The organism is Pseudomonas sp. B19125 (assembly GCF_044218855.1).
Lineage (GTDB): Bacteria > Pseudomonadota > Gammaproteobacteria > Pseudomonadales > Pseudomonadaceae > Aquipseudomonas > Aquipseudomonas edaphica.
On sequence record NZ_CP162589.1, the window covers coordinates 1,506,874 to 1,620,968 of the forward strand.

The 114,095-nt window shown below is 59.2% G+C and carries 106 protein-coding genes, 1 tRNA gene and 3 rRNA genes (2 of these 110 only partly in view); 72 read left to right on the forward strand and 38 right to left on the reverse strand.

Annotated elements, in window-relative coordinates; genetic code table 11:
* The 4 genes from proB to AB4P96_RS06855 form a co-directional block, all read left to right on the forward strand.
* Positions 1-140, forward strand: partial view of a glutamate 5-kinase gene (proB, locus tag AB4P96_RS06840; protein ID WP_026013771.1) — the 3' end only. The gene continues 979 nt to the left of window position 1, outside the view; 140 of the gene's 1,119 nt are visible here — the last part of the coding sequence; its start codon lies off the left edge, out of view; the stop codon is at positions 138-140.
* 16 nt (positions 141-156) lie between these two features.
* Positions 157-621 (forward strand): CreA family protein, encoded by a 465-nt coding sequence (locus AB4P96_RS06845; protein WP_017137940.1) that lies wholly within the window; start codon positions 157-159, stop codon positions 619-621.
* A 101-nt stretch (positions 622-722) separates the two neighbouring features.
* Entirely contained in the window at positions 723-1,205 is a 483-nt protein-coding gene (locus AB4P96_RS06850; protein ID WP_017137939.1) for a glutathione peroxidase, read from the forward strand.
* A 165-nt stretch (positions 1,206-1,370) separates the two neighbouring features.
* Positions 1,371-2,474 (forward strand): NADH:flavin oxidoreductase, encoded by a 1,104-nt coding sequence (locus tag AB4P96_RS06855; RefSeq protein WP_017137938.1) that lies wholly within the window; start codon positions 1,371-1,373, stop codon positions 2,472-2,474.
* A 107-nt stretch (positions 2,475-2,581) separates the two neighbouring features.
* Here the strand turns inward: AB4P96_RS06855 and AB4P96_RS06860 are convergent, their stop codons facing one another.
* Together AB4P96_RS06860 and cysZ are read right to left on the reverse strand one after the other, a co-directional pair.
* Positions 2,582-3,760: a glycosyltransferase family 1 protein gene (locus tag AB4P96_RS06860; protein WP_099549440.1), complete on the reverse strand. Its 1,179-nt coding sequence runs from the start codon at positions 3,758-3,760 to the stop codon at positions 2,582-2,584.
* Between the two features lie 54 nt (positions 3,761-3,814).
* A complete protein-coding gene (gene cysZ / locus AB4P96_RS06865) occupies positions 3,815-4,579 on the reverse strand; it encodes a sulfate transporter CysZ (RefSeq protein WP_017137936.1) in 765 nt (254 codons plus the stop codon).
* Between the two features lie 292 nt (positions 4,580-4,871).
* Between cysZ and trxB the strand changes: the two genes are divergently transcribed.
* The gene (trxB, locus tag AB4P96_RS06870; protein ID WP_017137935.1) at positions 4,872-5,834 is read left to right on the forward strand and encodes a thioredoxin-disulfide reductase; all 963 of its coding nucleotides are present in this window, start codon (positions 4,872-4,874) and stop codon (positions 5,832-5,834) included.
* Between the two features lie 188 nt (positions 5,835-6,022).
* On the opposite strand, the gene AB4P96_RS06875 is transcribed toward trxB, so the two are convergent.
* Genes AB4P96_RS06875 through AB4P96_RS06900 form a run of 6 tightly spaced genes read right to left on the reverse strand, consistent with a single transcriptional unit; the run spans position 6,023 to position 8,947 of the window.
* Positions 6,023-6,361, reverse strand: a complete 339-nt coding sequence (locus tag AB4P96_RS06875; RefSeq protein WP_176992543.1) for a HopJ type III effector protein — start codon at positions 6,359-6,361, stop codon at positions 6,023-6,025.
* Positions 6,354-6,650, reverse strand: a complete 297-nt coding sequence (locus AB4P96_RS06880; RefSeq protein WP_017135092.1) for a DUF1244 domain-containing protein — start codon at positions 6,648-6,650, stop codon at positions 6,354-6,356. Before AB4P96_RS06880 ends, AB4P96_RS06875 begins: the two co-directional genes overlap by 8 nt.
* A gap of 16 nt (positions 6,651-6,666) precedes the next feature.
* Positions 6,667-7,038 carry a dihydroneopterin triphosphate 2'-epimerase gene (gene folX / locus AB4P96_RS06885; RefSeq protein WP_017135091.1) on the reverse strand — a complete coding sequence of 124 codons (372 nt, stop codon included), beginning with the start codon at positions 7,036-7,038 and terminating at the stop codon, positions 6,667-6,669.
* Positions 7,039-7,040: 2 nt separating this feature from the next.
* Positions 7,041-7,601 (reverse strand): GTP cyclohydrolase I FolE, encoded by a 561-nt coding sequence (folE, locus tag AB4P96_RS06890; protein ID WP_017135090.1) that lies wholly within the window; start codon positions 7,599-7,601, stop codon positions 7,041-7,043.
* Positions 7,602-7,621: 20 nt separating this feature from the next.
* On the reverse strand, positions 7,622-8,332 hold the full coding sequence (folM, locus tag AB4P96_RS06895; protein ID WP_099549443.1) for a dihydromonapterin reductase: 711 nt from the start codon (positions 8,330-8,332) through the stop codon (positions 7,622-7,624).
* Positions 8,333-8,389: 57 nt separating this feature from the next.
* A complete protein-coding gene (locus tag AB4P96_RS06900) occupies positions 8,390-8,947 on the reverse strand; it encodes an antibiotic biosynthesis monooxygenase (RefSeq protein WP_099549444.1) in 558 nt (185 codons plus the stop codon).
* A gap of 211 nt (positions 8,948-9,158) precedes the next feature.
* Here AB4P96_RS06900 and AB4P96_RS06905 point away from each other — a divergent pair, with 211 nt between their 5' ends.
* The gene (locus tag AB4P96_RS06905) at positions 9,159-10,118 is read left to right on the forward strand and encodes a MerR family transcriptional regulator (protein WP_395600627.1); all 960 of its coding nucleotides are present in this window, start codon (positions 9,159-9,161) and stop codon (positions 10,116-10,118) included.
* 2 nt (positions 10,119-10,120) lie between these two features.
* Here AB4P96_RS06905 and AB4P96_RS06910 read toward each other — a convergent pair whose 3' ends face one another.
* Positions 10,121-10,726, reverse strand: a complete 606-nt coding sequence (locus tag AB4P96_RS06910) for a hypothetical protein (RefSeq protein ID WP_017135086.1) — start codon at positions 10,724-10,726, stop codon at positions 10,121-10,123.
* Between the two features lie 58 nt (positions 10,727-10,784).
* A complete protein-coding gene (locus AB4P96_RS06915) occupies positions 10,785-11,252 on the reverse strand; it encodes a PAS domain-containing protein (RefSeq protein WP_017135085.1) in 468 nt (155 codons plus the stop codon).
* Between the two features lie 129 nt (positions 11,253-11,381).
* On the opposite strand from AB4P96_RS06915, the gene AB4P96_RS06920 reads away from it, so the two are divergent.
* The 7 genes from AB4P96_RS06920 (at position 11,382) to AB4P96_RS06950 (ending at position 21,294) form a co-directional block, all read left to right on the forward strand.
* Positions 11,382-11,837 (forward strand): flavodoxin, encoded by a 456-nt coding sequence (locus AB4P96_RS06920; RefSeq protein WP_176992545.1) that lies wholly within the window; start codon positions 11,382-11,384, stop codon positions 11,835-11,837.
* A gap of 276 nt (positions 11,838-12,113) precedes the next feature.
* Positions 12,114-12,896, forward strand: a complete 783-nt coding sequence (locus tag AB4P96_RS06925; protein ID WP_017135082.1) for a class II aldolase/adducin family protein — start codon at positions 12,114-12,116, stop codon at positions 12,894-12,896.
* On the forward strand, positions 12,896-13,798 hold the full coding sequence (locus AB4P96_RS06930; RefSeq protein ID WP_099549447.1) for an alpha/beta fold hydrolase: 903 nt from the start codon (positions 12,896-12,898) through the stop codon (positions 13,796-13,798). Before AB4P96_RS06925 ends, AB4P96_RS06930 begins: the two co-directional genes overlap by 1 nt.
* Before the next feature lie 173 nt (positions 13,799-13,971).
* Positions 13,972-14,883: an SDR family oxidoreductase gene (locus tag AB4P96_RS06935; protein WP_017135080.1), complete on the forward strand. Its 912-nt coding sequence runs from the start codon at positions 13,972-13,974 to the stop codon at positions 14,881-14,883.
* 482 nt (positions 14,884-15,365) lie between these two features.
* Positions 15,366-17,156: a DUF1302 domain-containing protein gene (locus AB4P96_RS06940; protein ID WP_099549448.1), complete on the forward strand. Its 1,791-nt coding sequence runs from the start codon at positions 15,366-15,368 to the stop codon at positions 17,154-17,156.
* Between the two features lie 26 nt (positions 17,157-17,182).
* Complete coding sequence (locus tag AB4P96_RS06945; protein WP_017135078.1) at positions 17,183-18,541, forward strand: DUF1329 domain-containing protein; 1,359 nt, start codon at positions 17,183-17,185, stop codon at positions 18,539-18,541.
* Positions 18,542-18,798: 257 nt separating this feature from the next.
* The gene (locus AB4P96_RS06950) at positions 18,799-21,294 is read left to right on the forward strand and encodes a LuxR C-terminal-related transcriptional regulator (protein ID WP_170040516.1); all 2,496 of its coding nucleotides are present in this window, start codon (positions 18,799-18,801) and stop codon (positions 21,292-21,294) included.
* Here AB4P96_RS06950 and AB4P96_RS06955 read toward each other — a convergent pair.
* Positions 21,291-22,166: a helix-turn-helix domain-containing protein gene (locus AB4P96_RS06955; RefSeq protein WP_017135076.1), complete on the reverse strand. Its 876-nt coding sequence runs from the start codon at positions 22,164-22,166 to the stop codon at positions 21,291-21,293. The two genes, AB4P96_RS06950 and AB4P96_RS06955, sit on opposite strands and share 4 nt — an antisense overlap.
* 137 nt (positions 22,167-22,303) lie before the next feature.
* Here AB4P96_RS06955 and AB4P96_RS06960 point away from each other — a divergent pair, with 137 nt between their 5' ends.
* Positions 22,304-23,206, forward strand: a complete 903-nt coding sequence (locus tag AB4P96_RS06960) for a DMT family transporter (RefSeq protein WP_186618066.1) — start codon at positions 22,304-22,306, stop codon at positions 23,204-23,206.
* Between the two features lie 108 nt (positions 23,207-23,314).
* On the opposite strand, the gene norR is transcribed toward AB4P96_RS06960, so the two are convergent.
* Positions 23,315-24,859: a nitric oxide reductase transcriptional regulator NorR gene (gene norR, locus AB4P96_RS06965; protein WP_236445883.1), complete on the reverse strand. Its 1,545-nt coding sequence runs from the start codon at positions 24,857-24,859 to the stop codon at positions 23,315-23,317.
* A gap of 147 nt (positions 24,860-25,006) precedes the next feature.
* Between norR and hmpA the strand changes: the two genes are divergently transcribed.
* From hmpA to queC, 8 genes are all read left to right on the forward strand, one after another.
* Positions 25,007-26,188 (forward strand): NO-inducible flavohemoprotein, encoded by a 1,182-nt coding sequence (gene hmpA, locus AB4P96_RS06970; RefSeq protein WP_395600628.1) that lies wholly within the window; start codon positions 25,007-25,009, stop codon positions 26,186-26,188.
* A 197-nt stretch (positions 26,189-26,385) separates the two neighbouring features.
* On the forward strand, positions 26,386-26,892 hold the full coding sequence (locus tag AB4P96_RS06975) for a disulfide bond formation protein B (RefSeq protein WP_017135072.1): 507 nt from the start codon (positions 26,386-26,388) through the stop codon (positions 26,890-26,892).
* A gap of 793 nt (positions 26,893-27,685) precedes the next feature.
* Positions 27,686-28,627, forward strand: coding sequence for a ubiquinol oxidase subunit II (gene cyoA, locus AB4P96_RS06980; RefSeq protein ID WP_026013527.1), 942 nt, complete (start codon positions 27,686-27,688; stop codon positions 28,625-28,627).
* Between the two features lie 3 nt (positions 28,628-28,630).
* Positions 28,631-30,649 (forward strand): cytochrome o ubiquinol oxidase subunit I, encoded by a 2,019-nt coding sequence (cyoB, locus tag AB4P96_RS06985; protein WP_017135070.1) that lies wholly within the window; start codon positions 28,631-28,633, stop codon positions 30,647-30,649.
* Positions 30,650-30,652: 3 nt separating this feature from the next.
* Complete coding sequence (locus tag AB4P96_RS06990; protein WP_010206435.1) at positions 30,653-31,279, forward strand: cytochrome o ubiquinol oxidase subunit III; 627 nt, start codon at positions 30,653-30,655, stop codon at positions 31,277-31,279.
* Complete coding sequence (cyoD, locus tag AB4P96_RS06995; protein WP_010206434.1) at positions 31,279-31,620, forward strand: cytochrome o ubiquinol oxidase subunit IV; 342 nt, start codon at positions 31,279-31,281, stop codon at positions 31,618-31,620. Before AB4P96_RS06990 ends, cyoD begins: the two co-directional genes overlap by 1 nt.
* 11 nt (positions 31,621-31,631) lie before the next feature.
* Positions 31,632-32,519, forward strand: a complete 888-nt coding sequence (cyoE, locus tag AB4P96_RS07000) for a heme o synthase (protein WP_017135069.1) — start codon at positions 31,632-31,634, stop codon at positions 32,517-32,519.
* Positions 32,520-32,622: 103 nt separating this feature from the next.
* A complete protein-coding gene (gene queC / locus AB4P96_RS07005) occupies positions 32,623-33,321 on the forward strand; it encodes a 7-cyano-7-deazaguanine synthase QueC (RefSeq protein ID WP_017135068.1) in 699 nt (232 codons plus the stop codon).
* Positions 33,322-33,449: 128 nt separating this feature from the next.
* Here the strand turns inward: queC and AB4P96_RS07010 are convergent, their stop codons facing one another.
* Positions 33,450-34,328, reverse strand: a complete 879-nt coding sequence (locus AB4P96_RS07010; protein ID WP_017135067.1) for a queuosine precursor transporter — start codon at positions 34,326-34,328, stop codon at positions 33,450-33,452.
* On the reverse strand, positions 34,315-34,920 hold the full coding sequence (locus AB4P96_RS07015) for a helix-turn-helix transcriptional regulator (RefSeq protein WP_017135066.1): 606 nt from the start codon (positions 34,918-34,920) through the stop codon (positions 34,315-34,317). Before AB4P96_RS07015 ends, AB4P96_RS07010 begins: the two co-directional genes overlap by 14 nt.
* 274 nt (positions 34,921-35,194) lie before the next feature.
* Here AB4P96_RS07015 and glyA point away from each other — a divergent pair, with 274 nt between their 5' ends.
* Positions 35,195-36,550 carry a serine hydroxymethyltransferase gene (gene glyA / locus AB4P96_RS07020; protein WP_176992548.1) on the forward strand — a complete coding sequence of 452 codons (1,356 nt, stop codon included), beginning with the start codon at positions 35,195-35,197 and terminating at the stop codon, positions 36,548-36,550.
* Between the two features lie 96 nt (positions 36,551-36,646).
* Positions 36,647-37,726 (forward strand): pyridoxal phosphate-dependent aminotransferase, encoded by a 1,080-nt coding sequence (locus AB4P96_RS07025; RefSeq protein WP_176992549.1) that lies wholly within the window; start codon positions 36,647-36,649, stop codon positions 37,724-37,726.
* Positions 37,727-37,843: 117 nt separating this feature from the next.
* Here AB4P96_RS07025 and AB4P96_RS07030 read toward each other — a convergent pair whose 3' ends face one another.
* Both AB4P96_RS07030 and AB4P96_RS07035 read right to left on the reverse strand, forming a co-directional pair.
* Positions 37,844-38,563, reverse strand: coding sequence for a hypothetical protein (locus tag AB4P96_RS07030; RefSeq protein WP_017135403.1), 720 nt, complete (start codon positions 38,561-38,563; stop codon positions 37,844-37,846).
* 71 nt (positions 38,564-38,634) lie between these two features.
* Complete coding sequence (locus AB4P96_RS07035; protein WP_017135404.1) at positions 38,635-39,138, reverse strand: DUF6622 family protein; 504 nt, start codon at positions 39,136-39,138, stop codon at positions 38,635-38,637.
* A 199-nt stretch (positions 39,139-39,337) separates the two neighbouring features.
* Between AB4P96_RS07035 and AB4P96_RS07040 the strand changes: the two genes are divergently transcribed.
* A complete protein-coding gene (locus tag AB4P96_RS07040) occupies positions 39,338-41,353 on the forward strand; it encodes a c-type cytochrome (protein ID WP_176992550.1) in 2,016 nt (671 codons plus the stop codon).
* Here the strand turns inward: AB4P96_RS07040 and AB4P96_RS07045 are convergent.
* Positions 41,350-42,600 (reverse strand): aspartate aminotransferase family protein, encoded by a 1,251-nt coding sequence (locus AB4P96_RS07045; RefSeq protein ID WP_395600629.1) that lies wholly within the window; start codon positions 42,598-42,600, stop codon positions 41,350-41,352. The two genes, AB4P96_RS07040 and AB4P96_RS07045, sit on opposite strands and share 4 nt — an antisense overlap.
* Positions 42,601-42,823: 223 nt before the next feature.
* Between AB4P96_RS07045 and AB4P96_RS07050 the strand changes: the two genes are divergently transcribed.
* Positions 42,824-43,840, forward strand: coding sequence for an amino acid ABC transporter substrate-binding protein (locus AB4P96_RS07050; protein WP_026013555.1), 1,017 nt, complete (start codon positions 42,824-42,826; stop codon positions 43,838-43,840).
* 43 nt (positions 43,841-43,883) lie between these two features.
* Here the strand turns inward: AB4P96_RS07050 and AB4P96_RS07055 are convergent, their stop codons facing one another.
* The 8 genes from AB4P96_RS07055 to AB4P96_RS07090 form a co-directional block, all read right to left on the reverse strand.
* Positions 43,884-44,897, reverse strand: a complete 1,014-nt coding sequence (locus AB4P96_RS07055) for a sensor domain-containing diguanylate cyclase (RefSeq protein WP_026013556.1) — start codon at positions 44,895-44,897, stop codon at positions 43,884-43,886.
* Between the two features lie 190 nt (positions 44,898-45,087).
* The gene (locus tag AB4P96_RS07060) at positions 45,088-45,396 is read right to left on the reverse strand and encodes an XRE family transcriptional regulator (protein WP_017135408.1); all 309 of its coding nucleotides are present in this window, start codon (positions 45,394-45,396) and stop codon (positions 45,088-45,090) included.
* A gap of 10 nt (positions 45,397-45,406) precedes the next feature.
* Entirely contained in the window at positions 45,407-45,748 is a 342-nt protein-coding gene (locus AB4P96_RS07065) for a type II toxin-antitoxin system RelE/ParE family toxin (RefSeq protein WP_017135409.1), read from the reverse strand.
* Between the two features lie 191 nt (positions 45,749-45,939).
* Positions 45,940-47,838, reverse strand: coding sequence for an alkaline phosphatase D family protein (locus AB4P96_RS07070; RefSeq protein WP_395600630.1), 1,899 nt, complete (start codon positions 47,836-47,838; stop codon positions 45,940-45,942).
* Between the two features lie 108 nt (positions 47,839-47,946).
* The gene (locus AB4P96_RS07075) at positions 47,947-48,144 is read right to left on the reverse strand and encodes a hypothetical protein (protein WP_017135411.1); all 198 of its coding nucleotides are present in this window, start codon (positions 48,142-48,144) and stop codon (positions 47,947-47,949) included.
* Between the two features lie 142 nt (positions 48,145-48,286).
* The gene (locus tag AB4P96_RS07080) at positions 48,287-50,515 is read right to left on the reverse strand and encodes an ATP-binding protein (RefSeq protein WP_169988411.1); all 2,229 of its coding nucleotides are present in this window, start codon (positions 50,513-50,515) and stop codon (positions 48,287-48,289) included.
* Positions 50,512-51,126, reverse strand: a complete 615-nt coding sequence (locus AB4P96_RS07085; protein ID WP_169988409.1) for a biliverdin-producing heme oxygenase — start codon at positions 51,124-51,126, stop codon at positions 50,512-50,514. Before AB4P96_RS07085 ends, AB4P96_RS07080 begins: the two co-directional genes overlap by 4 nt.
* A 194-nt stretch (positions 51,127-51,320) precedes the next feature.
* On the reverse strand, positions 51,321-51,701 hold the full coding sequence (locus AB4P96_RS07090) for a response regulator (protein WP_017135414.1): 381 nt from the start codon (positions 51,699-51,701) through the stop codon (positions 51,321-51,323).
* A 181-nt stretch (positions 51,702-51,882) separates the two neighbouring features.
* Between AB4P96_RS07090 and AB4P96_RS07095 the strand changes: the two genes are divergently transcribed.
* Positions 51,883-52,257 carry a cytochrome c family protein gene (locus AB4P96_RS07095; protein WP_169988406.1) on the forward strand — a complete coding sequence of 125 codons (375 nt, stop codon included), beginning with the start codon at positions 51,883-51,885 and terminating at the stop codon, positions 52,255-52,257.
* On the opposite strand, the gene AB4P96_RS07100 is transcribed toward AB4P96_RS07095, so the two are convergent.
* From AB4P96_RS07100 to AB4P96_RS07110, 3 genes are all read right to left on the reverse strand, one after another.
* Positions 52,258-54,279, reverse strand: coding sequence for an LTA synthase family protein (locus AB4P96_RS07100; RefSeq protein ID WP_169988403.1), 2,022 nt, complete (start codon positions 54,277-54,279; stop codon positions 52,258-52,260). It abuts the gene before it with no gap.
* 72 nt (positions 54,280-54,351) lie between these two features.
* Positions 54,352-54,963 (reverse strand): hypothetical protein, encoded by a 612-nt coding sequence (locus AB4P96_RS07105; RefSeq protein ID WP_395600631.1) that lies wholly within the window; start codon positions 54,961-54,963, stop codon positions 54,352-54,354.
* Complete coding sequence (locus AB4P96_RS07110; protein WP_176992555.1) at positions 54,963-56,231, reverse strand: exo-alpha-sialidase; 1,269 nt, start codon at positions 56,229-56,231, stop codon at positions 54,963-54,965. The genes AB4P96_RS07105 and AB4P96_RS07110 overlap by 1 nt, the downstream gene beginning before the upstream one ends.
* A 218-nt stretch (positions 56,232-56,449) precedes the next feature.
* On the opposite strand from AB4P96_RS07110, the gene AB4P96_RS07115 reads away from it, so the two are divergent.
* Together AB4P96_RS07115 and AB4P96_RS07120 are read left to right on the forward strand one after the other, a co-directional pair.
* Positions 56,450-57,112 carry a response regulator gene (locus AB4P96_RS07115; RefSeq protein WP_017135419.1) on the forward strand — a complete coding sequence of 221 codons (663 nt, stop codon included), beginning with the start codon at positions 56,450-56,452 and terminating at the stop codon, positions 57,110-57,112.
* The gene (locus tag AB4P96_RS07120) at positions 57,109-58,482 is read left to right on the forward strand and encodes an ATP-binding protein (RefSeq protein WP_395600632.1); all 1,374 of its coding nucleotides are present in this window, start codon (positions 57,109-57,111) and stop codon (positions 58,480-58,482) included. The genes AB4P96_RS07115 and AB4P96_RS07120 overlap by 4 nt, the downstream gene beginning before the upstream one ends.
* A 197-nt stretch (positions 58,483-58,679) precedes the next feature.
* Here the strand turns inward: AB4P96_RS07120 and AB4P96_RS07125 are convergent, their stop codons facing one another.
* Both AB4P96_RS07125 and AB4P96_RS07130 read right to left on the reverse strand, forming a co-directional pair.
* Entirely contained in the window at positions 58,680-58,937 is a 258-nt protein-coding gene (locus AB4P96_RS07125; protein WP_169988399.1) for a colicin E3-like toxin immunity protein, read from the reverse strand.
* A 6-nt stretch (positions 58,938-58,943) separates the two neighbouring features.
* Positions 58,944-60,098, reverse strand: a complete 1,155-nt coding sequence (locus AB4P96_RS07130) for an S-type pyocin domain-containing protein (RefSeq protein ID WP_395600633.1) — start codon at positions 60,096-60,098, stop codon at positions 58,944-58,946.
* Positions 60,099-60,289: 191 nt separating this feature from the next.
* On the opposite strand from AB4P96_RS07130, the gene AB4P96_RS07135 reads away from it, so the two are divergent.
* The 5 genes from AB4P96_RS07135 to AB4P96_RS07155 all read left to right on the forward strand — a co-directional run bounded on the left by AB4P96_RS07135 (position 60,290) and on the right by AB4P96_RS07155 (position 63,984).
* Positions 60,290-60,760 carry a helix-turn-helix domain-containing protein gene (locus AB4P96_RS07135; protein WP_017135424.1) on the forward strand — a complete coding sequence of 157 codons (471 nt, stop codon included), beginning with the start codon at positions 60,290-60,292 and terminating at the stop codon, positions 60,758-60,760.
* Positions 60,757-61,332, forward strand: coding sequence for a PIN domain-containing protein (locus AB4P96_RS07140; protein WP_099549466.1), 576 nt, complete (start codon positions 60,757-60,759; stop codon positions 61,330-61,332). Before AB4P96_RS07135 ends, AB4P96_RS07140 begins: the two co-directional genes overlap by 4 nt.
* A gap of 474 nt (positions 61,333-61,806) precedes the next feature.
* Positions 61,807-62,115, forward strand: coding sequence for a DUF3077 domain-containing protein (locus AB4P96_RS07145; protein ID WP_017135426.1), 309 nt, complete (start codon positions 61,807-61,809; stop codon positions 62,113-62,115).
* 535 nt (positions 62,116-62,650) lie between these two features.
* Positions 62,651-63,286 carry a LysE family translocator gene (locus AB4P96_RS07150; RefSeq protein WP_236448194.1) on the forward strand — a complete coding sequence of 212 codons (636 nt, stop codon included), beginning with the start codon at positions 62,651-62,653 and terminating at the stop codon, positions 63,284-63,286.
* Between the two features lie 47 nt (positions 63,287-63,333).
* The gene (locus AB4P96_RS07155; RefSeq protein WP_017134663.1) at positions 63,334-63,984 is read left to right on the forward strand and encodes a glutathione S-transferase family protein; all 651 of its coding nucleotides are present in this window, start codon (positions 63,334-63,336) and stop codon (positions 63,982-63,984) included.
* A gap of 199 nt (positions 63,985-64,183) precedes the next feature.
* On the opposite strand, the gene AB4P96_RS07160 is transcribed toward AB4P96_RS07155, so the two are convergent.
* Positions 64,184-64,513, reverse strand: a complete 330-nt coding sequence (locus tag AB4P96_RS07160; RefSeq protein WP_017134664.1) for a hypothetical protein — start codon at positions 64,511-64,513, stop codon at positions 64,184-64,186.
* A gap of 650 nt (positions 64,514-65,163) precedes the next feature.
* Here AB4P96_RS07160 and AB4P96_RS07165 point away from each other — a divergent pair.
* From AB4P96_RS07165 to rrf, 3 genes are all read left to right on the forward strand, one after another.
* Positions 65,164-66,700, forward strand: a 16S ribosomal RNA gene (locus AB4P96_RS07165).
* Positions 66,701-66,978: 278 nt separating this feature from the next.
* Positions 66,979-69,870 (forward strand): 23S ribosomal RNA (locus AB4P96_RS07170).
* A gap of 151 nt (positions 69,871-70,021) precedes the next feature.
* A 5S ribosomal RNA gene (rrf, locus tag AB4P96_RS07175) occupies positions 70,022-70,137 on the forward strand.
* The 16S, 23S and 5S rRNA genes sit together here, the layout of an rRNA operon.
* Before the next feature lie 444 nt (positions 70,138-70,581).
* On the opposite strand, the gene AB4P96_RS07180 is transcribed toward rrf, so the two are convergent.
* Positions 70,582-70,666, reverse strand: a tRNA-Leu gene (locus AB4P96_RS07180).
* Between the two features lie 108 nt (positions 70,667-70,774).
* On the opposite strand from AB4P96_RS07180, the gene queA reads away from it, so the two are divergent.
* The 6 genes from queA to AB4P96_RS07210 all read left to right on the forward strand — a co-directional run bounded on the left by queA (position 70,775) and on the right by AB4P96_RS07210 (position 76,866).
* Positions 70,775-71,839: a tRNA preQ1(34) S-adenosylmethionine ribosyltransferase-isomerase QueA gene (queA, locus tag AB4P96_RS07185; RefSeq protein WP_169985246.1), complete on the forward strand. Its 1,065-nt coding sequence runs from the start codon at positions 70,775-70,777 to the stop codon at positions 71,837-71,839.
* A gap of 5 nt (positions 71,840-71,844) precedes the next feature.
* Entirely contained in the window at positions 71,845-72,960 is a 1,116-nt protein-coding gene (tgt, locus tag AB4P96_RS07190) for a tRNA guanosine(34) transglycosylase Tgt (RefSeq protein WP_003175976.1), read from the forward strand.
* A 43-nt stretch (positions 72,961-73,003) separates the two neighbouring features.
* Complete coding sequence (gene yajC / locus AB4P96_RS07195; protein WP_003175975.1) at positions 73,004-73,342, forward strand: preprotein translocase subunit YajC; 339 nt, start codon at positions 73,004-73,006, stop codon at positions 73,340-73,342.
* Between the two features lie 62 nt (positions 73,343-73,404).
* Complete coding sequence (gene secD, locus AB4P96_RS07200; RefSeq protein ID WP_017135939.1) at positions 73,405-75,276, forward strand: protein translocase subunit SecD; 1,872 nt, start codon at positions 73,405-73,407, stop codon at positions 75,274-75,276.
* Between the two features lie 9 nt (positions 75,277-75,285).
* The gene (gene secF / locus AB4P96_RS07205) at positions 75,286-76,200 is read left to right on the forward strand and encodes a protein translocase subunit SecF (protein ID WP_017135940.1); all 915 of its coding nucleotides are present in this window, start codon (positions 75,286-75,288) and stop codon (positions 76,198-76,200) included.
* Positions 76,201-76,323: 123 nt separating this feature from the next.
* Positions 76,324-76,866, forward strand: coding sequence for a glycine zipper 2TM domain-containing protein (locus AB4P96_RS07210; RefSeq protein WP_017135941.1), 543 nt, complete (start codon positions 76,324-76,326; stop codon positions 76,864-76,866).
* A gap of 189 nt (positions 76,867-77,055) precedes the next feature.
* Here AB4P96_RS07210 and suhB read toward each other — a convergent pair whose 3' ends face one another.
* Positions 77,056-77,871, reverse strand: a complete 816-nt coding sequence (suhB, locus tag AB4P96_RS07215; protein WP_003175971.1) for an inositol-phosphate phosphatase — start codon at positions 77,869-77,871, stop codon at positions 77,056-77,058.
* Between the two features lie 145 nt (positions 77,872-78,016).
* Between suhB and trmJ the strand changes: the two genes are divergently transcribed.
* The 21 genes from trmJ to AB4P96_RS07320 all read left to right on the forward strand — a co-directional run bounded on the left by trmJ (position 78,017) and on the right by AB4P96_RS07320 (position 96,860).
* The gene (gene trmJ / locus AB4P96_RS07220) at positions 78,017-78,787 is read left to right on the forward strand and encodes a tRNA (cytosine(32)/uridine(32)-2'-O)-methyltransferase TrmJ (RefSeq protein ID WP_003210307.1); all 771 of its coding nucleotides are present in this window, start codon (positions 78,017-78,019) and stop codon (positions 78,785-78,787) included.
* Between the two features lie 2 nt (positions 78,788-78,789).
* Positions 78,790-79,575: a serine O-acetyltransferase gene (cysE, locus tag AB4P96_RS07225; RefSeq protein ID WP_017135943.1), complete on the forward strand. Its 786-nt coding sequence runs from the start codon at positions 78,790-78,792 to the stop codon at positions 79,573-79,575.
* Between the two features lie 299 nt (positions 79,576-79,874).
* On the forward strand, positions 79,875-80,366 hold the full coding sequence (iscR, locus tag AB4P96_RS07230; RefSeq protein WP_003194020.1) for a Fe-S cluster assembly transcriptional regulator IscR: 492 nt from the start codon (positions 79,875-79,877) through the stop codon (positions 80,364-80,366).
* 50 nt (positions 80,367-80,416) lie between these two features.
* Positions 80,417-81,631, forward strand: coding sequence for an IscS subfamily cysteine desulfurase (locus AB4P96_RS07235; protein ID WP_017135944.1), 1,215 nt, complete (start codon positions 80,417-80,419; stop codon positions 81,629-81,631).
* A 99-nt stretch (positions 81,632-81,730) separates the two neighbouring features.
* Positions 81,731-82,117, forward strand: a complete 387-nt coding sequence (iscU, locus tag AB4P96_RS07240) for a Fe-S cluster assembly scaffold IscU (RefSeq protein ID WP_003175965.1) — start codon at positions 81,731-81,733, stop codon at positions 82,115-82,117.
* Positions 82,118-82,145: 28 nt separating this feature from the next.
* On the forward strand, positions 82,146-82,469 hold the full coding sequence (iscA, locus tag AB4P96_RS07245; RefSeq protein ID WP_003209680.1) for an iron-sulfur cluster assembly protein IscA: 324 nt from the start codon (positions 82,146-82,148) through the stop codon (positions 82,467-82,469).
* A gap of 8 nt (positions 82,470-82,477) precedes the next feature.
* Positions 82,478-82,999, forward strand: a complete 522-nt coding sequence (hscB, locus tag AB4P96_RS07250; RefSeq protein WP_017135945.1) for a co-chaperone HscB — start codon at positions 82,478-82,480, stop codon at positions 82,997-82,999.
* 51 nt (positions 83,000-83,050) lie between these two features.
* Positions 83,051-84,913 (forward strand): Fe-S protein assembly chaperone HscA, encoded by a 1,863-nt coding sequence (hscA, locus tag AB4P96_RS07255; RefSeq protein WP_099550106.1) that lies wholly within the window; start codon positions 83,051-83,053, stop codon positions 84,911-84,913.
* 3 nt (positions 84,914-84,916) lie between these two features.
* The gene (gene fdx, locus AB4P96_RS07260) at positions 84,917-85,258 is read left to right on the forward strand and encodes an ISC system 2Fe-2S type ferredoxin (protein ID WP_015885743.1); all 342 of its coding nucleotides are present in this window, start codon (positions 84,917-84,919) and stop codon (positions 85,256-85,258) included.
* Between the two features lie 14 nt (positions 85,259-85,272).
* On the forward strand, positions 85,273-85,476 hold the full coding sequence (gene iscX / locus AB4P96_RS07265; protein WP_017135947.1) for a Fe-S cluster assembly protein IscX: 204 nt from the start codon (positions 85,273-85,275) through the stop codon (positions 85,474-85,476).
* A gap of 92 nt (positions 85,477-85,568) precedes the next feature.
* On the forward strand, positions 85,569-85,994 hold the full coding sequence (ndk, locus tag AB4P96_RS07270) for a nucleoside-diphosphate kinase (protein ID WP_003175956.1): 426 nt from the start codon (positions 85,569-85,571) through the stop codon (positions 85,992-85,994).
* 29 nt (positions 85,995-86,023) lie between these two features.
* Positions 86,024-87,172: a 23S rRNA (adenine(2503)-C(2))-methyltransferase RlmN gene (rlmN, locus tag AB4P96_RS07275; protein ID WP_017135948.1), complete on the forward strand. Its 1,149-nt coding sequence runs from the start codon at positions 86,024-86,026 to the stop codon at positions 87,170-87,172.
* A 12-nt stretch (positions 87,173-87,184) separates the two neighbouring features.
* Entirely contained in the window at positions 87,185-87,943 is a 759-nt protein-coding gene (gene pilW / locus AB4P96_RS07280; protein WP_017135949.1) for a type IV pilus biogenesis/stability protein PilW, read from the forward strand.
* Positions 87,943-88,944: a RodZ family helix-turn-helix domain-containing protein gene (locus tag AB4P96_RS07285; RefSeq protein WP_099550105.1), complete on the forward strand. Its 1,002-nt coding sequence runs from the start codon at positions 87,943-87,945 to the stop codon at positions 88,942-88,944. The genes pilW and AB4P96_RS07285 overlap by 1 nt, the downstream gene beginning before the upstream one ends.
* Positions 88,945-88,946: 2 nt before the next feature.
* A complete protein-coding gene (gene ispG / locus AB4P96_RS07290; protein WP_056858733.1) occupies positions 88,947-90,056 on the forward strand; it encodes a flavodoxin-dependent (E)-4-hydroxy-3-methylbut-2-enyl-diphosphate synthase in 1,110 nt (369 codons plus the stop codon).
* Between the two features lie 21 nt (positions 90,057-90,077).
* Positions 90,078-91,367, forward strand: a complete 1,290-nt coding sequence (hisS, locus tag AB4P96_RS07295; RefSeq protein WP_017135952.1) for a histidine--tRNA ligase — start codon at positions 90,078-90,080, stop codon at positions 91,365-91,367.
* Between the two features lie 41 nt (positions 91,368-91,408).
* Positions 91,409-92,050: a tetratricopeptide repeat protein gene (locus AB4P96_RS07300; protein WP_017135953.1), complete on the forward strand. Its 642-nt coding sequence runs from the start codon at positions 91,409-91,411 to the stop codon at positions 92,048-92,050.
* Positions 92,043-93,194, forward strand: coding sequence for an outer membrane protein assembly factor BamB (gene bamB, locus AB4P96_RS07305; RefSeq protein WP_186617307.1), 1,152 nt, complete (start codon positions 92,043-92,045; stop codon positions 93,192-93,194). The genes AB4P96_RS07300 and bamB overlap by 8 nt, the downstream gene beginning before the upstream one ends.
* Before the next feature lie 135 nt (positions 93,195-93,329).
* Positions 93,330-94,799 (forward strand): ribosome biogenesis GTPase Der, encoded by a 1,470-nt coding sequence (gene der, locus AB4P96_RS07310; RefSeq protein ID WP_053135513.1) that lies wholly within the window; start codon positions 93,330-93,332, stop codon positions 94,797-94,799.
* 133 nt (positions 94,800-94,932) lie between these two features.
* Positions 94,933-96,081: a pyridoxal phosphate-dependent aminotransferase gene (locus tag AB4P96_RS07315; protein ID WP_395600634.1), complete on the forward strand. Its 1,149-nt coding sequence runs from the start codon at positions 94,933-94,935 to the stop codon at positions 96,079-96,081.
* Positions 96,069-96,860 carry an amidohydrolase gene (locus tag AB4P96_RS07320; protein ID WP_176992611.1) on the forward strand — a complete coding sequence of 264 codons (792 nt, stop codon included), beginning with the start codon at positions 96,069-96,071 and terminating at the stop codon, positions 96,858-96,860. The genes AB4P96_RS07315 and AB4P96_RS07320 overlap by 13 nt, the downstream gene beginning before the upstream one ends.
* A gap of 248 nt (positions 96,861-97,108) precedes the next feature.
* Here AB4P96_RS07320 and leuA read toward each other — a convergent pair whose 3' ends face one another.
* The 4 genes from leuA to AB4P96_RS07340 all read right to left on the reverse strand — a co-directional run bounded on the left by leuA (position 97,109) and on the right by AB4P96_RS07340 (position 102,577).
* Positions 97,109-98,788 carry a 2-isopropylmalate synthase gene (gene leuA, locus AB4P96_RS07325; protein ID WP_395600635.1) on the reverse strand — a complete coding sequence of 560 codons (1,680 nt, stop codon included), beginning with the start codon at positions 98,786-98,788 and terminating at the stop codon, positions 97,109-97,111.
* Positions 98,789-99,451: 663 nt separating this feature from the next.
* On the reverse strand, positions 99,452-100,273 hold the full coding sequence (locus AB4P96_RS07330; protein WP_017134679.1) for a peptidoglycan DD-metalloendopeptidase family protein: 822 nt from the start codon (positions 100,271-100,273) through the stop codon (positions 99,452-99,454).
* A gap of 3 nt (positions 100,274-100,276) precedes the next feature.
* Positions 100,277-101,656 (reverse strand): exodeoxyribonuclease VII large subunit, encoded by a 1,380-nt coding sequence (xseA, locus tag AB4P96_RS07335; RefSeq protein WP_395600636.1) that lies wholly within the window; start codon positions 101,654-101,656, stop codon positions 100,277-100,279.
* A 30-nt stretch (positions 101,657-101,686) separates the two neighbouring features.
* Positions 101,687-102,577, reverse strand: a complete 891-nt coding sequence (locus tag AB4P96_RS07340; RefSeq protein ID WP_099549336.1) for a LysR family transcriptional regulator — start codon at positions 102,575-102,577, stop codon at positions 101,687-101,689.
* Between the two features lie 99 nt (positions 102,578-102,676).
* Between AB4P96_RS07340 and AB4P96_RS07345 the strand changes: the two genes are divergently transcribed.
* From AB4P96_RS07345 to guaA, 4 genes are all read left to right on the forward strand, one after another.
* Complete coding sequence (locus AB4P96_RS07345) at positions 102,677-103,444, forward strand: sulfite exporter TauE/SafE family protein (RefSeq protein ID WP_169985231.1); 768 nt, start codon at positions 102,677-102,679, stop codon at positions 103,442-103,444.
* A gap of 144 nt (positions 103,445-103,588) precedes the next feature.
* Positions 103,589-104,137, forward strand: a complete 549-nt coding sequence (locus AB4P96_RS07350; protein WP_017134675.1) for a hypothetical protein — start codon at positions 103,589-103,591, stop codon at positions 104,135-104,137.
* Between the two features lie 257 nt (positions 104,138-104,394).
* Entirely contained in the window at positions 104,395-105,864 is a 1,470-nt protein-coding gene (gene guaB, locus AB4P96_RS07355; RefSeq protein WP_016977684.1) for an IMP dehydrogenase, read from the forward strand.
* Between the two features lie 81 nt (positions 105,865-105,945).
* The gene (gene guaA, locus AB4P96_RS07360) at positions 105,946-107,523 is read left to right on the forward strand and encodes a glutamine-hydrolyzing GMP synthase (RefSeq protein ID WP_017134673.1); all 1,578 of its coding nucleotides are present in this window, start codon (positions 105,946-105,948) and stop codon (positions 107,521-107,523) included.
* 205 nt (positions 107,524-107,728) lie between these two features.
* Here the strand turns inward: guaA and treR are convergent, their stop codons facing one another.
* Positions 107,729-108,433, reverse strand: coding sequence for a trehalose operon repressor (treR, locus tag AB4P96_RS07365; protein WP_017139697.1), 705 nt, complete (start codon positions 108,431-108,433; stop codon positions 107,729-107,731).
* 251 nt (positions 108,434-108,684) lie between these two features.
* On the opposite strand from treR, the gene treP reads away from it, so the two are divergent.
* From treP to ptsP, 4 genes are all read left to right on the forward strand, one after another.
* Positions 108,685-110,127 carry a PTS system trehalose-specific EIIBC component gene (gene treP / locus AB4P96_RS07370; protein ID WP_017139698.1) on the forward strand — a complete coding sequence of 481 codons (1,443 nt, stop codon included), beginning with the start codon at positions 108,685-108,687 and terminating at the stop codon, positions 110,125-110,127.
* 124 nt (positions 110,128-110,251) lie between these two features.
* Positions 110,252-111,898: an alpha,alpha-phosphotrehalase gene (gene treC / locus AB4P96_RS07375; RefSeq protein WP_099549339.1), complete on the forward strand. Its 1,647-nt coding sequence runs from the start codon at positions 110,252-110,254 to the stop codon at positions 111,896-111,898.
* Between the two features lie 74 nt (positions 111,899-111,972).
* Entirely contained in the window at positions 111,973-113,193 is a 1,221-nt protein-coding gene (locus AB4P96_RS07380) for a carbohydrate porin (protein ID WP_169985223.1), read from the forward strand.
* Positions 113,194-113,358: 165 nt separating this feature from the next.
* Positions 113,359-114,095 carry the start of a phosphoenolpyruvate--protein phosphotransferase gene (gene ptsP / locus AB4P96_RS07385; protein WP_395600637.1) on the forward strand. It continues 1,795 nt past the right edge of the window, so only the first 737 of its 2,532 coding nucleotides appear in the window; it begins with the start codon at positions 113,359-113,361; the stop codon falls past the right edge of the window.

Sequence of the window (114,095 nt, forward strand, 5' to 3'; positions counted from 1 at the left end):
AGATCGCCCGTGGCCTGGCCAACTACAGCGCCCTTGAAGCACAGAAGATTATTGGACAATCGTCCGACGCGATTGTCGGACTCTTGGGTTACATGGCCGAACCGGAACTGGTTCACCGCGATAACCTGATCCTGGTCTGAATAAAGGAAATACACGATGCGTGTCATGAAAGGATTACTCGGCCTGCTGCTGGCCATGCCGTTGCTGGCCTCGGCCGAAGAAATCGGCCAGGTGTCGACGGTGTTCAAGTTTGTCGGCCCCAACGACCGTATTGTGGTCGAGGCGTTTGATGACCCGAAGGTCGACGGCGTGACCTGCTACCTGTCGCGTGCCAAGACCGGCGGCGTCAAAGGCGGCCTGGGCCTGGCCGAAGACCGCGCTGAAGCGTCGATTGCCTGCCGTCAGGTTGGCCCGATTCACTTCAAGGGCGAGCTCAAGGATGGCGACGAAGTGTTCAAGGAGCGCACCTCGCTGGTGTTCAAGACCATGCAGGTGGTGCGCTTCCTCGACAAGAAGCGCAATACCTTGGTGTACCTGGTCTACAGCGACCGTCTGATCGAAGGCAGCCCGCAGAATGCGGTCACCGCGATTCCGATTTTGCCCTGGCCGACCGCGCAGTAACCGGCGGGCGAGTTTTTCAATCGGCGTCTATGATTGCAGGCTTGTGGTCTGTAATCTCGAACAGCCGCAACGCGAAGAACATGGGATATCTGGAGTTCGTCATGAGTGCTTTCCACGACCTGAAACTCAAAGCTTTGGACGGACAAGAGCTGCCGCTGGCGCCTTTCAAGGGGCAAGTGGTGCTGGTGGTCAACGTGGCCTCCAAATGTGGTTTGACCCCGCAATACGCCGCCCTGGAAAACCTTTACCAGCAGTATAAGGGCCAGGGATTTACCGTGCTCGGCCTGCCGTGCAACCAGTTTGCAGGCCAGGAACCGGGCTCCGAGGAAGAAATCCAGGCGTTCTGCAGCCTGAACTACGGCGTGACCTTTCCGTTGGGCAGCAAGCTTGACGTCAATGGTCACGATCGCCATCAGCTGTATCGCTTGTTGGCGGGCGAGGGCGCTGAGTTTCCTGGGGATATCACCTGGAATTTCGAGAAGTTCCTGCTCGGCAAGGATGGGCGAGTACTGGCGCGATTCTCGCCGCGCACGGCGCCGGATGATCCGACGATCGTACAGGCCATCGAAAAAGCCTTGAGCTGAATCGTTCCTGCACTGTGGCGAGGGAGCTTGCTCCCGCTGGGCTGCGCAGCAGCCCTAAACCCTCATCACTTTTACCCCTTAATCACCCAGATCAATAGTGCTACCCAGCACGCGGCACGGCCCATATTATCCACATCATAAATCCCTCTTATGTGGAGTGCTCCCATGCCCGTCCAGGCTTTGTTCAAACCTTTCCAGCTCGGTGCACTGCAACTGTCCACCCGTGTTGTCATGGCGCCGATGACGCGTTCGTTCTCGCCGGGTGGCGTACCCAATTCCAAAGTCATCGAGTACTACCGCCGCCGCGCCGCTGCGGGCGTGGGCCTGATCATCACCGAAGGCACGGTGGTCGGCCATCAGGCCTCCAATGGCTACCCGAACGTCCCGCACTTTTATGGTGAGGCCGCGTTGGCCGGCTGGAAGAAGGTGGTGGACGCGGTACACGCCGAAGGCGGCAAGATCGTCCCGCAGCTGTGGCACGTGGGCAGCGTGCGCCGTATCGGCACCGAGCCTGACGCCAGCGTGCCGGCCTACGGCCCGATGGAGAAACTCAAGGACGGCAACGTCGTCGTCCATGGCATGACCCAACAAGACATCAAGGACGTGATCAACGCCTTCGCCCAGGCCGCCAAGGATGCCCAGCGCATCGGCATGGATGGCGTGGAGATCCACGGCGCCCACGGCTATCTGGTCGATCAGTTCTTCTGGGAGGGCAGCAACCAGCGCACTGACGAATACGGCGGCAGCCTGGCCAACCGTTCGCGTTTTGCCATTGAATTGATCCAGGCCACCCGCGCCGCCGTCGGCCCGGACTTCCCGATCATCTTGCGCTTCTCTCAATGGAAGCAGCAGGACTACACCGCACGCCTGGTGCAAACCCCCGAGGCGCTGGGTGAGTTTCTTAAGCCGTTATCCGACGCCGGTGTGGACATTTTCCACTGCTCCACGCGTCGGTTCTGGGAACCGGAATTCGAAGGCTCCGACCTCAACCTGGCCGGCTGGACCCGCCAGCTCACCGGCAAGCCGACCATCACTGTCGGTAGTGTGGGTCTGGACGGCGAGTTCCTGCAGTTCATGGTCAACACCGACAAGGTCGCCCAACCGGCCAGCCTGGAAAAGCTGCTGGAACGTCTGAACAACGACGAGTTTGATCTGGTCGCGGTGGGCCGTGCCCTGCTGGTGGACCCGGATTGGGCCGTGAAGGTGCGCGAAGGTCGTGAGGGCGACATTCTGCCGTTCAGTCGTGAGGCGTTAACCAGCCTGGTGTAGCGTCTGCTCCGACGCCATCGCGGGCAAGCCCGGCTCCCACAGGAAAATGCGTTCCAATGTGGGAGCCGGGCTTGCCCGCGATAGCGATCTAACGGCCAACACAGGCATCAGATCAACCGCGACTGCCCTGCAATCACTGTCCGCTCGCCGCACACCCCGCGCAATTGGCGCTCAAACTGTTCGATAATCGCCGGCCAGCCCTGGCGGCTCGCATGCTGACGAGCATTCAAGCGCATGCGGCGCAAACTCTCCGCATCTTCCAGCAGCCAATTGGCAGCGTCACAAAACGCGCCCTCATCCCCTGGCATCGCCAGCACGCCATTGTAGCCATGGCGAATATGCTGGGTGGCGGCCGCCTGGTCGTAAGCCACCACACCCAGGCCGGAGGCCATGGCTTCCAGCACCACATTGCCGAAAGTTTCGGTCAGGCTGGGGAACAGGAACACATCGCCGGACGCGTAATGCCGTGCCAGTTCTTCGCCGCGCAAGGTGCCGCAGAACACTGCCTCGGGCAGTTCCTTTTCCAGCGTCGCCCGTTGCGGGCCGTCGCCGACGATGATCAGTTTCATCTGGCGCAGTGGGTAGGTGTCCTGCAAGGTTTCAAAGCAGCGCTTGAGCAGCCCCAGGTTTTTTTCCTGTGCCAGTCGGCCTACATGCAGTACGGCGATTTGATCGTTATTCAGCGCCCAGCTTTCACGCAACGCGTTATCGCGTTTGGCGGGGTGGAACAACTGGCTGTCGACGCCGCGTGACAACATGCCCAGGCGCTCGAAGTGGCGACGTTCCAACTCCAGGCGCTGGCTCGCGCTGGGCACCAGGGTCAGGGTCGAGCGGTTGTGAAACCAGCGCAAGTAATGGGTCACCATGCGGCTGAGCAGGCTCAAGCCATATTGATTGGAGTACTGCTGGAAGTTGGTGTGAAACCCGCTGACCACGCTGATCCCCAGGCGCCGCGCCGCACGTAGCGCCGACAGCCCCAGCGGCCCCTCAGTGGCGATGTACAGCACGTCCGGGCGCTGGCGTGTCCAGCGCCGCAGCAACTTGTGCATCGACGACTGGCCCCATTGCAGCCCCGGGTACCCCGGCAGTGGCCAGCCGCGACACAGCAGCAACCCATCGTCGCTGGGCCGGCTTTGATCGGTGCCCTGGCGGGGGCGCACCAACTCGACCTGATGGCCGCGCGCGCGCAAACCCTCGCACAGGCGGCCAAGAGTATTGGCCACCCCATTGATCTCCGGCGGGAAGGTTTCGGTAATCAGGGTGATGTGGAGCGAGGCTGTCGTCATGACCCACAGTGTCACCGTGGGCCATGTCGTCATTGTGACTCTAGGATGATGGATTTATGACTTGGCTATCGCCTGCCGCGCCATCGCCTCTGCCCCTTGCTCACGCACCCAGAACAGCGTAGCCCCGGCCACGGCCGCCGGCATCATCAGCAGGTTGACCACCGGCACCAGCAGCACCAGATAAACAATGCCGCCAAAGCTCATGCTCTGCCAACGCTTCTGACGCAGCCAGGCGAGCATTTCGTTCCAGCCCAGCTTGTGGTTATCCGCCGGGTAGTCGATGTACTGGATCGCCATCATCCACACACCGAACAGCAGCCACAGCGGCGCGGCGATCAGGTTGACCACCGGAATGAACGACAGGATAAACAGGCCGATGGCCCGTGGCAGGAAGTAACCCAGTTTGCGCATTTCCCGCGCCAGGGTGCGCGGGACCATGGCCATCAACTCGCCCCAGCTGAAGGCCGGGAAGTCATCGGTGCCGCGCACCACCACCTCCACTTTCTCCGAGAGAAAACCGTTAAACGGCGCAGCAATGATATTGGCGAGCATGGTGAAGGTGAAAAACACCATCAACACCACCAGCACCACAAACAAGGGCCACAGGATGTAGCTGAGGAAACTCAGCCAGCCAGGCAGCGTCGGCATCAAGGTGTCGACCCACAGGCTGAACTGATGGCCGGCGAAATAGATCAAGCCGACGAACAGCACCAGGTTGATCGCCAACGGCAGCAGCACAAACAGGCGCAGGCCAGGGCTCAACACCAGTTTGAGGCCTTCACGCAGGTATTGCGGGCCAGAAAGAGCAGGGGCAGGCATGGAGAACTCCGAGCAAGAAGACGAACGCGCCGACCTTACCGGCTTTGCTTCTTCGGCGAAAGCGGCGACATCAGCGGTAACATCTAGGCAACAAGGGTGTCGATTAATCGCGGCGACTGCATAGAGACCACCTATGAGCTGGATTGTTATTCCGTATTTCCTTAATCTTGCCCCCCTCTATACGCTGCACCCATTATTTTCAGGGCCTGCGAGTTCAAGCCTTCCCCAAGTGCTTCGCGGTCCTTTTTTATTCCAGCTGCCTTGTGGTCCGGGCGGTCGATAGGAGTGAGTCATGTCTGATACCCGTCATTCGCGAGTGATTATTCTCGGTTCCGGCCCTGCCGGTTACAGCGCTGCCGTCTACGCTGCCCGGGCCAACCTCAAGCCGCTGCTGATTACCGGCATGCAGGCAGGCGGTCAGTTGACCACCACCACGGAAGTCGACAACTGGCCGGGCGACGTCCACGGCCTGACCGGCCCGGTGCTGATGGAGCGTATGAAAGAGCACGCCGAGCGCTTTGAAACCGAGATCGTGTTCGACCACATCAACCAAGTCGACTTCTCGAAAAAGCCTTACAGCCTGACCGGCGACAGCGGTGTCTATACCTGTGACGCGCTGATCATCGCTACCGGTGCCAGCGCCCGTTACCTGGGCCTGCCATCGGAAGAAGCGTTCATGGGCAAAGGCGTCTCCGCCTGCGCGACCTGCGACGGTTTCTTCTACCGCAACAAGCCGGTCGCTGTGGTCGGTGGCGGCAACACCGCCGTGGAAGAAGCGCTGTACCTGGCCAACATTGCCAGCACCGTGACCCTGGTTCACCGCCGCGAGACCTTCCGCGCCGAGAAGATCCTGATCGACAAACTGCACGCCCGTGTGGCTGAAGGCAAGATCATCCTCAAGCTCAACGCCACCCTGGATGAAGTTCTGGGCGACAACATGGGCGTGACCGGTGCTCGCCTGAAAAACAACGACGGCAGCTTCGACGAGCTGAAAGTCGACGGCGTGTTCATCGCCATCGGCCACACCCCGAACACCTCGCTGTTCGAAGGCGTGCTTGAAGCCAAAGATGGCTACCTGGTTGTGCAAGGCGGCCGTGAAGGCAACGCCACTGCGACCAACATCGAAGGCATCTTTGCCGCCGGTGACGTGGCTGACCACGTGTACCGCCAGGCCATCACCTCGGCCGGCGCCGGTTGCATGGCGGCCTTGGACGCTGAGCGTTACCTCGACGGTTTGAAGGACGCTGCGTTCTAAACCCGTTGAAATGAAAAAACCGGCTGAGAGGCCGGTTTTTTTATGCGCACGATTCAAGCCGCACCACAGTGCTGATGTGCCAACCCGATTCAATGTGGGAGCTGGCTTGCCTGCGATAGCGGTGGTGGCTGACACACCGCTATCGCAGGCAAGCCAGCTCCCACCTTAAACCGGGTTATCAGATTGAATCAGCGGCGGGTCAGGGGTGGTGCGGTGAACTTCACACCGGCCAAACCATGCGCAATCAACGCGCGGATATTGCCGTGATCACTGCCCTCCGGCGTTGCCACCACCGAACGGTAATGCTCACCAAACGCCAGCAGCGCTTCCTGGTCGCTCAAGCCTTCCAGCAGCGCCAAGCCCAAGGTCTTGCATGAACCTTCGTTCTGACCAGCAGCATTTTCTACGCCGCCATTGGTAAAAGCCTGCGGCTGGTAGTCGTAACCGGCAGCTACAAAAGCCAGGGTGTCGGCAAAAACGTGTTCGCCGCTGTTGAGGCTGGCGCGCAGGGTGTTCAGATCAGTCATGGGGTTTTCCTTTGGCGAACGCCGCCTGTTGGTCGGCGCTGGCTTCTTGCTGGTATTGGGCTTTCCACTCGGCATACGGCATGCCGTACACCACTTCGCGGGCATCATCGAGGCTCAGCTCGATGTGGCGCTCGTCGGCCTCGGCCTTGTACCACTTGGATAAGCAGTTGCGGCAAAAGCCCGAGAGGTTCATCAGGTCGATGTTCTGCACATCCTTGCGGCTGTCCAGGTGGGCCACCAACCGGCGGAAGGCGGCGGCTTCGAGTTCGAGGCGTTGTTGATCGTTCATAAGGCTCACTTAACTATCAGCGGCTGGCTGCGAGGGTTATCGACACCGACTCGGCAAAGCGCAGCGCATGGGGCTTGTCCACTTCGACTTCGGCGTACAGCACGGACTCATTGCTCATCACCAGGTCCAGCAACTCTTGCGTCAGGCGTTCGAGCAGCGCAAAGCGATTACCTTCGACGTGGGCAATAATCGCCTTGGTAATGGTGCGGTAATTCAGCGCGTGGTCGATGTCATTGTCGCGCACGGCTTCCTGGGCGGCATACAGGATAGTCAGGTTGATCAGCACGTCCTGCTTGTTGTTGATCTCATCTTCATTGATGCCAATAAAGGTGCGCAGGCACAGGTCCTTGACCCGGATGCGCGCCATGCCTGGTTGAAGTTGTGGCATTGCTACTTGCTCCGTCCGATCAGTTGCAGGAACTCCATACGCGTGGTGTTCGACTCGCGGAACGCGCCGAGCATCACTGAGGTGTTCATGGTTGAATTCTGTTTTTCCACGCCGCGCATCATCATGCACATGTGCTTGGCTTCAATTACCACCGCCACGCCTGCGGCTTGGGTGACCTGCTGGATAGCGTCGGCGATCTGCCGCGTGAGGTTTTCCTGGATCTGCAGGCGCCGCGCGTACATGTCGACAATGCGCGCCAGCTTCGACAGGCCCAGCACCTTGCCGGTCGGTATATAGGCCACATGGGCCTTGCCGATAAAGGGCAGCAAATGGTGTTCGCACAGCGAATACAACTCGATGTCCTTGAGGATCACCATCTCGTCGTTATCGGAGGCGAACAATGCGCCGTTGACGATGGTTTCCAGGTCCTGCTCATAGCCATGACACAGGTACTGCATGGCCTTGGCGGCGCGCTTGGGGGTGTCGAGCAAGCCTTCGCGCTCCGGGTCTTCGCCCAGGCCTTTGAGGATCTCGCGGTAGTGTTGGGGCAGGGACAAGGTCATACAACATCCTCACAAACGGCTTACTTGATATGCCGCCCGCCGTTGACGGTCAGGGTGGTTCCGGTGACATACGGGTTGTCCAGCAGGTAACGCACACTCTGGTAGATCACCGCAGGCCCAGGCTCGATGCCCAGCGCTGACTTGGCCAGCACCTTGGCGCGGTACGCCGCATCATCGCCCGCGTTGAACATCACCATCGCCGGCGCGATGCCGTTGACCTTGATCAGCGGCGCAAACTGCGCAGCGAACGAAAGTGTAAGGCTGTCGAGACCGGCTTTTGTGGCGCAGTAGGCGATGTGCTGGCGGCTGCCCTTGCGCACCACGTCATCGCTGATGTGCACGATATCGGCGGGTGTCGAGCGTTGCAGCAAAGGTGAACAATGCAGGTTGATCAGATACGGCGCAAGCATGTGCACGCTGAACATGTCGGTAAAGGCGCGGCTTTCGTCGCCAGGTGTTTCGGCAACCCACGCCGACGCGTTGTGAATGATCGCACGCAGGCTGTCGGTATGGGTTTTCAGTTCGGCGATAAAGGCCAGAATCCCGGCCTCAGTGGAGAAGTCGGCAAACACGCCGAGCGCGCCACGCGCGCGCAAGGCCTCAACGCCTGGGCGTTCGCTGCGGTAGCTGAAAATCACCGCGTGGCCTTCGTCGAGCAGGCGCTCGGCACAATAAAGGCCGACACGCTGGCCGGCACCGGTGATCAGGATCGGGGCGTTGGTTACCGTCATGGGAGGCTCGAGTCGCTGGCAGGTTGAAACTATACCAGCGACCGGCCACGCCTGTACTCAAGCAGCGGCTTGGGTAGCCTTGGGCGTTGGTGTTGGATGCAACCAGCTCGCGAGCAGATGGGTCGATAGAGGAATAAAGAAGTAAACCATCAGCGGCGTGAGTGCCAGGGTACTGACCAGCACACGCGGGAACATGTCCAACTCGCTGAGCAGCGGCCCCAGGCCGAAGTTGAACAGCAGCGACACCGGGAAAAATGCCAGCCAGATCGCCACCGCCTGTTTCCAGCGCGGTGGTCGTGCACCCACGGCACCGAACCAGCCATCGATGCCACTGACGCGATGCTCGGACGGGTCGGCAAACAGTTCGCTGCCACGGCTTAGCCAGGCGCTGCGCGAGGCGGAGAACTCCCAGGCATGCAGGGTTTTTTCATCGGCGAAGCGGAAGATGATCTGAAACTCATCATCATTGGGCGGCGGCGCAAGCACGCCGGAACCCAGGTAGCCGGGGAAGTCAGTGGCCAATTGCTCGCCTTCGCGCAGCCAGGCCATCAATTCTTCATAGCGCCCTTTGGCCACGCGGCGCGCAACCATCAAGGTGACGGGAGAGGTAGACATTGTGTATCTCCAAGTAATCAGGTGCGCCAAGCCGGGTAGGTGGCGCACTAAGGTGGCGGTCGGGTAAGACCATCACCAAAAAGCAGGCAAGGATTATTCCTGTTTTGAAGAAATACGCCAGCGGCAGTGGTCCGAAAAGTAACGGCCTTGAAAAGGACAGGTAGAAAGGCGTTAAATGGGACCCCAAATAACGTTGGCTTTTTGGCTCAAAATGCCCGTGATTAATGTGCCCATTGATAGCATTTCGCAACTGGAATCAACCGTCTCAGATGAGCTGTTTCCGATCCGTGAAGTGTCAAGACTGACAGGTGTGAACCCGGTCACACTGCGAGCCTGGGAGCGGCGGTATGGCCTGATCCAGCCAACGCGCACCGAAAGCGGGCATCGGCTCTACTCCAGCGCCGATATTGTGACCGTCAATCGTATTCTCGACTGGATTGAACGCGGCGTGGCCGTGAGCAAGGTCGGTAAGATCCTCGCCCGTGACGATCAGCAGGCTGAGACCATTCGTGCCGAGGGCGATAAGGTCGACGAGAGTGAGTGGTCACAGTGGCGGCTGCGGTTGCTGCAGGCGGTCAAAGCCTTTGACGATCGCCAATTGGAAAGCCTGTACGGTCAGGTTTTCGCGACTTACCCGCTGAACGTTGCGTTCCAGGACATCCTGATGCCCCTCTGGAGCGATCTGATGCGCCACCAGGGGCATTTTGGCCAGGCCAGTGAATGGCTTTTTTACGACACCTTCCTGCGCATGCGTACCTTTGAGCGCTTGCAGCTTGCCAGTGCCCCACTCGCGCCGCGGGTGTTGCTGGCGGCCATGCCTGGCGAATGCCGTAAATTGGAACTGCTGGTAGCGGCGCTGATGCTCAGTCACGAAGACACGCCGGTGAAAGTGCTGGGCATGGGCCAGCCCTTTGATGAACTGACATTGGTGTGTGAAAAGATCCGGCCCAAGGCGCTGGTGATTTTCTCCAACCATTCGCATAACCATGATCTGGCAGCGCGCCTGAACCGTCTGGCGTTGACCCTGGATTGCCCACTGTTCCTGGCCGGTGCCGCTGCGGACCTGGCCGAGGGTGATCTGGCCGGTTCGTCTATCGGCTGCCTGGGCAGCGAAGGGCGCCAGATGCAGAGCCGTTTGCAGCAGTTTCTTGCAGGCCAGTTGGATAGTTGATTTCAGGCGTGTACGTGCGGATGGACCAACCGGTGCTGATGCAGGATGAACTGGCGTAACCGTTCGATCTCATTCGCGTCACTCTGGCTCAGGCGATAAGCGAACAGACCCCGCGCGGTTTCCCGTTCCAGCGTGCCGCGCAAGGCAATACGCTCGTAACCGGACGGGCTGAACCACAGGGAAAAGGTTTTCGGCGGTTTGACCCGTCCGCGAATTTCCACCAGTACGCCCTTGAATGACACCTCATGCACCCATAGCGCGGCAGGGTTGCCCCGGACGTTTTCCATCGCTACGGGGGCTTCAAGCGCCAGGCGCCATGGACGGATCATCGGCCCATCTTCAAAAATGCTCGGCACGCCCAAGCGCAGATGCACCGCATGAAACTCGTCTTCCACCAAATGCAGCGGGAAGGTCAGTTGCTGGTTGTCGAACTGTGCCTGGATGGTGACGTGGTCGTGAGCGGCCAGGCGCGTGAGCAAATCGCGAATCTGCGCACCGCCATTAACGGTCAGGCTCGACCAGGCATCCCGCAGGTTGAGTTGCGGGTTGTGCTGCATGTCCTGGATAAAATCCAGCTCGTCCTGCGTCAATAGCGCGTCGCGTTGCATTGATGTAGCTCAAGGGTGAGGCATTAAAAAGCCATTATCGCTCTAAAGACCGCATTTTTTACACTTTGTTAATTCCGCTCGTCGCCTTGAGTGCCGCCAGCTCATCTTTAAGCTCGGCCACTTGGGCTTCCAACTGAGCGATGCGTTGCTGCGCTTTCACCTGAACCGTAACGTCTTTTTGCACACCGACAAAATACGTTTGCTTGTCGGCCTTGTTGTAAACCGTGGAAAGCGACAGCTCATTCCAGAAGTGCGTGCCGTCCTTGCGGTAATTGCGCAGTATCTCCCGGCAGGCGCCACCGCTGTCGAGGGCTTCACGAATGGCCATCAGCGCCGGTTGGTCACGGTCACCCGCCTGCAGGAAGCGGCAATCCTGATACAGGATGTCGTCCAGGGTGTAACCGGTCAAACGCTCGAACGCCGGGTTCACGTAGATCAGCGGCTTGTCCTGGCCTTCACGTTCGGCGACGACGATACCGTCGTTAGAAGCGTTGATCACCAGTTGCATCAGGTTGGCGTTGATCATTGAGCAATCCATCGCATGTTTTTAAAGCCTGAATTCTATGGCAACTTTTGAATGTTGCACGGTGTGCACTGAAATATTTGTGTCAGCTGCTAATATCCCACGCTTTCGCTCAACTACAGGATCAGATTGATGAAAGTCGCCATCCTTTCCGGCTCGGTCTACGGCACAGCTGAAGAAGTCGCCCGCCACGCCGCCGGTATCCTCAACGCCGCCGGTTTTGAAGCCTGGCACAACCCACGCGCCACCTTGGCCGACGTGCAAGCCTTTGCCCCCGAGGCATTCCTGGCGGTCACATCGACCACCGGCATGGGTGAACTTCCCGACAACCTGCAACCGCTGTATTCGAACATTCGTGACCAACTGCCAGCCGCCTGGCGCGGCCTGCCCGGTGCGGTGATCGGCCTGGGCGACGCCAGCTATGGCGACACGTTCTGCGGTGGCGGCGAGCAAATGCGCGAACTGTTCGCCGAACTGGGCGTACGCGAAGTGCTGCCGATGCTGCGCCTGGACGCCAGCGAAAGCGTGACCCCGGAAGCCGACGCCGAGCCTTGGCTGGCCGAATTGGTCACGGCACTGCGCGCTTGACCGGGAATTCACGCAGCAAGGCCCGCCACGCCAGATAAAGGCAATGCCCCAGCGCAAGCTGATGCCGGTGTTCTGGCTCGTGCTGACGGGCTTGCTCAACCTGTTCGCCGTGCCTTTATTGGCGGCACTTCTCTGACACCGTTTGTACTATTCTCATGACTGACTCGCTCAGTCATCAAGCTGGCTGCCAAGGCAACTCCTTGCGTCATCGCGCCTGACTAGACTGGCTCCTCATCCAGAAAAATAATAAGAACGCGAACCAAGGAGGTTGTTGCCGTGAGCCTAGCCCCTGTTCTATCGCCACAGAATGTCAAAGACCAGGTCAGCGCTGCCGAATGGCAGACCCGCGTCGACCTCGCGGCCTGCTATCGCCTGGTGGCGCTGCATGGCTGGGATGACCTGATCTTCACGCATATTTCCGCCAAGGTGCCGGGTACCGATGATTTCCTGATCAACCCCTATGGGTTGATGTTTCATGAAATTACGGCGTCGAGCCTGGTCAAGGTTGATCAGGCCGGCAACAAGCTGATGGACAGCCCTTACGAGATCAACCCCGCCGGCTACACCATCCACAGTGCCATCCATGAAGTGCGCCACGACGTGGTCTGCGTGCTGCACACCCACACCGCCGCGGGGGTTGCGGTGTCGGCGCAGAAGCAGGGCGTGCTGCCGATCAGCCAGCAATCCACCTTTGTGTTGTCCAGCCTGGCCTATCACGCCTATGAAGGCGTGGCGCTCAACCCTGAAGAAAAAGCCCGCTTACAGGCGGACCTGGGCGACAACAATTTCCTCATGCTGCACAACCACGGTCTGTTGACCTGCGCTGGTTCGATCGCCGACACGTTTTTAATGATGTTCACCTTCCAGCGCGCTTGCGACATCCAGGTGCTGGCGCAAAACGGCGGCGCCGAATTAATTGCCATTGAGCCGCAGATTCTGGCGGGTGCCAAGGCGATGGTGGCGGTTGTCACAAAGAGCGCGCAAGGTATGGGTGGTGCACTGGCGTGGCCGGCGCTGTTGCGTAAATTGGACCTGCAAGATCCCGGGTATAAAAGCTGATGCCACTCGCCGAGATACCGCTCAGAGCCTGGCGCAAACGTGGCCAGGAATTTCTCTTTCGTGGCCACATGATCCGTTACTGGGTAGCGGGGCAGGGCGAGCCGTTGCTATTGATTCATGGCTTTCCCACCGCCAGTTGGGACTGGCACTACCTGTGGCAGCCCCTGGCCCAGCGTAACTTGGTGATCGCCTGCGACATGCTCGGGTTTGGCGATTCGGCCAAGCCGCTGAACCACGATTACTGCCTGCTGGAGCAGGCCGACCTGCAACAGGCGCTGCTCGAACACCTGCGTGTGGAGCGGCCGGTGCATGTGTTGGCCCATGACTATGGCGACAGCGTGGCCCAGGAATTACTGGCGCGCCATTACGACGGCCGCTTCCTGATGGCCAGCTGCGTGTTCCTCAATGGTGGGCTGTTTCCCGAGACCCATCGCCCGGCATTGGTGCAGAAACTCTTGCTCAGCCCACTCGGCTGGATGATCGGCCGTGCCTTTGGGCGCAACGCTTTGTCGAACAGTTTCAGCCAGATTTTCGGCCCGAACACGCGGCCCAGTGAAAGTGCACTGGATGACTTCTGGAGCTTGATCAACTGCAATGACGGCCCGCGTATCCTGCATAAGTTGATTGCCTACATTCCCCAGCGCCGCCGTCTGCGTGAACGCTGGGTGGTGGCGATGCAACGCAATGAAGTGCCGCTGCGGGTAATCGATGGAGAAGTCGATCCCATTTCCGGTGCGCATATGGTGGAGCGTTATCGCCAGTTGGTGCCCAATGCCGACTCGGTATTACTGACCAATATCGGCCACTACCCGCAGATCGAAGCGCCGGTGCTGGTGCTCAAGCATTATTTGGCGTTTCGTGAACGCATCGCTCAGCCGGCGCCGCGAGTGGCCTACTCCTGAGGCCAATCCCGGGCTGCTGCGCAGCCCAGCGGGAGCAAGCTCCCTCGCCACAACAGCCGGTTGATCATCGCGCTGTCTTATTGAGCACCATTCAGCCTCGGCCGTGTTTATTGTGACCAAAGGCTGCGTGCGTGACACTCAACCCATTGCCAATGTCGCCAACGGAGTTCGGTATGAGTGAGTCAGTGCAGTTCCAGGATAAGGTCGTGATCGTCACCGGTGCCGGCGGCGGGCTGGGCCGTGCCCATGCGCTGCTGTTTGCCAGGCACGGGGCCAAAGTGCTGGTCAACGACCTCGGCGGCTCGACCCAGGGCGAAGGCGCGAATGCCTCGGCCGCCGACCGTGTAGTGGCGGAGATTCGCGAGGCGGGCGGTACTGCCGAGGCCAACCATGACTCCGTAACCGAGGGGGACAAGATCGTCCAGCACGCTCTCGACGTGTTCGGCCGTGTCGACGTGGTGGTCAACAACGCCGGCATCCTGCGCGACAAGACCTTCCACAAAATGGACGACAGTGACTGGGACCTGGTGTACCGCGTGCATGTCGAAGGTGCCTACAAAGTTACCCGCGCCGCCTGGCCGCACATGCGCGAGCAGGGTTATGGCCGCGTGATCTTTACCGCGTCCACCTCGGGCATCTATGGCAACTTCGGCCAGTCCAACTACGGCATGGCCAAGCTGGGCCTCTACGGTTTGACCCGCACCCTGGCGCTGGAAGGGCGCAAGAACAACATCCTGGTCAATGCCATCGCCCCCACCGGCGGCACGCGCATGACCGAAGGCCTGATCCCGCCGCAGGTGTTCGAACGCCTCAAGCCGGAACTGGTCAGCCCGTTGGTGGTGTACCTGGGCAGCGAGGCGTGCCAGGACACCTCGGGCTTGTTTGAAGTCGGCGGCGGCTGGATCGGCAAAACCCGCTGGGAGCGCAGCCTGGGCGTGGGGTTTGACCCTGAGGCCGGGTTCTCACCCGACGATGTGGCGGCGCACTGGGCGCAGATCTGCGACTTCGAAGGCGCTGCGCACCCCAAGGACAACATCGAAGCGTTGAAAGAGATGATGGCCAATTTGCAGAAGTTCAGCCTCTGATCGTTGCTTGAACACAGTTGAATAATACGGGGCGCTAAAGGCGCCCCGTTTTATTTTGGGTATAAAAAAGGCCGCTGCAAACGCAGCGGCCGAAGTAAGACGTTGGATCAAGGAGCGACAAATCAACGTCAGTGAACAGCGGTAATAGATTGAAACATTAGGCCAATCTATTGGAATCAGACTTTTCCTGGATTTACCCAAGCGGGCCATCTGCCCTGAAAGTGCGTTAAGAATAGTCGGTTGTAACAAAATGAGTAATAGCAGTTCAGGACAAGGACTGTTGCAATTTCAGTAATGATCGCCGGTGCGCTATCCATCCTCCTGATAATCCGCCATCTGCCTAATCCATGGTGGCGCCCAAACCGCGGCCAGAGCGCCTGTTCATCCTTTCGAGCGACACCACGAATACCCCTTTGGTGCGCTTATCGCTCCCGAGGGGCGGCAGTAGGGTGGGGCCTTCTGTCACTCACCGGGGAAGACGCATGACAAAAACAACAATGCGCGCCATCTTCACGCCACAGGCGCTGGCCACGGCGGTTGCGCTGGGTTTCTGCGCCCAGGCGCAGGCTGTTTCATTCAACATCGGCGAGATCGAAGGGCAATTCGATTCCTCGCTGTCGGTCGGCGCCAGTTGGGGCATGCGCGATGCTGACAAGAAGCTGGTGGGCATTCCCAACGGCGGCACGGGGCAGGCGTCCACCGGTGATGACGGGCGGCTGAACTTCAAGAAGGGTGAGACCTTCTCCAAGATCTTCAAGGGCATTCACGACCTGGAGCTTAAGTACGGCGACAGCGGCATCTTTGTGCGCGGCAAGTACTGGTATGACTTCGAACTGCAGGACGAAAACCGCGAGTTCAAGCAAATCAGCAACAACCACCGCGACGAAGGCGCGCGCTCGTCCGGCTACGAGCTGCTGGATGCTTTTGTGTATCACAACTATTCCATCGGCGATTTGCCGGGCGCCGTGCGGGTCGGCAAACAGGTGGTGAGCTGGGGTGAAAGTACGTTTATCGGTAACTCGATCAACAGCATCAACCCCATCGACGTCTCGGCGTTCCGCCGCCCAGGCGCCGAGATCAAGGAAGGCCTGATCCCGGTCAACATGCTGTTCGCGTCCCAAAGCCTGACTAACCAGCTGTCGGTGGAAGGCTTCTACCAGCTCAACTGGGAAAACACCGTGGTGGATAACTGCGGCACCTTCTTCGGTAACGATGTAGTGGCTCACGGCTGCAATGGCAACTACACGGTCGGCAGCCCGGCGATTGCGCCGTTGCAACCGGTGGCCGCAGCATTTGGCCAGGGCTTTCAGGTGACGCGCGAAGGCGTGGTGGTGCAGCGCGCCAACGACCGCGAAGCGCGCGATGGCGGCCAGTTCGGTGCGGCCTTGCGCTGGCTGGGCGATGACACCGAGTACGGCCTCTACTTCATGAACTACCACAGCCGCACGCCAACGGTGGGCACGATTACCGCCAACACCAACCTGGCCACCATCGGCCGCATCGTCAGCACTGCCAACGCCATCGCGCCCGGCAGTGGTTCGGGCCTGGCCCAGAGCACCATGCTCGGGCGTGGCCAGTATTACCTCGATTACCCGGAAGACATCCGCCTGTACGGCGCGAGTTTCTCCACCACCTTGCCCACCGGCACGGCCTGGACCGGCGAAATCAGCTATCGGCCGAATGCGCCGGTGCAACTCAACACCACCGACCTGACCCTGGCGCTGGTCAACCCGATTGCCGGCCAAACCGCCTCGCCGATCCGCAGTTCGTTCGGCTCGGACAACTCAGGTTACCGCCGCAAGGAAATCACCCAGATCCAGAGCACCATGACCCAATTCTTCGACCAGGTGCTGGGTGCCGAACGCCTGACGCTGGTGGGCGAGGCGGCCTATGTGCACGTCGGCGGGCTGGAAGCCAAGACCAAACTGCGTTATGGCCGCGATTCGGTGTATGGCGCCTATGGTTTCGGCGGCGACACCGACGGCTTCGTCACCGCGAACTCCTGGGGTTACCGCGCCCGCGCGATCCTCGACTACAACAACGTGTTCGCCGGGGTGAACCTCAAGCCCAACCTGTCCTGGTCCCATGACGTCAGCGGCTACGGCCCCAACGGCATTTTCAACGAAGGCGCCAAGGCGATCAGCGTCGGCGTGGATGCGGACTACCGCAACACCTACACCGCGAGCCTGAGCTACACCGACTTTTTCGGCGGTGACTACAACACCCTCACCGACCGCGACTTTATCGCCCTCAGCTTCGGCGTGAACTTCTGACTTGGTTTAAGGAAGGACAACAACCTATGCGTAAGCTATTTGCAGTGATGGCCCTGAGTGTACTGGCCGCCCACGTCATGGCCGCCGTCTCGCCCGAAGAGGCCGCCAAGCTCGGCACCACCCTGACGCCGGTCGGCGCCGAAAAAGCCGGCAACGCCGACGGTTCGATCCCGGCCTGGACCGGCGGCATCCCGAAAAACGCTGGCGCGGTGGACAGCAAAGGCTTTCTGGCCGACCCGTTCGCCAATGAAAAACCGCTGTTCGTGATCACTGCCGCCACGGTCGACAAGTACAAAGACAAGCTCTCCGACGGCCAGGTGGCGATGTTCAAGCGTTACCCCGAGACCTACAAGATCCCGGTGTACCCGACCCATCGCACGGTCAACCTGCCGCCGGATATCTACGAGTCGATCAAGCGCAGCGCGCTGAACGTGCACGCGATTAACGACGGTAATGGCCTGGAAAACTTCACCGGCAACCGTTACTACGCGTTCCCGATCCCGAAAAATGGCGTGGAAGTGTTGTGGAACCACATCACCCGTTATCACGGCGGTAACCTCAAGCGCATCATCACCCAGGCCACCCCGCAAACGAATGGCAGCTACACGCCGATTCGCTTCGAAGAAGAAGTGGCGGTGCCGCAAGCCATCCCGGACATCGACCAGGCCAAGGCGGCCAACGTGCTGAGCTTCTTCAAGCAATCGGTCACGGCGCCCGCACGCCTGGCGGGCAACGTGCTGCTGGTGCATGAAACCCTCGACCAGGTGAAGGAGCCGCGTCTGGCCTGGATCTACAATGCCGGCCAACGCCGCGTGCGCCGTGCACCGCAAGTCTCGTATGACGGCCCGGGCACCGCCTCCGATGGCCTGCGCACCACCGACAATTTCGACATGTTCTCCGGCGCGCCTGACCGCTACGACTGGAAACTGGTCGGCAAAAAAGAGATGTACATCCCCTACAACAGCTACAAGCTCGATTCGCCGACCCTCAAGTACGACGACATCATCAAGGCCGGGCACATCAACCAGGACCTCACCCGCTACGAGCTGCACCGCGTGTGGGAAGTGGTCGGCACGGTCAAGCCGAGCGAGCGGCACATCTACGCCAAGCGCCACATGTACATTGACGAAGACAGCTGGCAGGTCGCGCTGGTGGACCACTACGACGGGCGAGGCCAACTGTGGCGCGTTGCTGAAGGCCATGCGCAGTTCTATTACGACCACCAAGTGCCGGCCTACACCGTGGAAACCCTGTACGACATCATTGCCGGGCGCTACATCGCGCTCGGCATGAAGAATGAGGAAAAGCGCAGTTTCGTGTTCGGCTTCGCGGCCAAGGCGGCGGATTACACGCCAGCAGCGCTGCGGTCCGAGGGCGTTCGCTGACTCAGATATAAAATATGGGAGCGAGCTTGTGTGGGAGCTGGCTTGCCTGCGATAGCATCACCTCGGTATGCCTGTCAGACCGAGGTGTCTGCATCGCAGGCAAGCCAGCTCCCACATAAGCCAGCTCCCACAGTTGTCTGCATTCTGCCTTTAATTAATGCCCTTCAATCACCCTGCTGAATACTTCTTCAACAACCGCCAACCACAGGACTAGGGTGGCGTCAGGTTGCATAACAATAAAAACGCAGGATGCAGCAATGACCGCCATGACCCGCTGCCTGGACCGTCCTGGATTCATGCCACGGCTGTCCGCCCATCACCTGTTACGCCCGCAATTGACCGAGCCGTTGCTCGCAGCAACCGTGAGGGTGAAGTTGCTGTGCGCGCCGGGTGGCAGTGGCAAAAGCGCGTTACTGGCCGAGTGTGCCTTGCAGGCGCCCAAGGGTTGCCAGGTCTATTGGCTGCCACTCAATGGTGCGGCTTTGAGCCCCGATGAGTTGTGCCAACGCTTGGCGCACAACCTGGGGCTGGCGTTTGTCGATGAAGCTACCTTGTTGCTTGACCTCAGCCGCTGGCAGCCCACGGCGTGGTTGTTCCTGGATGATTACTGCCGCCTGCCCGCGCCCGAGCTGGATGCTTTGCTCGACCGCCTGCTCAGTGTCGCCAGCCCGGCGCTGACCTGGTGGCTGGGCGCGCGGCGGCGACCGGCATGCAACTGGCCGCGGTTGTTGCTCGACGATGAACTGTTGGTGTGCAGCGAGCTGAACTTCAGCCCGGCGCAAGTCCAGCAACTGCTCGGCGGCGGGCAAAGCTTCGACAGCGTGATGCAGTTCAGCGGCGGTTGGTGCGCCGGTGTACGCATTGCCTTGCTCGGTGATGGTCACCCGGACAAAACCTTGCTCGACTACCTGCAACACGAACTGCTGCGCACCTTGCCGGTCGAGTTGGCTGAGGCCTGGCGGGTATTGGCGCACCTGCCGCGCTTCAACCCGGGCCTGTGTGAGCACCTGTTCGGCGCTGGCGACGGCGCCCACTACCTGCGGGAGTTGCAGGCATTGGGCGCCTTTATCCAGCCCTGGGAAGACACCACCGATTGGCTGCAGGTCTTTGCGCCGCTCGCACGCTTGCTGCGCGATGAGCCCTGGCCGGCCAAGCGCGCCTGGCATCGGCGTGCCTGCCAATGGTTTACCGCCGAGTGCGATTGGCAAGCCGCGTTTGAACAGGCCTTGCTGGCCGAAGCGTTTGAGATGGCGGTGAGCCTGTTGCAACACTTCAGTTTTGAAGACTTGTTCCGTCAGCAGAATGCGCAGCTGTTGCTGCGTCTGCATGAGCAACATGGCGATGAATTGATGCTTGGCTCCGCACAACTGGTGGGGCTGGTGACGGCCGCATTGTTGTTCGCCGGGCGCTTTGAGCAAGCCGGTGTGTGCATCGACCAGCTTGCCCGGTTTGCACCACAGCCGACGGCGGCGAAACAGCGGCATTTACTGGCGCGCTGGCAGGCGCAATGGGGCTGGTTGTTGCACCTCAATGGAGATGCCGAGCGCTCCCGCGAGCATTTTCTGGAGGCTTTGCAAGCGTTGCCCGACAGCGCCTGGACTTCCCGGCTGATGTGCCTTTCGGGCCTGACCCAGCAAGCCTTGCTGCGCGGCGAGCTGGACGTGGGCCAAGCCTTGAACCGCGAAGCGCTGTGCCTGGCGCGTGCCCATGGTTCATTGGTGCTGGAAGCGCTGCTGGAACTGGATCATGCGCAATTGCTGGAGCAACGCGGTGCACCGTATCGGGCGCAAAGCCTGCTGGAAAATGTGCAGGCGATGCTGGCGCGCCAGCGCCTCAAGGCGGGGCCACTGGTAGGGCGCATCGCCCTGCGGCGCGGGCATCTGGCGTTGCGCCAAGGCCAGGACACGCTCGCCGGTGAATGTTTCGAGAGCGGTTTGAGCCTGTGCCTGCACAGTCAGGACAAGCGCGTGCTCTATGGGTTTCTCGGCCTGGCGTTGCTGGCGGCCAACCATGGCGATTACGCCCAGGCGTTTGCCCAGCTGCGCGAAGCGGAGCGCTTGATGCAGCAACGCCATGTGCCGGACTCGGTATACCGCGCGGTGCTGCTGTTGGTCAGTGGGCACTTCTGGTTGCAACAGGGCCGTGCCGAACTGACCGTGGAAGCAGTGCGCCGGGTGCTGCGCCACTTCCGTGGGCCACAGGCCCGGCAAGCACCGCCGGCTACGCTGGAACTGATTCCACGGCTGGAGTACTTGCTGGTGCTGGCCGAGGTGAAGCTGGGTGTGGCCGTTCAGCCCATGGAGCGCCTGTATGCCTTGCTCGACACCACCCAACAACGCGGCATGCTCTGCCTGGAAACCGAGCTGCACCTGGTGCTGGGAGAAGTGGCCTGGCAGTTGGGCGACTCAGCCGTGGCCCGGCGCGCCCTGCAAACCGGGCTGGAGCTGGCGCAACGCTGCCAGGTGCAGCAGGCGATTCGCGAGCTGCGTTTGCGTGCGCCGGGGCTATTGATTGAGCTGGGTCTGGAAACCCCGGCGGCGCCCAGTGGCGTGGTGGAAAACCCGCTGAGCCAACGCGAACTGGAAGTGCTGCAGCTGATCGCCCAAGGCAACTCCAACCTGGAAATCGCCGACCGGCTGTTTATCTCGCTGCACACCGTCAAGACTCACGCGCGGCGTATCCACAGCAAGCTCGGCGTGGAGCGACGCACCCAAGCGGTGGCCAAGGCCAAGACATTGGGCTTGATGGTCTAGGCGCAGAACGCCTGGCGGTATTCCCCGGGCGTGGCGCCCATGGCCTGGCGAAAACGGTGGGTAAAGTGGCTGGCGCTGGAGAAGCCACACCGCCACGCAATCTCGCCAAGGGGCAGGGCGCCGCCACGCAACAGGGCTTGCGCACGCGCCAGGCGACGTGCCAACAGGTACTGGTGGGGCGGCAGGCCGAAGCTTTGGCGGAACATTCGCGCAAAATGGTATTCCGACAGCGCGCACAGGCCGGCCAGTTGCCCGAGGCTGATCGGGTCTTCCAGGTGGTGGTCGATAAACTCCACCAACAGCCGCCGCTGATGCGCCGCCAACCCGCCCTTCAAACGCAGGCCATCGCGTGCGCCGACTTGGCTGAGCAAGGTGTGGCTGAGCATTTCATGGGCCAGACTGCTGGTCAGCAGGCGCTCGGCGGGCTCCTGCCAGTTGAGGGCGATCAGTTGGTGAAAGCGTTGGGCCTGGCTGGCGTCTTCGAGGAAGGTGCTTTCGCGCAGTTGCAGTTCCCGCGGTTCGCGATCGAGCAACGTGACGCAGCCGAGGGCAAATTGCTCGGGACTGAAATACACGTGGGCCAGGCGGATCTCACCGTTGATCACCCAAGCCGACTGGTGCTCGGCGGGCAGTATGCAGAGTTTATCCGGGCCGCCCTTGGTGCCAGGCTGATCGCGCCGAAACGTGCCGGTGCCGCCGCCGATGTAGCAGGACAAGGTGTGATGGGTCGGCGCCTGGTAGTCCTGCGAGTCGTGATGGTTGCTCCACAAGGCCGCAGACAAGCCGTCACCGAGCTCGGCGCAGGCTTCCAGGCGTGCGTTGGGCGAGCGGTTAAGGGCTTGAAAGACTTGCAGGGATTCCAGATCTGGCATGGTTGTGCTCTCCGACGCCTTGCATCCTACTCCCGCCGGCGATGGCTGTGATCCCTGCGCCCGACAAAAGCGCAAGAATGTGCAAGAGCGCCGGCCGGCTGCCAAGGGACACTGTGCCTCAATCGACGGAGCCCGCTATGAACCTTTTCCTGTATTTACTCACCGTGCTGATCTGGGGCACCACCTGGATCGCCCTCAAATGGCAATTGGGCGTCGTGGCGATTCCCGTGTCGATCGTCTACCGCTTCGGCCTGGCGGCGCTGGTGCTGTTTGCGCTGTTGCTGCTCAGCCGCAAGTTGCAGGTGATGAACCGGCGCGGGCATTTGATCTGCCTGGCGCAGGGGCTGTGCCTGTTCTGCGTCAACTTCATGTGCTTCCTGACCGCCAGCCAATGGATCCCGAGCGGTCTGGTGGCAGTGGTGTTTTCTACCGCCACGTTGTGGAACGCCCTCAATGCCCGGGTGTTTTTTGGCCAGCGCGTAGCACGTAACGTGTTGATGGGCGGCGCGCTGGGGTTGCTGGGGCTGGGCTTTCTTTTCTGGCCGGAACTGGCAGGGCATACCGCCAGCCCGCAGACCTTGCTCGGCCTGGGGTTGGCATTGTTGGGGACGATGTGTTTCTCGGCGGGCAATATGCTCTCGAGCCTGCAACAGAAGGCCGGGCTCAAGCCGCTGACCACCAATGCATGGGGCATGGCCTATGGCGCTTTGATGCTGGCGACTTACTGTGCGGTGCGCGGCATTCCTTTCGACATGGACTGGAGTGCGCGGTATATCGGCGCGCTCTGGTATTTGGTGATTCCGGGTTCGGTGATCGGCTTTACCGCCTACCTCACCCTGGTTGGGCGCATGGGGCCGGAGCGGGCGGCGTATTGCACGGTGCTGTTTCCGGTGGTGGCGCTGAACGTGTCGGCGTTTGCCGAGGGATACCAGTGGACCGCCCCGGCGCTGATGGGGCTGGTGTTGGTGATGTTGGGGAATGTGTTGGTGTTCAGAAAGCCTCGGTCGGTTCACCCAATCTTAAAGGCGAAGGCAATCTAATGTGGGAGCTGGCTTGCCTGCGATGGCGGTGGATCAGTCAAAGTTGAGTTAGCTGACCCACCGCCATCGCAGGCAAGCCAGCTCCCACAGTTGCCCGAGTTGCCTGGGCTATTTGAGGCCCAGGCGCTTGGCCATGCGGCCGAGGTTGGCGCGGTCCAGGCCGAGTTCGCGGGCGGTGCTGGCCCAGTTGTGCTGATGGCGTTCCAGGCAAGCGCTGATGATTTGGCGCTGGTAGTGCTCGGTGGCCTGGCGCAGGTCGCCGGTCGCGGCCAGCGGCGCTTGCAGCGGTGCTTCGATAGCCGGCGCGCTGACGTCCGGCAGGTCCAGGTCCTGGGCGCTCAGGCTCAGAATCTTCGGCCGCTCGCGGCAGTTACCCAGGGCTTTGAGCGCGCTGCGCCCGATCAAATGTTCCAGCTCCCGCACATTGCCTGGCCAGTTATAGGCCAGCAGCGCGGCCTGGGCGTCGCTGGTCAGGCGCAGGCTGCCCAGGCCCATGCGCGAACGGTTCTGCTCCAGGAAGTACCCCGCCAGCAGCAACACATCCCGCCCGCGCTCGCGCAGCGCCGGCACTTGCAGCGGGTACACGCTCAGGCGGTGGTAGAAGTCGGCGCGGTAGCTGCCATTGCGCACTTCTTCGGCGAGGTCGCGGTTGGTGGCGGCAATCAGGCGTACATCCACCTGGTGTTCCTTGTCCGAACCCAAGCGCTGCAACTGGCCGCTTTGCAGCACGCGCAGTAATTTGGCCTGCACGGTCAGCGACAACTCGCCCACTTCATCCAGGAATAGGGTGCCGCCATTGGCCAGCTCGAACTTGCCACGGCGTTCATTCAACGCGCCGGTAAAGGCGCCGCGCACGTGGCCGAACAGTTCGCTTTCCACCAGGGTTTCCGGGAGCGCGGCGCAGTTGAGGCTGATCATCGGCTTGTCCGCACGCGGGGACGCGGCGTGGATGGCTTGGGCGACCAGCTCCTTGCCGACCCCGGTTTCGCCGGTAATCAGCACGGTCAGGTCGCTGCCGCCCACCAGCTTGATCTCCTCGACCAGACGCTTGTGCGCCTTGCTCTGGCCGATCATTTCCTTGTGCTGTTGGCCGCTGGCCTGGCGGTAGATCTCGGCGCGCTGATGTTCGTCTTCGGCGCGTATTGCCAGGCGCTCGATGCGTTCGGCGACATTGACCGTGGCCGCCGCCAGGCTGGCAAAGGCTTGCAAAGCATCCAGCTCAACGCGTTCGAAACGCTCGGTGTCCAGCGCGTCGAGGGTCAGCAGGCCCCAGGGCTGGTCGTCGATAAACAGCGGGCAACCCATGCAGTCGTGCACTTCCAGGTGCCCGTGCAGGCCGTCGACCAAGCCGTCGTAGGGGTCGGGCAGTTCGCTGTCGCTGTCAAACCGGGTAGGGCCAGCGCTGCTCAGCAACACTTCAAAGCGCGGGTGTTCGCTGACCTTGAAGCGACGGCCAAGGGTATCGGCGCTCAAACCATCCACAGCCAGCGGCACCAGCCACTCACCGTCCAGGCGTAACAACGCGGCGGCATCGCACGGCAACAGTGCGCGCATGGCTTGCAACAGGCGTCGATAGCGCTCGCCCTCGGGCAGTTCGCGGGACAGGTCGGCGACCAGGGGCAGCAGGGTGGTGAGCAGCGATTGTGCAGTCATAATGACTCCTTGTAGTCCTTGTGACTATAAAGTGTAGGGAGTCATACTGACTACATTATATTTAACTTATTGAACTATAACGATTAATTAGTTGGCACGAATGCTGAGTAGGTAAAGGTAATCAGTAAAGAGACCCAGGAGTCTGCCATGCTTAGTGCCCAAGACCGTGCCATCGTCAAATCCACTGTGCCCCTGCTGGAGAGCGGCGGCGAAGCGCTGATCACGCATTTTTACCGCATGATGCTCAGCGAATACCCAGAAGTTCGCCCGCTGTTCAACCAGGCCCACCAGGCCAGCGGTGACCAGCCCCGTGCGCTGGCCAATGGCGTGCTGATGTATGCGCGGCACATCGATCAGCTGGACCAACTGGGTGACCTGGTGGCCAAGATCATCAACAAGCATGTGGCCTTGCAGATCCTGCCGGAACACTACCCGATTGTGGGCGCCTGCCTGCTGCGCGCCATCTCTGAAGTGCTCGGCAGCGAGATCGCCACGCCTGAGGTGATGAATGCCTGGGGCGCGGCCTACGGCCAGTTGGCCGACATCCTGATTGGCGCCGAAGCGGCCATCTACGATGAAAAAGCCCAGGCGCCGGGCGGCTGGCGCGGTGCGCGGCCATTCCTGTTGGTCAAGCGTGTGGAGGAGAGCGACGAGATCATCTCCTTCTACTTTGCCCCTGTGGACAACGGCCCGATCCTGCAAGCCGCACCGGGCCAGTACATCGGCATGAAGCTGGTGCTGGACGGCGAAGAAGTGCGCCGCAACTATTCCCTGTCGGCCCTGAGCGATGCGGGCCTGTACCGCATCAGCGTCAAACGCGAGGCCGGTGGGCGGGTGTCCAACTACCTGCATGACCAGATGCATGTCGGTGCAACCATCGACCTATTCCCGCCATCGGGTGAGTTCACGCTGGCGGCCAGCGATAAACCGCTGGTGCTGATCAGCGGCGGGGTAGGCATCACCCCCACATTGCCCATGCTTGAAGCGGCCCTGGCAACCGAGCGCCCGGTGCACTTTATCCACTGCGCCCGCAACGGCGGCGTGCATGCGTTCCGTGATTGGGTCGATGCCCTGGCGGCCAGGCACCCGCAGCTCAAACGCTTTTACTGCTATGCCGAGGACGACGGCGTGAGCCCGGCGGCGGACAAGGTGGGGCTGTTGAGCCAGGAGCAATTGGCGGCGTGGTTGCCCAAGGAGCGTGACCTGGATGCGTACTTCCTGGGGCCTAAAGGCTTTATGGCGGCGATCAAACGCCATCTGAAGGCGTTGGGTGTGCCGGAGCAGCAGGCGCGCTACGAGTTCTTCGGCCCGGCGGCGGCGCTGGAATAAGTACATCTACCCTCTCCACAACAAGCCCGGCTCCCACATTGGAATGCGATTCCCTGTGGGAGCCGGGCTTGCCCGCGATGGCGTCCGCTCAGCCACAACATTTATCCCGATTAATCCGCAGTTAACCCCTCTCTGTTTTAACCATGCTCTGTGTGTAAACTTGCCGGCATTGGCACAACGACAAAGGGAAAACGGGGATGAGTGACGAATTGCGTTTAGGCAGGGAGCGGCGCTTTCTGGTGTTGCTGGGCATCATCTGCCTGGCGCTGATTGGCGGTGCGCTGTATATGCAAGTGGTGTTGGGCGAGGCGCCGTGCCCGCTATGTATCCTGCAGCGTTACGCTTTGCTGTTGATTGCGATATTTGCCTTCATCGGCGCCGCCATGCGCCGCAAAGGTGCGGTGACTGTGTTTGAAGGGCTGGTAGTCCTCAGTGCCGTGGGCGGCGTCGCAGTTGCAGGCCACCACGTCTACACCCAGTTCTTCCCGGAGGTCAGTTGCGGCGTCGATGTGCTGCAGCCGATTGTCGATGAACTGCCACTGGCCAAGGTGTTCCCACTGGGCTTCCAGGTCGACGGCTTCTGCAGCACGCCGTACCCGCCCATCCTTGGCTTGTCCCTGGCGCAATGGGCGCTGGTGGCGTTCGTGCTAACGGTGATTCTGGTGCCGCTGGGCATCTATCGCAATCGCCAACGCCAGGCCTGAGTCTGCTCGCCAAAACGCCCCGGTCTTCCTTGAAGGAAGTCCGGGGCGTTTTTGGTTGTAGGGATTTGTGAAAGGGCCGTGACGAGGGGCAACAATAGGTGTGCGCAGCGTGCGACATGTTGTCACACGGACGTTGCCGCAGGACGTTTCTGACCCATCAAACCGCCGCCTGAATTTGCACCCGATGGCTAAATTGTGCTGTCAGTTCATCGTTTGGGCGATGCCGCGAATGTCACGCCGTGCGAGCCATTGGGTGATGTCCGAATGCCTTGTTTTATGGGGGCTTGGATCCGTTTTGCAAGCCCTTACAAGGTGTAAGGGAAGTGGCGTTGTGCCCAATAACACGGCAATTTTTGTGGTTTTTGTTGGGAATCGAACACGATAAGATCGCGAACCTTTGCAGGATTAGTGAAGGATTGTTGCTGTAATCGATAAAAATTATTTCTTTATAAGACATGGTTTATACATCGCTAGCTAACTACAATCGCCCGCACTGAATGTCCGGTGCTGTTCAATATTTGAGCACTGGAGCGGTCGAGGGGCAGATGGACGGCTCTGTGCGACCCCAAGGTTCCGGCAGCCTTTCAACTATCCGCACCAAATGGAATTGGTCTGTAACAAGGCCTTTAACCACGAAATCGAATAAGAACTCACCGCAGGTCCGTGAAACGTACAGTTATGGCGTGACGGGCAGGCTCTTATTCAATCGAAGAGAAATGCCAACCCTTGGCAGGGTGAAGTGTTGGCGATCAAAACCCAACTGCATTGCGCAAGCTGCTTTAGAGGTCGTGAGATGAGTAAAAACAGGTACCCCCGATTACTAGGCTTTTTGCCGCTGATTGGCATGCTGTTAATGCTGGGAGGCTGCAAGTGGACCTTGATGGACCCAAAAGGACAGATCGGTCTGGATCAACGAAACCTGATCATCACCGCTACCCTGCTGATGCTGCTGGTCGTGGTCCCTGTGATCATCATGACCTTCGCCTTCGCCTGGAAATACCGCGCGTCGAACACCAGCGCTACCTACGCGCCTAAGTGGTCGCACTCCACCAAGATCGAAATCGCCGTGTGGCTGGTGCCGGTCCTCATCATCATCGCCCTGGGTTACATCACCTATAAGTCGACCCACGAGCTGGACCCTTACCGTCCGCTGGAATCCAACGTCAAGCCGATCAATATCGAAGTGGTCGCGCTGGACTGGAAGTGGCTGTTCATCTACCCGGACCTGGGTATCGCCACGGTCAACGAGATCCAGTTCCCGGAGAACACTCCGCTTAATTTCCGGATCACCTCCGATGCCGTGATGAACTCGTTTTTCATCCCTGCACTGGGCGGCCAGATCTACGCGATGGCGGGCATGCAGACTCGCCTGCACCTGATCGCCAACGAAAAAGCTGAAATGGAAGGCATCTCCGCGAACTACAGCGGCGCTGGCTTCACCGGCATGAAATTCAAAGCGATCTCGACGAGCCAGGAAGACTTCAACGCCTGGGTAGCCGCAGTCAAGGCCGCACCTAAACAGCTTGATCAAGCTGAATACGACGCCCTGACCAAACCAAGCCAGAACAACCCAGTCGCTCTGTACTCCGCGTTTGAGCCGGACCTGTTTCAGAAAATCGTCGACAAGTACGAAGGTATGAAGCCAGGCAAGCCGGTCAAGCACGAGAAGAAAGAAGTGGCCGTGGTTGAAGGTTCTGACACGGGCTCGCATTCAACTGCTGGGGCAGAGGAGTAAACGATGTTTGGTAAATTAAGTTGGGATGCGGTCCCGTTCCACGAGCCGATCGTGATGGTGACCATCGCCATGATCGCGCTGGGTGGTCTGGCACTGTTTGCTGCAATCACGTATTTCAAGAAGTGGACCTACCTGTGGACCGAGTGGCTGACGTCTGTCGACCACAAGAAAATCGGTGTCATGTACGTCATCGTTGCCATGGTCATGCTGCTGCGTGGTTTTGCCGACGCCATCATGATGCGTACCCAGTTGGCCATGGCCACCGAGGGTTCGCCTGGCTACCTGCCGCCTGAACACTATGACCAGATCTTCACCGCTCACGGTGTGATCATGATCATCTTCATGGCGATGCCATTCTTCACCGGCTTGATGAACCTGGCCTTGCCGCTGCAGATCGGTGCGCGTGACGTTGCCTACCCGTTCCTGAACTCCCTGAGCTTCTGGCTGCTGGTTTCCGGCGTGGTGCTGATCAACCTGTCCCTGGGCGTCGGCGAATTCGCCAAGACCGGTTGGGTTGCGTATCCGCCGTTGTCGGGTATTCAGTACAGTCCGGGCGTGGGTGTGGACTACTACATCTGGGCGCTACAGTTATCAGGACTCGGGACGACACTGACGGGGGTCAACTTCCTGGCCACCGTCCTGAAAATGCGCGCCCCTGGCATGAAACTGATGGACATGCCGATCTTCACCTGGACCTGCACCTGGGCCAACGTCCTGATCGTGGCTTCGTTCCCGATCCTGGCCGCTACCATGGCGCTGCTGTCGCTTGACCGTTACCTGGATTTCCACATTTTCACCAATGAACTTGGTGGCAATCCAATGATGTACGTGAACCTGTTCTGGGCATGGGGTCACCCTGAGGTGTACATCCTGATCCTGCCAGCGTTCGGTATCTTCTCTGAAGTGATCTCGACCTTTACCGGCAAGCGCCTGTTCGGTCACCACTCGATGGTTTATGCATCGGGCGCAATCTCTGTACTGGGCTTCATGGTGTGGCTGCACCACTTCTTCACCATGGGTTCGGGGGCCAGCGTCAACGCCTTCTTCGGCCTGGCGACGATGTTGATTTCGATCCCGACGGGGGTGAAGCTATTCAACTGGCTATTCACCATCTACCACGGCCGTCTGCGTATCACCAGCCAGGTTCTGTGGACCCTGGGCTTCATGGTGACCTTCGCCATCGGCGGCATGACCGGCGTACTGCTGGCCATTCCGGGTGCTGACTTCGTACTGCACAACAGCCTGTTCGTGATCGCGCACTTCCACAACGTGATCATCGGTGGTGCTGTATTCGGCTACATCGCAGGTTTCAGCTTCTACTTCCCGAAAGCGTTCGGCTTCAAGCTGCACGAAGGTTGGGGCAAGGCTGCATTCTGGTTCTGGATCTCGGGCTTCTTCGTCGCGTTCATGCCGCTCTACGCGCTGGGCTTCATGGGCATGACCCGTCGTCTGAACGCCACTACCAACCCTGAGTGGGTGCCGTACCTGTACGTCGCCATGTTCGGTGCGTTGATGATTGCTGCCGGTATTGCCTGCCAGCTGATCCAGCTGTACGTGAGCATCCGTGACCGTAAGCAGAACGCTTGCGACTCCGGTGACCCATGGAATGGCCACACCCTGGAATGGTCGACCTCGTCGCCACCGCCGTTCTACAACTTCGCTGTGATCCCTACTGCGAACACCATTGATGCGTTCACCGAAGCCAAGGAAGACGGTACTGCGTACCAGCGTCCTAAGCACTACGAGCCGATCCACATGCCGAACAACACCGCCACTGGCGTGGTGATGGGCGCGCTGTTGACCGTGTTCGGTTTCGCGATGATCTGGCACATCTGGTGGCTGGCAATCGTGGGCCTGGTAGGCACTATCGGTTACTTCATCATTCACGCTGCCCGTGATGATCAAGGCTACATGGTGCCGGTCGAGACGATCGAACGCATCGAAGCCGAGCAGCACGCTCGCCTGGTAGCCGAGAAGAAAATCCCGGCCAACCGTGTAGAAACCTCGTTGGAACAGGCTTAAACCATGTCGAACTTAGTGACCAATGCTGGACACGCCCATGTCGATGACCATGGGCACGATGACCATCACCACGACTCGGGGCCAATGACCGTATTCGGTTTCTGGCTCTACCTGATGACCGACTGCATCTTGTTTGCGTCGATCTTCGCGGTGTACGCGGTACTGGTAAACAACGTAGCGGGTGGCCCGTCGGGCCACGACATCTTCGAACTGCCTTACGTGCTCGGCGAAACCGCCTTGCTGTTGTTCAGTTCGATCACCTACGGTTTCGCCATGTTGGCCTTCTACAAGGGCAACAAGAAAGGCGTACTGAGCTGGTTGGCACTGACCTTCCTGTTCGGCCTGGGCTTCATCGGCATGGAGATCAACGAGTTCCACCTGCTGATCTCCGAAGGCTACGGCCCGCACCGTTCCGGCTTCCTGTCCGCGTTCTTCACGCTGGTAGGCACCCACGGTCTGCACGTAACTGCCGGCCTGCTGTGGATGGCGGTGATGATGTATCAGGTCAATAAGCACGGCCTGACCAACACCAACAAGACTCGCCTGAGCTGCCTGAGCCTGTTCTGGCACTTCCTGGACGTGGTCTGGATCTGCGTATTCACCGTCGTTTACTTGATGGGGACTCTGTAATGGCTAATGCACACTCCCATGACCATGACAGCCATGATGCGAGCCACGGCAGCGTAAAGTCTTACGCTATCGGCTTCATCCTGTCGGTCATCCTGACCCTGATCCCGTTCGGCCTGGTGATGTACCCAACCTTGCCGAAGTCGATCACCTTGATGATCGTCCTGGCGTTCGCGGTGATTCAGGTTCTGGTTCACCTGGTGTACTTCCTGCACCTGGATCGCTCGAAAGAGCAGCGCGATAACGTGATTGCGTTCGTGTTCGCAGGTCTTGTGATCCTGCTGCTGGTTGGCCTGTCGATATGGATCATGTTCAGCATCCATACGTTCATGATGGCGAAGTGAGGTAAGACCCGATGTCGCTTAAGCACTTTATCCAAATCACCAAACCGGGGATCATTTTCGGTAACGTGCTTTCTGTGGCAGGCGGTTTCTTCCTGGCCTCCAAGGGGCATGTCGATCTGGCCATTTTCTTGGCTGCGATGATCGGCACGTCCCTGGTGGTAGCTTCCGGTTGTGTGTTCAACAACTGCATCGACCGTGACATCGACTTGAAGATGGAACGCACCAAGAATCGTGTGCTGGTGCAGGGCCTTATCTCCCTGAAACTGGCACTGATCTACGCGACCGTCCTGGGTGTTGCCGGTGTAGCCCTGTTGTACAAGGTGGCCAACCCGTTGGCGGCGCTGTTTGCCGTGATCGGTTTTGTTATCTACGTCGGCCTTTACAGCCTGTACCTCAAGCGCAAGTCGGTTCACGGCACGCTGGTGGGCAGTCTGTCGGGGGCGATGCCGCCGGTGATTGGTTATGTGGCTGTAACCAATAGCTTCGACATGGCTGCGCTGGTGCTGCTGGTGATGTTCAGCCTGTGGCAGATGCCGCACTCCTATGCCATCGCGATCTTCCGCTTCAATGACTACCTGGCTGCGTCGATTCCGGTTCTGCCGGTTAAGCGTGGCATTCAGGTGGCCAAGAAACACATCCTGCTCTACATCCTGGCCTTCCTCGTGGCGACCTTGATGTTGACCTTCAGTGGCTATGCCGGCATGAGCTACCTCGCCGTCGCCGCCGCCATGGGCATGTACTGGTTGTACATGGCCTGGACCGGCTACAAGGCGGTGGATGACACCGTCTGGGCGCGCAAGCTGTTCGTGTTCTCGATCTTCACCATCACCGCGCTCAGCGTGATGATGTCCCTGGATTTCCAAGTGCCGAAAGAGCTGTTGCTGACCTACGCACACTGAGTCACCGAGCAACAAAAAGCCCCGCCTTCGCAAGAAGCGCGGGGCTTTTTATTGAGTGGCCTTTAAACTATTCCCACATTCTACAAATGCAGGAAGCAACGTGATGACTAAAAAAGCCGTGATGGTATTCAGTGGCGGGCAGGACTCGACCACCTGCCTGATCCAGGCGCTGGGGCAGTATGACGAAGTGCACTGCATTACCTTCGATTATGGCCAGCGCCATGTGGCCGAAGTTGAAGTCGCGCAGAAGTTGGCCAAGCAGTTGGGCGCCACCGTTCACAAAGTGATGGACGTGTCGCTGCTCAACGAGCTGGCAATCAGCAGCCTGACCCGCGACAACATTCCGGTGCCGACCGTGAACAGCTCGGGCGAAAGCCTGCCGAGTACTTTTGTGCCGGGGCGCAATATTCTGTTTCTGACCCTGGCGGCGATCTACGCCTATCAGGTCAAAGCTGAAAGCGTGATTACCGGTGTCTGCGAGACCGACTTCTCGGGTTACCCCGATTGCCGCGATGATTTTGTCAAAGCGCTGAACACGGCGCTTGAACTGGGCATGGACTACAAGCTGCGCCTGGACACGCCGTTGATGTGGCTGAACAAGGCTGAGACCTGGGCTTTGGCAGATTACCACCAGCAACTGGACCTGGTTCAGCACCAGACCCTGACTTGCTACAACGGCATCATTGGCACCGGCTGCGGTAATTGCGATGCATGCAACCTGCGGGCTCGGGGCTTGAATGAGTATTTGCAGGACAAGGCGGGTGTGATGAGCAGCCTGAAGCAGAAGTTGCAACTGAGCTAGGGGTTAGGGACCGTACTCGGTCTACAGTGGGAGCTGGCTTGCCTGCGATAGCATCAACTGAATGTCACTGACATACCGAGTTGTCTGCATCGCAGGCAAGCCAGCTCCCACATTTAGAGCGCATTACATCAGGCAGCGCTACCGGTAATCCAGCGTTTGAACAACGCACGCGCGCCATAGGCCGGCAGGATATTAAAAAACGCAAAGCCGACTTTGATCGCGATCTGCACGTAGATCATGCTCAAGATGTCGCTGGTCTGCATCGCGCCATAGAACGCAATAAAGCAGAACAGGAAACTGTCGATAATCACCGCAAAGAACGTACTGAGGAAAATCCGCAGGTACAGGTATTTGGAGTTGGTCAGTTCCTTGATCTTGCACAGCAAGTAGGAGTTTATGTTCTCCGACACCAGGAACGAGACCGAGGACGCGACCAGTACCGAGGACACCTGAATGATCACATCGTTGTAAGGGCCATCGAGTTTCCAGCCTGGCAGCCCTGGCAGAAACGTCGAGCCGTAGAGCAGGATGATGATCATCGCGTTACTGGCGAACGCAAACAAAATGGCACGTCTGGCCAGCCGCAGGCCGAATTGCTCGTTGAGCAAATCCACGATCAAAAACGTCAGCGGGTACAGAAACGTGCCTGGCGTGACGATGATGCCCATCGACTCCAGGTAAATAGGCTTGGTCGCGGCAATGCTGGTGAAGATATAAAACGTGAACAGCAACAGGTTCAGGATGATGTAGATCATCCAGGAGTTTTCGTTGCGGTCGTTTATATCGTAGGCCGTCAGCGTCCCTCCCTGTGAATAAAACTTCTTGTACATGTTCTTAACTTCCATTTTATTGAGGTTGTCCATTATTTCGCTGTTGATGACTTCGCTCAGCTTCATCTTGATGACCTTGCCGGTGGCGATCACCATGATCACCGCCAGGCGCTTGTCATTCTCAAAGCCCAGCAGCTTGTATTTGCTGTTTTCGATGCCCGCTTCATACGTTGTCATTGAAGCGCTCCTCAATGATGTCGCCGATTACACACAGGCGCTCTGAGCCAGCGCAGGCTTCAAGGGTGATAAACATCTTTTGGATGGCCCGGTCGTACACCAGCTTTTCTTTGCCCAGCGTTGACGTGCCTTTTTGCACGATGAGCAAATCGCCCGGCTCGTTGATACCGGGAATGCCACGTTCCAGGCGCACACCGATCAGGTTGTAGGAAGAGCCGAAGTAGTAGGTCAGCGGATACAGGGTGGCCAACTCGCCAATGCGCTTGTCCAGGTTCTGGATCACCAGGCTTTCCTTGAGCACCGGCACGGCGGCCGGGTTCATGTTGCCCTGTGGGGAAACACTGCTCTCGATGATTTCCTTGGCTTCAAAATCAAGGGTCTCGATTTCATCGTAGGAAACACCGAAGAAGTCCGAGATCTTGCGGACAGTGGACTGCTGCACGTTGACGACCTTGCCTTCCAGGATGTTGTAGATGGTGGTCCTGGTCAGGCCGGCGGCATTCGATAGCGACAGCTGCGTCTCGCCGCGGCTTTTGATCAAGTACTTGATGTTGCTCTTCAAGTGCTCGGTTTTTTCGCGTCTGTGTATCACGTGCTCACCACTTCCTTTTAGTCGTTAACGTCCGTTGTTTGCGCAACCACAGCAGGGAGTGCCCGTTCCGGGGGCGCTTGTGGTTTTGCGGCGGCGGGAGTGTTGCATGCGTCGGCCCTAACAATAAAGTCCGGATGCGCTGCGGGCGTGCTTTTGATGGGGCTGGAGTCTGGAAAATGAACATTTGATTTGGAAAATGTTTAATTTCCTGTTTAATTGATCCTCTCGGTTCAGGACGGACCGGCACGCAACGCCCAGGAAGGGACCCGCACTGATGGCATTCAATACCGTACCTCTGAAAGACCAGGCCGACCTGCTGCGTCGTGGCCTGGCGGATCTGCGCGCAGAAGACTTCGAACTCGCCAGCCTGCTGGATGCTGAAGTCACTCGCCAGCATCGCACCCTCTCATTGGTGGCTTCTTCCTGCGCGGTCAAGCCCCGCACTCTGGTGGCCTGCGCCTCAGCACTGGTCAACGTGAGCGCCGAAGGCACGCCCGGCAAACGCTATCGCACCGGCTGCGAAAATGTCGATTTAGTGGAGTCCCTGGCCATCCGCAGGGCTCGGGAGTTGTTCGATGCACATTACGCCGGCGTGCAGCCTCATTCGGCGTCCAATGCCATATCCCAAGTGCTTTCGGCGCTGCTTGAGCCGGGCGATACGCTACTGGGCATGGCCCACGACCATGGCGGCGAACTCACCCATGGCAGCCCGGCGGTGTTCACCGGGGCCTATTACAAGGCTATCCGCTACGGCACCACCGACGATGGCCTTATCGATTATGAGCAAGTGCGCAGCCTGGCCCTGGCCCATCGCCCACGCATCATTATTTGCGGTGCGGGTGCGTACTCAAGGGTGGTGGATTTTGAGCGGTTTCGCGCAATTGCCGACGAGGCGGGCGCCATCCTCTTGGCGGATATTTCCGCTATCGCCGGGTTGGTGGTGACGGGGCGCCACCCGAGCCCGATCAACGCCGCCCACGTCACCATCACCTGCACGCACAAGCAATTGGGCGGCCCACGGGGCGGGTTGATCCTGTGCGGCCGCGACGCCGAAGCCAAGGTGCCTGGCCTGCGGTCGACGTTCAGCCGTGTGTTGGATCAAGCCGTGTTCCCGCGTATGCAAGGGGCGCCGGCGGTGAATATGATCGCGGCAAAAGCGGCTGCCTTCGGGTACGCGAAGTCAGCAGAGTTTGATGCCTGTATGGGGCGTGGCCGTGCGCTTGCCGATGAGGTGGCCAGTGCGTTTGCGGCCCAGGGTTACGACGTGGTGGGCGGGCGCAGTGACAACCATACGGTACTGATCCGGTTGCCGGGCGCCATGACCGGCGCCATCGCCGAGGCGGCCCTGGAGTCTTGCGCCATTGTGGTAAGCAAGCACCGCGTACCGGGCGAGACACGCTCGAAGTTGGTCACCAGCGGTTTGTGTATTGGCACCGGCTGCATGGCGCAACGCGAACTCGACGCCGAGGGTTGCCGCCAGGTGATTGCGCTGGTGTGCCGGGTGTTGGAAAACGTCACCCCGCTGGGCGAACAGGACTATCGGCTTGAGCCTGAGGTGCGCGAGCAGGTGCGCACAGCGGTAGAGGCCCTGTGCATGAACTACCCGATCGCCGACTACCTGGAGGGTTGATCACGGCGCAGGTGGCTAAATCAGCTGAGCGCCTTCTCGTCATACTTCTTTGTACGAACCGTGAGAAACCATCACCCGTCTACAAGGAGTCGCGCCATGTTCAGCGTAAGTCGTCGGTCTCTTCTCGCCTTTGGCGCGGCCCTGCCGGTGCTGGGCCGCCTGGACTGGGCGGTCGCCAGCCCGCCACCGGCCCCGGCGGACACGGTGCGCCTCAATTACAACGAAAGCCCCTACGGCCCATCAGCCTCCGCCCGCGAGGCGATGCAGCGTGGCATCGGCCTCTCCGGGCTGTACCCCTATGGTTACATGTACGGCTTGGCCGAACAGTTCGCCAAATCGCAGGGGCTTGTCGAAGAACAGGTCGCTGTATTTGCCGGCTCCATGGCCGCCCTGCGCTACGCGGTGCTGGCGTTTACCAGTCAGGCCCGTGGTCTGGTGATGGCCACGCCGTCCTATGAAGTACCGCGTCAGGCCGCCGAGTCATGGAAGGCGCCGGTGTACGAAGTGAGCCTCAATGCCGACCACGCCCATGACGTGCCGGCCATGCTTGCCGCCGACCCTCAGGCGGGCATGCTGTACCTGTGCAACCCCAACAACCCGACCGGCACCCTGACACCCACCGAAGCGATCCGCCAGGCGCTGGCGAACAAACCCAAAGGCTGCGTGCTGGTGGTGGACGAGGCCTACATCGACTTCTGCGACGCACAAAGCTGCGTGAGTTGGGTCAAGGATCACGACGACTTACTGGTGCTGCGCACCTTCTCGAAAATCTACGGCATGGCCGGTGCGCGCCTGGGCCTGGCGATCGGCCACCCGGTGTTGCTGGAACGGCTGGCGGTGTTTGGTGGCGATAATGTGCCGGCGGCGTCCACGTTACTCGGTGCTCGGGCGAGCCTGGAAGACCTCAAGCTGGTGCCGCAACGCAAGGCGCTCAATGCCCAACTGCGTGACGAAACCGTGGCCTGGCTCAAGGCGCGGGGTTTTACCTGCACCGCGTCGCAAAGCAATTGCTTCATGATTAACGTGAAACAACCTGCAGAACAGGTGATCGAGAAGCTGGCTGCACAGGGCGTATTGGTCGGGCGGGTGTGGAAGGATTGGCCGCAGTGGGTGCGGGTGACGGTGGGCAACAAACAGGAGATGGCGCGGTTTCGCGAGGTGTTCGCGAGTCTTTAAAGCAACACAAAACCCATGTGGGAGCTGGCTTGCCTGCGATAGCAGCACCTCGGTCTATCAGGCAAACCGAGGTGATGCTATCGCAGGCAAGCCAGCTCCCACCTTTTGAGCAATGCGTTACTGCTGCTGCGCGATGCTGTACCCATCAAACGCCGTCTGCTGCTGCAGCGCAGTAATCACACTCTTGCGGCTCAACGGCTGCTCGGCGCCGGCGTTATCCACAAAGCTCTCGGTTTCAAGCTCAGCCTCATCACCTTCACCCACAAAGCTGAAGCCTAAAAACTCGAATGCCTCACGGTCAACGTTGAGCTTGGAGCGCGGCGTGCGCAGCGGCAGGGTGACGCTGATGCCATCCTTGCTGATCACAAACACTTCGGCTTCTTTCTTGGCCCGTGCAGCCTTGCCCTTACCGGCGCTTGGGTTGCTGATGGCCTGGTGAGACTGGTTCAGCACCTTGAGGGCCAGGCCGTAGACCAGCTCCTGGAACTCGGGGTCGTCCTTGAAACTGGAGAGGATGCGGCTGATCGAGAACTTACTGCTCAAGTCTTCCAGGGCGATGTTGTCGGCCGCTTCGGCATCCTTGAGTTGCTTGAGCTGGCCCATCAGGTCGTAGGCCTTGTCGTCGTCGAAAGCGTCATGGGCCTGGCGAATGGCCACGCGCAGTTCACGGATCTGGTCGCTTTCCTTGGAGGTGTGGAACGCGTCCAGCACCATCTCGCTGATGATCTTGGCCGCAGGCACATGCTGTGAAAGATTGATGGCGTTTTCGTATTCGGCCTTCGAGTGCAGGGCGACTACGGATTCTTCGGCGGCGTGTTCGGTGTAAGAATCAGGCATTGAAATTTCACTACTTCAGTAAACGGGGGACAAAAAAGCGTCGCGCATTTTCGGCGGCCACGCAGGTCAGGTCAAGGCAGCACACTGCCCTTATCGCGGCGCAAGGCGCTCAGCGCCCGCTGCAATCGATCGGCCCGCCCGCAGAACAGACCAACGGTAAACCCCGACACACCGCCTACGGCCAGCAACATCTCAGGCGTGCTCAACAGCAACGGATGCACGGCCTGCTGATAGCCGAAGTAGTATTTCACCGCAAAGAACAGCTGCGAGATCAACAGGGTTTTCCAGGTACCCGCCAGCACCAGCGTTTCGCCATTGGCATCGAGCCGGGCGCCGTCGGCGTTGAACAGCAACATCCCCAGCAGGCTGCCCGCGAGCGCACCCGCGACCCAGGCGCCGCTCGACAGGATCGAGGGCGCCAGCGACATCAGCGACCACACCACCAGCACCACCGGCAAAATCAGCAGCGAGCGGCGATTCTCACGCCCGCCCATGCAGGCCTTGATGCCGTAATAACAAATCCACAGGTAGATGGCGTATACCCACAGGGGCGTGCCTTGGAGGATATCGAGCATGGGTGCGTCCTTGCGGGGGCGGGAAGCGCTGATAGTCGTTGAGCCATCATCGTTTTGTCCATCGATTTGGCGCTGACTCACATCAACACCCTCCACGGCAAAACCCGTTACAACACAAAGGCCTGATGAACCCATAAAAACAACCGCTGGCCTGCGCCGAGGGGGCTACTCCACGCCAGGTTATTAAAGGATTAATGCAATGGCCTTTTCATTGTCCCGCCTGGCCTTGCTGGGGGCGACGCTGTGTCTTGCGCTACCTCTGCACGCCGCCCCAACCCAAATCGAGCAGGGTCAATACGTGGCCCAACTGGGCGACTGCATCGCTTGCCATACCGCCAGGCAAGGCCAGGTGATGGCCGGCGGGCTGGAGTTGAGCACGCCGATGGGCATGATCTATTCGAGCAACATCACGCCGGACCGCGACACTGGTATCGGTAATTACAGCTTCGAGCAGTTCGACAAGGTGATGCGTGAAGGCGTGACGCCGGCGGGCATCAACCTTTACCCGGCGATGCCGTATCCGTCCTACGCGAAGATGAGCGCAGAGGACATGCGCGCCCTGTACGCCTACCTGATGCAAGGCGTGGAGCCGGTGCAACAGGCCAACCTTGAGGCGGACATGGGCTTCCCGTTCAATCAGCGCTGGGGCCTGGCGCTGTGGAATGTTGCCTTTCTCGACAAGCAACCGTTCCAACCTGACCCGCAGCGTAGCGGGGTGCTCAACCGTGGTGCCTACCTGGTCCAGGGCCTGGGGCATTGCGGCTCGTGCCACACGCCACGGGGCATCGCCTTCCAGGAAAAAGCCATGAGCGATGCGGGCCGCAGCGGCCGGCATTACCTGGCCGGTGAAACCGTCGAGCACTGGCGCGCCCTGAGCCTGCGCAACCTGTGGACGGTGCCAGACACCGTGCAACTGCTCAAGACCGGGCAGAACCGCTTTGCCACGGTCGCTGGCAACATGGCCGATGTGATCCACCACAGCACCCAGCACTTCAGTGTTGACGACCTCACGGCCATCGCCAGTTACCTCAAATCCCTGCCGCCCGGTAAAGATGATCTGCCAATGCCAGCGGTCGCCCAAGCACCGGCCGCACCGCCAGCCGACCTGTTCACCAGCCGTGGCGGCCTGGGCTATATGCAGTTTTGCAGTGATTGCCACCGCAGTGACGGCGCTGGCGTAAAAGGCCTGTTTCCACCTTTGGCCGGTAACCCGAGCATTGCCTCGAACAACCCGACGTCGCTGTTGCATATCACCCTGACCGGCTGGGAAACCGCGCAAACCGCCGCCCACCCAAGGGTCTACACCATGCCCGGTTTCAGCCGGCTGGCCGATCAGGAAATCGCCGAGATCCTGACCTTCGTGCGCACCAGTTGGGGCAACGCTGGCACGCCAATCAGCGCCGCCCAGGTGAAAACCCAGCGCGATCAGCTCAACCCCGCCACCACCGATTCGTCAGCCTTCGAAACCCCAAGGCTGGCGAATTTGCTCGCCGCACCCAACGCCGACCAGGTTATTCGCGGCATGCGCCTGCACCTGCAAACCAAGGCGCTGCTGCCGGATAACGTCGGCAATTCGCTCAACTGCGCTAGTTGCCATCTCAACGCCGGCACCGTGGCGGATGGTTCGCCGTTTGTGGGTGTGTCGGCGTTCTTCCCCAGTTACGCGCCGCGTGCGGGCAAGGTGGTGACGCTGGAGGAGCGCATCAATGGCTGTTTCCGCCGTTCCATGAACGGCAAGCCGCTGGCGCCGCAGTCGGCGGATATGCAGGCGATGGTCGCCTACTTTGACTGGATGAAAAACAACACCCGCCCTGAAGATAAAGTCGCCGGGCGTGGCGTGGGCAAGATCGACCCGGCGATCAAGCCGGACCTGGACAACGGCAAGCAGGTGTATGCCAAGCAATGCGCGGTGTGCCATGGCGATAACGGCCAAGGCCTGGCGCGTGCCGACGGCGAGCTGGTGTACCCGCCATTGTGGGGCGAGCAGTCGTTCAACATCGGCGCCGGTATGGCACGGCCTTACACCGCGGCGGCGTTTGTGAAACGCAACATGCCGATCGGCTTCCACGAAAAATTCCCGCTGGGGCAGGGCGGTTTGTCGGACCAGGAAGCGGTGGATGTGGCGGCGTATTTCTCTGGCCAACCGCGCCCGGATTTTCCGGACAAGGTCAGAGACTGGCCCAACGGCGGCAAGCCCGTGGATGCGCGCTACTAGTTCAACTGCTTAAGGCAGGCCTCGAGAATATCCAGGCCTTGCTCCAGCACCGCAGGCTCGGTGGTCAGCGGTGCCAGCAGGCGGATGATATGCCGCGACTTGCCGCTGGGCATCAGCAGCAAGCCGGCATCGCGTGCCAGGCTGAGCAGTTGGGTCAGTTGCTGGGGAGCGGGCGTGCCGTCGGCATGGGCCAGCTCGATGCCGCGCATGGCACCCACGCCGGTCAGGCGGCCCAGATAGGGCGACAGCTGTTGCTCGCGCCAGGCGGCATAACGGCGAACGATGGCGGCTTCCTGCTGTGACCCCCAGGTTTTCAATTGCGCGTCGGTCATCGCATCCAATGTTGCCAAAGCAGCCGCGCAGGCAATTGGGTTTCCGGAATAGGTGCCACCGAGGCCGCCTTTGGGCAAGTTGTCGAGCAGCGCCTTGCGCCCGACCACCGCGCCCAATGGCACGCCACCGGCGATGCTTTTGCCGAGCAGGATCAGATCCGGCTCGATGCCCAGGCGCGAGAAGGCAAAACGCTGGCCGGTACGCCCGAAGCCGGACTGGATTTCATCGGCAATCAGCAGGATGTTCTTCTCATCACAGAAGCGGCGCAGGGCCTGGGCGAACTCGATGTCCAGGGCCAGAAAGCCGCCTTCGCCCTGCACCGGCTCGATGATGAAACAGGCCACATCGTTGACGTCGATTTCCACGCTGAACAGACGGTCCATGGCCTTCAGGGCTTCGGCGCAGGTCACACCGTTATCGGCGCTGGGGTAGGGCAGGTGATACACCGGGCCGGGTAGCACGCCGACCTTTTGCTTGTAGGGCGCCACCTTGCCATTGAGGTTGAGGGTGGCCAGGGTGCGGCCGTGGAAGGCGCCGTCAAAGGCGATCACCGCCGTGCGGCCGGTGGCGCCGCGCACGATTTTCAAGGCGTTTTCCGCCGCTTCCGCGCCGCTGTTGGTGAGCATGCCGCTTACCGCGTAATCCACCGGGATAAACGCACAAAGGCGATCCATCAGCTCGATGTAGGGCGCATGCGGCGCGGCGTTGAAGGCATAGTGGGTGAGCCGGGTGGCTTGTTCGCGAATCGCTTCCACCACGCCTGGGTGACAGTGCCCGAGGTTGAGCACGCCAATGCCACCGACAAAATCGATATAGCGCTTGCCCGTGGTGTCCCAGACTTCGGCATTTTTACCGTGACTGAGGCTGATGGGGTGAACGATGGAAATCGACTGGCTGATGCTTTCGCGGCTCATGAATCGGGGACTCGGCAATGGCGGGCGTGTATTTATCTAAGCTGCGCAGCCGGCCTTGCCGCAAACGAAATAAAGTCGCCGGGTCATTCCAAATCGGAAGGAGCTGTTGCCTAAAGGTCGTTTGTGGCCACGCTGCAAACCTGACAATACTGCCGGGCAACCTCAGAAACCGGCGCGGGCAGTGCGGCGCCGAATAATAAAAGACTCACAGGGAGTGCCTCGCATGAACCACCTCAAAACCCTTATCGCTGCCACGGCCGTGGCGCTTGCCGGCAGTGCCCACGCGGGCGTGACCCTGGACGCTATCCAGAAAAAAGGCTTTATCCAGTGCGGCGTTAGTGACGGCCTGCCGGGCTTCGGCGTGCCCGACAGCCAGGGCAAGATGACCGGCATCGATGTTGATGTGTGCCACGCCGTCGCCGCCGCCGTGTTCGGTGATGCGTCAAAAGTGAAGTTCACCCAGTTGACCGCCAAGGAGCGATTCACCGCGCTGCAATCGGGCGAAATCGATTTGATTTCGCGCAACACCACCTGGACCAGTTCCCGCGATTCCGGCATGGGCCTGGTGTTTACCGGCGTGACCTATTACGACGGCATCGGCTTTCTGGTCAACAACAAGTTGGGCGTGACCGCCGCCAAGCAACTCGATGGCGCGACCGTCTGCATCCAGGCCGGCACCACCACCGAACTCAACGTTTCCGATTATTTTCGTACCCACGGCATGAAGTACACGCCGATCACCTTCGACACCGCCGACGAGAGCGCCAAGGGCCTGGAAGCCGGGCGTTGCGACGTGCTCACCACCGACCAGTCGGGCCTGTATGCCCAGCGCATCAAGATGGCCCACCCGGATGAGTTCGTGGTGCTGCCCGAGGTGATCTCCAAAGAGCCGTTGGGGCCGCTGGTGCGCAAGGGCGACGATGAGTGGTTCAGCATCGTCAAGTGGACCCTGTTTGCCATGCTCAATGCCGAAGAAATGGGCATCACCTCGCAGAATGTCGAGGCGCAGGCCAAGTCCACTCAGAACCCCGACGTTGCGCGGCTGCTCGGGGCCGACGGCGATTACGGCAAAGACCTGAAGCTGCGCAAGGATTGGGTGGTGCAGATCGTCAAGCAAGTAGGCAACTACGATGAGGTGTTCGAACGCAATATCGGCCAGGGCAGCGTGCTGAAGATCAAGCGCGGGCTCAATGCGTTGTGGAGCAATGGCGGCATCCAGTACGCACCGCCGGTGCGTTGACTCAGCACTACGATAGGTGGGAGCAGGCACGCCAGCTCCCACATCATTCCGAGACCGCATCCTTGCCCGCCGCTTTGGACCGGTACAGTGCTTGATCGGCACGTGCCATCAAGGCGGCGGGCGTTTCGCCCATTCGCCGCTCCACCACGCCCAGGCTCAGGGTGACTTTGAAGTCGCCCACGGCGGGCATCTCGGCGATGGCCTGACGGATACGTTCGGCCAATTGCCTGGCGGTGTCCAAGCTGCTTTTGGGCAGGATCACCATAAACTCATCGCCACCCCATCGTGCGAGCAAGTCGCCTTGGCGCATACAGGTTTCCAGGCTGTCTACCACGCTCACCAGGGTCTGGTCGCCGACGCCATGACCATGTTTGTCGTTGATCGGCTTGAAGTCGTCGATATCCATGGCCACCAAGGCCAGCGGTACGCGGAAGCGCTCGGCACGGTCGCACTCCTCCAGCAGCACCTTTTCCAGGCGATAACGGTTGGCGATGCGTGTCAGGGCATCCTGTTCGGCCAGGGAGCGGTTCTCGTCCAACTGCATTTGCAGTTGCTGATTGACCCGTGACAACTCAAGGGTGCGTTCGGCCACCAGCGCTTCCAGCGACTGGTTGCGCTTTTGCAGCTGTTCGATGGAGATTTTGCGTGTATGGATATCGCGGTGTGCGCCGACCATGCGTGCCACTGAATTGTCGGGGTTACGTGCAATGACGTAGCCACGGTCTTCGATCCACAAGTAAGTGCCGTCAGCCTTGCGGCAACGATACTCGGCCTGGTAATGGGGCGCGCGTTGGCTGATGTAGTCATCAAATACGGCCATGACGCGTGGATAATCTTCGGAGTGGATCACGTTCTCCCAGGTGAACACGCTGTTCTCCAGGGAGTGGCGGGGGTAGCCAAGCATCATGTACCAGCCGGGGCTGCGGTACACGAAACCCGTGTTGGCATTCCAGTCCCAGATGCCGTCGCTGACCAGTTCCATCACCGCATGCAACATGTCGGCGTTGAGTTCGGAAAAGTTATTGCGCAGCGGTTTATTGCCGGATGTCTCGTTCATCTGTGCACTTCCCTGCCTGTGCTGGCTTCCAAGGCCAGTCTTCATTGACGCCGGTACACCGTGGCTGAGGTTACTCTACATCGCGGCTTGCACGCTTTGAATAGGATGAGTGTGCTGCTTTAGTGGTGTGGCGATAGGCCATTAATCAGCAGGTGGGGCGACATACGTTGTGCTCGCCTGGCACGAGCTTTCACGCCCTGGCGGGCCTTGCTTGCGTGTTCGATACGAGGCGTATTTCGACATGTTGACCCAGAGCCCTTGCCGCACTGGCCAGGGTGGACAGCGTCATGCCCGCGTCGTTTTGGTCCAGCGCTCGATCGACGGCGGTGCGGCTGGTATGCATACGTTCGGCCAGCGCTTTCTTGCTGACCTTCTGCACCTTCATCGCCTCTGCCAATTGCCAGGCAATAACACGCTTCAACGCTCCGGCAGAGACTTCTTCTATGAGCCCATCATCGCTGAGAAAATCATCAAAGTTGGAGCCGATATGCTTATTCATGGAATGTTCCTCAGAGCTTGTTTTTGCGATGCCTGGCGGTGTTCAGGTCGACTGAAGGCGTTTTCTGACTCTTTTTAATAAAGCCGTGCAGCAAAATCATCTGGCTGGCGACCAAGGTAAAAATGACGCGTGCAGCATTTTCACCAAGATCGGTTCGGACCTCCCAAAGGCGATGCTCCAGCTTCCTAACCAACGGCATCCCTTGCGGCCATCCGAGTTGGACCGATTTTATGTCAGTGCCTATAAGCTTTTTTGATTCCCTGGGCAGTTCCATCAGCCATTCACGCACGGGCTCGTTGCCAGCCTCGGTTCGGTAAAATGCGACGTTCAACACGAGAGGTAGGTCGTTCACAGAGAGTGCACCAAAATAGGTTCATAAGGCAATCAGCGATTGAAGGGTCTTTTCGCGAAGATTGGTCAGAGCCTGGCACTTATTTTGTGAGTGGCTGAGGTTGAAGCGTTTCAAAAAAAATCAGTAAAAATAAAGAGTTGTGAGTTTTCTGAATGGTATGTGCGAGATTGGTTTGCCAGGCGTAAGAAAACTCACTTCGGCGCCACCATGCGCGTTCGCGGCTTGCCATCCGCGTTGTGCTGGTAAATCCCCTCCGGCTGGCCCTGCTCATTGAAAAACACTTGGCCTATGCCCGCCGAATTCCACAGCCGTTCACCCGCCTCGGCGTGTTCCGGGATATGCGGCACTACCTGCATGGTGCGCCGGCGCGTGAAACCGTTGAGGGGCGAGCGCGGTGAGTAGAGCCAGCGGTTGAGGCGGTCGAACCATTCCAGCAAGCGCGCCGGGAATTGGTTCTTGATGCCGCTGCTGGTGATCTGCCAGATTTTTGGGCCGGCGCTGCGGTGGCGAATCAGCACTTCATAGACGAACGAGTAGTGCACATCGCCCGACAGGATCACGTAGTTACCTGGCGTGCGCGAGTGGCGGAAGATATTCAGGATCACCTGGGCGGCGCCGCGATGGGCCATCCAGTTTTCGGCGTCTACCAGCAGTGTGTAGCCACACCAGCTGAAGACCTTCTGCACGGTCTCGATCAGCTTGACGCCGAAGATCGGCGCGGGCGACACGATGATGGCCGACGGGTGGTCCAGCAGGGCCTGCTGCAGTTCGCTCAACGCTTCCCAGTCCAGCAGGCCGGAAGGTTGCTTGAGCGCAAACTCACTGCGCCAGCGCCGGGTGCGAGTGTCGAGCACCACCAGTGCGGGCGTGGTGGGCAGCACGTAATGCCAGTGCTGGAATTTCAGCAGGGTTTGCACTAATTCATCGTGGGCACTGGCGTGCAAGTGGTTGTCTTGAACGTTGGCGGTCAGCGCCTGGGTGTGTTCCAACAGTTTGCCAAACACATCTGGCTGGTTGCCCCAGCCCTGGCACAGCATATAAGCGAGCAGGGCATTGTCGATGATGCGTTTGGAGAATGGATGGCCGTAGGCGGTGGCCTCCCATTGCGCGCTGAGGTTCCAGTCGTCGGTGATGTCGTGATCGTCAAAAATCATCAGCGTCGACAGGTGCGCGAAGACCCGCGCAACGCCGGGCAAGCCATCACGGAACCGATCGACCTGCACTTGTTCGTGGTCGTAGCGCAGGTGTTCCGGCGTGCTTAATGATGGCGGCTGTGGCGTGATCAACGTCCAGGGCGTGGGCGACCATACCAACAGGTACATCGCCAGTACTTCGGCAAAGGTCACCAGGTGGTTGTCGGCGGTGCTGCTGGTAAAGATCGGTTTTTTCACACCGCCGAAAAACCGTTCGCGCAGGGTCTCGTTGCTGTCCAGTGCGGGCAGCAGATCTGCGCGGTGGTAATAGCTGGCGCGATGCCCGTAGAGGCTGGCGCTGTCATCCACCACGGCGCCTTCCAGGTATTCGTCGAACAACGCCAGGCGTGCGATAAGCGCATGAATCGCGCGCAGCATGGGGCCGGCCACATCATCGGCGTAGACCTGGTCACCGCTCATCATCAGCAGCGCCGGGCGCTCGGCCGGTGTGCGCGCGTCAGCCAGCAGGCGGTCGACGCACAGCAAACCGTCATCGGCGTGGTGATGGGGTTTGCGGCAGGAACCATGCACCAACTGGTGGATGCGGCTATGCACTACGAAATTCGCCGATGGAGCATCGGCATACAGCAGGTGCGGCGCCCATTGCGCAATGCCACAGCCGTCGACCAGCAGGTCGTAGTCGATGCTCACGTCCAGCGGCAGGGCTTCGCTCAGGGAAACGTCGATCAGGTGGATAAAGGCGTGGCGCCCAACGGGCACGACTTGGCACTGCTGGGTGTCCAGATCGATCGTCAGCGTTTGGCCTTGAGGCACTTGCAGCTTTAAGCACAATGGCAGGACACGGCTGCCCACCAGCCAGATCACCAGACGCTGGGGTTCCAGGCGCCTGAGCAGTGGGCCGGCAATGACGGCGGGCAGTGTGTCGGATGGCGGCATGAAGCAAGCAGCTCATACAAGGTAGGACTTAAAAGGGTAACGCAGAGGATGTCAGCGTTTTGTTAAAGGCGTGCCGCAGATACCTTGCAGCCGATTACCCTTGTTGTGTTAGAGCAGATGGCCTTGTCCCAGGGATTCCAGGGACGTTCGATAAGGCTTGGGCTTGGGCGGTGCGTTTTGCATCATGGGGTTACTGTCAGGACGTGAGGGCTTTTCAGCGGACCGGGTGGCGATTTCAGCCATTTGGTTGGCCAGTTGGAAAGCTATGTTGAACTGAAAGCCGGGCAGCATGTGGACGATACTCATGGGAAAAACCTCTTGCTCAATTGGAGGGATGTTCTCGCATCAATACTCCCTTTGACTGCGCACCCACTCAGTGGCACTGGCCGGGTTAACGTTCCCGGCCATGGGTTTCTGCATGTTTAATATCCGTAGGACTGAATGCGTTTCAGACAGACTTGGGTACCGTAAACCTGAACTCACTGCCACGCCCCAACTCACTCTCAGCCTCAATCCGCCCGCCGTGGGCCTGCACGATACCTTGGGTGATATACAGCCCCAAGCCGCTGCCGGTGGGGTTGTTTTCGGTCTGGGTCCAGTAGCGATCAAACACATGGGGCAACTGCTCAGGCGCAATGCCTTCGCCGGAGTCGCGCACCGAAAACACGATATCTTCACCATTGCTCATGGCGCTGATGCCGATATTGCCCTGGCGCGGGGTGAACTTGATGGCATTGCCGATCAGGTTCGACAGCACCTGGAACAGGCGCTCCGGGTCGGCATGGATCAGCAGGCCGGGCTCGGCGTTGAACGACAAGTCGATGCCTTTCTCCATCGCCAACGGTGCGAGCAGCGAATAGGCCTCTTCGAACATCTGGCTGACGTCCAACGACACCGGCTTGACCACATAACGCCCGGCCTCGATTTTCGAGGTGTCGAGCAGGTCTTCCAGCAGCACATTCATACGCCCGGCGGCCTGTTGCATGGTGTCGATGGCCGAGGAAATTCGCCGTGAGGTATGTGGGCCGTCGGAGCTGAAGGCTTTCTGCATCATGCCGCAGAGCATCGAGATGACCGTCATCGGGTTGCGCAGGTCGTGGGACACCACCGCCACCAGTTCATCACGGGCGCGCACGGCTTGCTGCTCGCGCAACACTTGGCGGGCCAGGTCATTTTCCAGGGCGGAACGGCGCAGGTCGTTGGCGGCAAACCGGTCGCCGTGGCTCCACTTGGTGGAGATACCGGCCATCTCGACTTTCCAGATTTCAAACGAGGTGCGTGGGCGCAGGCGCAAACCGGCGTCGGAGGTTTCCAGGTTCAGCGGCTTGTTCGGGTCACCGCTCCAGTTGATGTTCTCTTTGACTTCCGGGCGAAACCACAACACGCCGTTATCCACAGGCTTGGGCAGGCTCATGGCCAGAACGCCACTGGCCACTTGCTGGAACTCGGCGGCAGGCGGGTATACCGAGGCCAGGTTGTGACTGGAAAACACCGGCTCGTCGCTTTCTTGCAGCCATTTGTGCAGCGCACGGATCTGCGCAGGCTCGGGGCAATTGCCGTAACGGTGCAGTTGTTTGTCTTCGATGATCGCCACGCCGCCCGACAGGGTCAGGTCCATCAGCACCTGCGGCTGCTGGGCCAGGCCATCGAAGACGTTTTGCTCCGAGGCTTTCATCGCGCGGTCCAGCAATGCCAGGGCCTCGACTTTTTCTTCGCGCTGGCGGCTCAAGTCCAGGGCTTCCATGGCGCTGATCTGCAGCGACAGCACCTGGCCGATGGTCTGGCAAGCAACACGCAGGTCGTTGGGCACCAGCAAGGGCTCGCGGTTGCCGCAACTGATCAAGCCCCATAGCTTGTCGCCGGCCATCAACGAGATGCTCATGGACGACAGCACGCCCATGTTCTGCATGTATTGGCAGTGAATCGGCGACACGCTGCGCAAGGTGGCAAAGCTCAAGTCCAGCGGCTGGTCAGTGCCCGGACGCAGCTTGGGCAGCAGCGGCACCGGCTCGTAGGCAGCGTTCGGGATGATGCGCAGCCAGTTGGTGCGGTACAGCTCGCGGGCCTGCTCGGGAATGTCGGACGCGGGGAAGAACAGCCCGTTGAACAGCTCCATGGACGGCGCCGACGCTTCGGCAATCACCTGGCCGTGGCCTTCTTCTTCGAAGCGATAGATCAGCACCCGGTCGTAACCGGTCATGGCCTGGATTTCAGTCACGCTGATCTCGTACAGCGCTTGCAGGGTTTTCGCCGACTGCAAGCGTTGCAGCATCTTGCCCAGGTCACTGGTGCGACCATTCAGGGCGCGAGGTTTGAAATCTTCAAGGCGCGGCTCAAATTCCAGCACCAGCACGTTTTGATGGCGATGCAGCAAGCCTTCAAATGGCGCACCATTGAGCGTGACGTGCAGCGCCGGCGCGTCGAGAAACGCGTTGTTTTCGGCGATCGATTGCACGGCTTGGGCAGGTTCAACGCCAATTAACTGGTGCAGCGGTTGGCCCAACAGCGCTTCGGGTGCGTGGCCGAACAGGCTGGCCACGTTGGCGCTGACCTGAGTGATGCGCAGCTCAGGCTCCGACAACGTCAACAGCACACCGTGGGGCTGGATCGCGCCCGGGAAGCGAATCGGTTCGTCGGCACAGTTGGCAAGCAGCTCTTCAAAATCGTCGGGTTTCATAGCAGTACCTCCTGGCGGGCGAGCCAATGCTCGAAGCCACTGAATGTGGAGCGGGCCGCATCGACCGCGCGCTGTTTTGCGTCAGCATCCAGCGGCAGGCGGCCCAGGTAATCGAGAAAGTCTTTCCAGCGTCGACCGGTTTCGGCGCCGTATACATCAAGGAACGCTCCGCCGTTATCGGCGTGTATGTCCAGGCGCCGGGCCATTTCCCGGCGCAGCACTTGGCCGCCCAGGGTGGCGCCTTCCAGTACATACAGGGCACCGAGGCAGGCCGCGGGGGTGTCGAAGGTCGGGTGTTCGGTGCAGCGGGGCAAGGCGTTGATGGCGTTATCATTCAAGCCAAGGGCGCGCAAATCGCCCAGCAGTGTGGGGGTTTTCACACGCAGTACAGCGTCATACCCGTCGGGGATCAAGCCACTGGCGTACAGCGCTGCTTCCATCGGCCCATAAAACCCGTAGTACGCCTGGAGCAAGCGCCGATACCCGCCAGCATCCAACTGATCGGAGAAAAACGGCAAGCGCTTTTCCAACGCCACATGCAGCAAACCCGTGCCTGTGCGCAACGCTTCCAGCAATGAGGGCGCACTAACGTCATGGGCCTGTGAATGCATTCAATAAGCTCGAACTGTGGGCCTTAAGGCCATGAATGACGCGTGAAATGGGCGACGATTCTACACAAGTCATTGCCGTCAACTGTACGCACAAGGCGAAAAGCCTGACCGGCGGATCAGAAAAGTCGCTCCTTGCGTAATAAATGACCACAGGGCACTGCAGCAAGTTCGGTTTAAGTGATGTCGCGACGCTATTAGTGCATGGAGGCGCCTTGCTGGGTCAGTGCGGTTTGCACGCACTCAACCAAGTGCTCTGCACTCCAGGGCTTGGGTAAAAAACGTACAGAGCCGCCGAGTTGCGCCGCCAGCTTGGTATTGCCCGAGGTCAGCACCACCGGCACCGACGGCCAGCGATGCGCGACCACTTTGCTCAAGTCATAGCCATTGAGTAACCCCGGCATCTGGATATCACTGACGATCAGGTCTACCGGATCATCGCCGCGCTCCAGGTAAATCATGCCTTCATCCGCCGAAGGAAACGACGTCACATGAGCCCCGAAGTCCTCCAATACATCCACCATTAACGCACGAATGATTTCGTCGTCTTCCAATACCAAAATCGATGGCTGAGCCATGATCCTTACTCCACCATCAGGGTTCAGTAGGATGGAGTAGGCGCTGGCTGAATAGGTTCGATTGGATGTTTTTTAAACGATGGGTGGTCGTTTTAGAGCGGTCGCGTGGGGTTGTCCGCAGCGGCACGGCAAGGTGGATACAGGCATAATTGGCGCACCGTTGCCTGCTGTGGAGACTTGCATGAAGTACACCTTACTGACCCTCGCCCTGGTCCTCAACACCACCCCGGCCTTGGCGGCCGGCGATGCCGAGGCGGGCGGCAAACTGTTCAGTAAAACCTGCGGCGGCTGCCACAGCATCGGTGAAGGCGCACGCGGTGGCTTCGGGCCTGAGCTTAACGGCATCATCGGTCGACCTGCCGGCACCACCACGGACTATCAGTACTCCGACGCAATGAAAAACTCCGGCGTGGTCTGGACCCGCGACAAACTCGCGGCCTATATCGAAGCGCCGAAGAAGGTGGTGAGCGGTACGCGCATGATCTTCTGGGGTATCAGCGACCCGGAAAAGATCGAAAACATCCTGGCCTACCTGGAAACCTTCCAACCCAAGTAATCATTCGCGTACGTTCCTGAACAGCATCAACCGCGCACTTTCATGCAGCCCACGGGTCAGCCCCTGCAGGCGCTGAAACTCTTCGGGATGCTGCTCGGCTACATCTTCGCGCGGTGTTTGCGAAGCCAGGTCGTGCAGGGTTGGTGAGCCGCCGTCGTGCTGCATTTGCAACAGGAAGTGCTGGGTTACACCGCCGATAATCGGGAAGGTGCCTTCGTGTAGCACCAGTGGCACCACACGTTCGCCTTCCGGCGCCGGCTGCTGGATATCGCGGCCCATCGCGCCGTTGCGAAACGGCACGCCCGCCATGCCGGCCACGGTTGGCAGTAAGTCCGCCAACCCCACGGCCTCGTCAATAACGCGTGGCTCAAGCCCCGGCGCGTGGATCAGCAGTGGCACGTTGTTGCTTTCCAGGCCCAGTTGCTCAAAAGCTGGCGCCATGTGCGGGATCTGGCTGATGCGTGTGTTGTGGTCGCCGAAGAACACAAAAATGCTGTTGTCGTACCAGCCACCGGCCTTGGCGATGTCCATCAGGCGGCCGATGTTGTAATCCAGCAGGCGCACTGCGTTGTATTGCTCGACACTGCGCGAACCGGCAGCCTGGACTTGTTCCAGAGTTACGTTGTTGAGTTGGAAACCATCATTTTGCTTGGGAATGGTGAACGGCCGATGGTTGCCGGAAGTTTGCAGGTAGGCAAAGAACGGCTGGCCGTTGGGCACGGCGCGCAGCAGTTGGTCGCCTTCCTTGAACAGGTCCAGGTCAGAGATGCCCCACACGTCCACGCGGGGCGAACGCCAGTGGCTTTCGTCAAACAGCTGCACGCCGTCGATGCTCTGGCGGATCAGCGCGTTGATATTCGCCCAGCCAGCGTTGCCGCCGATCATGTAGAACTTCTGGTAACCCTCGAAGGCGTTGATCAACGTGTGTTGCCGCGTGATCAGCGGGTTGCGCGTGGCGGTCTCCTGGCGGGTCACGTCGGGCACGCCGGTGATGCTCGCCCACACGGTTTTGGCGGTACCGGTGACGGGCACATAGAAGTGTTTGAAGAACCAGCTTTGCGTCGCCAGCTTGTCCAGGTTTGGCGTGGGGTTCAGCGGGTTGCCATAGGCGCCGACCGCACTGGTGCCCAGGGATTCGAGCATGACGAAGACCACGTTGGGCGGGCGCTGGCCTGCCAGCTTGTAGGGCTGCACGCCTTGTTCGCGGATGAAGTTCAGCTGTTGCGCGTCAGGCTGGTCAACGCCCAGGTACTCGGCCACTTGTGGGTAATGCGTGCGCACCTGGGTTTCATCGAATTGCGACTGGCCAACCTTGAGCGTGTCGTACAAAAACAGCACCGGGTTCAGGCCCACGGCGGCGACCTGGCTGTTGCCGGAGAAGAACGCATCGCTCCAGCGCAACGGCACCGGGTTTTCCAGGTTGAGATTAGCCACGCGGCCGAGCAAGGCCAGCAGCACGGCGATCACGCCAATCACGGACACTAAAGCCGCTGTGGGTGTGCCGATGCTTTTGGGGGCGCGATCCAGAGTCAATCGCTCCAGGCACACCAGTGCCCACACCCACACAACCACCGCCGCCAACCAACAGGCAGTTATCCACAGCACCGGGTAGGTTTCCCACACCATCTGTTGAGAAATCTGCGCGTCTTGCAGATAGCGCAGCACCGTCGCGTTGATGCGCACACCGAGGTAGGCGTAGTGGCCGAAGTCGATGATGTAGATGAGACCCACCACCGCCAGTGCAATCACCAGATAGCCGCGTGCCAGCCAGCGCAGGGCGGGCAGGGTGATAAGGTTCCAGCGCGGTAGCCAGGCGAGCACGGCCACGGGTAGCAGGAGCAACACCGCCAGGCGCAGGTCGAAACGCAGGCCGATGCCGAGGGTTTCCAGCAAGCCCTCGGTGTTTAAATCCAGGCCGGAAAAGCTGATTAAAAACACCAGCCGCAACGCCGCCAGCAGCACAAACACCAACCCGATCGCGCCCACGCCGTAGCGCAGGCGGCGTGATTGCAACGCAGTCATCGTTAACCTTCCCCATTTCAAAAAACGACGCAGACCCACTGTGGGAGCTGGCTTGCCTGCGATAGCGGTGTGTCAGTGGCTGATGTACTGCCTGAGGCGGCGCATTCGCAGGCAAGCCAGCTCCCACAGTTTGAGTTGCATTAATCCAGCTACCAGGCAGTAGCCCATCAACAGCGGGTCGACCAGGTAATCCCAATAGTTCTCCGATGCCTTGAGCCGCAGCGCAAACGCCAACGTGCCCACCGCCAGCATCCACACGGCCAACCTGTTGCGCAGCGCCAACATCAACAGTGCCAGCGCACCTACCAATACAATCATCGGCCGAGGGTTAAACCCCCAGCGGTACGGGTCGAAATACGTCAGCCCCATCGCCGCCGGGTACAACAGCAGGCACAGCCCGCCAAACAGAACCAGCAGTTGCACCTGATGTGGCCGGCCAAGCGGCTGCACCAGCCCCAACCGGCACACCGCCACCCACGCCAACAACACCAAGGTGCTGATCGCCAGGTCATCGGTAAAGCTGCGCACATACGCCGCCAACGGCAGCTCATTCACCGGGATAAAGCTCAACGCCACCAACACCGGCAACAACCATGGCCGCCACGGCGCGGTAAATCGGAACGTGCTGAGCAGCACAAACCCCAGCAATACAAAACTCAAATGGGCTTGCCACAACGCCATCATCACAAGCGCTCCGCCAGCCAGGCTTCGTTGAAGCTGACATGTTTGATAAAGGTGTTATTCCACGAGTACACCAAGTGGTACATGCCGTCCGGGCTGCGACTGAAGTACGGGTATTCGTATTCGAAATCACAGCCACGGGGTTTGCACACGCGGTAATCCAGGTTGCTCAGAAAGCGCTGCTCCAACGGCAGACGCTTGGCACCGCTGGAGGTACGGAAGCCTTCGCCGATGATTTCTTTATAAGCCTGGGGGGAGAACGGTTGACCGAGCGGGTCCGGCGACTGGTCCAATTGCACTACCGTGCGCCATTGCGTCATCTGCGCGTCGGTGCCGTAGAGGCTGAGCTTGAAGCGGCCGTCTTGCAGGTCGTTAAGGGCGACGAGTAGACCGTCGTCTTCAGTACCCACAGCCGCCAGCGATGAATTGGGGTTGGCCGGCGCCAGCGGGAACGGCTCGCTCCAGGTTTGCCCGGCATCCTCGGTGCGGCTGGCGAGCACGCGGTGATGGGTTTCACCGGCGTAGCGCAGCATCGCCACGGCTCGCTGGCCGTCCTGCGCCACGATGGTCGGCTGCAGCGAATGTTTGCCGCGGCTGATGCGGAATTTGTCGATCACCGCGCCGTCGGCACTCAAGTACAGGTACTCGGCAAACTTGCCCATGAACTCGTGATACACCGGCAACCCGATGGAGCCATCGGCATGGAACACCGGTGCGGCGCGCACCAAGGTGCTGATATTAAAAAACGGCGACGTCACCAATTGCCGAGGCGCCGACCAGTTCGCGCCGAGGTCATCGGAGACCATCACGTTGATCGCACTGGTGGCCCAGCCGCCGACTGACACTGACACGTAAAACATCCACAGGCGTTTATCCGGCCCCAGGGCAATCACTGGGTTGCCCAGCTTGCGAATGTAACGCTGGGTGCCGTCGCGTGTGCTTTCCCGCGTGGCCAACACCTGCTCGCCGCCCCATTCGCCACTGCGTGCATCAAACCGCGCCGTGCGCACCTGCACATCGGCGGCGCCTTCGCGGGAGCCGGCAAACCACACAGCCATCAAGTCGCCGCCGGGCAGGGCGGTCACGGAGGAGGAGTGCACAAAGTCGGTGAGCTGTGAGGACACAAAACGGCTGTTGTATTGCGGGGCTGCCGCCACCTTCGCCGGGCTCGGGTTCGCCTGGGCAAACGGTGCCAGCACGTGGGGCGGATGGCTCAGCCAGGCGGCGATAAAGACGCCTAGCAGGCTGAAGATCAGTAGGGCACAGCGCATAGGGAACCTGTGAGAAGAAAGGATGACGGCGCACGTTCACCCGGCAGGCGCTTCCTGCGGCCGGTGAGCGTGCATAACGACAGGTGGTCCCGTACCTGCCGGCACAGTGCAAAACCAACCTTAGCGCAACCTTAGTTGGCAACGAGCCGTAACATCTTTGCCCGAATAGCCCTGCGTAGAACCGGCATGATTTCGCCGTTTCCTACAGAGATTTCGCTATGCGCCTACTCCTCGTCGAAGATGATCGCGCCCTCGGCCAAGGCATTCGCGTGGCATTGGGCGCCGAAGGCTACACCCTGGATTGGCTGCAAGACGGCCTCAGCGCCTTGCACGCCCTGCGCACCGAAAGTTTTGATCTGCTGCTGCTCGACCTCGGCCTGCCGCGCCTCGATGGTCTCGACCTGTTGCAGCAACTGCGCGCCGGGCAGCATGACCTGCCGGTGCTGATCCTCACCGCCCGCGATGGCACCGCCGAACGCATCGCCGGCCTGGATGCCGGCGCCGACGACTACCTGATCAAACCCTTCGATGTCGAGGAACTCAAAGCCCGCGTGCGCGCGCTGTTGCGCCGCAGCCAGGGCCGCGCCCAACCCATGCTCGAACACGCCGGCGTCAGCCTCGACCCGGCCACCCAGCAAGTGCGCTACCAGGGCGATGAGATCATCGTCACCCCGATGGAATACCAACTGCTGCACCAACTGATGGTGCGCCCCGGTAAAGTTGTGACCCGCGAGCGGCTGTCTCGCGCCCTGTATGGCTGGCAGGACCGGGTGGAAAGCAATACGTTGGAGGTGTTGATCCATAACCTGCGCAAGAAGTTATCCACAGAGCTGATCCGCACTGTGCGCGGCGTGGGCTATGTGCTGGCGCTCAAACCATGAGTTCGGTACGCGCACGCATCATTATTCCGGTGCTGGTCCTGATCCTGCTCGGCGACGCCCTGATCAGCTGGCTGGTGCTGCGCGACAGCCACCACGAAATCGAAGAAGTCTACGACGCCCAACTTGCCCAAAGTGCCCGCCTGCTGCAAGGCGTACTGCGCCAGCGCGAACCTGGCGACGCAGACTGGGGCCGCTTGTACGAGGCGTTCGACCAGGCCATGAGCCGCGTGGGCGAGGAGGGCGTGGCCCATCCTTATGAGACCCGGCTGACCTTCCAGGTCTGGCGCAGCGACGGGCAACTGCTCATGCGTTCTGCCGAAGCACCTGTCCTCACAGAACCGCCCACTACACTCGGCGCCCATGACCTGATGGACAGCGGCAACGACTGGTGCGCCTTCCTCCTCGCCGACCCGCAACAAGGCCTGCTGATTTGGGTGGGCGAGCGTGACGACGTTCGCCAGAGTGTGATCGAGCGTATCGTGCGCCACACCCTCTGGCCTACCGTGATAGGCGTGCCGCTGCTGACCGTACTGATCTGGTTGGCCATTGGCTGGGGGCTGACGCCCTTGCGCACCATGGCCCGCAAGCTGCGCGGGCGTAACACCAACGCCTTGCAACCGCTGCACGTGAACCCACTGCCGAGCGAGCTGGAGCCGATGCAAACCGCACTCAACCGGTTGCTGGTGCAGATGGACGACCTGCTGGAACGCGAACGCCGCTTCATCGCCGACGCCGCCCACGAGTTGCGCACACCGTTGGCGATCCTGCGCATCCACGCGCAAAACGCCCAAAGCGCTGCCACCGAAGAACAACGGCGCGAAGCCCTGGACTTTCTGGTAAACGGCGTCGACCGCGCCACACGCATTGGCAGCCAACTGTTGACCATGGCCCGCATCGAGCCACAACTGAGCAACCCCGTGCGCAAGCCCGTGCAACTGACGGAACTGGTGCGTGAAGAACTCGCCGAGCTGACGCCCCTGGCCATGGAGAAAGGCGTGGAGCTGGTGCTGGAAGGCGATGAAGAATGTTGGGTGCAAACCGAGCCGGTGGCGTTGGCGATTGCGTTGCAAAACTTGGTGACCAATGCGCTTAACTTTTCGCCGGTGGGTGGCGAGGTACGGGTGGTGATCGGCGTTAATGGTTTGCGCGTGGAGGACCAAGGGCCGGGGATTGATGAGGCGCAGATGGGGCGCTTGTTTGAGCGGTTTTACAGCCGGGATAACGCCAATGGCGCCGGGTTGGGGTTGGCGATTGTGGAGATGATTGTGGGGAAGATTGGCAGTACGTTGAGCCTGCGAAATTTGGAGCAGGGCGGCTTGTGCGCGCAGTTGGTCTTTGACCAGAAAGTGCCGCGTAACATAACCGATTAATGATCCCCACCTGTTACGAGCCAACGGCCTCGTTGTGGCGAGCAGGCTTGCCCTGCGTTGGGCTGCGAAGCAGCCCCAAAGATAGAACTGCTGCACGTCCATCTCGACCGTGAGTACCCTCAGGTATTCAGAGACGGGCGGAGTTTCTTGTTTATCAGCGAACCACTGCGCATGGGATCTAGTTTTTCCGAGTGAGCTCACATTTGTGCAGCTTCGTAATCGAGAGCAATGAAATAGTCGCTTTTCGAAAGAACGATTTCATGAACGAAGAATGGTTGCACATGCGTTAGCCAATCCCGGCGTAGTTCAAACATACCGTTATTCACGGCCTCTCCCTTCGAGAGCCCAAGCTTTGTAACGACGGAGTAGTCCTCGCCCAAGTCCTTTGAGTCTTCCGTGCCACACGCGTATTCCGTGGTTTTGTCGAACCATTCCAATCTCACTTTAAGTCCCATGCGGCCTCACAAGTATTTTTTGATGTTTCGCTTTTTCTTTGCCGGCTTTAGCTGTTCGCCGGTTATATGACTGAAAGCCCCGAGGTGGCTTCCGTCACTTGCCAGATAGGCTTCCAGCTCGCCGTGTTGTGAGTCCCATTCATAAATCGTTCGTCCTTTTTCATCAATCCAGCGCTCTCTTAACCCGCCACCACCCTGTTTTGGAGTTTTAGGCTTTGTTTTTATCAGGTTTAGAAAGCCGCTTATTTGCTCCTCTTTAGGCGCCTTGTGGTATTTGTGATCCCCAGCCCGAACACTCACCACTACATACAGCGGCCGAACCCCCGACTCCACCGGGAACACCAGAATAAAATCCCGATACTGCGGTGGGTAAATCGGGTTCACCAGAATCTGCGCCGCCTTCTCCGTCGGCGGATAAATCCAGATCACCGGCGCTTGCGGCGCAGCCTCCAAGGCGGGAATCCCCAGCGTGTCGCGCGGATCAACCGCTGGCGTCCAGATCAGCTCCACGCCCTCACCCAAATCCGCCACAAACTGATCGCCACGGCTTTGGAACTGCACCACATCGATCATCTGCCAATCGGGGTTGTTGCCCGTGTAAAACCCATATCCCTTGAGTGTGCCGTCCTCACGCTGCTCGACATGCAAACGCATCTGCGACCGTGCCCGTTGCAGCGAGCGTAATTGCTCCTCGCTGTAGAGCGCGCTATCGCCCAGCGCCGATGGCCATAACAACGCGACCAACCCACTCAACAGCCCACCGGCGACAGTACCAACAGCAGTCGCTGCCGACTCCACTGCCGCCGATCGCAACGCCAATTGCCCCAAGCCGACAGGCAGGGCACTGCCGCTGATCTTGCGCAAGGCAACCGCGCCACGGCTGTCTACCTCGTGGCCACCCAACAGGCTGAAATGGCCGTAGTCCTTGATCAACTCCAGCGGTACGTAACCGGTGGGGTCGTTGTAGCGAATGATGCCGTTGGGCAGTTGGCAGGGTTTTGTGAAGACGCAGCCTGGCGGTTTGGCGGGTGTTGGCGCTGGGGTGGGAGGCGGCTCAAATAAATCAATCGGCGGTGAATAAGGCGCGCGCTTCGGCTGCGGCGTCAGGATCCGCCGTTTGAGTTGTTCTTCTTCGGTAATGGGGTACGAGCGTTCTGACATGACTGGCTCACTTCCTTGTGTGGGAGTGAGCCTATGAGGTGGGAGCGGAGGCTTATGTCGGCTTCGTTCGATGGTTGGTGTGGGAAAAGGAGACTGGCGTATGGTTAGCCAGGACTGTTTCGATTATTGCGATTTTCGTTTGTTTCGTTTAGCTTTGATTCAACCGAATTGCGTAACACCGGAGCTGCATCATGATCACCAATCAACTCCCCAAAACGATCCTGCCGCTGGAAAAGGAAGTCGAAGCCGCCGTGCAAGGCCAGCGAGAACTGGCATCTTTGCTTTCGACCAAATTTGAAACCCAGCGCATCGACATCTTCGACAAAGAAGACAAACCCCACACACTTGTACTCCCGACCTCAGCCCTGCGCCTGTTGGTCGACATCCTGGGCGAATTGGCTATCGGTAACGCCGTCAAGGTCGTGCCGGTGCATGCCGAATTGACCTCTCAGGAGGCCGCCGACCTGCTCAACGTTTCGCGCCCGCACCTGGTCAAGATGCTGGAGGAGGGCGCCATTCCTTTTACAAAAACGGGCCGGCATCGGCGAATCCGGTTTTCGGATCTGATGGCGTTCAAGCAGCGCCGTGATGAAGAAAGCCAAGAGGCAATGGAAGCGCTGGCGCAACAAGCTCAGGCGTTGGGAATGGGGTATGACGGATGAGGTGTTCGCCGTTTACTGCGGTATACGATGCGTGTGTTCTCTACCCGGCGGCACTCCGGGATTTGCTGATGTGGCTTGGTTTGTCGGGACTGTATCGAGCTCGATGGACGAGCCAGATCCATGAGGAGTGGAAGCGCAACGTTCTCAAAAACCGACCGGATCTTACGGCTGAGCAAGTCAATTGCACGTCGGCGCTGATGGATAAGGCGATACCCGATGCATTGGTGACGGGGTACGAGGATCTGTGTTCGAGTTTGGATTTGCCTGATCCTGATGACCGTCATGTGCTGGCGGCGGCGATTCGAAGCAAGGCTGAAGTTATCGTGACCTTCAATTTGAAAGATTTCCCGGCGCATATCCTGGCTGCCTATGACATTGAGCCTATGCATCCGGATGACTTTATTTCGGATCTGTGGGATTTGGATCAGGCGGCGGTGTTGGGGGCGGCGCAGAAGCAAAGGCGGACGTTGAAGCGGCCGCCGATGGAGGCTGGGAGTTATCTTGAGATGTTGATGCGCCAGGGGTTGGTGCAGACGAGTAAGGTGCTTGGGCCATATGGGGTGATGTTGTAGGTTCGAATGAGCGGGCCTATTTGCTGGGCATCACTCTGGTTGGCTTGCTTATCTTTGGCCTCCTCGAAAGAACAGGCATTTACCCCCGTACCAGCCTCATGACATTTTTCGTCACAAGGCTCGGCTTTGATCATCTGTTTTTTAAAGCTAAGTTCTCGCTCGTCGCTGCGAATCAGCGACCGGGCCTGGAAACCCGTGGGTATAGGCGCATAGGCGCCACCATTTATCACGACCGCTGGTGCCATTTTTGTGCCAGCATATGCGTGTTATGGCGGCTGTGCGTGGGAGACTTTCGAGTCTGCCGGGTTTGCCTATTCCCCCGGTTTCCAGCCTGCGCACAGCTGCCACCCATTCGCCTGGAAACGAATGGGGCAGCTCTCTATAAAGAATGGGAGCTATACCAATGATCATTTCTGAAAGGTTTTATCCTTGTAATACTGCAACCCACACCACCGCCCAGCCCGAAGGTGCCCAATGATCAACCCACCTCTCAACAAAACCCTCGGCATCATCACCTTCTCCACCTGCGGCAAACAGCCCAACCTGCACCGTCTATTTCGCGTCAATGCCGGCGTGCCCATTCGTGATGCCCTGGAGCATGCTTCCGAGTTGCTGCACTGTTCCAAAATGCTCGCATTGGATGCGGCCATGGACAAAGGCGCGGACCGTTATGCCTGGGCGGCGCATTATTTGGGGGAGATGGCGAAGGCGGTGGTGGATGATTTGGCGAATGGGATGTTGCCCAATGGGGTGATGGAGGAGGGGGACGCTGTTTCGGTGTAAGTGGGTGGTTTGAGGGTGTGGCGGCTGGCGTCATCGCAGCATAGGTATCTACACAACTTTTGAAGGCCGCCACTTTCTCCTGTGGCGAGCAGGCTTGTCCTGCGTTGGGCCGCGAAGCGGCCCCAAACCCTGACACTGAGTACTTTCAGGAAAATTGCAGTGCCTTTACTGGGGCCGCTTCGCAGCCCAACGCAGGACAAGCCTGCTCGCCACAACAGCCCACCTACCACAGACTTTGTGTTAACCGGCTGTGTAGATACCTATGGTCATCGCAGGCAAGCCAGCTCCCACATCGGTCGGTGTACATCTGTTGAAGCAGCGTTAGCAGTAAAAAAGACCTTGGGACGCCAGGGTATTTTTTTGCCTGCAGAATCCAGATCAAACGTGCGCAATGTTTGTGTACGGCAGCGAGGCGAAGTCGATCATGTGCCTTACCGTGAGCGGTGTATGACGTTTTGCTCGCGGATCTGTATCTAACGCCCTGCTTTTCAACGCCCTACCATGGCACCCAGCACAATACTGCAGGAGCGACACCATGCCCGAACTGTCCAGCTGGCTTGCTTATGGCCTGATCTCCCTCGGCATGGTGCTGACGCCCGGGCCGAACATGATTTACCTCATTTCCCGCTCGATCTGCCAGGGGCGCACGGCCGGGATGATTTCCCTCGGTGGCGTTGCTTTGGGTTTCCTTGTTTATATGTTCTGCGCGGCGCTGGGGATTACCGCATTGGTGATGGCGGTGCCGTTTGCCTACGACGCGTTGCGGCTCGGTGGCGCGTTGTACCTGGTGTACCTGGCCTGGCAGGCGGTGAAGCCGGGTGGCCGGTCGCCGTTTCAAGTGCGGGACTTGCCCCAGGACAGCCCACGCAAGTTGTTCATGATGGGCTTGGTGACCAACCTGCTGAACCCCAAAGTGGCGGTGATGTATTTGTCGTTGTTGCCGCAGTTTATTGACCCGAATGGGCATGGCAGTGTGCTGATGCAATCACTGATCCTGGGTTTTACGCAGATTGCCATCAGCGTGAGCGTCAATGCGGTGATTGCAATGATGGCGGGTTCCATCGCCGTGTTCTTCGTCACCCGTCCAGGCTGGCAGGCGGTTCAGCGTTGGGTGATGGGTTCGGTGCTGATGGGCTTGGCTGTGCGGATGGCGGTTGAAGGGCGGCGGTAAGAGGGTGGTTGCAACGTTGTAGTTAGGGGTGGTTAACAGGAGGTTGCATGCTTGAAGTGTGGGGGCGACGTTCGTCATTCAATGTTCAGAAGGTCATGTGGCTTATAGGTGAGTTAGGTCTGGCCCACCGCCATATTTCCGCGGGCGGCCAATACGGCCTCAAGGATTCGCCAGCGTTTCTGCGCATGAACCCCCATGGGCGCGTGCCTGTCATAAAAGATGACGACGGGACAGTGGTGTGGGAGTCGCACAGTATTCTCAGATACCTTGCCGCGCGTCATGGGGCATCTGGTTTCTGGAGTGAGGACCCAGCTCAGCGCTCTCAAGTTGACCGTTGGATGGATTGGTCTCAAACCAGCTTGCAGCCGACGTTTTTAAATGGTGTGTTTTGGGGCTTTTACCGAACCCCTGAGGCGTTGCGGGATCCGCAAGCTATCGAAAAAAGCATCAGCCTCTGCGATCAATATTTTGAGTTACTTGACCAGGTCTTGAGCGAGCAGCCCTTTCTGGGTGGGGAACGTTTGTCGTTGGCAGACATTACTGTTGGCACACATCTGTACCGTTACTTCTCTTTAGCTATTTCCCGCCCACTCATTCCTCACGTTGAGGCGTGGTATCAAAGACTCCGGGAGCGTGAAGCTTATCGCGAGCACGTCATGATCCCTTTCGAAGAGCTTTTCGGTCGGTTGGATTATTAGCCGAGGGGATCAGAAGGGGCGTTGAAACTTCTGGTCTTGAAAAGCTGTTGCTCAGCGAGTCCTGCCGGCGCCGTTAATCTGGTTGGCGCTGGGATGTCAGCAGCTGGCGTGGCTGTTTCGCACGCCCGTGGTCTGGCGATGCCTGGACGCTGGCGTAGCCGTATTGATGGTGTACCTGGCCGGTATGTTGATCACCGACTCACTGGATATCTTTCAGATAGTCTTTGAGGGTAATCAGCGGGGTACTTAGCTCATCAAGGCTGCTGGCCTGTTGCACATCTGTAAACAGTTTGAGCAGTTCACGGCCCAGCACCGTGTCGGCGCCGCCTAGTGCATTCAAGGCCTGGGCAATGCACTCATTGAGCTTGCGTTGAATCGTCGCCAAATCCCCCTGGCGCACCAACAACCCAAACACTTCGCGCTCATACCCATCCATCACCAGGTCATCGCGCAGCAACGGGCTCGCGCCGTCCGTCTCATGCACCAGCTTGAGAGCAAAAAGCGCAACAGCTTCCAGCGTCAATTCCATGGTTCCGATTCCTCATGTCTGCGTTCGCCCGCACATACTCACGTTTCTGCAGGCGAAAAAAAAGCCCTTGAATTTCAATGGCTTTCTTTCGGACCTGTGTAAAAGTGGGTGAGAGCCGGTTTGATAGTCAGGGGCTGAAGGGGCATTGCGCGCCTACGCAAATGTCAGGTCTGCTGATTCGCCGGCTTTTCCTCGCCGCCGATTGCAAACCGTAACGCCTGGGCGAGGTCGCGCGTTTGCCATGAGCCGCGCTGTCAGGCGATCGAACACTCTATATAGCTGCAACCGTGGCACTGTGGATTAATCGAAAAGAATTTCAGGAAGGGGGTTGACCACATATTTGAATGCTGTACTATTCGCCTCCCGCTGACGAGCAGCTTGAAGCCGGTTCTGGTTCAAGTAGTTGATTTTGATAAAGAAATCACTTGACAGCAAATGAGGCTGCTGTAGAATGCGCGCCTCGGTTGAGACGAAAGATCTTAACCAACCGCTCTTTAACAACTGAATCAAGCAATTCGTGTGGGTGCTTGTGGAGTCAGACTGATAGTCAACAAGATTATCAGCATCACAAGTTACTCCGCGAGAAATCAAAGATGTAACCAACGATTGCTGAGCCAAGTTTAGGGTTTCTTAAAAACCCAAAGATGTTTGAACTGAAGAGTTTGATCATGGCTCAGATTGAACGCTGGCGGCAGGCCTAACACATGCAAGTCGAGCGGTAGAGAGGAGCTTGCTCCTCTTGAGAGCGGCGGACGGGTGAGTAATGCCTAGGAATCTGCCTGGTAGTGGGGGATAACGTTCGGAAACGGACGCTAATACCGCATACGTCCTACGGGAGAAAGCAGGGGACCTTCGGGCCTTGCGCTATCAGATGAGCCTAGGTCGGATTAGCTAGTTGGTGAGGTAATGGCTCACCAAGGCGACGATCCGTAACTGGTCTGAGAGGATGATCAGTCACACTGGAACTGAGACACGGTCCAGACTCCTACGGGAGGCAGCAGTGGGGAATATTGGACAATGGGCGAAAGCCTGATCCAGCCATGCCGCGTGTGTGAAGAAGGTCTTCGGATTGTAAAGCACTTTAAGTTGGGAGGAAGGGCAGTAAATTAATACTTTGCTGTTTTGACGTTACCGACAGAATAAGCACCGGCTAACTCTGTGCCAGCAGCCGCGGTAATACAGAGGGTGCAAGCGTTAATCGGAATTACTGGGCGTAAAGCGCGCGTAGGTGGTTTGTTAAGTTGGATGTGAAATCCCCGGGCTCAACCTGGGAACTGCATTCAAAACTGACTGACTAGAGTATGGTAGAGGGTGGTGGAATTTCCTGTGTAGCGGTGAAATGCGTAGATATAGGAAGGAACACCAGTGGCGAAGGCGACCACCTGGACTAATACTGACACTGAGGTGCGAAAGCGTGGGGAGCAAACAGGATTAGATACCCTGGTAGTCCACGCCGTAAACGATGTCAACTAGCCGTTGGAAGCCTTGAGCTTTTAGTGGCGCAGCTAACGCATTAAGTTGACCGCCTGGGGAGTACGGCCGCAAGGTTAAAACTCAAATGAATTGACGGGGGCCCGCACAAGCGGTGGAGCATGTGGTTTAATTCGAAGCAACGCGAAGAACCTTACCAGGCCTTGACATCCAATGAACTTTCTAGAGATAGATTGGTGCCTTCGGGAACATTGAGACAGGTGCTGCATGGCTGTCGTCAGCTCGTGTCGTGAGATGTTGGGTTAAGTCCCGTAACGAGCGCAACCCTTGTCCTTAGTTACCAGCACGTCATGGTGGGCACTCTAAGGAGACTGCCGGTGACAAACCGGAGGAAGGTGGGGATGACGTCAAGTCATCATGGCCCTTACGGCCTGGGCTACACACGTGCTACAATGGTCGGTACAGAGGGTTGCCAAGCCGCGAGGTGGAGCTAATCCCACAAAACCGATCGTAGTCCGGATCGCAGTCTGCAACTCGACTGCGTGAAGTCGGAATCGCTAGTAATCGCGAATCAGAATGTCGCGGTGAATACGTTCCCGGGCCTTGTACACACCGCCCGTCACACCATGGGAGTGGGTTGCACCAGAAGTAGCTAGTCTAACCTTCGGGAGGACGGTTACCACGGTGTGATTCATGACTGGGGTGAAGTCGTAACAAGGTAGCCGTAGGGGAACCTGCGGCTGGATCACCTCCTTAATCGACGACATCAGCTGCTCCATAAGTTCCCACACGAATTGCTTGATTCATGCGTTTGTAAAAGTGCAGAGCTAACTATTCGAATCGAATAATTAGCTCTGATCTTTTTCAGAACCGTTCTTTAAAAATTTGGGTATGTGATAGAAAGATAGACTGAACGTTACTTTCACTGGTAACGGATCAGGCTAAGGTAAAATTTGTGAGTTCTCTTAGTTGAGAAATTCGAATTTTCGGCGAATGTTGTCTTCACAGTATAACCAGATTGCTTGGGGTTATATGGTCAAGTGAAGAAGCGCATACGGTGGATGCCTTGGCAGTCAGAGGCGATGAAAGACGTGGTAGCCTGCGAAAAGCTTCGGGGAGTCGGCAAACAGACTTTGATCCGGAGATGTCTGAATGGGGGAACCCAGCCATCATAAGATGGTTATCTTACGCTGAATACATAGGCGTAAGAGGCGAACCAGGGGAACTGAAACATCTAAGTACCCTGAGGAAAAGAAATCAACCGAGATTCCCTTAGTAGTGGCGAGCGAACGGGGACTAGCCCTTAAGTGGCTTTGAGATTAGCGGAACGCTCTGGAAAGTGCGGCCATAGTGGGTGATAGCCCTGTACGCGAAAATCTCTTAGTCATGAAATCGAGTAGGACGGAGCACGAGAAACTTTGTCTGAATATGGGGGGACCATCCTCCAAGGCTAAATACTACTGACTGACCGATAGTGAACTAGTACCGTGAGGGAAAGGCGAAAAGAACCCCGGAGAGGGGAGTGAAATAGATCCTGAAACCGTATGCGTACAAGCAGTGGGAGCAGACTTTGTTCTGTGACTGCGTACCTTTTGTATAATGGGTCAGCGACTTATTTTCAGTGGCGAGCTTAACCGAATAGGGGAGGCGTAGCGAAAGCGAGTCTTAATAGGGCGTCTAGTCGCTGGGAATAGACCCGAAACCGGGCGATCTATCCATGGGCAGGTTGAAGGTTGGGTAACACTAACTGGAGGACCGAACCGACTACCGTTGAAAAGTTAGCGGATGACCTGTGGATCGGAGTGAAAGGCTAATCAAGCTCGGAGATAGCTGGTTCTCCTCGAAAGCTATTTAGGTAGCGCCTCATGTATCACTGTAGGGGGTAGAGCACTGTTTCGGCTAGGGGGTCATCCCGACTTACCAAACCGATGCAAACTCCGAATACCTACAAGTGCCGAGCATGGGAGACACACGGCGGGTGCTAACGTCCGTCGTGAAAAGGGAAACAACCCAGACCGTCAGCTAAGGTCCCAAAGTTATGGTTAAGTGGGAAACGATGTGGGAAGGCTTAGACAGCTAGGAGGTTGGCTTAGAAGCAGCCACCCTTTAAAGAAAGCGTAATAGCTCACTAGTCGAGTCGGCCTGCGCGGAAGATGTAACGGGGCTCAAACCATACACCGAAGCTACGGGTATCACGTAAGTGATGCGGTAGAGGAGCGTTCTGTAAGCCTGTGAAGGTGAGTTGAGAAGCTTGCTGGAGGTATCAGAAGTGCGAATGCTGACATGAGTAACGACAATGGGTGTGAAAAACACCCACGCCGAAAGACCAAGGTTTCCTGCGCAACGTTAATCGACGCAGGGTTAGTCGGTCCCTAAGGCGAGGCTGAAAAGCGTAGTCGATGGAAAACAGGTTAATATTCCTGTACTTCTGGTTATTGCGATGGAGGGACGGAGAAGGCTAGGCCAGCTTGGCGTTGGTTGTCCAAGTTTAAGGTGGTAGGCTGGAATCTTAGGTAAATCCGGGATTCTAAGGCCGAGAGCTGATGACGAGTTAACTTTTAGTTAACGAAGTGGTTGATGCCATGCTTCCAAGAAAAGCTTCTAAGCTTCAGGTAACCAGGAACCGTACCCCAAACCGACACAGGTGGTTGGGTAGAGAATACCAAGGCGCTTGAGAGAACTCGGGTGAAGGAACTAGGCAAAATGGCACCGTAACTTCGGGAGAAGGTGCGCCGGTGAGGGTGAAGGACTTGCTCCGTAAGCTCATGCCGGTCGAAGATACCAGGCCGCTGCGACTGTTTATTAAAAACACAGCACTCTGCAAACACGAAAGTGGACGTATAGGGTGTGACGCCTGCCCGGTGCCGGAAGGTTAATTGATGGGGTTAGCTAACGCGAAGCTCTTGATCGAAGCCCCGGTAAACGGCGGCCGTAACTATAACGGTCCTAAGGTAGCGAAATTCCTTGTCGGGTAAGTTCCGACCTGCACGAATGGCGTAACGATGGCGGCGCTGTCTCCACCCGAGACTCAGTGAAATTGAAATCGCTGTGAAGATGCAGTGTATCCGCGGCTAGACGGAAAGACCCCGTGAACCTTTACTATAGCTTTGCACTGGACTTTGAATTTGCTTGTGTAGGATAGGTGGGAGGCTTTGAAGCGTGGACGCCAGTCTGCGTGGAGCCAACCTTGAAATACCACCCTGGCAACTTTGAGGTTCTAACTCAGGTCCGTTATCCGGATCGAGGACAGTGTATGGTGGGTAGTTTGACTGGGGCGGTCTCCTCCTAAAGAGTAACGGAGGAGTACGAAGGTGCGCTCAGACCGGTCGGAAATCGGTCGTAGAGTATAAAGGCAAAAGCGCGCTTGACTGCGAGACAGACACGTCGAGCAGGTACGAAAGTAGGTCTTAGTGATCCGGTGGTTCTGTATGGAAGGGCCATCGCTCAACGGATAAAAGGTACTCCGGGGATAACAGGCTGATACCGCCCAAGAGTTCATATCGACGGCGGTGTTTGGCACCTCGATGTCGGCTCATCACATCCTGGGGCTGAAGCCGGTCCCAAGGGTATGGCTGTTCGCCATTTAAAGTGGTACGCGAGCTGGGTTTAGAACGTCGTGAGACAGTTCGGTCCCTATCTGCCGTGGACGTTTGAGATTTGAGAGGGGCTGCTCCTAGTACGAGAGGACCGGAGTGGACGAACCTCTGGTGTTCCGGTTGTCACGCCAGTGGCATTGCCGGGTAGCTATGTTCGGAATAGATAACCGCTGAAAGCATCTAAGCGGGAAACTAGCCTCAAGATGAGATCTCACTGGAACCTTGAGTTCCCTGAAGGGCCGTCGAAGACTACGACGTTGATAGGTTGGGTGTGTAAGCGCTGTGAGGCGTTGAGCTAACCAATACTAATTGCCCGTGAGGCTTGACCATATAACACCCAAGCAATTTGAGTCGAAAGGCCAGATTGCGGTGTGTGAAGACGAGATGAACCGAAAGTTCGACGCTCACAAAACACCGAAAGCTGTCACATACCCAATTTGCTGAAGCGAAGCCAACTGGCTACGACTCAGTACCCGAATTTCTTGACGACCATAGAGCATTGGAACCACCTGATCCCATCCCGAACTCAGTAGTGAAACGATGCATCGCCGATGGTAGTGTGGGGTTTCCCCATGTGAGAGTAGGTCATCGTCAAGATTAAATTCCGAAACCCCATTTGCGAAAGCAGATGGGGTTTTGTTTTGCGCGCTCGAAAAGAGTCCCGCAAGCTATTCCGCGAAAAAGCCACCATCAATGCGCACTAACGGGTGCACAGCACGCGTCAGGACGCCTCCAGAAGCTCGCCTCCTTGCCATTCCAGAAGACTGGCTCGATGCTCGTATCGACATGGGTGCCGACGCTCTGCTGCATCCCAGGTTCATCAGATCGTGCAAGGTCGTTATTCAGGTCGAGGGCGGTAGGATAATCGCAACGCTCCGACGGCCTCTGAAGGCGCTCACGAGGTTTTGAAAGGGCTTATGGTCATAGGGCTTGTTCTGTCATGATTTTGCCTTCTGGGCGCCATTGCGGCGGCCAGCGCTGGAATCTCACTTTTCTACAGACGAAAAAAAAGACCTTGAAATTCAAGGTCTTTCTTTAAGATGGTGCCCCGAGGGAGACTCGAACTCCCACTCCTTTCGAAAACGGATTTTGAATCCGCCGCGTCTACCAATTCCGCCATCAGGGCTCAATGGCGGCGAAGTATAGAGATGAGATTACCGTTGGTCAATCACGTTTCATGGTCTATTTTCACTATTTCCGCTAGACTCCCCGGCCCTGCTAGACGAACCCTATCATGCGCGTTGCTGACTTTACTTTTGAGCTCCCTGATTCGCTGATCGCTCGCCACCCTTTGGCCGAGCGTCGCGCCAGTCGACTGCTGACCCTGGACGGGGTGAGTGGTGCCCTCGCACACCGCCAATTCACTGATTTGCTTGAGCATTTGCGCCCAGGCGATTTGATGGTGTTTAACAATACCCGGGTGATTCCGGCACGGCTGTTTGGCCAGAAAGCGTCCGGCGGCAAGCTGGAAATTCTGGTGGAGCGGGTGCTGGACAGCCATCGCGTGCTGGCCCATGTGCGCTCCAGCAAGTCGCCGAAACCCGGCTCGAGCATCCTCATTGATGGCGGTGGCGAAGCCGAGATGGTTGCGCGCCATGACGCGTTGTTCGAACTCAAGTTTGCCGAGGAAGTGTTGCCACTGTTGGAACGCGTCGGCCATATGCCGCTGCCTCCCTATATCGACCGCCCCGACGAAGACTCGGACCGCGAGCGCTACCAGACGGTGTACTCGCAGCGCCTCGGTGCTGTCGCCGCACCTACAGCCGGGCTGCATTTTGACCAGCTGCTGCTGGACGCGATTGCCGCCAAAGGTGTCGAAAGCGCTTATGTGACCCTGCACGTGGGGGCCGGCACGTTTCAGCCGGTGCGTGTGGATAATATTGAAGACCACCATATGCACAGCGAATGGCTGGAAGTCAGCCAGGAAGTCGTGGATGCGGTGGCGGCGTGCAAGGCGCGCGGCGGTCGTGTTGTGGCGGTGGGCACCACCAGCGTGCGCTCGCTGGAGAGTGCCGCGCGCGATGGCGTGCTCAAGCCCTTCAGTGGCGACACCGATATCTTTATTTTCCCGGGCCGGCCGTTCCATGTGGTCGATTGCCTGGTGACCAATTTCCATTTGCCGGAATCCACGCTGTTGATGCTGGTGTCGGCCTTCGCGGGTTATCCCGAAACAATGGCGGCGTATAAAGCTGCCATCGATAATGGATACCGTTTTTTCAGCTACGGTGATGCGATGTTTATCACCCGTAACCCTGCGCCGACTGCTCCTAAAGAAGCGGGCCTTGAGGAGCAACTATGAGTCGTATGTCGTTTGAATTGTTGGCCACGGATGGCAAGGCTCGTCGTGGTCGCCTCACGTTCCCGCGTGGCACCGTCGAAACCCCGGCGTTCATGCCAGTGGGCACTTACGGCACTGTAAAAGGCATGCTGCCGCGTGACATCGTCGCGACCGGCGCCGAGATCATCCTGGGCAACACCTTCCACCTGTGGCTGCGCCCGGGCACGGAGGTGATCAAGAAGCATGGCGACCTGCATGACTTCATGAAGTGGCAAGGCCCGATCCTCACCGACTCCGGTGGTTTCCAGGTATTCAGCCTGGGTGCCATGCGCAAGATCAAGGAAGAGGGCGTGACTTTCGCCTCGCCGGTGGACGGTTCCAAAGTGTTCATGGGCCCTGAAGAGTCGATGCAGGTGCAGCGCGACCTGGGCTCCGACATCGTGATGATTTTTGACGAGTGCACGCCTTATCCCGCGGATGAAGATGTCGCGCGTATCTCCATGGAACTGTCGTTGCGTTGGGCTCAGCGCTCGAAAAACGCCCACGGCGATAACACTGCTGCGCTGTTCGGTATCGTCCAGGGCGGCATGCACGAAAGCCTGCGCAAGCGCTCGCTCGAAGGCCTCGACAAAATCGGCTTTGACGGCCTGGCTATCGGCGGTTTGTCAGTAGGTGAGCCCAAGCACGAGATGATCAAGGTGCTGGATTACCTGCCGGGCCTGATGCCCGCTGACAAACCTCGTTACCTTATGGGCGTTGGCAAACCGGAAGATCTCGTAGAGGGTGTGCGCCGCGGTGTGGACATGTTCGATTGCGTGATGCCAACCCGTAATGCCCGCAATGGGCATCTGTTCATCGATACAGGCGTGCTGAAGATCCGTAACGCGTTCCATCGCCATGATGATTCGCCGCTGGATCCCACCTGTGACTGCTACACCTGCCAGAACTTCTCGCGTGCTTATCTGCACCATCTGGACAAGTGCGGGGAAATGCTGGGTAGTATGTTGAATACCATCCACAATTTGCGTCACTACCAAGTCCTGATGGCTGGTTTGCGTGAGGCTATTCAACAGGGTACATTGGCCGCCTTCGTCGATGCCTTCTATGCCAAGCGCGGGCTCCCTGTGCCGCCCTTGGACTGAGTTTTCCGACCCTAAGATTCACTATTTGCAACTGGAGTGCTAAATGAGCTTTTTTATCTCTAATGCCATGGCTGACGCCGCTGCGCCTGCCGCCGCCGGCCCTATGGGTGGTGGTTTCGAGTGGATTTTCCTGGTCGGCTTCCTGGTCATCTTCTACCTGATGATCTGGCGTCCACAGGCCAAGCGCGCCAAAGAGCAGAAAAACCTGCTGGGCAGCCTGCAGAAAGGCGACGAAGTTGTGACTACTGGCGGCATCGCCGGCAAGATCACCAAGGTTTCCGATGCTTTCGTGGTTCTGGAAGTCTCCGACACCGTAGAAATGAAGTTCCAGAAGGGCGCCATCGCCGCCACGCTGCCAAAAGGCACGCTCAAAGCGATCTGAGTAACAACCTTTACCAATCGACGGGGCGCGCAAGGCGCCCCGCGTTATAAGCGGGCGGCGTGATGCTGAACAAATACCCTCTGTGGAAATACGTACTGATCCTGGCGGTGCTGGCGATCGGTTTTATTTATTCCGCTCCCAATCTTTATCCTGATGACCCTGCGATCCAGATCACTGGTGCCAGCACTACGCTGCAGGTCAATCAGGCTGACCTGGACCGTGCGAGCAAAGCGCTCACCGACGCCGGTATCCAGGTAAAAGCGGCAACCTTGGCGTCTGATGCGAAAGGCGGTTTGTTGCGCCTGACCAAGGCCGAAGACCAGTTGCCGGCCAAAGACGTCGTGCGCAAGGCTATGGGTGATGACTACGTTGTCGCGCTCAACCTCGCACAGACCACGCCAAAATGGCTGCGCAGCATTGGCGCGCACCCGATGAAGCTGGGTCTGGACTTGTCCGGTGGTGTGCACTTCCTGCTGGAAGTCGACATGGACAAAGCCCTCGACGCGCGTCTGAAAGTTTACGAAGGCGACGTGAAGAGCCTGCTGCGCAAAGAGAAGGTGCGTTATCGCAGCCTGCCGCAGCTCAACGGTGCCATCCAGCTGGGCTTCTCTGATGAAGCGACCCGCGAACAGGCCCGTGCCCTGGTGCGCAAGAACTTCAATGATTTCGACATCGTACCGGCTGACCTGAATGGTCAGGCTGTGCTGCGTCTGGCGATGACCCCGGCCAAGATCGCGGAAATCCGCGAATACTCCATCAAGCAGAACTTGACCACGGTACGTAACCGCGTCAACGAGCTGGGTGTGGCTGAGCCGATCGTGCAGCGTCAAGGCGCCAACCGCATCGTGGTTGAACTGCCAGGCGTACAAGATACCGCTGAAGCCAAGCGTATCCTGGGTAAAACCGCCAACCTGGAATTCCGTCTGGCGGCTGAGCCGGGTGCGACTCGCGCGACTGCCGAAGAATTCGAGTTCCGTGAAGGCAACCGTCCTCCAGCGCTGATCGAGCGTGGCTTGATCATCACCGGTGATCAGGTGACTGACGCCAAGGCGGGTTTCGATTCGCAGCACGGTACTCCGGAAGTGAACATCCGTCTGGATGGCCATGGCGGTGACCTGATGAGCCGCGCCACGCGCAGTAACGTCGGTCGCAGCATGGCGGTGATCTTCATCGAGCAACGCCCGGTCACCACCTACACCAAACAAATGGTCGACGGTGTCGAGAAAGACGTGCCGGTGCAGACCTTCAAGGAAGAGAAGAAAATCATCAGCCTGGCGACCATCCAGTCGCCGCTGGGTGCTCAATTCCGCATTACCGGCCTGAATGGCCAGGGCGAATCTTCCGAGCTGGCACTGCTGCTGCGTGCGGGTGGCCTGGCGGCGCCGATGTACTTCGCTGAAGAGCGCACCATTGGCCCGAGCCTGGGTGCCGACAACATCACCAAGGGTATCGATGCGGCCTTGTGGGGCATGCTGTTTGTGTCCTTGTTCATCATCGCCATCTACCGCTTCTTCGGCGTCATCGCCACCGTGGCCCTGGCGGGCAACATGGTGATGCTGCTGGCACTGATGTCGCTGCTGGGCGCAACACTGACCCTGCCAGGTATCGCCGGTATCGTACTCACCATGGGTATGGCCGTAGATGCCAACGTACTGATCTTCTCGCGTATTCGTGAAGAGATCGCGGCGGGCATGACCGTACAACGTGCAATCAACGAAGGCTTCGGCCGGGCATTTACCGCGATTCTCGACTCCAACCTGACCACTCTGCTGGTCGGCGGGATTCTCTTTGCCATGGGCACCGGCCCGGTCAAAGGTTTTGCGGTGACCATGTCCCTCGGTATCTTTACCTCGATGTTCACGGCCATCATGGTGACCCGCGCAATGGTCAACCTGATCTTTGGCGGACGTGACTTCAAGAAGTTGTGGATTTAAGGGGCTGCCATGTTACGTACAATCAACTTCATGGGCGTTCGCAACATTGCGTTCGGCGCCACAGTGCTCCTTACCGTTCTGGCGTTGTTCAGCTGGTTCCATAAGGGCCTGAACTACGGTCTGGACTTTACCGGCGGTACGCTCATCGAGCTGACCTACGAGAAGCCGGCCGACGTCACCCTGGTGCGCAGCGAGCTGGTCAAGGCCGGCTATCACGAAGCCATCGTGCAGAGCTTTGGTGCTACCACCGACCTGCTGGTGCGTATGCCGGGCGAAGATCCGCAGTTGGGTCATCAGGTAGCCGAAGCCTTGCAGAAGGTCGGCGGTGACAACCCGGCGTCGGTCAAGCGCGTCGAGTTCGTAGGCCCGCAAGTGGGTGAAGAGCTGCGCGACCAGGGCGGTCTCGGCATGCTGATGGCGCTGGCCGGCATCATGGTCTACCTGGCGTTCCGCTTTCAGTGGAAATTCGGCGTCGGCGCCATTGTGTCGCTGATCCACGACGTAATCGTCACCGTGGGTATCCTGGCGTACTTCCAGATCACCTTCGACCTGACGGTGCTGGCGGCGGTGTTGGCGATCATTGGTTACTCGCTCAACGACACCATCGTGGTATTCGACCGGGTTCGTGAGAACTTCCGCGTACTGCGCAAGGCTACGCTGGTCGAGAACATCAACATCTCCACCACTCAGACCCTGCTGCGGACCATGGCGACGTCGATCTCCACCTTGCTGGCGATTGCTGCACTGATGATCTTCGGTGGCGACAATCTGTGGGGCTTCTCCCTGGCACTGTTCATCGGCGTTCTGGCGGGTACCTACTCGTCGATCTACATCGCTAACGTGGTGCTGATCTGGCTGAACCTCAACAGCGAAGATTTGATCCCGCCTGCCGCTACCGGCAAGGAGGTCGACGACCGTCCTTGATGGGCGTTCGTTGATACGCTGTTACAAAGAAGGCACGAGTATTGAACTCGTGCCTTTTTTTTTGCTCCAAGGCTGGGTATAGCGCGGACGTTTCGGTCCGCTTGTGATGGTCAGGAGGTTCACGTGAACAAGTCGTTACTGGTTGGTGCGGTATTGGGTGCTGTCGGTGTGACTGCCGGGGGTGCTGTTGCCACCTACAGCCTGGTAAAAAGCGGCCCTGAGTATGCGCAAGTGCTGGCAGTGCAGCCGGTGAAAACCCAGATCAAAACCCCTCGTGAGGTCTGCAAGGACGTCACCGTGACCCGGCAGAAGCCGGTGCAGGATCAACACCAAATCGTCGGCACCGTGGTTGGCGCGCTGGCCGGTGGCTTGTTGGGCAACCAGGTCGGTGGCGGTAATGGCAAGAAGCTGGCTACTGTAGCCGGTGCTGTCGGTGGCGGTTACGCCGGTAACAAGGTGCAGGAAGGTATGCAGAACCGCGATACCTACACCACCACGCAGCAGCGTTGCAGCACGGTCAACGATATCAGTGACAAGGTTGTGGGTTATGACGTGCGCTACAACCTGGACGGTAAGGAAGGTTCGGTACGTATGGACCGTGATCCGGGCGGCCAGATTCCAGTGGATAAGGAAGGTCGTCTGATCCTGGGTCAGAACCAGCAATAAGTCTGACATCAATCCAAGTGTGGGAGCTGGCTTGCCTGCGATAGCGGTGGGTCAGTAACCCATTAGCTAGCTGGTAGACCGCTATCGCAGGCAAGCCGGCTCCCACATTGGATTGTGTTGGCTGCTGGGATAGCAAATCCCAGGCACAAAAAAAGCACCCCTCGGGGTGCTTTTTTTGTGCTCGCTCGCTTAGCGCTTCAGCGAAGCCGGCAGGTGCGGCTGGATCGCCGTCAGTACTGCCTTGAAGCATTTGGTGTTGCCGGCGACCACATGGCCTTTCTCAAGGAAATCGTGACCACCGGTAAAGTCGCTCACCAGGCCACCAGCTTCCTGGATCAGCAGGGCGCCTGCAGCCATGTCCCATTCGGACAGGCCTGACTCCCAGAACGCATCAAAACGACCGGCGGCAACATACGCCAGGTCCAGGCTGGCAGCACCGGCGCGGCGGATGCCGGCGGTCTGGCCAACCAGGGCGCGGAACATGCCCAGGTAGTTTTCCAGGTTGTCCATCTGGTCGTCACGGAACGGGAAGCCAGTGCCCAGCAGGGCGCCGTCCAGGCTGGTACGGCCGCTGACGCGCAGGCGACGACCGTTCAGCTGGGCGCCACGGCCACGGCTGGCGGTGAATTCTTCCTGGCGAACCGGGTCGAGTACGACGGCGTGTTCCAAGCGGCCACGGTATTTGCAGGCAATGCTGACTGCAAAGTGTGGGATGCCGCGCAGGAAGTTGGTGGTGCCATCCAGTGGGTCGATGATCCACAGGTAGTCTTCGCCTTCGCCGCTGCCTTTGTGCAAGCCGGTTTCTTCACCGAGGATGCCGTGGGTAGGGTAGGCCTTGCGCAGCGCGTCGATGATTTTTTGCTCAGCGGCGCGATCCACCTCGGATACATAATCCTTGGCGTCTTTTTCGTCGACCTTGATGGTATCCAGGCGCTCGATGGAGCGGAAGATCAATTCACTGGCGCTGCGGGCGGCGCGCAGCGCGATATTCAGCATGGGCTGCATGGATGTGTCACCTAAGGTTGTTAAAGAAAGCCGGGCATTCTAGCAGAAACTTTCTTCAGGTGAAGGACGACGTTAGCTTTCATGGCATAACCTTAGGCTGTTCTGTAAGATTTGCTCCCCTTTCCTGTGTCCGAGAGCGCCTCCCTTGCTGCAAAACATCCGTGTCGTCCTCGTCAATACCAGTCATCCCGGCAACATCGGCGGGGTGGCGCGAGCCATGAAAAACATGGGGCTGACGCGCCTGGTGCTGGTCGAGCCGCGTGTGTTCCCGCACCACGAGGCCGATGCCCGTGCATCCGGCGCCAATGACATCCTTGAAAAAGCCCAGGTCGTCGCCACTTTGGAAGACGCTTTGGTCGGCTGCAACCTGGTGCTTGGCACCAGTGCTCGCGACCGTCGAATCCCCTGGCCACTGCTGGATCCGCGCGAATGCGGCACCAAGGTGGTGGAAGAGGCAGCAGGTGGCGCTGAAATCGCTTTGGTGTTTGGCCGTGAAGACTCCGGCCTGACCAATGAAGAGCTGCAGCGATGTCATTACCACGTGCACATCCCATCAGACCCTGAGTTCAGTTCGCTGAACCTCGGGGCAGCGGTGCAGGTGTTGAGTTACGAAGTGCGCATGGCCTGGCTGGCTGCAGAAGGCCAGCCGAGCAAGGTCGAGAAGGATGAGGTCGCATCGACCAAGAGTGGCGAGTTGGCCACCATGGACGAGTTGGAGCGATTCTATGAGCACCTGGAGCAAACCCTGGTGGCCATCGAGTTTCTCGATCCGGAAAAACCACGGCACTTGATGGCACGCCTGCGTCGCTTGTACGGCCGTAGCTCGGTAAGCCGGGCAGAAATGAACATATTGCGTGGCATCCTCACGGAAACCCAGAAAGCGGCCCGTGGTGAGCTTCTTAAGCGGAAGGATTAAAAATGTTCGAGCGTTTGCGAGAAGATATCCAAAGTGTTTTCCACCGTGACCCGGCGGCGCGCAACGCCTTTGAAGTGCTGACCTGCTACCCAGGCATGCACGCGATCTGGATTCACCGCCTGTCCGCAGTCTTGTGGGGCATGGGCTGGAAATGGCTGGCACGGCTGGTGTCGAACTTTGGGCGCTGGTTGACCGGAATCGAGATTCATCCAGGCGCCAAGGTGGGTCGTCGCTTCTTTATCGACCATGGCATGGGCATCGTGATTGGCGAAACCGCCGAAATCGGTGATGACGTGACGCTGTATCAGGGCGTGACCCTGGGTGGCACAACGTGGAATAAAGGCAAGCGCCACCCGACATTGGGCGATGGCGTAGTGGTGGGGGCGGGTGCCAAGGTGCTTGGCCCGTTCACTGTCGGCGCGGGTGCCAAGGTGGGCTCCAATGCGGTGGTGACCAAGGCTGTGCCGCCTGGCGCGACGGTGGTGGGCATTCCCGGCCGCATTATCGTCAAGCCGGAGCTCGGCGACGAGCAGGAAGCCAAGCGCAAAGCGATGGCTGAGAAGATCGGTTTCGATGCCTACGGTGTCAGCGAAGACATGCCCGACCCGGTGGCGCGTGCCATTGGCCAGTTGCTCGACCACCTGCAGGCCGTGGATGGCAAGCTGGACGGTATGTGCGGCGCATTGAAGGAGTTGGGCAGTAGCTACTGCGCAAAAGATCTGCCTGAGCTGCGCGAAGAAGACTTCGCCGAGATCAAGGTTGAAGCTGCCACCACCAAGGCTGGTTAAATCTTAAGCGCGATAAAACCTTCTGTGGGAGCTGGCTTGCCTGCGATAGCGGTCTGCCAGCTCATTTAGGGGGTGCTGACCCACCGCTATCGCAGGCAAGCCAGCTCCCACATTTGGCTTCCATTGGTCTTGAGATTGAGTCGTGGCCCGGTTCCCGCTGTTCGTCCCCACCCCACCCTGCTATTATTCGCGCGCCCTTTTTACGGGTAATCCTGACTAAAGTACTAGGTCTTATAGTTGACTTAAATACTCGGGAATCGCATACTTGCTCCCATTCTGAAACACCTTGGTACTTGTCCATGAGACTGACTACAAAAGGCCGATACGCGGTGACCGCCATGCTTGACCTGGCCTTGCACGCGCAAACTGGGCCGGTGTCCCTGGCCGATATCTCCGAGCGCCAAGGCATTTCCCTGTCCTACCTCGAGCAGCTGTTCGCCAAATTGCGCCGTAGCAACTTGGTTTCCAGCGTGCGTGGGCCGGGCGGCGGTTATCAATTGTCCCGCGATATGCAGGGCATTCAGGTAGCTCAGGTGATCGACGCGGTGAACGAATCCGTCGATGCCACCAAATGCCAGGGTTTGGGTGACTGCCATGCCGGCGACACCTGCCTGACCCACCACTTGTGGTGTGACTTGAGCCTGCAGATCCATGAGTTTTTGAGTGGTATCAGCTTGGCTGATCTTGTGACTCGCCGTGAGGTGCAAGAAGTAGCCCAGCGTCAGGACCAGCGCCGTTGCAACACCAAGGCGCCGCGTCTGGACAAGATTGAAGCGTCCGCCGTCGAGTGACAGCCGAAGAGCTAACGGCACGCCAGCCAGCCTGATTTAGGAGAAAGTCCATGAAATTGCCGATTTACCTTGATTACTCAGCGACCACCCCGGTTGATCCGCGTGTCGCGCAAAAGATGAGCGAATGCCTGCTGGTTGACGGAAACTTCGGTAACCCAGCCTCCCGTTCCCACGTATTCGGCTGGAAAGCCGAGGAAGCGGTCGAGAACGCTCGTCGCCAAGTCGCCGACCTGGTGGGCGCCGACCCACGGGAAATCGTCTGGACCTCCGGTGCTACCGAATCCGACAACCTGGCAATCAAGGGCGCGGCGCATTTCTACGCGACCAAGGGCAAGCACCTGATCACCACCAAGATTGAGCACAAGGCTGTCCTCGACACCATGCGCCAACTGGAGCGTGAAGGTTTCGAGGTTACCTACCTTGAACCAACCACCGACGGTATCGTCACGCCGGCCATGATCGAAGCGGCCCTGCGTGAAGACACCATCCTGGTTTCCGTGATTCACGTGAATAACGAAATCGGCACCATCAACGACATCGCAGCCATTGGCGAGCTGACTCGCTCCAAAGGCATCCTGCTGCACGTCGACGCTGCTCAGTCCACCGGCAAGGTCGACATCGACCTGTCCAAGCTGAAAGTCGACCTGATGTCGTTCTCTGCCCACAAGACTTACGGCCCTAAAGGCATCGGCGCGCTGTACGTGAGCCGCAAGCCTCGGGTGCGCATCGAAGCCACCATGCACGGCGGCGGTCACGAGCGCGGCATGCGTTCCGGCACCCTGGCGACTCACCAGATCGTCGGCATGGGCGAAGCCTTCCGTGTAGCCAAAGAAGACATGGCTGCCGAAAACATCCGTATCAAGGCGCTGAGCGATCGCTTCTACAAGCAGGTCGAGAACCTTGAAGAGCTGTACATCAATGGCAGCATGACCGCCCGTGTACCGCACAACCTGAATTTGAGCTTCAACTACGTCGAAGGCGAGTCGCTGATCATGGCGCTCAAGGACCTGGCGGTTTCGTCCGGTTCGGCCTGCACCTCGGCTTCCCTTGAGCCTTCGTACGTTCTGCGCGCCCTGGGCCGCAACGACGAACTGGCACACAGCTCGATCCGCTTTACGTTCGGCCGTTTCACCACCGAAGAGCAAGTCGACTACGCCGCGCAGAAAGTCTGCGAAGCCGTCAACAAGCTGCGCGTTCTGTCGCCGCTGTGGGACATGTACAAAGACGGTGTCGATATCTCCAAGATCGAGTGGGCGGCACACTAACTATAGAAGCCGCCACCCAAGCTCTGTAAGAACGTGGCGGAAAACGCAGGCGTTTTTACAGGGTTCCAGAGCGGCCCTGATGAGTGAGGATTCAGTACCATGGCTTACAGCGAAAAGGTCATCGACCACTACGAAAACCCGCGCAACGTCGGCAAGATGAACGCGGAAGACCCTGATGTCGGCACTGGCATGGTCGGCGCTCCGGCGTGCGGCGATGTGATGCGCCTGCAGATCAAGGTCAACGACGCTGGCGTTATCGAAGACGCCAAGTTCAAGACTTACGGCTGCGGTTCCGCCATTGCCTCAAGCTCCCTCGCTACCGAGTGGATGAAAGGCAAGACCCTGGATGAGGCTGTCACCATCAGCAACACCCAGCTGGCTGAAGAACTGGCCCTGCCGCCAGTGAAAATTCACTGCTCCGTACTCGCCGAAGACGCCATCAAGGCGGCCGTTCGCGACTACAAGCAGAAGAAAGGCTTGATCTAAGCATTTGGCGACGAGTAAGGAGTCAACGATGGCTATCAGCATGACAGAAGCGGCTGCGCAGCACATTCGCCGCTCCCTGAATGGGCGCGGTAAAGGTGAGGGGATTCGTCTGGGTGTTCGCACCACGGGCTGTTCCGGCCTTGCCTACGTGCTGGAGTTTGTCGACGAGGTGGTTGAAGAGGACCAGGTGTTCGAAAGTCACGGCGAGAAAGTGATCATCGACCCTAAAAGCCTGACCTACCTGGACGGCACCGAACTCGATTTCGTCAAGGAAGGGTTGAACGAAGGCTTCAAGTTCAACAACCCCAACGTGCGCGGTGAATGTGGCTGCGGCGAAAGCTTCAACATCTGAGGCTATTCGTGGGTACTCCTTGTCATTTCGCTTTATTCGAGCTGCAGCCGAGCTTTCGGCTGGACCTTGAGCAGCTTGCCACGCGCTACCGAGAGTTGGCGCGTGGGGTGCATCCGGACCGCTTTGCTGACGCTTCCGAGCGTGAGCAGCGCCTGGCGCTGGAGCAATCGGCCAGCCTCAACGAAGCCTATCAGACGCTGAAAAACCCGCCCAAACGCGCGCGCTACCTGCTCGCGTTGAACGGTGGTGAGTTGCCGATCGAAGTGACGGTGCACGACCCGGACTTCCTGATGCAGCAGATGCAGTGGCGCGAAGAACTCGAAGACTTGCAGGACGAGGCTGATATAGCCGGTGTCGCGGTCTTCAAGCGTCGTCTGAAAACGGCCCAGGATGAGCTCAATGAAAGCTTCGCAGCCTGTTGGGATGATGCAGCGCAACGTGAACAGGCCGAACGCCTGATGCGGCGCATGCAGTTCCTCGACAAGCTCACCTACGAAGTGCGCCAGCTAGAAGAGCGCCTCGACGATTAACCCAGTGCTGCCCGTGATGCACGCCTGATAGACAGATAAGACCTGATTACCATGGCCCTACTGCAAATCGCCGAACCCGGCCAAAGCCCTCAACCACACCAGCGTCGCCTGGCGGTCGGGATTGACCTGGGCACCACCAATTCCCTGGTTGCTGCCTTGCGCAGCGGCCTGTCCGAGCCATTGCCCGACGCTAATGGCCAGGTGATCCTGCCCTCCGCTGTGCGTTATCACGCTGATCGCACTGAAGTCGGTGAGTCGGCCAAGCTGGCAGCGTCCAGTGACCCGTTGAATACCGTGCTGTCGGTTAAACGCTTGATGGGTCGCGGTCTTTCCGACGTCAAGCAATTGGGCGACCAGCTGCCGTACCGCTTTGTTGGCGGCGAATCCCATATGCCGTTCATCGACACCGTCCAAGGCCCGAAAAGCCCGGTTGAAGTGTCGGCCGATATCCTCAAGGTGCTGCGTCAGCGCGCAGAAAATACCTTGGGCGGCGAACTGGTCGGCGCAGTGATCACCGTTCCTGCCTATTTCGATGACGCACAGCGTCAAGCCACCAAGGACGCCGCGAAGCTTGCGGGCCTGAACGTGTTGCGCTTGCTCAACGAGCCGACCGCAGCGGCGGTGGCCTATGGCCTGGATCAGCACGCTGAAGGCCTGGTGGCTATTTATGACCTGGGCGGTGGTACTTTTGATATTTCGATTCTGCGCCTGACCGGCGGTGTGTTTGAAGTACTGGCCACCGGGGGCGACAGCGCCTTGGGCGGCGATGACTTTGACCATGCCATTGCAGGCTGGATCATCACCAGCGCTGGCTTGTCGGCTGATCTGGACCCGGGCGCGCAGCGTAATCTGCTGCAAACTGCCTGTGCGGCCAAGGAAGCACTGACTGACGCTGATTCTGTTGAAGTTTCCTACGGTAACTGGTCGGCTCAACTGACTCGCGAAGCCTTTGATGCGCTGATCGAACCGATGGTCGCTCGCAGCCTCAAGGCGTGCCGTAGGGCTGTACGTGATTCCGGTATCGAGCTGGAAGACGTGGCCGCAGTGGTCATGGTCGGCGGTTCGACGCGCGTCCCACGCGTTCGCGAAGCGGTTGCCGAAGCTTTCGGTCGCCAGCCACTGACAGAAATCGACCCGGACCAAGTAGTCGCCATCGGCGCTGCTATCCAGGCCGACACGCTTGCCGGTAACAAGCGCGAGGGTGGCGAACTGCTGCTGCTCGACGTGATCCCGCTTTCTTTGGGGTTGGAAACCATGGGCGGCCTGATGGAGAAGGTGATTCCACGCAACACCACCATCCCCGTCGCACGCGCCCAGGATTTCACCACGTACAAAGATGGCCAGACGGCCATGATGATTCATGTGCTGCAAGGCGAGCGCGAACTGATCAGCGACTGCCGCTCCCTGGCGCGCTTTGAATTGCGCGGCATCCCGGCGATGGTGGCCGGTGCGGCGAAAATTCGCGTGACCTTTCAGGTCGACGCCGATGGCCTGCTCAGCGTAGCAGCGCGTGAATTGGCCTCGGGCGTTGAAGCCAGCATTCAGGTCAAGCCGTCCTACGGCCTCACCGACGGCGAAATCGCCAAGATGCTCAAGGATTCGTTCCAATATGCCGGTGACGACAAGGTCGCCCGCGTGCTGCGCGAGCAGCAAGTCGATGCCCAGCGCCTGCTCGAAGCTGTGCAGGGCGCCCTGGAAGCCGACGGCGAGCGTCTGCTGGATGCTGAAGAGCGCATGGTTATCGACCTGCAAATGCAGGAACTGGCCGAACTGATGAAAGGCAACGATGGTTACGCCATCGAGCAGCAGACCAAGCGCCTGTCGCAAGTGACTGATGCTTTTGCCGCCCGCCGCATGGATCAGACGGTGAAAGCCGCACTGGCCGGGCGCAACCTGAATGAAATCGAGGAATAATTAATGCCGCAGGTCATTTTTCTGCCACACGCCGAGCATTGCCCGGACGGTATGGTTGTGGAGGCTGAGACCGGCAAGTCCATCCTCGAGGTTGCCCATGACAACCACATCGAGATCGAAAGCGCCTGCGGCGGTGTCTGCGCCTGCACGACCTGCCACTGCGTGATTCGCGAAGGTTTCAACTCTCTCGAAGAAGCGGACGAGCTGGAAGAGGACTTTCTGGATCGCGCCTGGGGCCTTGAGGCGACTTCTCGCCTAAGCTGTCAGGCAAAGGTCGGCACGGAAGACATTACCGTCGAAATTCCGAAATATTCCCTCAACCATGCAGCCGAAGCGCCGCATTGATTCAAGGAAATGTCATGAGCCTGAAATGGGTTGATGTACAAGAAATCGCTATACAACTTGCTGAAGCTCATCCTGAGGTCAATCCTCTTACCGTGAACTTCGTCAAATTGCGCGACCTCGTAATGGCGCTGCCGGAATTCGACGACATTCCTGACCGGGGTGGCGAAAAGGTCCTGGAGGCGATTCAGGGTCTGTGGATCGAAGAAGCAGACGACTGAGCCGACTTTTTACGCAGTTAGGCAATACCTAATAACCCGCGTATAATTCGCGGGTTTAATTTTTCGTAAATTACCGTTTCTGGAGTTACACCATGGCTGTTCAACGTACTTTCTCCATCATCAAGCCTGACGCTGTTGCAAAAAACGTCATCGGCGAGATCACCACTCGTTTCGAAAAAGCCGGCCTGAAGGTTGTAGCTTCGAAACTCAAGCAACTGTCCAAAGCTGAAGCTGAAGGCTTCTACGCTGAGCACAGCGCTCGTGGCTTCTTCGGCGACCTGGTTGCCTTCATGATCTCCGGCCCTGTTGTTGTTCAGGTTCTGGAAGGCGAAAACGCTATCGCTCTGAACCGCGAGCTGATGGGCGCTACCAACCCTAAAGAAGCCGCTGCCGGCACTATCCGTGCTGACTTCGCTGAGTCCATCGACGCCAACGCTGTTCACGGTTCGGACTCCGAAGCCGCTGCTGCTCGCGAAATCTCGTACTTTTTCGCTGCTACTGAAGTAACCGCTCGCTAAGCATCGGCTTAAAGAGTGAGGGTGAATCCATGACTACATCGACTGTTAAAACCAACCTGCTGGGTCTGACTCAACAGGAAATGGAAAAATTCTTCGACTCAATCGGGGAGAAGCGTTTCCGTGCCGGTCAGGTAATGAAGTGGATTCACCACTTTGGTGTCGACGATTTCGACGCCATGACGAACGTCAGCAAGGCCCTGCGCGACAAGCTCAAGGCCATTGCTGAGGTCCGTGGTCCCGAGGTTGTCAGCGAGGACATCTCCACCGACGGCACCCGTAAGTGGGTGGTGCGCGTGGCGTCCGGCAGCTGCGTCGAGACCGTCTACATTCCCCAGGGCAAGCGCGGCACTTTGTGCGTTTCGTCCCAGGCAGGCTGTGCCCTGGACTGCAGTTTCTGCTCCACCGGCAAGCAAGGCTTCAATAGCAACCTCACCGCCGCCGAAGTCATCGGCCAGGTGTGGATTGCCAACAAATCCTTTGGCAGCGTCCCGGCAACCGTCGACCGTGCCATCACCAACGTGGTGATGATGGGCATGGGTGAGCCGCTGCTGAACTTCGACAACGTCGTTGCCGCCATGCATTTGATGATGGACGACCTCGGCTACGGCATCTCCAAGCGCCGTGTGACTCTGTCGACTTCCGGCGTGGTGCCGATGATCGATGAGCTGGCCAAGCACATCGACGTCTCCCTGGCGCTGTCGTTGCACGCACCGAATGACGCATTGCGTAACCAATTGGTGCCGATCAACAAGAAGTATCCGCTTAAGATGCTGCTCGAATCTTGCCAGCGTTACATGGCGACCCTGGGCGAAAAGCGTGTGTTGACCATTGAGTACACCATGCTCAAGGACATCAACGACAAAGTTGAGCACGCGGTCGAGATGATCGAACTGCTCAAGAACACCCCGTGCAAGATCAACCTGATTCCGTTTAACCCGTTTCCCCATTCTGGCTACGAGCGGCCGAGCAACAACGCCATCCGTCGTTTCCAGGATCAACTGCACCAGGCCGGCTACAACGTTACTGTGCGCACCACCCGTGGTGAAGACATCGACGCCGCCTGTGGCCAACTGGTCGGGCAAGTGATGGATCGCACCCGCCGCAGTGAGCGTTATATCGCCGTGCGCGAACTTAACGCCGCCGAAGATTTGCCGCAAATTGCTGTGAATCGAATCTGAGAGAGGACCTCTATGCCCTTGCGCCTCGCGCTGCTGTTGCTTTTCACCGGTCTCGCGGCCGGTTGTGTTTCATCGGGCCATGACAGCCCCATGCAAACCGGCAAAGGCCGTGACGAGGCGCGAATTGCCTATGTGCAATTGGGCTTGGGTTATCTGCGCCAGGGCATGAGCGAACAGGCCAAGGTGCCGTTGAAAAAAGCCCTTGAGCTGGACGGCGACGACGCCGATGCCAATGCCGCACTGGCGCTGGTATTCCAGGCCCAGGCCGAGCCTGAACTGGCCGACGCGTATTTTCACAAGGCCCTGGCCGCACGTCCTGCCGACCCGCGGCTGCTGAACAACTACGGCAGTTTTCTGTTTGCGCAGCAACGTTACGACCAGGCGTCCCGCTATTTCCAGCAAGCCAGTACCGATACCCTTTATCCTGAGCGTTCGCGAGTATTCGAAAACCTTGGGGTGACCTCGATACGCCTTGGCCTGCGCGACAGCGGTCGTCAGCAACTGGAAAAAGCCCTGCACCTGAACAATCGCCAGCCACGGGCTTTACTCGAAATGGCTGAGTTGTCTTACGAAGACAGGCATTATGTGCCGGCACGTGACTTTTACGAGCGTTTTAGCCTGCTCAGCGGGCAAAATGCACGTAGTCTATTGCTCGGTGTGCGCCTGGCGACGGTTCATGAAGAACGCGACACGGCCGCACAGTTTGGCCAGCAACTCGAACGACTCTATCCCGGTACGCCGGAATATCAGCAATACCTGTCGGAGCAATGATGAAAGCGGCGCACCCGGAAGTTGTAGCAGCTAATCGCGTAAACCCAGGCGAGACCTTGCGTCAGGCCCGCGAAAGCAATGGTTGGTCGCTGGCAGAAGTGGCCCTCAAGCTCAATTTGACCGCCACATCCCTGGGCAACCTGGAAGCCGGCGCGTTCGACAAGCTGCCTGGGCATACTTTTGCCCGCGGCTATATCCGCGCCTATGCAAAGTTGCTGGGCATCGACCAGGCGGTACTGGTCCAGGAATTTGACCAGTTCACCGGCACCGATTCCCAGGGCAGCAATGTGCATGGCCTGGGCCGCATCGAGGAGCCGGTACGGGTTTCCCACACTATTTTGCGGATTGTCAGCCTGTTGCTGCTGATTGCCGTAGTGGGTGGCGGTTTCGTCTGGTGGCAAGACCAGGCCTCCCAACGCACCAAAGACCTTACCAGCAACGCCATGGAGCACGTCGAAGTCGAAAGCGCCGACGGCACCACCCAGATTCACCCGCTGGATGAGCCGGAAGACCAGGCGGTTGCCCAAGGGCAGGCCGCCTCGGAAGCGCCGGCTACCACCGAGCAACCGACTCCGGAAGCGGGCACTGCACCTGCAGCCACCGCTGCTGTGCCGGCTCCAACCGTACCGGCTGCCCCGGTTGCCCAGGCGCATACGCCAGCTGCTCCGGCTGCTCCGGCGCAGGCCCCAGCGACTAACGCACCAGTGGCCCCGGCCCCGGCCGCGATTTCGCCTCCCACCACCCCGGCATTGATCGCCGGCGACGGGCATATCCAGATTACCTTCATCGCTGACTGCTGGACGCAAGTCACCGATGGCAATGGCAAAGTGCTGTTTAGCGGTCTGAAGCGTAAGGGAGATACGCTTGACCAAGGCGGCAAGCCTCCTTTGACGCTGCGTCTGGGCTTTGCCCGTGGCGCGCAAGTGGCCTACAACGGCCAGCCTGTGGACGTGGCGCCGTTCACCAGTGGCGAGACTGCTCGCCTCAAGTTGGGACAATAGTCATGCACGGCGAATCTCCAATCAAACGTCGCGTATCGCGCAAGATCTGGGTCGGCTCCGTACCGGTAGGTGGCGATGCCCCTATCGCAGTGCAGAGCATGACCAACAGCGACACCAATGATGTGGCCGCCACAGTCGCCCAGATCAACCGTCTGGAAGCCGCCGGTGTGGACATCGTGCGCGTATCCGTACCGGACATGGACGCTGCCGAGGCCTTTGGCCGCATCAAGCAACTGGTCAAGGTTCCGCTGGTCGCCGACATTCACTTCGACTACAAAATCGCTCTGCGTGTGGCCGAGCTGGGTGTGGACTGCCTGCGCATCAACCCGGGCAACATCGGTCGCGAAGACCGTGTGCGCGCCGTGGTGGACGCGGCACGTGACCGTGGCATTCCCATCCGTATCGGCGTCAACGCCGGTTCGCTGGAAAAAGACCTGCAGAAAAAGTACGGCGAACCAACCCCAGCCGCGCTGGTTGAGTCGGCATTGCGCCACGTCGAGCACCTTGAACGCCTGAATTTTCAGGACTTCAAGGTCAGCGTAAAGGCCTCCGACGTGTTCATGGCGGTAGAAGCCTACCGCCTATTGGCCAAGGAAATCGTGCAGCCGCTGCACCTGGGTATCACTGAAGCGGGCGGTTTGCGCTCAGGCACAGTGAAATCTGCGGTGGGTCTCGGTATGCTGCTCGCCGAAGGGATTGGCGATACTATCCGCATCTCCCTGGCGGCAGACCCCGTAGAGGAAGTGAAAGTCGGCTACGACATTCTCAAATCCCTGCGTTTGCGTTCCCGTGGCATCAACTTCATTGCCTGCCCGAGCTGCTCGCGGCAGAACTTCGACGTGGTGAAAACCATGAACGACCTGGAGCTGCGCCTCGAAGACCTGCTGGTGCCGCTGGATGTGGCGGTGATCGGGTGTGTGGTCAATGGGCCGGGTGAAGCCAAGGAAGCTCATGTGGGCCTGACTGGCGGTACACCGAACCTGATTTACATCGACGGCAAGCCGTCGCAGAAACTGACGAATGAGAATCTCGTGGATCATCTGGAAAAGCTGATCCGCGAGAAAGCAGCTGAAAAGGTTGCGGCTGACGCAGCGCTGATCGCGCGCGGCTAAGAACGAATTTAAGGATTAGATGTGAGCAAGTCTCTGCAAGCCATTCGTGGCATGAACGACATCCTGCCGGAGCAGACGCCACTGTGGCGCTACTTCGAGAGCACGGTCGCGCGCCTGTTGGATAACTACGGTTACAAACAGATCCGCATGCCGATCGTCGAGTTCACCGAGCTGTTCAAGCGCTCCATCGGTGAAGTGACCGACATCGTCGAAAAAGAGATGTACACCTTTGAAGATCGCAACGGTGACTCCCTGACCCTGCGTCCGGAAGGTACAGCCGCCTGCGTGCGTGCCGTGCTCGAGCATGGTCTCACCGGTGGTGGCCAGCCGCAGAAGTTGTGGTACATCGGCCCGATGTTCCGCCACGAGCGCCCGCAGAAAGGCCGTTATCGCCAGTTCCACCAGATCGGCCTCGAGGTGTTCAACCTCGATGGTCCGGACATCGACGCCGAGCTGATCGTGCTGACCTGGCGCCTGTGGGGCCTGCTCGGCATCCGCGACGCGGTCAAGCTTGAGCTCAACAGCCTGGGCACCAGCGAATCCCGGGGTCGCTATCGCGTTGCCCTGGTCGAGTATCTGTCTGCTCACTTGGACAAATTGGATGAAGACAGCCAGCGCCGTCTGAAAACCAACCCGTTGCGCGTCCTCGATACCAAGAACGCCGACACCCAAGCCGTACTGGTCGACGCGCCGAAAATGGCCGACTACCTGGACGACGAATCCCGCGTGCACTTCGAGGGCCTCAAGGCTCGCCTGGATGCGGCCGGTATTCCCTACGTCATCAACCCTAAACTGGTGCGTGGCCTCGATTACTACAGCAAGACCGTGTTCGAGTGGGTCACCGACAAACTCGGCGCCCAGGGCACCGTGTGTGCCGGTGGTCGCTACGACGGCCTGGTTGAGCAAATGGGCGGCAAGCCGACCACCGGCGTAGGTTTCGCCATGGGCATCGAGCGGCTGATCCTGCTGCTGGAAACCCTGGAGCAGGTCCCGGAAGAAATCTCCCGTCAGGTGGACGTGTACCTATGCGCCTTTGGCGAGGCCGCCGAACTGGCAGCCCTGGCCCTGAGCGAAAAAGTGCGTGACCAACTGCCGAACCTGCGCCTGCAGATCAATGCCGGCGCCGGCAGCTTCAAGAGCCAGTTCAAGAAGGCCGACAAGAGCGGCGCGCTGTATGCGCTGATCCTCGGCGATGACGAACTGGCCCAGCAAGTGATAGGTTTCAAACCCCTGCGTGGCCAGGGCGAGCAACAGAACATTGCCTTTGATGCGCTCGCCGCGCACTTGGCCACCTGCGTCGTGCAGGGTTGAAGCTGTCGAACAGCCGAATTTAGCGATTAAGGAGTATTGGGGTGTCGAGTACTGATGATGAGCAACTGGCCGAGTTCAAGGACTGGTGGCAGCGTAACGGCAAGCCCCTGGTTACTGGCGGTCTGCTGGCTTTAGTGGTGGTGTTCGGCTGGCAAGCCTGGCACAAGTATCAGGCCAACCAGTCCCAAGGCGCCTCGATCCTCTATCAGCAATTGCTGGAAACCACGCTGACGCCGGACGGCAAGCCTGATCCAGCCCAAGTGGCGGACCTTGCCGGCAAGCTGAAAAACGAATTTGGCGGTAGCACCTACGCCCAGTACGGCAGCCTGTTCGTCGCGAAAGTTGCGGTCGACACCGGCAAGCTGGATGACGCAGCCACCGAGCTGAAGGCCATCGCCGACAAACCGACCAACCCGACCCTGGGTGAAATCGCACGTCAGCGCCTGGCGCAGGTATTGGCGGCACAGAACAAGGCTGACGAAGCACTCAAACTGCTCGACGGCGATGCTGACAAGGCATTTGTGGCCACTCGTGAAGAGCTCAAGGGCGACCTGTTGGTCCAATTGGGTCGTACCGACGAAGCCCATGCTGCGTACCAAAAAGCCAAGGCGGCGCTGTCTGATGAAGCAGCGGTCGGTGGCTTACAAATCAAGCTGGACGACTTGGCCAAAGGGGATGCGTGACGTGATCCGTTGGAAACATGCAGCATTGCTGGCTCTGGCCGTTCTGGCCGCGGGTTGCAGCAGCAACAGTAAAAAAGAACTGCCTCCTGCCGAGCTGACCAGCTTCAAGGAAGAAGTGGTCCTGCAAAAGCAGTGGAGCCGCTCCGTCGGTGACGGCCAGGGCGACCTGTACAACTTGTTGCAGCCGGCAATCGACGGCGACAACATCGTGGCCACTGACTCCACTGGCGTTGTCATGGCCATGGATCGTATGAATGGCGACGTGAAGTGGAAGAAAGACCTCGAGCTGCCGGTTTCCGGTGGTGTGGGCGTCGGCTACGGCATGGTGCTGATCGGTACGCTTAAAGGCGACGTGGTGGCTCTGGACTCGGCAACGGGTGAAGAGAAATGGCGCGCTCGGGTGACCAGTGAAGTGCTCTCCGCGCCTGCCACCAACGGCGATATCGTCGTGGTGCAAACCCAGGATGACCGTGTGATCGGCCTGGATGCCGCCACCGGTAACCAGCGCTGGTTGTATGACAGCACCCCGGCGGTGTTGACCCTGCGCGGTACCAGTGGTCCGATTGTGACGAACAACCTGGCCGTTGCTGGCCTGTCGACCGGTAAAGTGGTCGCCCTGGATACTCAGAACGGCGTGCCGGCCTGGGAAACCCGTGTGGCCATCCCGCAAGGTCGCTCCGAGCTGGACCGCGTAGTGGACATCGACGGCGGCCTGCTGCTGTCGGGTGAAACCATTTACGTGGCCACTTACCAGGGCCGTGTTGCGGCGCTGGACCTGCAAAGCGGCCGCATCAACTGGCAGCGTGATGCTTCCAGCTACGCCGGTGTCGCCCAAGGGTTCGGCAGCGTCTACGTAAGCCTCGCTTCCGGCACCGTTGAAAGTGTCGACGAGCGTTCCACCACTGCGCTGTGGAGCAACGACTCCCTGGCTCGCCGTCAACTGTCGGCACCGGAAGTGTTCTCCAGCTACGTAGCGGTAGGTGACTTCGAAGGTTACCTGCACCTGCTGAGCCAGGTAGACGGTCGTTTTGTCGGCCGCGAGCGTATCGACAGCGACGGTCTGCGTGCGCGTCCGCTGGTTGTGGGTAACATGCTTTACGTGTTTGGCAACAGCGGCAAGCTGGAAGCCCTGACCATCAAGTAAGCAACTATGCTTGGGGTAAAACCCAGGCGGCCCCGCTTCGGCGGGGCATGCGGCATTTGACTATGCTGCCCCGAGCACCAGCCGCTGCCTTGCAGCGGCTTTTGTATTTTCTGAAATAACGAAGTGGAGAGCCGCATGGTTCCCGTAATCGCCCTGGTGGGCCGACCTAACGTCGGCAAGTCCACCTTGTTCAACCGCCTGACCAGGACTCGTGACGCCATCGTTGGCGACTTGTCCGGTCTGACCCGTGATCGCCAATACGGTGAGGCAAAGTGGCAAGGGCGCTCCTACATTATTGTCGACACCGGTGGTATCTCCGGTGACGAGCATGGCATGGACGAAAAGATGGCCGAGCAGTCGCTGCTTGCTATCGAAGAAGCCGATGTCGTGTTGTTCCTGGTGGACGCCCGTGCGGGCTACACCGCTGCCGACCAAATGATTGGCGAGCACCTGCGCAAGCGCAACAAGCGTTCCTATCTGGTCGCCAACAAGATCGATAACATCGATCCTGAAGCGGCCCGTGCCGAATTCAGCCCGATGGGCCTGGGCGATGCGATCCCGGTCGCCGGTGCCCACGGTCGCGGCATCACCCAGATGCTGGAAATCGCCCTGCGCGACTTCCCCAAGGATGACGCTGAGGAAGAAGAGGGCGAGGAAGAGATCGTTGCCGAAGGTGAGGAAGCCAAGCGCATTCCTGGCCCGAGCGAAAAAGACGGTATCAAGATCGCCATCATCGGCCGTCCGAACGTCGGCAAGTCGACCCTGGTTAACCGCATGCTCGGTGAAGACCGGGTCATCGTGTATGACCAGCCGGGTACTACCCGCGACAGTATCTACATCCCGTTTGAACGTAACGACGAGAAGTACACGCTGATCGACACCGCCGGTGTGCGCAAGCGCGGCAAGATCCACGAGGAAGTTGAAAAGTTCTCGGTGGTCAAAACCCTGCAGGCGATCAAAGACGCCAACGTGGTGATCTTCGTGATGGACGCCCGCGAAGGCGTGGTGGACCACGACCTCAACTTGCTGGGCTTTGCTCTGGAAGCCGGTCGTGCCCTCGTAATCGCGATCAACAAGTGGGACGGCATGACGCCGAGCGAGCGCGATTTCGTCAAGATCGAGCTGCAACGTCGGCTGTTCTTCGTCGAGTTCGCCGATATCCACTTTATCTCGGCACTGCACGGCACCGGCGTGGGCAACCTCTACGCGTCCGTGCAGAACTCGTTCAAGTCTGCGGTTACTCGCTGGCCGACCAACCGCCTGACCCAGATCCTGGAAGATGCGGTCGGTGAGCACGCGCCACCGATGGTCAACAACCGTCGGATCAAACTGCGTTACGCCCACTTGGGTGGTGCCAACCCGCCGATTATCGTGATCCACGGTAACCAGATCGAGAAGGTGCCCAAGTCCTACGTGCGTTACCTGGAAAACACCTACCGCCGTGTCTTGAAACTGGTCGGTACGCCGATCCGTATCGAGTTCAAGGGTGGCGAGAACCCATACGAAGGCAACAAGAACACACTGACTGACCGTCAGGTGAACAAGAAGCGTCGTTTGATGACTCACCACAAGAAGGCCGACAAGAAGCGCCGCGACAAGAAATAAGCGCCGCTTTGAGTTGTGAGCGACACGCTGCAAAAAGGGCTCCTTTGGAGCCCTTTTTTGTGCGCGGTGGTTTGTGCCTTGACCCGATGCTTAGGGCAGCTTAAAACTTGGGGCTCACCTGCAGGGGCCTCCGATGATCACCAGCAAGCTGCCGAATGTCGGCACCACCATTTTTACTACAATGTCGCAATTGGCTGCCGAAACCGGCGCGCTTAACCTGTCCCAGGGCTTTCCCGATTTTAATGGCCCTCAAGGGTTGCTCGATGCCGTGGGCAAGCATATCGCCCTCGGCCATAACCAATATGCACCGATGACCGGCCTGCCCGTGTTGCGCCAACAAGTGGCGGCCAAGATCGCCCGCAGTTATGGCGCTACAGTGGATGTCGACAGCGAAGTGACCATCACCCCAGGCGCGACCGAGGCGATCTTTTGCGCGATCCAGGCGGTCATCCGCAACGGCGATGAAGTCATCGTGTTCGACCCCAGCTACGACAGCTACGAGCCGTCGGTCGAGCTGGCCGGTGGCCGCTGCGTGCATGTGCAATTGAGCCTGCAAGGCTTCGCGCTCGACTTTGACAAGATCAAGGCTGCGCTCTCGCCGCGCACGCGCATGATCATCCTCAACTCGCCGCACAACCCCACCGGCGCGTTGATCAGCCGGGCCGACCTGGACCAGTTGGCTGAACTGATCCGCGACCGTGATATCTACCTGGTCAGTGATGAGGTGTATGAGCATTTGGTGTTCGATGGCGTGCCCCATGTCAGCGTGCTGGCCCACGAAGAGTTGTATCAGCGGGCGTTTGTGGTCAGCTCCTTCGGCAAGACCTACCACGTCACCGGCTGGAAAACCGGCTACGTGGTCGCACCACCGGCCCTGACCGCCGAGCTGCGCAAGGTGCATCAATATGTCAACTTTTGCGGCGTGACCCCTTTGCAGTACGCTTTGGCTGACTTCATGGCCGAACACCCGGAACACGTCGAGCAATTGCCGGCCTTTTATCAAGCCAAGCGCGACCTGTTCTGCGACCTGCTGGCGCCGTCGCGTTTCAGCTTTACGCGGGTGGCCGGCACTTACTTCCAACTGGTGGATTACTCGCAGATTCGCCCCGACCTGGATGACGTCGCCATGTCACTGTGGATGACCCGCGAACACGGCGTGGCGACCATCCCCGTCTCGGTGTTCTATCAGAGCCCGCCGCAAGGCCAGCGCCTGGTGCGCCTGTGCTTTGCCAAACGCGAGGAGACGCTGCAACACGCGGCGGAGAAACTATGCGTGATTTGACTGCATTGCCCGACCTGAATATCGCCTTGGTCCAGACCAGCCTGGTATGGCATGACCGTCAGGCCAACCTCGAACATTTCGAACTGTTGCTGGAGCAGGCCAAAGGCGCCGACCTGATTGTACTGCCGGAGATGTTCACCACCGGTTTCTCCATGGAGTCGCAAACCCTTGCCGAGCCGCAACATGGCCCGACTCATCATTGGCTGCAAGCCCAGGCGGCGAAGTACAACGCGGTGATCACCGGCAGCGTGATCATCCAGGCAGCCGACGGCAGCCACCGTAACCGTCTGCTATGGGCACGCCCGGACGGGGAAGTGTTGCACTATGACAAGCGTCACCTGTTCCGTATGGCTGGCGAGCACGACCATTACACGCCCGGCGAGCGCCAGGTACAGTTCGAGTTGAAGGGTTGGCGTATACGCCCGTTGATTTGCTACGACTTGCGCTTCCCGGTGTGGAGCCGTGATGCCCAGGACACTGACCTGCTGCTGTACACCGCGAACTGGCCGGGAGCGCGGCGTCAGCACTGGAACCGCTTGCTGCCGGCACGGGCTATCGAGAACCTGTGTTACGTGGCGGCAGTCAATCGGGTGGGTACCGATGGCAAGGGCTTTGCCTACACCGGGGACAGCCAGGTGCTGGACTTCCAGGGTGAGACCTTGCTGAGTGCGGGGGAGGCGGACGGGGTGTTTCAGGTGTGCCTGAATGCGGCAGAGTTGGCAGCGTATCGCACCAGGTTTCCGGCAAATCTGGATGCCGATGACTTTCAGTTTGTCTGACAGACCGCTATCGCGGGCAAGCCCGCTCCCACAGGTGAATGCATTCCAAATGTGGGAGCCGGGCTTGCCCGCGATGGGGCCCTACAGATCGTTCCCACGCTCCGCGTGGGAATGCAGCCCCGGACGCTCTGCGTCCGCTTTCAGAGTTGTGACGCAGAGCGTCACCGCAGGCATTCCCACGCAGAGCGTGGGAACGATCAGGCCCCTGGATTCTCACCCAGGGGCCTTTTGCATTACCGCGACAGTGCTTACGCCGCCTTCGCTTCCAACTGGCTCAACGAGCGGTTCAGCGCACTGAACACCGCCTTGAAGCTCGCCGTGGTGATGTTTTCATCGATCCCCACACCATGCACCGGACGCTCGCCGTTCACGCGCAGCTCGATGTAAGCCGCCGCCTTGGCATGGGTACCGGCGCCGATCGCGTGTTCGTTGTAGTCCATGATCTCAACCTTGATCGGCAGCGCCGCCACCAGCGCTTCCAAAGTGCCGTAGCCCTTGCCGTTCCAGCGCAGGTTGGTTTCGCCCTGGCCCTTGCCCGAGACTTCCACTTCCACGGTGCTATTGCCGTTTTCTTCCTGCAGGCGATGGCTGACCAGCGCGTACGGGGTGTTGGCTTGCAGGTATTCACGCTGCAACAAGGCGTAGATCTGTGGTGCAGTCATCTCCAGGCCCACGCGGTCGGTTTCGGCCTGTACCACTTGGCTGAACTCGATCTGCATGCGGCGTGGCAAGCTGATGTCGTACTCCTGCTCCAGCAGGTAGGCGATGCCGCCTTTGCCCGACTGGCTGTTTACGCGGATCACCGCCTCGTAGCTGCGGCCGATATCCGCCGGGTCGATCGGCAAGTACGGCACTTCCCACAGCGCGTCGGCTTTCTGCTGGGTAAAGCCCTTGCGGATTGCGTCCTGGTGGGAGCCGGAGAATGCGGTGTGCACCAGGTCGCCGACGTACGGGTGACGTGGGTGCACCTGAATCTGGTTGCACTCCTCGACGACTTTGCGCACGCCGTCGATATCGGAAAAGTCCAGCTGCGGGTCGAGGCCTTGGGTGTACATGTTCAAGGCTACGGTCACGAGATCGACGTTACCGGTACGCTCGCCGTTGCCGAACAGGCAGCCTTCGACACGGTCAGCGCCGGCCATCAGGCCCAGCTCGGTAGCGGCCACGCCGGTGCCGCGGTCGTTGTGGGTGTGCAGGCTGATGATCACGCTGTCACGACGGTTGATATGGCGGCCGAACCACTCGATCTGGTCGGCATAGATGTTGGGTGTCGCGCATTCAACCGTGGCCGGCAGGTTGAGGATCATCTTGTGCTCTGGCGTCGGGTTCCATACCTCGATCACCGCATCACACACTTCCTTGGCGAACTCCAGCTCCGTGGCGCTGAAGGTCTCTGGGGAGTACTCGAAAGTCCACTGGGTTTCCGGCTGCTGGGCGGCGTATTTGACGAACAGCTTTGCCGCGTTGACCGCGATGGCCTTGATGCCATCTTTGTCCTGGTTGAACACGATGCGGCGGAACGACGGCGATGTGGCGTTGTACAAGTGCACGATGGCCTTTTTAGCGCCGCGCAGGGATTCGAAAGTACGTGCGATCAGGTCTTCACGGCCCTGGGTCAGCACCTGGATGGTGGTGTCCTCGGGGATGTGGTTGTCTTCGATCAAGGTGCGCACGAAGTCGAAGTCGGTTTGCGACGCGGCCGGGAACGAGGCTTCGATTTCCTTCACGCCTACAGACACCAGGGTCTTCCAGAAACGCAGCTTTTTCGCGGCGTCCATCGGCTCGATCAGCGACTGGTTGCCATCACGCAGGTCGGAGCTGCACCAGATCGGCGCTTCGGTGATGGTCTTTGACGGCCAGGTACGGTCCGGGATATCGATGGTCGGGAACGCGCGGTACTTCGAAGACGGGTCTTTGAGCATGCTCATCGGGAAATCCTTTGTAGTAGGGGCCGAGAAAAGGCGGCCTGCCGTAAAACTGTTATTGGGGGCGAAGCTTGGGACGAGGCAGATCGATTCAGCCTGGCAGTCGTGCGCTGACGAGGCACAGGCTGCGGTGCTGGCGGAGCTGAATGAGGGTGTGAGAGGTTTTCATAAGCTCAACCCTAACCGCAGGGGTGAAAGATGGCAAGCAGTCGGGAAAAATTGAGATAAGTTCTGATATTTGGCTGGGATTCGATATTTTGTGTCGGTTATTGAGTGTGGGGTTTCTTTTTATTGCGCGGTACTTATCGGGCGCGCAATTGGGCTGGCAGGCCTGGCGTCATCGCGGGCAAGCCCGGCTCCCACAGGGAATCGCGTTCACCTGTGGGAGCCAGGCTTGCCCGCGATGAGCATAGGTATCTACACAACCGGTTAACACGAAGTCTGTGGCAGGTGGGCTGTTGTGGCGAGCAGGCTTGTCCTGCGTTGGGCTGCGAAGCGGCCCCAGTACAGGCACGGCAATTTTGCTGAAAGTACTCAGCGTCTGTTTTTGGGGCCGCTTCGCAGCCCAACGCAGGACAAGCCTGCTCGCCACAGGAGAAATAGGCTGCTTTTAAAAGTTGCGTAGATACCTATGCCGCGATGAGGCCGGTAGGTTGAATATTTTTATCAGGGCTGGAACGCGCCAATAAAGATCGCCGGGTCAACCCGCGCATCGTTAAGGCTGATGTTCCAATGCATATGCGGCCCGGTTGCACGGCCAGTGGAACCGACCTTGCCCACCACTGCGCCGCGTGCCAGTTGGTCGCCGACTTTGACGTCGATCTTCGACATATGGCAGAACATGCTGATAAAGCCCTGGCCATGGTCGACGAACACGGTGTTGCCGTTGAAGAAGTAATTGCCGGTGAGGATCACCTTGCCCGCCGCCGGCGTCTTGATCGGCGTGCCCGCGCCCACGGCAAAGTCCAGGCCCGAATGCGGGTTGCGTTCCTCGCCATTAAAGAAGCGGCGCACGCCGAATTTGCTCGACAGTGGCCCGTTGACCGGTTTGTCCAGCAGCAGGTTGCTCGGTGTGTTCGGGCTGAAGCTGCGGTAAGCCTTGAGCTGCACGGCCAGTTCGCCCTCGATGCGCTTGAGTTGCGCCGGGGCCGGGTTCACCTGGCTTTTGTTCTTCAAGGTGATGTGCTGTTCGGGGTATTTCTTGAAGCCCACCACAAACGGCAAGTTCTGCCCGCCGCTGGTGATGCGCTCGGTACCGGGTTTGACGGTCAGCGGGATCCCGACAATCGCCAGCCAGTTGTTCTGTTCCTTGACCACAAGCACCGGCCGGTTCAGGTAGGTGGCTTTGGGCGCGCTGGCCGAAGTGCCGAGGTCGACCACCGCCACGCCACCCGGCACCGGCTTGTTCAGCAACCGCGTGATGTAGCTGTCGGCGTGGGCGTTGAAGGTCAGGCACAAGAGCATCAGCAGGCTAAATAAACGTGGCATCAATCAATCCAGTAACGAAAGGGTGACGGGCGTCAGGTGGTTATCTTCCACCCGCACCTGCAATCGGCCTTCGCCGAGCCGCGCGGTCAGGCGTTGGCCGGTGTGGGTTTGCGCGGCGTTGCGGATCGCCTGGCCGCGCTCGTCCAGCAGGATGCTGTAGCCACGGCCCAGAGTCGCAAGCGGACTGACCACCTGCAACGTCTGCACCTGGCTTTGCAGTTGCAGGCGGCGTGCCTTAAGGCCTTCGCGCATGGCGCGGGGCAGGCGTTCTGCGAGGCTATCGAGGCGCTGGCGCAGCAACGCCAGTTGACGGCCGGGGTGTTGGCCTGCGAGGCGGGTTTCGAGGCGGATCAGGCGTTCGCGACGGGTATTGAGGCTGCGCTCGAAGGCGCGGCGCAGGCGCATGTCCAGGTCGTCCAAACGCTGGGCTTGCTGGCGCAGACGTTCGCCAGGGTGACGCAGGCGGCGGGCCATGCCTTCCAGGCGCAGGCGATCATGGCTCAGGCGGTTGCGCATCAGCATCACCAGGCGGCGGTGCAGGTTTTCGACTTGGCGCACCAAGTGGCTGGCATCTGGCGCGAGCAATTCGGCGGCGGCGGAGGGCGTGGGGGCGCGCACGTCGGCCACAAAGTCGCAGATCGACACGTCGGTTTCATGGCCGACGGCGCTGACGATGGGCGTCACGCAGGCATCCACCGCGCGGGCCACGGCTTCTTCGTTGAAGCACCACAGGTCTTCGAGCGAACCGCCGCCTCGGGCCAGGATCAACGCGTCGAAACCGCGCGCATCCGCCATTTTCAGCGCGCGCACAATCTGCGGGATGGCTTCGCGGCCCTGTACGGCGGTGGGGATCAGTGTCAGTTCAACGTTCGGCGCACGACGACGGAACACGCTGATGATGTCGCGAATCACCGCGCCCGTCGGCGAGCTGATAATCCCAATGCGCCGAGGGTGCGCCGGCAGCGGCACCTTGCGCTCGGCGCTGAACAGGCCTTCGGCGCTGAGCTTTTCCTTCAACGCGTCAAAGGCCAAACGCAGCGCGCCATCGCCAGCAGGTTCCACGGTGTCGAGGATCAGTTGGTAGTCGCCCCGGCCTTCGAACAGCGAGACCTTGCCGCGCACCTTCACCGCCAGGCCGTCCTTCAACGCCTGGCGCACCCGTGCGGCGTTGTTGCGAAACAGCGCGCAACGCACTTGGGCGCCGCTGTCCTTGAGGGTGAAATACACATGGCCGGAAGCCGGGCGGGCGAGGTTGGAGATCTCGCCTTCGACCCAGATATTGGTGAACACGTCTTCCAGCAACACCCGCGCGCGGCCGTTGAGCTGGCTGACAGTCAGGACTTCGCGGTCCAGGCCCAAGCGGGCAAACGGATCTTTAATCATGAGGAGCGATCTTTAATCATGGGCGGCAGTTTATAGGCATTCGTGCAAGGTTTGGCAGAATTGCTCCACCAGTGCGCTCGGCGCCTGCGTGCAGGCAAGGGCCACGGTACTCAAGCAGTCCGGGTCCGCCAGGGACAAAAAGTGCAGGTTGGCCGGCGCTATGTCCTGCATGGATTTTGGTAACAAGGCAATTCCGAAGCCGGCCTGGATCAGCTGCAATTGCGTGGTTTTGCGCGACATCACCCGCGCTGCCTTGGGGAAAAATCCTGCGCGCATGCACAGTTCGGCTGACAGATAACTCAAGCCGCCACGTTGGGGGTGCGGAACTGAAATAAACGCTTCGTCCTTGAGCTGTGCCAGTTCGACAGGTGTATCACTGCCTGCCAGCGGGTGATTGGGCGGCACCGCCAACACCAGTTGTTCGCTATATAAAGGCACCACGCGCACGCCTTCGCGCTGTCGCAGCACCGGTAACCGTAAAAGGCCGACTTCCAGGCGCCCGTCGGCAATTTCTTCAAGTTGCGCCTCGGAAGACAGTTTGACGATATCCATCGATACGCCGGGGCAACGCTGCAGCCAGGTGCTGATGCCGTGCAGCAATGGCCCGCTCATCGGCACGGTGCTCGAATGGCTCAGGCGCAGGGTGCCAAGCTGACCCTTGCCAACCAGGGTGGCCATCTCGCTGGCCTTGAGCAGCTCGCTCAGCAGGTTGCGCGCCCTCGGGTAAAAGGCTTCGCCCGCCGCCGTCAGCCGGGGCTGGCGCGCGGTGCGTTCGAACAGTGAAGTTTGCAGCTGGGTTTCCAGCGCCTTGATCTGGCGGCTCAGGGCCGATTGCGCCACGAACAAACGCTCGGCGGCGGCGCTGAAGCTGCCGCTGTCGGCGATCTCTACGAAGTAGCGCAGTTGGCGGGTCGAGATCACTTGTCATGCCTTTTCAAGATAAGTGGAGGGCTTTGAAGATATTAGTCGCAACACTCGGCGATGGCTAAAGTGTTGGTTATCTCTTTCAAGGAATACGACATGAGCCCGGTTGAGCTGATGAGCCAGTGGTCGTTCAGTGGTGTCGATTGGCTGGTCATCGGCCTGGGTGTGGTGCTGGCCTATATCGTCTTCGGTATTGCAGGCTTTGGCACGGCGCTGGTGGCGGGGCCGATCCTGATTGTGTTTATGCCGCTGTCGAAGATCATCCCGCTGCTGGTGCTGCTGGATTTTGTCGCGGCCTTTGGCAATCTGCTGCAATCGCGGCGAGACGTGAACAAGCCCGAGCTGCTGCGGTTGCTGCCATGCATGGCCATCGGTTGTACGCTGGGTGTGATCTTTCTGCTCAACCTGCATTCGGATCTGCTGTTGCTGCTGATGGGGGTGTTTATCAGCGCCTATGCGATCTACAGCTTGTCGGTGAAGGCGCGGCCCACTCAGCTTTCCAAAGGTTGGTCGATTCCAATGGGCACCGTCGGCGGCCTGTTTGGTGCGCTGTTCGGCAGCGGCGGCTTTTTATATGCGATCTACCTCAACAGCCGTTTGCCCAAGGATGCGGCGCGGGCCACGCAAAGTGCGTTGATCAGTTGCAGCACGGTGGTGCGCTTGAGTCTGTTCCTGATTGCCGGGGTGTATGCGGACTTGCCGTTGCTGTTGTTGGCGCTGTGCCTGTTGCCGGCGATGGCCCTGGGGCTGTGGTGTGGGCGCAGGTTGACGATGCGGATGTCCCGCGAAGCCTTTGTGCGCTTGGTGACTTGGTTGGTGTTGGCCAGTGGGATTGCATTGATTGGGCGGTATTTGAGCGCTTGACCTGTGTGGGGCAGGGATTAAGCTGCCAGGCTTCAAGGCCTCATCGCAGGCAAGCCAGCTCCCACAGGTGAATGCATTCCAAATGTGGGAGCCGGGCTTGCCCGCGATGTCGGCAGTCGCCACACCGCAGGGCTCCCAAGCACCATGAACTCCCAAAGCATCCTTGTCCCCAAAATCTCCACCTTGCCCGTCCACGAACCCCGCGCCCGGGCCATCGTGCGTTGGCTGGTGCGCAAGAACATCATCAAGGAAGAGCTGACCACCTGCGGGCGCACCGGCAACCGCATGGCCTACGCCCTGGCCGACGGCGCCCGCGCCGTGGTGCTGCACCCCGAAGCGCTGCCGTTCAACGAGCCGATCAATGGCCTGGAGATCATCTACAAGCGCTGCATCTACACGCCGGCCAAGGGCTTTCTCGAAGAGGCCGGCTGCCCGGAGTGCCTTAAAGAAGTCGGCGAGGCGCTGTTCGAAAGCCTGGAAGACTGGATGCCCGGCCACACCGATAACTTCACTTGCCCGTTGTGTGGGCATGAAGATGACATCAATGGGTTTCTGTTCCTGCAGGAATGCGGCTTCTCCAACCTGGGTTTCATCTTCAACAACTGGGCGGAAGCGGGGTTCAAGCAGAGCTTTATCGACGAATTTGCCGACTGGTTGGACCAGAAGATGAGTTGGGTCAGAGTCGAGCTTTAATCCGATCATTCCCACGCTCCCGCGTGGGAATGTATCCCGTGACGCTCCGCGTCACCATTGCGCAAGGTTGAAGCCTTGCGCTGACCCCGGACGCGGAGCGTCCAACGAGGCATTCCCACGCGGAGCGTAGGAACGATCAAGCCGTGAGTTTTATCCATCTATCAGTATTACCAAGTTTGTCAGAGTTTTACATTGAGCCCGACAGGGTGCATGTATATAATGGCGCGCTTCCATTTTCCCGCTCGGGAGCCCCCGCGATGCTGCGTATCAGCCAAGAAGCTCTGACATTCGACGACATTCTCCTAGTGCCCGGTTATTCCGAGGTGCTTCCTAACGAAGTCAGTCTCAAGACCCGCCTAACCCGTGGCATCGAGCTGAATATTCCTCTGGTTTCCGCTGCCATGGACACCGTCACTGAAGCCCGTTTGGCAATCGCCATGGCTCAGGAAGGCGGCATTGGCATCATCCACAAGAACATGACCATCGAGCAGCAAGCTGCCGAAGTGCGCAAGGTCAAGCGTTACGAAGCCGGTGTGGTGAAAGATCCAATCACCATCGAAGCCGACGCCACCGTGCGTGATCTGTTCGACCTGACCCGCCTGCACAACATCTCCGGCGTTCCGGTACTGCACGATGGCGACCTGGTCGGCATCGTCACTTCCCGTGACGTGCGTTTCGAGAACCGTCTTGAAGTCACCGTCCGTGAAGTGATGACGCCTAAAGAGCGCCTCGTTACTGTCAAGGAAGGCGCCGACAAGAACGATGTGCGCGAATTGCTGCACAAGCACCGCATCGAGCGCGTGCTGATCGTCGACGACAAATTCGCCCTCAAAGGCATGATGACCGTCAACGACATCGAAAAAGCCAAGGCTTACCCGCTGGCCAGCAAGGATGACCAAGGTCGTCTGCGCGTCGGCGCTGCGGTCGGCACCGGTAAAGACACCGGTGATCGCGTTTCGGCCCTCGTGGCAGCCGGTGTTGACGTGGTGGTGGTCGACACTGCCCACGGCCACTCCAAAGGCGTGATCGACCGCGTTCGCTGGGTCAAACAGAATTTCCCTGACGTACAGGTTATCGGCGGCAACATCGCCACCGGCGCAGCCGCCAAGGCCCTGGCCGAAGCCGGCGCCGATGCGGTCAAGGTCGGTATCGGCCCTGGCTCCATCTGCACCACGCGTATCGTCGCCGGTGTAGGCGTGCCGCAAATCAGCGCCATCGCCAACGTTGCTGCTGCCCTTGAAGGCACGGGCGTTCCGTTGATCGCCGACGGCGGCATCCGTTTCTCCGGTGACCTGTCCAAGGCCATCGTTGCCGGTGCTTCCTGCGTGATGATGGGCTCGATGTTCGCCGGTACCGAAGAAGCACCAGGCGAAATCGAACTGTTCCAGGGCCGTTCGTACAAGGCTTACCGCGGCATGGGTTCGCTGGGCGCCATGTCCCAGGCGCAGGGCTCTTCCGACCGTTACTTCCAGGACTCCTCGGCAGGCGCCGAGAAGCTCGTACCGGAAGGCATCGAAGGCCGTGTGCCGTACAAAGGCACCCTGAGCGCGATCATCCATCAATTGATGGGCGGCCTGCGTTCCTCGATGGGCTACACCGGCAGCGCCGACATCGAAGAAATGCGCACCAAGCCAGAGTTCGTACGGATCACCGGCGCCGGCATGGCTGAATCCCATGTCCACGACGTGCAGATCACCAAGGAAGCGCCGAACTACCGCGTAGGTTGAGGCTTCCAGCAAAACGTTAAGTAACCGGGGCTGTTCTTTCAGCCCCGAGTTGTTTCTGATTCATTAGACGAGACTGACTTCATGGCCCTCGACATTCACGCCCACCGCATCCTGATCCTCGACTTCGGTTCCCAGTACACCCAACTGATCGCCCGCCGCGTGCGTGAAATCGGCGTGTACTGCGAACTGCACCCGTTCGACATGGACGACGAAGCGATCCGCGAATTCGCACCGAAAGGCGTCATCCTTGCCGGTGGCCCCGAGTCCGTGCACGAAGCCAACAGCCCGCGTTGCCCGCAAGCCGTATTCGACCTGGGCGTGCCCGTCTTCGGTATCTGCTACGGCATGCAGACCATGGCCGAGCAACTGGGCGGCAAGGTTGAAGGTTCCGAACTGCGTGAATTCGGTTATGCCCGTGTCGACGTGGTCGGCAAGAGCCGCCTGCTGGACGGCATCGAAGACCACATCGACGCCGACGGCCTGTTCGGCCTCGACGTGTGGATGAGCCACGGTGACAAGGTCACCAAGATGCCGGAAGACTTCCACATCCTGGCCAGCACCCCGAGCTGCCCGATTGCCGGCATGTTCAACGACGAGCGCGGCTATTACGGCGTGCAGTTCCACCCGGAAGTGACCCACACCAAGCAAGGCGGCCGTATTCTGTCGCGCTTCATCCTCGACATCTGCCAGTGCGAAGCCCTGTGGACCCCGTCGAAAATCGCTGAAGACGCCATCGCCAACGTGCGTGCCCAGGTCGGTACCGACAACGTATTGCTCGGCCTGTCCGGCGGCGTTGACTCCTCCGTGGTTGCCGCGCTGCTGCACAAAGCCATCGGCGACCAGCTGACGTGCGTGTTCGTCGACAATGGCCTGCTGCGCCTGCACGAAGGCGAGCAAGTGATGGCCATGTTCGCTGAGAACATGGGCGTCAAGGTGATCCGCGCCAACGCCGAGGACCAGTTCCTCAACAACCTGGCGGGCGAAAGCGACCCAGAGAAGAAGCGCAAGATCATCGGCCGCACCTTCATCGACGTGTTTGATGCCCAGTCCAACAAACTGGACAACATCAAGTACCTCGCCCAGGGCACCATCTACCCTGACGTGATCGAGTCGGCTGGCGCCAAGAGCGGCAAGGCCCACGTGATCAAGTCCCACCACAACGTGGGTGGCCTGCCGGAGGAGATGAACCTCAAGCTGGTAGAACCACTGCGCGAACTGTTCAAAGACGAAGTCCGCCGCCTGGGCCTGGAACTCGGCCTGCCGTACGACATGGTCTACCGCCACCCATTCCCAGGCCCGGGCCTGGGCGTGCGCATCCTGGGTGAAGTGAAAAAGGAATACGCCGACCTGCTGCGTCGCGCCGACCACATCTTCATCGAAGAACTGCGCAAAGCCGACTGGTACCACAAGGTCAGCCAGGCATTCGTGGTGTTCCAGCCGGTGAAATCGGTGGGTGTTGTGGGCGATGGCCGTCGTTATGCGTGGGTTGTTGCGCTGCGTGCCGTCGAGACCATCGACTTCATGACCGCGCGTTGGGCACACCTGCCGTACGAGCTGCTGGAGACTGTCAGCGGCCGTATCATCAATGAAATCGAAGGTATTTCGCGCGTGACGTATGACGTGTCGAGCAAGCCGCCGGCGACGATTGAGTGGGAGTGATCCTGCGCTAGCAGGTGAATGCTGAATAACAAAACCCCGGCCATGTGCCGGGGTTTTGTGTTTCTGGAATACGCCAGATCAAACAACACTGATCGAAGTGTGGGAGCGGGCTTGCCCGCGATGAGGGCCTATCAGGCAACACATCGATAACTGACAGGACGCCATCGCGGGCAAGCCCGCTCCCACATTTGATCTTCTTTCGGCTTTAGCGCCGCGCAATATCCGAAAAATAAAACTTATCCAACGTATGCCGCGACTCGGTGTACTCGAACTGCCTGCCATCCTGCAAAAACGTCTGGTTGCTCACCACAATCACATGGCTTTGCCCATCCAGATCCAGATGCGCCTGGTCGTCCTTGCTGCGCGGCAGGGCTTCGATGGTGCGCTGCGCATAACTGATCTGCAGCTCCAGCGTCTGTTCGATAAACGCATAGATCGACTGCTCGGCGATGTCGCGGTCCAGGCCGGGGATCAGGTCAGCCACAAAGTGGTTGATGTCCAGGATCACGCGTTTGCCGCCGATGCGCCGTACCCGTTTGATGCGGGTAATCAGAGCGCCGGGCGCGGCTTCGATGTGTTGCAGCAGCGAGCCTTCCAGCGGGAACTGGCTGAATTCGACCACCTCGGTGCGTACGTCGTCACCCAGGTCGGCGTGGGTTTCGTGGAAGCTGACGATGCCGCCCAGTTGGAACTCAATGGGGTTGGGCGACAACACAAACGTGCCCTTGCCGTGGATTTTTTGCGCAAAACCGCGCTCCTGCAACTGCTCGATGGCGCGGCGCACCGTGCCACGGCTGGCCTGGTAGGCGTCCATCAGTTCGGTTTCAGAGGGAAGGCGCGTACCGCGTTGCAGGCGTTCAGTGGTGATGCTGGCAAGCAGATCCGTATAGATCTGGTTGTATTTGCTCATGGGGATGGCTCTGTGCCGGCTTGATGAAAGTGAACGGCGGGTTCAAGGCAGGAACCTTAGTGGCAGAGGTGGGCTTTGTCCATTGGACCTGCGTGGAATTAGGGAAATGTCTGACTTCAAATTCAGAAATTTAAACTTTATGTAACTCGTACAGACGAGTTATTGATTTAACTCGTACATACGAGTACTTTTGCCCACGGCGTGCTGCCAATGACTGCCCCCAAATAAAAAAACCAAAGTGGAAACCAAGCATGAGCCACGACTATTCCAATATTGCCCGCGAGATTCTCGAGAACCTCGGGGGCAGCGACAACCTTGAGCAAGCCGCCCACTGCGTGACCCGCCTGCGCCTGGCGCTCAAGGACCCGAGCCTGGTCAACAGCAGCGCGTTGAACCAGGTCGATCTGGTCAAGGGCTCGTTCTTCACCGGCGGCCTGTTCCAAGTGGTGATCGGCCCCGGCGAAGTGGAAAAGGTCTATGCCGCCCTGCGTGAGCAGACGGGTCTTGCGGCTTCGACCATCGCTGACGTCAAGCAGAAGGGCGCCGACAAGACCAACGCCATGCAGCGTCTGGTGCGTGTGTTCTCCGACGTGTTCATGCCGATCCTGCCCGCGCTGATCATCGCCGGCCTGCTGATGGGCGTGAACAACCTGATGGGCGCCAAGGGCATGTTCATTGAGGGCCAGACGCTGCTGGAGGCGTATCCGAACCTGGATGGCCTGTGGAGCCTGATCAACCTTATGGCCAACACCTCGTTTGTGTTCCTGCCGGCGCTGGTGGGCTGGTCGGCGGCCAAGCGCTTCGGCGGCAGCGAAATCCTCGGCATCGTGCTCGGCCTGATGCTGGTGCACCCGGACTTGCTCAACGCCTGGAACTACGGCAAGGCGGTGGCCGGGCTCGATGGCCAGAGCTTGCCGTACTTCGATATTTTCGGTTGGTTCAAGATTGAGAAGGTGGGTTATCAGGGCCAGATCCTGCCGATCCTGATGGCGGCCTATGTGATGAGCGTGATTGAAAAGTGGCTGCGGGCACGCGTGCCAAACGCCATCCAACTGCTCGTGGTGCCGATCACCACCATCGTCGTCACCGGCGTGCTGGCGCTGGCCATCATCGGCCCGGTGACCCGTCACCTCGGCATCCTGATTACCGAAGGCGTGGTCACCCTGTTTGACCTGGCGCCGATGGTTGGCGGGGCGATTTTCGGCCTGTTGTACGCGCCGCTGGTGATCACCGGCATGCACCACATGTTCCTCGCCGTGGACCTGCAACTTATCTCCACCCAGGGCGGCACCTTTATCTGGCCGATGATCGTGATGTCCAACCTGGCCCAGGGCAGCGCCGCACTGGGCGTGTTCTACATGACCCGCAACGCGCGGGACAAAAGCATGGCCTCGACCTCGGCGATTTCCGCTTACTTCGGCATTACGGAACCGGCGATGTTCGGCGTGAACCTGCGCTTCAAATTTCCGTTCTATGCCGCGCTGCTGGGCTCGGCGCTGGGCAGCATTTTCCTGTCACTTAACAAGGTGACGGCCTCGGCCATCGGCGTGGGTGGCTTGCCTGGGTTTATTTCGATCATTCCGCAGTTCATCCCCAGTTTTGTGATCGGAATGGTCATCGCCATGGTCGTGCCGTTTGTTCTGACCTGTGCGTTGAGCATGAAGATTGTGCGGCCGGGGTATCGCGTCGCTTGATCGATCGCTATCGCAGGCAAGCCAGCTCCCACATTTGAATGTGTTCACACATCAAAGTGGGAGCCGGGCTTGCCCGCGATGAGGCTCTCAAAGCCAGCACACAACTCAATTGAAGGAACCCACCATGCAAGACTGGCAAGACTCGGTGATCTACCAGATCTACCCCAAAAGCTTCCACAGCCACGCGGGTAACGCCACCGGTGACCTGCTGGGCATCGTGGACAAACTCGATTACCTCAAGTGGCTGGGCGTGGATTGCCTGTGGATCACCCCGTTCCTGCGCTCGCCGCAACGCGACAACGGCTACGACATCAGCGACTACTACGCCATCGACCCCAGCTACGGGACCATGGCCGATTGCGACCTGCTGATCAGCGAAGCGGCCAAGCGCGGCATCAAGCTGATGCTCGACATTGTGGTCAACCACACCTCCATCGAGCATGAGTGGTTCCAGCAGGCGCGCAGCAGCCTCAACAACCCGTACCGCGACTTTTACATCTGGCGCGACCAGCCGAACAACTGGCAATCCAAGTTCGGCGGCTCGGCCTGGGAATACGAGGCGCAAACCGGCCAGTACTTCCTGCACCTGTTCGACCATACCCAGGCCGACCTCAATTGGGACAACCCCAACGTGCGCGCCGAGGTGTACCAGTTGATGCGCTTCTGGCGTGACAAAGGCGTGGGTGGCTTCCGCCTGGACGTGATCAACCTGATCTCCAAGCCTGCCGATTTCCCCGAAGACAACACCGATGGCCGCCGCTTCTACACCGACGGCCCGAACGTGCATGAGTACCTGCAGGAAATGCACCGTGAAGTCTTCGAAGGGCACGACCTGATCAACGTCGGCGAGATGTCGTCCACCAGCCTTGAGCACTGCATTCGTTATTCGAATCCGGCGTCCAAAGAGCTGTCGATGACCTTCAACTTTCATCACTTGAAAGTCGATTACCCGAACCTGCAAAAGTGGGTGAAGGCCGACTTCGACTTCCTGCAGCTCAAGCAGATTTTTTCCGACTGGCAACTGGGCATGCAGGCCGGTGGCGGCTGGAACGCGCTGTTCTGGTGTAACCACGATCAGCCGCGAGTGGTCTCGCGTTTTGGTAACGACGGCGAGTACCGCGTGGTCTCGGCCAAGATGCTCGCCACTGCGCTGCACTTCCTCCAGGGCACGCCGTATGTGTACCAGGGCGAAGAGCTGGGCATGACCAACCCGGGTTTCGACAAGATTGAGCAGTACCGCGATGTCGAGACCCTGAACATCTTCCGCCTCAAGCGTGATGCCGGTGAGTCCGAGGCGTCGAGCATGGCGGCGATCATGCAGAAGTCGCGCGACAACAGCCGCACGCCAATGCAATGGAACACCCAGGCCAATGCCGGTTTCAGCAGCGGTGAACCGTGGATCGGCATCCCGGCCAACGCGGCGCAGATCAACGTCGAAAGCCAGCTGGATGACCCCGATTCGGTGCTGCATCACTACCGCGCGCTGATTGCGTTGCGTCGTCACGAGCCGCTGATCCAGGAGGGCGTTTATCGCCAACTGCTGCAAGACCATCTCCAGGTCTGGGCGTATCTGCGCGAAGGCGATGGCGAGCGCTTGTTGGTACTCAACAACTTCTACGGCACACCCTGCGAAATCCAACTGCCGGAAGGCGTCATCAGTGCGGCGAACGAGCAACGCCTGCTGATCAGCAACTACCCCGACTGCCCGTTGCGTTCGAGCACGGTGGTGTTGCGCCCGTATGAATCGTTTGTGCTGCACCTCAAGGACTGAGACCCGCTGCATCCCCCGTATGGGAGTGCGGGGGCGCTTCACCAAAAAACATAATAAAAATATCGGAGTGCTTCATGAAAACAACAATAAAGCTGGGCCTCATTGCTTCATGTCTTACCGCACCTTTTGCCGTTCAAGCCCTGGAGTTTGCCGGCTACTTGCGCAGCGGCGCGGGGACTTCAACAGGCAGTGGCAAGCAACAGTGTTTCCAACTGCCGGGGGCGCAATCCAAATACCGCCTGGGCAACGAATGCGAGCAGTACGCCGAACTCGAGTTGCGCCAGGACCTGCTGACCCTCGACGACGGCTCGGTGCTGAGCGTCGATGCCATGGCATCGCTGTACAACAAATACGACCGAGCCCTGAAGTTCCAGGGTGAGGACAACGGCTCGGCGCGCATGCCGCAGATGTACGCGCAGTGGTCCAACCTGCCCAGCCTCAATGGCGGCTCGGTGTGGGCGGGGCGCCGTTACTACAAGCGTAACGACATCCATATCTCTGACTTCTACTACTGGAACCAGAGCGCCACGGGCGGCGGTGTCGAGGACGTCAAAATCGGCGACCTCAAATACAGCTACGCGCTGTCGCGCAAGGACAACCTCTACCAGAAGGAATACGCCACCCGTCACGACTTCAACGTGGCAGGCTTCAAAACCAACCCCGGCGGTGAGTTGGAGTTTGGCTTGAGCTATATAGAAAAAGCCGGCGGGCGTGAGGCCAACAGCGGTTGGGCGATCACCGCGCAGCATGTGCAAAAACCGTTTCTTGGCGGCAAGAACAAATTCGCCTTGCAGTACGGCGAAGGCCCCGGCACGGGTTTGGGCTATACCGGCGATACCGCCTTGGACAAGAGCAGCAAAAGCTACCGCGCCGTGGAGTTTTTCGACTGGCAGGTGACGCCGCGTTTCGGTGGGCAGGTCGAGGCGGTGTATCAAAAGGATATTCGCCCCGGCAGCCAGGACCAGACCTGGATGTCCATCGGTGTGCGCCCGGCATATGCCATCAGCGAACAGTTCAAACTGGTCACCGAGCTTGGGCATGATCAAGTCGAGGCCGCCGGCGGTACGCGCAAGCTGAGTAAATTCACCTTCGCCCCGACCTGGTCGCCCAACGGCCCGGATTTCTGGGCACGGCCGGAAGTGCGGTTGTACTACACCTATGCAACCTGGAACGAAGCGGCCAAGCGTGCGGCGAACGAACTGGCGGCGGGCTCGGCGTTGTCCGACACCGGCGCCTACGGCACGGCGCGGCATGGCTCGAATGTGGGTGTGCAAGTCGAATACTGGTGGAAATAGCTCGGTTTTAAGTGAACGCTTTTTAGGTGGGAGCTGGCTTGCCTGCGATAGCAACCCCTCGGTCTTACTGAGACACCGAGTCGCCGGCATCGCAGGCAAGCCAGCTCCCACAGTGGATCGTCGTTCGCCCTATGATTTTTACAGAACAAAACAGCAGGTGAAGTCATGACCACAACTCAACCCCTGGAACTGCTGGCGCCCTTGTCCGGGGTGCTGCTGGCGCTGGACCAGGTGCCTGACCCGGTGTTCGCCAGCCGCATGATCGGCGACGGCCTGTGCATCGATCCCACCTCGCAGACCCTGTGCGCGCCGTTGGCCGGGGTGATCAGCAATATCCAGGACACCGGGCATGCGGTCAGCGTCACCGGCGACAACGGCGTGCAGGTGCTGATGCATATTGGCCTGGACACGGTGCACCTGGCCGGCAAGGGTTTCACCCGTCTGGTCGAGGACGGCCAGCGGGTCGAGGTCGGGCAGCCGTTGATCGAGTTCGATGCCGACTACGTGGCGCTCAATGCGCGCAGTTTGCTGACTTTGATGCTGGTGGTCAGCGGCGAGCCGTTTGTGTGGCTGGCATCGGGCAGTGGCGCGGTGGAGGTGGGCCAGCCGCTGTTGCACGTCTCACCCGGCCAGGCCGCTGAAACCGTGGGCGAGGAGGAGGGCGATGTACTGTTCTCCAAACCGCTGACGTTGCCCAATGCCAACGGTTTGCACGCACGCCCGGCCGCCGTGCTGGCGCAGACGGCCAAAGGTTTCAACGCCAGCATTTACCTGCACAAGCAAACCCAGAGCGCCAACGCCAAGTCATTGGTGGCGATCATGGCGCTGCAAACCGTGCAGGGCGATACCTTGCAAGTGAGTGCGGCGGGAGAGGATGCCGATGCGGCCATCAAGGCATTGGT

Bases quoted from the DNA above. Each gene is read 5' to 3' on its own strand.
- AB4P96_RS07285 (WP_099550105.1), top strand. From the start codon at position 87,943: ATGAAAGCGGCGCACCCGGAAGTTGTAGCAGCTAATCGCGTAAACCCA.
- AB4P96_RS07380 (WP_169985223.1), top strand. From the start codon at position 111,973: ATGAAAACAACAATAAAGCTGGGCCTCATTGCTTCATGTCTTACCGCA.
- pilW (WP_017135949.1), top strand. From the start codon at position 87,185: ATGCCCTTGCGCCTCGCGCTGCTGTTGCTTTTCACCGGTCTCGCGGCC.
- cyoA (WP_026013527.1), top strand. From the start codon at position 27,686: ATGAGTAAAAACAGGTACCCCCGATTACTAGGCTTTTTGCCGCTGATT.
- AB4P96_RS06880 (WP_017135092.1), bottom strand. From the start codon at position 6,650: ATGAACGATCAACAACGCCTCGAACTCGAAGCCGCCGCCTTCCGCCGG.
- iscA (WP_003209680.1), top strand. From the start codon at position 82,146: ATGGCTATCAGCATGACAGAAGCGGCTGCGCAGCACATTCGCCGCTCC.
- AB4P96_RS07350 (WP_017134675.1), top strand. From the start codon at position 103,589: ATGAACTCCCAAAGCATCCTTGTCCCCAAAATCTCCACCTTGCCCGTC.
- secF (WP_017135940.1), top strand. From the start codon at position 75,286: ATGTTACGTACAATCAACTTCATGGGCGTTCGCAACATTGCGTTCGGC.
- AB4P96_RS06915 (WP_017135085.1), bottom strand. From the start codon at position 11,252: ATGATCAACGCCAACCTGATGCAACTGGTGATCAACGCTTCTAACGAC.
- leuA (WP_395600635.1), bottom strand. From the start codon at position 98,788: ATGAGCATGCTCAAAGACCCGTCTTCGAAGTACCGCGCGTTCCCGACC.
- AB4P96_RS07095 (WP_169988406.1), top strand. From the start codon at position 51,883: ATGAAGTACACCTTACTGACCCTCGCCCTGGTCCTCAACACCACCCCG.
- bamB (WP_186617307.1), top strand. From the start codon at position 92,043: ATGCGTGACGTGATCCGTTGGAAACATGCAGCATTGCTGGCTCTGGCC.
- AB4P96_RS07235 (WP_017135944.1), top strand. From the start codon at position 80,417: ATGAAATTGCCGATTTACCTTGATTACTCAGCGACCACCCCGGTTGAT.
- AB4P96_RS06910 (WP_017135086.1), bottom strand. From the start codon at position 10,726: ATGCAACGCGACGCGCTATTGACGCAGGACGAGCTGGATTTTATCCAG.
- AB4P96_RS06845 (WP_017137940.1), top strand. From the start codon at position 157: ATGCGTGTCATGAAAGGATTACTCGGCCTGCTGCTGGCCATGCCGTTG.
- AB4P96_RS07105 (WP_395600631.1), bottom strand. From the start codon at position 54,963: ATGATGGCGTTGTGGCAAGCCCATTTGAGTTTTGTATTGCTGGGGTTT.
- AB4P96_RS06950 (WP_170040516.1), top strand. From the start codon at position 18,799: ATGACCGCCATGACCCGCTGCCTGGACCGTCCTGGATTCATGCCACGG.
- AB4P96_RS07135 (WP_017135424.1), top strand. From the start codon at position 60,290: ATGATCACCAATCAACTCCCCAAAACGATCCTGCCGCTGGAAAAGGAA.
- AB4P96_RS07125 (WP_169988399.1), bottom strand. From the start codon at position 58,937: ATGGGACTTAAAGTGAGATTGGAATGGTTCGACAAAACCACGGAATAC.
- fdx (WP_015885743.1), top strand. From the start codon at position 84,917: ATGCCGCAGGTCATTTTTCTGCCACACGCCGAGCATTGCCCGGACGGT.
- iscU (WP_003175965.1), top strand. From the start codon at position 81,731: ATGGCTTACAGCGAAAAGGTCATCGACCACTACGAAAACCCGCGCAAC.
- hmpA (WP_395600628.1), top strand. From the start codon at position 25,007: ATGCTTAGTGCCCAAGACCGTGCCATCGTCAAATCCACTGTGCCCCTG.
- cyoD (WP_010206434.1), top strand. From the start codon at position 31,279: ATGGCTAATGCACACTCCCATGACCATGACAGCCATGATGCGAGCCAC.
- AB4P96_RS07070 (WP_395600630.1), bottom strand. From the start codon at position 47,838: ATGCCGCCATCCGACACACTGCCCGCCGTCATTGCCGGCCCACTGCTC.
- AB4P96_RS06900 (WP_099549444.1), bottom strand. From the start codon at position 8,947: ATGTCTACCTCTCCCGTCACCTTGATGGTTGCGCGCCGCGTGGCCAAA.
- queC (WP_017135068.1), top strand. From the start codon at position 32,623: ATGACTAAAAAAGCCGTGATGGTATTCAGTGGCGGGCAGGACTCGACC.
- queA (WP_169985246.1), top strand. From the start codon at position 70,775: ATGCGCGTTGCTGACTTTACTTTTGAGCTCCCTGATTCGCTGATCGCT.
- AB4P96_RS07115 (WP_017135419.1), top strand. From the start codon at position 56,450: ATGCGCCTACTCCTCGTCGAAGATGATCGCGCCCTCGGCCAAGGCATT.
- ndk (WP_003175956.1), top strand. From the start codon at position 85,569: ATGGCTGTTCAACGTACTTTCTCCATCATCAAGCCTGACGCTGTTGCA.
- AB4P96_RS06945 (WP_017135078.1), top strand. From the start codon at position 17,183: ATGCGTAAGCTATTTGCAGTGATGGCCCTGAGTGTACTGGCCGCCCAC.
- cyoB (WP_017135070.1), top strand. From the start codon at position 28,631: ATGTTTGGTAAATTAAGTTGGGATGCGGTCCCGTTCCACGAGCCGATC.
- norR (WP_236445883.1), bottom strand. From the start codon at position 24,859: ATGACTGCACAATCGCTGCTCACCACCCTGCTGCCCCTGGTCGCCGAC.
- AB4P96_RS06850 (WP_017137939.1), top strand. From the start codon at position 723: ATGAGTGCTTTCCACGACCTGAAACTCAAAGCTTTGGACGGACAAGAG.
- AB4P96_RS07055 (WP_026013556.1), bottom strand. From the start codon at position 44,897: ATGAACGAGACATCCGGCAATAAACCGCTGCGCAATAACTTTTCCGAA.
- AB4P96_RS07110 (WP_176992555.1), bottom strand. From the start codon at position 56,231: ATGCGCTGTGCCCTACTGATCTTCAGCCTGCTAGGCGTCTTTATCGCC.
- AB4P96_RS07035 (WP_017135404.1), bottom strand. From the start codon at position 39,138: ATGCTCGATATCCTCCAAGGCACGCCCCTGTGGGTATACGCCATCTAC.
- cysE (WP_017135943.1), top strand. From the start codon at position 78,790: ATGTTCGAGCGTTTGCGAGAAGATATCCAAAGTGTTTTCCACCGTGAC.
- ispG (WP_056858733.1), top strand. From the start codon at position 88,947: ATGCACGGCGAATCTCCAATCAAACGTCGCGTATCGCGCAAGATCTGG.
- AB4P96_RS07160 (WP_017134664.1), bottom strand. From the start codon at position 64,513: ATGGAATTGACGCTGGAAGCTGTTGCGCTTTTTGCTCTCAAGCTGGTG.
- guaB (WP_016977684.1), top strand. From the start codon at position 104,395: ATGCTGCGTATCAGCCAAGAAGCTCTGACATTCGACGACATTCTCCTA.
- trxB (WP_017137935.1), top strand. From the start codon at position 4,872: ATGTCTGATACCCGTCATTCGCGAGTGATTATTCTCGGTTCCGGCCCT.
- AB4P96_RS07040 (WP_176992550.1), top strand. From the start codon at position 39,338: ATGGCCTTTTCATTGTCCCGCCTGGCCTTGCTGGGGGCGACGCTGTGT.
- AB4P96_RS07045 (WP_395600629.1), bottom strand. From the start codon at position 42,600: ATGAGCCGCGAAAGCATCAGCCAGTCGATTTCCATCGTTCACCCCATC.
- AB4P96_RS07330 (WP_017134679.1), bottom strand. From the start codon at position 100,273: ATGCCACGTTTATTTAGCCTGCTGATGCTCTTGTGCCTGACCTTCAAC.
- glyA (WP_176992548.1), top strand. From the start codon at position 35,195: ATGGCATTCAATACCGTACCTCTGAAAGACCAGGCCGACCTGCTGCGT.
- AB4P96_RS07155 (WP_017134663.1), top strand. From the start codon at position 63,334: ATGCTTGAAGTGTGGGGGCGACGTTCGTCATTCAATGTTCAGAAGGTC.
- treC (WP_099549339.1), top strand. From the start codon at position 110,252: ATGCAAGACTGGCAAGACTCGGTGATCTACCAGATCTACCCCAAAAGC.
- AB4P96_RS06860 (WP_099549440.1), bottom strand. From the start codon at position 3,760: ATGACGACAGCCTCGCTCCACATCACCCTGATTACCGAAACCTTCCCG.
- tgt (WP_003175976.1), top strand. From the start codon at position 71,845: ATGTCGTTTGAATTGTTGGCCACGGATGGCAAGGCTCGTCGTGGTCGC.
- folE (WP_017135090.1), bottom strand. From the start codon at position 7,601: ATGACCTTGTCCCTGCCCCAACACTACCGCGAGATCCTCAAAGGCCTG.
- AB4P96_RS06990 (WP_010206435.1), top strand. From the start codon at position 30,653: ATGTCGAACTTAGTGACCAATGCTGGACACGCCCATGTCGATGACCAT.
- treR (WP_017139697.1), bottom strand. From the start codon at position 108,433: ATGAGCAAATACAACCAGATCTATACGGATCTGCTTGCCAGCATCACC.
- treP (WP_017139698.1), top strand. From the start codon at position 108,685: ATGAGCCACGACTATTCCAATATTGCCCGCGAGATTCTCGAGAACCTC.
- folM (WP_099549443.1), bottom strand. From the start codon at position 8,332: ATGACGGTAACCAACGCCCCGATCCTGATCACCGGTGCCGGCCAGCGT.
- AB4P96_RS07145 (WP_017135426.1), top strand. From the start codon at position 61,807: ATGATCAACCCACCTCTCAACAAAACCCTCGGCATCATCACCTTCTCC.
- AB4P96_RS07100 (WP_169988403.1), bottom strand. From the start codon at position 54,279: ATGACTGCGTTGCAATCACGCCGCCTGCGCTACGGCGTGGGCGCGATC.
- guaA (WP_017134673.1), top strand. From the start codon at position 105,946: ATGGCCCTCGACATTCACGCCCACCGCATCCTGATCCTCGACTTCGGT.
- AB4P96_RS06930 (WP_099549447.1), top strand. From the start codon at position 12,896: ATGCCACTCGCCGAGATACCGCTCAGAGCCTGGCGCAAACGTGGCCAG.
- xseA (WP_395600636.1), bottom strand. From the start codon at position 101,656: ATGATTAAAGATCCGTTTGCCCGCTTGGGCCTGGACCGCGAAGTCCTG.
- suhB (WP_003175971.1), bottom strand. From the start codon at position 77,871: ATGCAGCCCATGCTGAATATCGCGCTGCGCGCCGCCCGCAGCGCCAGT.
- AB4P96_RS07010 (WP_017135067.1), bottom strand. From the start codon at position 34,328: ATGACAACGTATGAAGCGGGCATCGAAAACAGCAAATACAAGCTGCTG.
- folX (WP_017135091.1), bottom strand. From the start codon at position 7,038: ATGCCACAACTTCAACCAGGCATGGCGCGCATCCGGGTCAAGGACCTG.
- AB4P96_RS07085 (WP_169988409.1), bottom strand. From the start codon at position 51,126: ATGCATTCACAGGCCCATGACGTTAGTGCGCCCTCATTGCTGGAAGCG.
- AB4P96_RS07140 (WP_099549466.1), top strand. From the start codon at position 60,757: ATGAGGTGTTCGCCGTTTACTGCGGTATACGATGCGTGTGTTCTCTAC.
- AB4P96_RS06960 (WP_186618066.1), top strand. From the start codon at position 22,304: ATGAACCTTTTCCTGTATTTACTCACCGTGCTGATCTGGGGCACCACC.
- AB4P96_RS07150 (WP_236448194.1), top strand. From the start codon at position 62,651: ATGCCCGAACTGTCCAGCTGGCTTGCTTATGGCCTGATCTCCCTCGGC.
- AB4P96_RS06975 (WP_017135072.1), top strand. From the start codon at position 26,386: ATGAGTGACGAATTGCGTTTAGGCAGGGAGCGGCGCTTTCTGGTGTTG.
- AB4P96_RS06875 (WP_176992543.1), bottom strand. From the start codon at position 6,361: ATGACTGATCTGAACACCCTGCGCGCCAGCCTCAACAGCGGCGAACAC.
- cysZ (WP_017137936.1), bottom strand. From the start codon at position 4,579: ATGCCTGCCCCTGCTCTTTCTGGCCCGCAATACCTGCGTGAAGGCCTC.
- AB4P96_RS07345 (WP_169985231.1), top strand. From the start codon at position 102,677: ATGAGCCCGGTTGAGCTGATGAGCCAGTGGTCGTTCAGTGGTGTCGAT.
- AB4P96_RS07315 (WP_395600634.1), top strand. From the start codon at position 94,933: ATGATCACCAGCAAGCTGCCGAATGTCGGCACCACCATTTTTACTACA.
- iscX (WP_017135947.1), top strand. From the start codon at position 85,273: ATGAGCCTGAAATGGGTTGATGTACAAGAAATCGCTATACAACTTGCT.
- secD (WP_017135939.1), top strand. From the start codon at position 73,405: ATGCTGAACAAATACCCTCTGTGGAAATACGTACTGATCCTGGCGGTG.
- AB4P96_RS06940 (WP_099549448.1), top strand. From the start codon at position 15,366: ATGACAAAAACAACAATGCGCGCCATCTTCACGCCACAGGCGCTGGCC.
- der (WP_053135513.1), top strand. From the start codon at position 93,330: ATGGTTCCCGTAATCGCCCTGGTGGGCCGACCTAACGTCGGCAAGTCC.
- AB4P96_RS06920 (WP_176992545.1), top strand. From the start codon at position 11,382: ATGAAAGTCGCCATCCTTTCCGGCTCGGTCTACGGCACAGCTGAAGAA.
- AB4P96_RS07075 (WP_017135411.1), bottom strand. From the start codon at position 48,144: ATGAGTATCGTCCACATGCTGCCCGGCTTTCAGTTCAACATAGCTTTC.
- AB4P96_RS06855 (WP_017137938.1), top strand. From the start codon at position 1,371: ATGCCCGTCCAGGCTTTGTTCAAACCTTTCCAGCTCGGTGCACTGCAA.
- cyoE (WP_017135069.1), top strand. From the start codon at position 31,632: ATGTCGCTTAAGCACTTTATCCAAATCACCAAACCGGGGATCATTTTC.
- AB4P96_RS07130 (WP_395600633.1), bottom strand. From the start codon at position 60,098: ATGTCAGAACGCTCGTACCCCATTACCGAAGAAGAACAACTCAAACGG.
- AB4P96_RS07030 (WP_017135403.1), bottom strand. From the start codon at position 38,563: ATGCCTGATTCTTACACCGAACACGCCGCCGAAGAATCCGTAGTCGCC.
- AB4P96_RS06935 (WP_017135080.1), top strand. From the start codon at position 13,972: ATGAGTGAGTCAGTGCAGTTCCAGGATAAGGTCGTGATCGTCACCGGT.
- AB4P96_RS07050 (WP_026013555.1), top strand. From the start codon at position 42,824: ATGAACCACCTCAAAACCCTTATCGCTGCCACGGCCGTGGCGCTTGCC.
- AB4P96_RS07080 (WP_169988411.1), bottom strand. From the start codon at position 50,515: ATGAAACCCGACGATTTTGAAGAGCTGCTTGCCAACTGTGCCGACGAA.
- rlmN (WP_017135948.1), top strand. From the start codon at position 86,024: ATGACTACATCGACTGTTAAAACCAACCTGCTGGGTCTGACTCAACAG.
- AB4P96_RS06905 (WP_395600627.1), top strand. From the start codon at position 9,159: ATGCCCGTGATTAATGTGCCCATTGATAGCATTTCGCAACTGGAATCA.
- hscA (WP_099550106.1), top strand. From the start codon at position 83,051: ATGGCCCTACTGCAAATCGCCGAACCCGGCCAAAGCCCTCAACCACAC.
- AB4P96_RS07025 (WP_176992549.1), top strand. From the start codon at position 36,647: ATGTTCAGCGTAAGTCGTCGGTCTCTTCTCGCCTTTGGCGCGGCCCTG.
- AB4P96_RS07320 (WP_176992611.1), top strand. From the start codon at position 96,069: ATGCGTGATTTGACTGCATTGCCCGACCTGAATATCGCCTTGGTCCAG.
- AB4P96_RS07060 (WP_017135408.1), bottom strand. From the start codon at position 45,396: ATGAATAAGCATATCGGCTCCAACTTTGATGATTTTCTCAGCGATGAT.
- iscR (WP_003194020.1), top strand. From the start codon at position 79,875: ATGAGACTGACTACAAAAGGCCGATACGCGGTGACCGCCATGCTTGAC.
- AB4P96_RS07090 (WP_017135414.1), bottom strand. From the start codon at position 51,701: ATGGCTCAGCCATCGATTTTGGTATTGGAAGACGACGAAATCATTCGT.
- AB4P96_RS06955 (WP_017135076.1), bottom strand. From the start codon at position 22,166: ATGCCAGATCTGGAATCCCTGCAAGTCTTTCAAGCCCTTAACCGCTCG.
- AB4P96_RS07120 (WP_395600632.1), top strand. From the start codon at position 57,109: ATGAGTTCGGTACGCGCACGCATCATTATTCCGGTGCTGGTCCTGATC.
- yajC (WP_003175975.1), top strand. From the start codon at position 73,004: ATGAGCTTTTTTATCTCTAATGCCATGGCTGACGCCGCTGCGCCTGCC.